Genomic DNA, 113491 nt, shown 5'->3' with positions numbered 1-113491 from the left:
TGCCACCCATGAGCAAGACCGCCGACACCCTGCTGCGCGTCGAGAAGGGCCACGCCGCCCCCGAGGAGCTGGCCGCGATCACCGCGATCCTGCTGGCCCGCGCCGCGGCCACCCCGCAGGCCCGCCCGGTGCACCGCACCGGCTCCCAGGCCCGCTGGCGCCGCCTGGAGCGCACCCCCGGCTTCCGCGCCCCGCACAGCTGGCAGGGCTAGTCCCGGTACGAAGCCCCCGTCCGTACGCCGTGTACGGACGGGGGCTTCGCCGTGCCCGGGCGGGTGTCGGTCCGGGTCACTCGGTCCGGTTCGGCGAGAAGCCGTACGAGAGATCCCCGCTGAAGGGGTCGACACCGCTGCCCCGGCGCAGGGTGGGGGTGGTGTTCTGGAGAACCCATCCCTGCTCGGTGTCGGGATCGAAGCTCTGCCCCTCGATGCCGACGTGCAACTGGTACACGCGGCCGGTGGTGGTGAGGACCTTGACGTAGGCGTCGTTGCCCTGGGCCTCGATCGAGACCCGCACGCCGTGCCGGCTGCACCGCCGTTGGGATAGCCGTGATGCCCGAGAGGTTCTGCCACGCCACCACCCCACCGGTGTCCGGCTCCTCGCCCTGCCCGACCTGCCGGCCACGGACATCCCATCACCTCGGAACTCGCCGCTCGCAGATCGGGTCGACGCGACGGTCCCACCACGGGCCGCGGGCCGGGGCGTGCCAGGCGCGGGCGAGGAAACACGGAACGCCGGGATCCCTGTGGAAGGGATCCCGGCGTTCGCGCCGGACGGGGAGGCCTACCGCAGTCGGGCCATGAGGGCGTGCTCGACGAGCGTGATGAGCGCGCTCTTGGCGTCCGCGCGGTGGCGGGCGTCGGTGGTGATGATCGGAGCGTCCGGGCCGATCTGCAGGGCCTCGCGGACTTCCTCCGGGGTGTACGGCTGGTGCCCGTCGAAGCCGTTGAGGGCGATGACGAAGGGCAGGCCGCTGTTCTCGAAGTAGTCGACCGCGGGGAAGCAGTCGGCGAGGCGGCGGGTGTCGACGAGGACGACGGCGCCGATGGCGCCGCGGACGAGGTCGTCCCACATGAACCAGAACCGGTCCTGACCGGGGGTACCGAAGAGGTACAGGATCAGGTCCTGGTCCAGGGTGATGCGGCCGAAGTCCATGGCGACCGTGGTGGTCGTCTTGTCCCCGGTGTGGGTCAGATCGTCGATGCCGGCGGACGCGGAGGTCATGACGGCTTCGGTGCGCAGCGGGTTGATCTCGGAGACCGCGCCGACGAACGTGGTCTTGCCCACGCCGAAGCCGCCCGCCACCACGATCTTCGCGGAGGTGGTGGAGCGAGCCGCTCCGCCGTTAGAGCTTGCGAAGTCCACTGAGCACCCTTTCGAGCAGTGTCACATCTGGCTGGCCACCGGCAGACTCGTCGCCGCCGGGCTGGTGAATGGCGACAAGGCCCGCCTCCGCCAGGTCGGCGACGAGGATGCGGGCGACACCAAGAGGAATGGAGAGAAGTGCCGAGATCTCCGCGACGGATTTGATCTCCTGGCACAGGCGGCAGATGCGCTGGTGCTCGGGCAACTGCCCTTGCAGCCGCGCGGGATCGGCCGTGGTACTGACCAGCGCCTCGATGGCGAGCTGGTAGCGCGGCCGGGTACGGCCGCCGGTCATTGCGTACGGGCGCACCAGCGGGTTGTGTGCCTTCGGGGCCTGCGGCGACCCACGGTGGGGCTGCTGCGGAGGCCGGTGAGGCGGCTGGGCCTGCTGGGGCTGTCCGTACGGCTGCTGGTAGGGGTTCTGCTCCGGCACGGGCCGGCTGGGAGCGGAGGGAAAGTTGAAGCGGTTCTGGTCGTGCTGCCCACCCTGCGGCTGCTGCGCGCCGCCATAAGGATGACCTCCGGGTGTTGTCACGTTTCCTCCTCCGACTCCAAGAACGCAGTACTCCCTGTGGAACCGCGCCACCGCACCCTATGGTGCGATGACGCGAAACGCACTGCCTGTTTGCTAGTTGAGAAGACTTCCCTGCAGCTCCGAGCGCAGTTCCGGGGTGAGGACACTGCCTGCCCGGTCCACAAGGAGGGCCATCTCATAGCCCACGAGGCCGATGTCGCACTCGGGGTGCGCGAGCACCGCGAGCGAGGATCCGTCCGAGACGGACATGAGGAAGAGGAATCCCCGGTCCATCTCGACGACGGTCTGGTTGACGGCGCCACCCTCGAAGATGCGGGAGGCTCCTGCGGTCAGCGACGTCAGACCGGAGGCCACGGCCGCCAGCTGATCGGCGCGGTCGCGCGGGAATCCGTCGGACATCGCCAGAAGAAGGCCGTCGGCGGAGACCACCACCGTGTGGGACACCCCAGGGGTGTTGTCCACGAAGTTGGTGATCAACCAGTTCAGGTTCTGTGCCGCCTGGCTCATCGGGCTCACACTAACGCTCCTGGTCATAGCTGTTACTTGACTGCTCAGAACCCGCGCTGCGTCCCTGCTGGACACCGCGCCGCAGATTGCTCAACCTGCCGCGGACGTCCTCCGGTGCGCGGGAGACCTGGGGGCCGCCCTGCGGGGTCGTCTCCGCCGCGCCCTCGACCAGGTTGGCCTTGGGCACGCGCCGAGGGAGTCCGGACGGGGTGACCCCGCCCGCCTTCGGCTCACGGAGTTTTGCGGCCTGCTGCCAGCGCTCGTCGTTGTTCGAGCGCCAGTCGTTGCTGCCTTCCTCGTCCCGCTCCGGGGCGGCGGGCTGCTGCTGTCGCGGCGGCCGCTGCTCGAAGAGGGATCCGGTGGACTCCGCTTCCTTCTGTGCCGGCTGCCACTGCTGCTGGCTGCCGCGGCGCGGCAGGCCCGCTCCGGTCACTTCGTGGCCGGTGTCGGCAGCGGCGCCCGGACGGTCGAAGCCTACGCGCTCCGGGGCGGGTTCGGGAGCGGCCTGGGGTTCCGATTCGGTCCCGTATCCCTGCTGGTAGCCGCCGGAGTAGGTGTTCTGCTCGGGCCACTCTGCCTGCTGGGACCGGGATCCGTAGCCGCCGTCGTACGCCTGGGCGCCCTGCTGCCGATCCTGGTAGCCGGCTTCCGGATAGGCGTAGTCCTGCTGCGGGTACGCCTCGTAGCCCTGCTGGGCCCCGTGGGCCTGCTGGGAGTCGTACGAGGTGTCGTAACCCTGCTCGGGCTGCTGCTCGTACTCCTGGTACTGCTGGTACCCGTGCTCCGGCTGCGGTTCCGCATACTCCTGCTCGGAGTACTCGGCCTGCTGTTCCTGCCCGTAGACCTGGGCCTCGAGCGCGGCTCTGCGCTCCTGCTGGGCCAGGGAGCGGCCGACCGGGTTGAGCCCGGGGGCGTCGCCCTGGGCGTCGGCCCCTCTGGCTTCGTACCTGGAGTCGTCGAAGCCGAGCTCGGCCGCCGTACGCATCGGGACGGCCTGCTGGGCCGACTGCTGAGGGATCATCGAGGACACCGTGAAGTCGTCGTCCGGGATCCCCTCGCCACCACCACCATGGGTGATCGCGTCGGGCAGCATGACCAGCGACGTGGTGCCGGCGGCCTCGCCCGAGGGGCGCAGCTGGACCCGGATGCTGTGGCGGTCCGCCAGCCGGCCGACCACGAACAGACCCATGCGCTGGGAGATCGCGGCGTCCACCGTCGGCGGGTTGGCCAGCTTGTGGTTGATGTCCGCGAAGTCCTCGGCGGTGAGGCCGATGCCCTTGTCGTGGATCTCGACCATGACGCGGCCGTCGGGCAGACGCGTGGCGTTGACGCGGACCTTGGTCTGCGGGGAGGAGAACGTGGTGGCGTTCTCCAGGAGCTCGGCGAGCAGGTGCACGAGGTCGGTCACGGCCTGGCCGTGGATCTCGGCCTCGGAGACGCCCGAGAGCTCGATGCGCTCGTACTGCTCCACCTCGGAGGAGGCGGCGCGCAGGACGTCGACGAGGGGGACCGGCTGGTCCCAGCGGCGGCCCGGCTCCTCACCCGCGAGGATGAGGAGGTTCTCGCCGTTGCGGCGCATACGGGTGGCCAGGTGGTCCAGGCGGAAGAGGTTCTCCAGCTGGTCCGGGTCGGCCTCGTTGTTCTCCAGGTCGGTGATGAGGGTCAGCTGGCCCTCGATCAGCGACTGGTTGCGCATCGAGAGGTTCGTGAAGATCGCGTTGACGTTCCCTCGCAGGAGCGCCTGCTCGGCGGCGAGCCGGACCGCTTCCCGGTGGACCTGGTCGAAGGCGCGGGCGACCTCGCCGATCTCGTCCTGGGAGTTGATCGGGATCGGTGCGACACGGGTGTCGACCTTGCCCGGGTCGGTGCGCGAGAGCTGGTCGACGAGCATCGGCAGGCGCTGCTCGGCGACGTCGAAGGCGGCGGAGCGCAGGCGGCGCATCGAGCGGCTCATCGAGCGGGCCATCAGGCCGGCCAGGATGAAGGCGGCGAGCAGGGCCACGACCACGACGGCGCCGGTCCAGATGGCGTCGTTGCGGGCCTCGTCGGAGACCGCGACGGAGTCGTTGACGGCCTTGGCGAGGAGGTCCTTCTCGATCTCGGCGTAGCCCTCGAACTTGGCGGTGGCCGCAGCCTGCCAGGCCTGGGGCGTGGTGCCGTTCGCGGCGAGCTTGTTCTTGTCGCCGCCGCCGGCTATCGCCTCGGTCATGCCGGTGAGCGCGGAACCGTTCACGATGGGCGGAGCCTTGAAGACGGTGCCGGCCTGCTCGGCCTGCTGCTTGGCGGCGGCGAGCTTGGCGGCACCCTCCTGCGACTTCTTGCCCATGACCTCCTTGAGGCGGGCCACGTCGTCCTCGGTGCCGGCCGCGACGTACTCGCCGATGGCGATTTCCTCGAGGTAGGCGTACGAGGAGAAGGCGACGAGCTGGGCCTTGCGGACCTGTTCGTTCTCGTTGGGCCGCACCAGCAGGTGGGTGCCGACCGAGCGCTGGAGCGAGTTGGCGGCCTTGGCCAGCTCGACCGCGTAGACCATGCGCCCGTAGCTGGTGACGTTGCCGGTGCCCAGGCCGAGTTCGTTGGAGAACGTCATGAGGTAGTGCTGGACCAGCACGTACCCCTCTTCGGTCGGGATCGGACCGTTCGCGCTGGGCGGGTTCTTCTTGTCCGTCTCCTGCGCGGTGTACGCCGTCTGACGGACGGCCGCGAGCTTGGGCTCCTCCTGGCGGAAGAGCTCGAGGCGGCGCGCCAGCCCCTGGTTCGCGTTCGAGGGCAGGTCCTTGGAGGCCTGGGCGAACCTCTCCTTGGCCAGGTCCGTGGCATCCCGGGCCTTCGCGACGACCGCGTTGTTGGCGTCGCCACGAAGGAGCGGTTCGGCCGTCAGGTCGCGCTCGTTGAGGAGGGCCTGGCCGTATTCGGCCGCCGCCTGGACGATGCGGGCCGTCTTCTCGGCGTCCTTGGCCTCGTTCCAGCTGTCTACGGAGCCCTTCACCTGGAAGCCGCCCATGACCAGTCCGACGAGGACGGGTACGAGCAGGATGGCGTTCAGCTTGGTCGGCACACGCCAGTTACGGGGTGCGAACCTGCTGGTGCTGCCGCTCTTCGCCGGTGGGTCCACGGGTACGTCGACGGGCGACGCGGCCGCGCGCTGCGGCGGGGTGAAGTTGCCGCGCGCGGGTTCATCCGCGGGGCTCGAGTTGCTTCGCCTCACTCGACCAACAACCTTCCGGCGGTGCTACTAGCTAGTTAGTTGAATTCCAGCACGGTTAACGGCCGTGTTCCAAACAGTTGGAATCAGCCATTCCAAGAGGCTTATGTCCCGCATAAATCGGACATAAAGAGCGAGCAGCAGCAAAAATGGAGTCATCCGTGCGCGCAGCGGCACCGGCCGACCGCACCCTGTGTCCAACTGGCGGCAATTCTCTGTCGAAACGTTATGAACCGAGAGAGCGGGCCGTGTCCTATGACACAGCCCGCCCCTCTCACGTTGTGAAGAACCCGTGGTACTTGAGTGGTGCCCCTTGAGCCGCGTGACTCGAATCGTGTTACTTGAGTCGGGCCATGAGGGCGTGCTCGACCAGCGTGATGAGCGCGCTCTTGGCGTCCGCCCGGTGGCGGGCGTCGGTGGTGATGATCGGAGCGTCCGGGCCGATCTGCAGGGCCTCGCGGACTTCCTCCGGGGTGTACGGCTGGTGTCCCTCGAAGCCATTGAGGGCCACGACGAACGGCAGCCCGCTGTTCTCGAAGTAGTCGACCGCGGGGAAGCAGTCGGCGAGGCGGCGGGTGTCGACGAGCACGATGGCACCGATGGCGCCGCGGACGAGGTCGTCCCACATGAACCAGAACCGGTCCTGACCGGGGGTACCGAAGAGGTACAGGATCAGGTCCTGGTCCAGGGTGATGCGGCCGAAGTCCATGGCGACCGTGGTGGTCGTCTTGTCCCCGGTGTGGGTCAGATCGTCGATGCCGGCGGACGCGGAGGTCATGACGGCTTCGGTGCGCAGCGGATTGATCTCCGAGACGGCCCCGACGAACGTGGTCTTGCCCACGCCGAACCCGCCCGCCACCACGATCTTCGCGGAGGTGGTGGAACGGGCGGTTCCGCCATTAGAGCTTGCGAAGTCCACTGAGCACCCTTTCGAGCAGCGTTACATCCGGCGTGCCGCCGGCCTCTCCATTACCCGGCTGGTGGATGGCCACCATTCCGGCCTCGGCCAGGTCGGCGACGAGGATCCGGGCGACACCGAGCGGCATCGACAGCAGTGCGGAGACCTCCGCGACCGACTTGACCTCGCGGCACAGCGTGCAGATGCGCTGGTGCTCGGGAAGCAGGCCGGACAGGTGCATCGGATCGGCCGTGGTGCTGACCAGCGCCTCTATGGCGAGCTGGTAGCGCGGCCGGGTCCGTCCGCCGGTCATCGCGTACGGGCGAACGAGCGGCTGGTCGCCTTCCGAGTACGACGAATCGCCGTACGAATCGGAGTAGGCGGGGGGCGGGGTCATTGATCCTCCGGGCTGGACAGCAGTGGTCAGCGTGCCGTCTGACGGGGCGGCCGGTGGGGGGACGGTATGACGGCCTGGCGGTGGTACTGGGTTCCGGGGCCGGAGCCCCGGTCTCCCGGCCGGAAGTACCGTCCGGCCGGGAGATGTGGCGTCAGATGAGCAGGCTTCCCTGCAGCTCCGCGCGCAGGTCCGGGGTGAGGACGCTGCCGGCGCGGTCCACGAGGAGGGCCATCTCGTAGCCGACGAGGCCGATGTCGCATTCGGGGTGTGCGAGTACGGCCAGCGAGGATCCGTCCGAGACGGACATGAGGAAGAGGAATCCCCGGTCCATCTCGACGACGGTCTGGTTGACGGCGCCACCCTCGAAGATGCGGGAGGCGCCTGCGGTCAGCGACGTCAGACCGGAGGCCACGGCCGCCAGCTGATCGGCGCGGTCCCGGGGAAAGCCTTCGGACATCGCCAGAAGGAGGCCGTCGGCGGAGACCACCACCGTGTGGGACACCCCGGGGGTGTTGTCCACGAAGTTGGTGATCAACCAGTTCAGGTTCTGTGCCGCCTGGCTCATCGAACTCAACTAACGCTCCTGCTGGTAAGTGGGGTCGATGTGGTAACTGCCGGTCGCCGGGCCGTTGTTGCCGGCCTGACGGCCCTGCTGGATACCCCGTCGGAGGTTGGTCAGACGGCCGCGGACGTCGTCCGGAGCTCGCGAGACCTGCGGGCCGCTCTGTGCGTCGGCCTGCTGCTGCGCGGTGCCGGCCACGAGGTTCGCCCGTGGTACTCGGCGGGGCAGCCCCGAGGTGGTGATGCCGCCGGCGGCGGGCTGGCGCACGCGCTCGGCCTGCCGCATCAGCTCGTCGTTCGGCGAGGACCGCCAGCTGACGGTCGGCGAGCTGCCGTTCGCCGCCTGGGCGGGCTCGGCCGCGGGCTCCTGGCCGCGCTGCGGCAGCGGCTGCTGCGGGCGCTGCTGGGGAGCCGGAGCCGGGGCGGACTGCTGCTGGGGTACGGCCGGCGCCTGACCGGAGGACTGCTGGCCCTCCTGGTGGAACCAGTTCGACTCCAGGGTGTCGAAGATCGGGCTGCGCTCGTTGCCGGTGCTCGGGGCCGGCGGCAGCGCCTCCGGCTGGGAGGCCTGCGGCAACTGCGGGGCCTGGGACTGCTGCTGGGCGTATCCGCCGACTCCGGGGCCGCCGGGCCGCGGGGCCTGGTAGTCCGGGCGGGCGAACTGGCCCGTGGTGGACGGGTCCGCCGGACCGTGCAGCTGCGGGCGCTCGAACTGCCCGGTGGTGCTGTTGCCGGCCGGCGGGCGCGGGGCGTTGAAGTCCGGACGGGGGAACTCCGCCGTCGAACCGGGGCCCGAGAGCTCGTCGTGGCCGCGCGGGACCTCCTGGCCGCCGCTGCGCGCCGGGTCGGCGCCCCAGCTGGTGGTCTGCGGGATCCCGGCGGGACCGCCGCCCGCGCCCGGAAGCTCCGGACGGTGGGCGCCACCGCGCGGCGGCAGCTGCGGACGGTTGCCGCGCGGAGCCGGGGCGGCGGGCGCCTGGGCCGAGGGGACCGGGCCCGTGGGGGCGGGCTGCTGCGGCGTCTGCGGCCGCTCGAAGCCGTTGCCCTGCGGGAACCCGGCCTGGCCGGAGGCCGTGGGCGCGGACATCGGACGCGACGGGGGAGCGCCGGCCGGACCGCGGCCCGGCAGCGGTGCACCGCCGCCGAAGGCACCCTGGCCCTGGCCGGTCGGAGCGCCCGGCATCCCGGACATGCCCGGACCGCCCTGCGGACGCCCGCCGGTGCCGCCCTGCTGCGGACGGGCACCGGGACCGCCCTGCGGACCGCCGTCGCGGCCCGGCAGCGCGGCACGCTGGCCGCCGCCGGAGACCTGGCCGCGCTGCGGGCCGGCGCCCACGGGCTGGCGTGCGCCGCCGCCGGGGACGGAACCCTGCGCGGAAGCACCCGGCATGCCCTGCGGGCCGCCGGAGCCCGGACCACCGGGAGCGCCCTGACCGCCCTGGCCCGGCATCGGACCCGGCTTCTTGCCGCCCTGGGCGACGTCCACCGGCAGCATGACGAGGGCCGTCGTACCGCCCGAGTCGGACGGGCGCAGCTGGATGCGGATGCCGTGTCGCAGGGACAGGCGGCCGACCACGAACAGGCCCATGCGGCGGGAGACGGAGACGTCCACGGTCGGCGGCGACGCGAGCCGCTCGTTGATCGCGGCGAGGTCCTCGGGGGAGAGGCCGATACCGGTGTCGTGGATCTCCACGAGCACGCGGCCGTCGGGCAGCGCGTGACCGGTGACCTTGACCTTGGTCTGCGGGGAGGAGAACGACGTGGCGTTCTCCAGCAGCTCGGCGAGCAGGTGCACGAGGTCGTTGACGACGCGGCCGGCGACATCGGTGCCGGGCACCGACGCCAGCTCGATGCGCTCGTACTGCTCCACCTCGGACGCCGCGGCACGGAGCACGTCGACGAGCGGGACGGGGCGGGTCCAGCGGCGGCCCGGCTCCTCGCCCGCGAGGACGAGGAGGTTTTCGCCGTTACGGCGCATACGGGTCGCGAGGTGGTCGAGCTTGAAGAGCGAGGACAGCTGGTCCGGGTCGGCCTCGCGCGACTCGAGCTCGGAGATGAGCGAGAGCTGGCGCTGGATGAGGCCCTGCGAACGGCGCGAGAGGTTGGTGAACATCGCGTTGACGTTGCCCCGGAGGAGGGCCTGCTCGGCGGCGAGGCGGACGGCCTCGCGGTGCACGTCGTCGAAGGCCGCGGCCACCTGGCCGATCTCGTCGCGGGTGTGCAGGCCGACCGACTCCACGGACGTGTCCACGTCCTGCGGGTCGGAGTCGGACAGCTGCTTGACGAGCTCGGGCAGTCGGTCCTGGGCGACCCGGGTCGCGGTGTCCTGCAGGCGGCGCAGCGAGCGGATCATCGACCGCGCCATGACGAAGGCACCGACGAGCGAGACACCGAGGACGAGGAGGATCAGGGCACCGTTGATGATGGCGTCCTGCTGCGAGGAGTTCTTGAGCTCGCGGGCCTTCTGCTCCATGTCCTCGAGCAGGGTGAGCTCGATCTGCTTCATCGCCTGGATCTTGGTGTCGTCCGCGTCGTACCAGTCCATCCAGGACCGGTACTGCGTCTCCTTGGCGAACTGACCCTGGGTCGACAGGACGCGGCGGGTGTAGTGGTCCGCCTTGCCGATCTCCGCGTTGCCGTCGCCGAGCACCGCGAGGAGTTCCTCGGGCTTGCCCTGGTAGACGAGTTCGAACGTCTTCTTCGCCTGGCTCTCGCCGCGGAGCGCGGCGAGGGCGTACAGGCGGTCGTTCTCGCTGAAGTTGTTGGTGGGCGCGCCGCTGTCGGGCAGCGAGGCGGCGATGACGGCACGCTGGATCGAGGCGTACTCCTTGGCGGAGGAGAAGGCCGCCAGGGCGCGCGTACGCTTGATCATCTCCGGGCTGGAGGTGGCCTGCGCCATGTCCTGGGAGAGCGAGAGCAGCGAGACGATCAGCGCGTTGTACTCGGTGACCGTCTGCTGGGCGCTGTTGCGGTACGCGTTCTTGCGGATTTCCTCGATGCCGGTGAGCTGGCGGCCGATCTGCAGGATGTTGTTGCGGATCGACTTGAGGGTCTCGTCCTTGTCCTCCGCGCCGTCGACCTTGTCGGTCGCGGCGGCGAAGGCCTTGGCGGCGGCGTCGGTCTGTTCGCGGACGCCCGTGACGAGGGTGTTGGGCTTGCCCGACTTGTCGGCCGACAGCGGACCGGCCGACCTGTCCCGCTCCTCCTGGAGCATGGCGGCCAGGTTGGTGGCCTGCCGGGTCATCGTCGTCAGCAGCTGCATGTGCTCCAGCTGGTCGATGTCGTTGAGCGAGTCGTTGATGCGGAAGCCACCGAGCGTGGTGGCGGCGACGACCGGCAGGGTCAGCAGCGACACGAGTCGCGTGCTGATGCGCCAGTTCTGCATGGCGAAGCGTGACCCGGGCCCGCTGGGGGCCTTCGGTATCGCCACGTCCTTGTCGGCCGGCTCTTCGCTCTTCGCCTTGCCCCGGGGCTTGAGGCGTGCCTTCCCCTTCACCGCGTTCACCGTGGCGGAGGAGTCGGAGCCTGCGCCTTCGACAGCCGGCCCGCGGTTCTGGGCGTGCTGGGGCGAGGAGCCACGGTCGGTCCCGCCGCGCGGCTCCTGCTCCGCCGCAGCGCTGCCATCCCTCTTGAATCGTCCCTGCACTAGCGTCGCAACCTCTGGACCAGGCGTCCCGCCGGGCGACCGGTGGGACGGTGTCGAGTCGTGGGGCTTTCGGCCCCATGGTGGTCGTCGGTGACCGGCGCGTCTCCCTCTCCTTGCCGCCGCGCGCGGCGCTGTGTCGCGCCACCTGCGCGCCGGCTGTTCCCGCGGCGGTCCCGCGAATTCCAGCACAGTGGCGGATCTCCAACAAGGTGCGCGTGTCAGCCCGGGGAGTCGGTGACGTTCCGTGACGGCTGCACTACGCGATGTGGTCCGCCTTTCGGGAGGAAACGGACTTACGCCATCCAAACGCGGCGGCTGGCAAGGTGTCCCAGTCGAGATGATCAGGAGCGGAATGGCTGATTCAGTGGCGCAATGTCCGTTTCGCCACCCTAAATTGACCGTCCGCTATGCCCGTATTGCCGGGTCACGGGTGAGCAAACTCACATAGCCGTGGCCATTACTTCCCGGTTGAGCGGGGGAATCGGATGTTTAGCCTTGCCCTTTACAGGGTTGACGGATCCGACAACCCCCACCCCGCAACCGAGCCGAGGGCCCGAGACACCGTGAAGACGACGATGATGTTCCGCAACATAGCCAACCCCCGCCGCACCACCCTCGCGCACCTCAAGGACGCCGAGGAGCTGCAGGCGACCGAGGCTCCGGAGCACGCCGTCGAGCTCCCCACCCAGACCGCGAACCCGCGCCGCACGATCCTGATGGACGCGCCGGTCGCCGCCGCGCAGTAAGCCACACGGCAAAAGGAGCGCGAAGCGCCGCTGCCTGCCGCGTTAGCCTGGGGACGCAGACTCCAGCCGGCGGAAAAACAGAGGGGCAGACGCAACACGTGCGCATCGCCAGGTTCTCCATCGACGGCAATGTCGCGTTCGGCGCGGTCGAGGGCAGCACTGCCCCCGGCGCCGAGGGTGAGCTCGTCCTCGACATCATCAAGGGCATTCCGTTCGCGGACTTCGAGCTCTCGGGCACGAAGGTCCCGCTGAGCAAGGTCCGGCTGCTGCCGCCCGTGCTCCCGAACAAGGTCGTGGCCATCGGCCGCAACTACGCGGAGCACGCGGCAGAGCTCGGAAACGAGGTCCCGGACGTCCCGATCACCTTCTTCAAGCCGTCCACCTCGGTGGTCGGCCCGGGCGACCCGATCACGTACCCCTCTTTCTCCCAGGACCTCCACCACGAGGCGGAGCTCGCCGTGGTCATCGGCCGCATGTGCCGAGAGGTCCCCAAGGAGCGCGTCAAGGACGTGATCCTCGGCTACACCTGCGCCAACGACGTCACCGCCCGCGACGTCCAGCAGCGCGAGAAGCAGTGGGCCCGGGCCAAGGGCTTCGACAGCTCCTGCCCCCTCGGCCCGTGGATCGAGACCGAGCTCGACCCGAGCGATCTGACCATCCAGTGCACCGTGAACGGCGAACAGCGCCAGCTCGGCCGCACCAGCGACATGGTCCGCTCCATCGAGGACCTCATCGTCCACATCACCGAGGCCATGACGCTGCTCCCCGGTGACGTCATCCTCACGGGGACCCCGGCCGGAGTCGGCCCCCTCAACGTCGGCGACGAGGTCGCCGTCACCATCGAAGGCATCGGCACTCTCACCAACAAGGTGATCAAGCGTGACTAACGCGAACGTCCGCGTACGTTTCTGTCCCTCCCCGACCGGCAACCCCCACGTGGGCCTGGTCCGGACCGCCCTCTTCAACTGGGCGTTCGCCCGCCACCACGGCGGCACGTTCGTCTTCCGCATCGAGGACACCGACGCGGCCCGCGACTCCGAGGAGTCGTACGTCCAGCTGCTCGACTCGCTGCGCTGGCTCGGCTTCACCTGGGACGAGGGCCCCGAGGTGGGCGGCCCGCACGCCCCGTACCGCCAGTCCGAGCGCATGGACATCTACGCGGACATCGCCCAGCGCCTGCGTGACGGCGGCTACGCCTACGACTGCTACTGCACCACCGAGGAGCTGGACGCGCGCCGTGCCGCCGCCCGCGCCGCCGGCAAGCCCTCCGGCTACGACGGCCACTGCCGCGAGCTGACGCAGGTGCAGCTGGAGGCGTACCAGGGCGAGCACCGCCCCTCGATCGTCCGCTTCCGGATGCCCGACGAGACGATCACCTTCACGGACCTGGTCCGCGGCGAGATCTCCGTCACCCCGGAGAACGTCTCCGACTTCGGCATCCTGCGGGCCAACGGCGCCCCGCTGTACACGCTGGTCAACCCGGTCGACGACGCGCTGATGCAGATCACGCACGTGCTCCGCGGTGAGGACCTGCTGTCCTCCACCCCGCGCCAGATCGCGCTCTACAAGGCGCTGATGGAGCTCGGCATCGCCACCGGCGTCCCGCAGTTCGGCCACCTGCCGTACGTCATGGGCGAGGGCAACAAGAAGCTCTCCAAGCGCGACCCGGAGAGCTCGCTCAACCTGTACCGCGAGCGCGGTTTCCTCCCCGAGGGCCTGCTGAACTACCTCTCGCTCCTCGGCTGGTCCTTCTCCAAGGATCAGGACGTCTTCTCGATCGAGGAGATGGTGGCGAAGTTCGACATCCCGGACGTCAACGCCAACCCGGCGCGCTTCGACCTCAAGAAGGCCGAGGCCATCAACGCCGACCACATCCGCCTGCTGGACCCGAAGGCCTTCGCGGACGCCTGCACCCCGTGGCTGCAGGCCCCGCACGCCAACTGGGAGGCCGAGGACTTCGACGCCGAGGCCTGGGCGGCCATCGCGCCGTACGCCCAGACCCGCGTGACCGTCCTGTCGGACATCACCGCCAACGTCGACTTCCTGTTCCGCAAGGAGCCGGTCGAGGATCAGGCGTCCTGGGACAAGGCGATGAAGGGCGAGCCCGCGGCCCTCCTGACCACCGCCCGCGCCAACCTGGACGTGGCCGACTGGAGCGACCCCGAGTCCCTCAAGCAGGCCGTCCTGACCGCCGGCGAGGCCCACGGGCTCAAGCTCGGCAAGGCGCAGGCCCCGGTCCGCGTGGCCGTCACCGGCCGCACGGTCGGCCTGCCGCTCTTCGAGTCCCTGCAGATCCTGGGCAAGGAGCGCTCGCTGTCCCGCATCGACGCGGCCCTGGCCAAGCTCGCCGCGTAACCGATCCGCGTGTCCCTCAGGGGGCGGCGGCCGGGGGAGGATCCCCGGCCGCCGCCCCCTGAGGTGTTTCGGCAAACCCCGGGGGCGGCGCCCCGCGATGTCGTAGCGTCGGAGGTATGCCGATCCGCGCCGTGCTGTGGGACATCGACGACACCCTGTTCGACTACACCGGGGCGGACAGCGCCGGCCTCGCGCGCCGGCTCGCCGAGGAGGGCATCGCCGACCGGTACGGCTCCCCCGCGCAGGCGCTCGCGCTGTGGCGGGAGATCACCACCCGCCACTGGGAGCGCTTCGCCGCCGGGGAGGTGGGCTTCCAGGAGCAGCGCCGCGACCGGGTGCGGGACTTCCTCGGCGAGCCCGGGATGAGCGCGGCCGATGCCGACGGCTGGTTCGACCGGTACGTCGCGCACTACAAGGCCGCCTGGACCCTGTTCCCCGATGTCGTGCCCGTACTGGACGCCCTCGCGGCCGGCTACCGGCACGGGGTGCTCTCCAACTCCTCCACCGTCAACCAGGACCCCAAGCTGCGCCACCTCGGGCTGCGCGAGCGCTTCGAGGTGCTCGTGTGCGCCGCGGAACTGGGCGTCAGCAAGCCCGAGGCAGAGGCCTTCCTGGCGGCCTGCGCGGCGCTCGGGCTGCCGCCGGGCGACGTGGCGTACGTGGGGGACCAGCCGGAGATCGATGCGCGCGGCGCCCGCGACGCCGGGCTGACCGCGGTCTGGCTCGACCGCGACGGCGGACGCGGGCCGGGCCCCGACGGCGTGCACCGGATCGCCGGGCTCGCACGGCTCCCGGAGCTGCTGGCCTCGGATACCCGTTTTGGAGCACGGTCAGGCATCCGGTAATGTTCTTTCTGCGCCGCCGGAGCGGGCCGAAAGGCCGGACGGAGGCGCCACTCGAAAGAAAAGCCCCCCAGGGGGTTGACTTTCGGTGGGGTATAGTGTAATTGGCAACACGAGGGTTTCTGGTTCCCTTATTCTAGGTTCGAGTCCTGGTACCCCAGCGCAGTGCAGTAGTAACGCAGTGCTTTGCCCCCGTTGTGTAGCGGCCTAGCACGCCGCCCTCTCAAGGCGGTAGCGCCGGTTCGAATCCGGTCGGGGGTACAGATCCTTCCCGCAAGATCTCCATTTGGGTAGCTCCCGGACGTCTTGATGCAGGATCGCTAGGGCCCCCGTTGTGTAGCGGCCTAGCACGCCGCCCTCTCAAGGCGGTAGCGCCGGTTCGAATCCGGTCGGGGGTACTGGTCTGGTATAGACCACATTGGGCTATGGTGTAATTGGCAACACGAAGGTTTCTGGTTCCTTTGTTCTAGGTTCGAGTCCTGGTAGCCCAGCGCAGTACAGAGCAAGCCCCCGTTGTGTAGCGGCCTAGCACGCCGCCCTCTCAAGGCGGTAGCGCCGGTTCGAATCCGGTCGGGGGTACGCACGGAAGAGGCCCTCCGCGTTCGTCGCGGAGGGCCTCTTCGCTGTTCCCGAACGCACTCCCGCCCCCGTACCGGCCCGGTACAAGTGCGGGCCCGGAGGCGCGTGTTCGGACGTGTGCGGCGTCGTACGCGCCCCCGGGCCCGGGGGAGTGGGGAAAGGCCGGGAGGTCAGCCGGAGCGGCGCAGGGCCTCCGTCAGGCGGGCGGCCGCGTCGATGACGGCCTGGGCGTGCATCCGGCCCGGGTGGCGGGTCAGGCGCTCGATCGGCCCGGAGACCGACACGGCGGCCACCACGCGGTTCGACGGCCCGCGCACCGGTGCCGAGACGGACGCCACGCCGGGCTCCCGCTCGCCGATCGACTGCGCCCAGCCGCGGCGCCGTACGCCCGACAGGGCCGTCGCCGTGAAGCGCGCGCCCTGCAGCCCGCGGTGGAGCCGCTCGGGCTCCTCCCAGGCCATCAGGATCTGCGCGGCCGAGCCGGCCTTCATCGGGAGCGTGGAGCCCACCGGGACGGTGTCCCGGAGGCCCGAAAGCCGCTCCGCGGCCGCCACGCAGATGCGCATGTCGCCCTGACGCCGGTAGAGCTGCGCGCTCTCGCCCGTCACGTCACGGAGGTGGGTGAGTACCGGTCCCGCCGTGGCCAGCAGACGGTCCTCGCCGGCCGCGGCGGCGAGCTCCGCCAGCCGCGGTCCGAGGATGAACCGGCCCTGCATGTCCCTCGCCACCATCCGGTGGTGTTCCAGTGCCACGGCCAGGCGATGTGCCGTGGGTCGTGCGAGCCCTGTCGCCGCGACCAGCCCGGCGAGGGTGGCCGGACCGGACTCCAGTGCGCTCAATACCAGAGCTGCCTTGTCGAGAACGCCGACGCCGCTAGAGTTGTCCATGAAACGATATTCGCGTCTCACACTGTGAAACGCAAGTTCAATTTTTCCAAGAACCAGCGAGTCTGTATGTGCGGGTCCACGAACCACTGGGTCCGAGCCGTCGTCCGGCGCGTGGGGTCCGGGCGATCAGGCGCACCAGATCTCTATAAAGCGCCGGCACAACCGGCCGGCCGGAGGGAAAGCGATGGGTAGGACACTCGCGGAGAAGGTCTGGGACGACCATGTCGTCCGGCGCGCCGAGGGCGAGCCCGACCTCCTCTTCATCGATCTGCACCTGCTGCACGAGGTGACCAGCCCCCAGGCCTTCGAGGGCCTGCGGCAGGCCGGCCGCAAGGTCCGGCGGCTCGACCTCACCATCGCCACCGAGGACCACAACACCCCCACCCTCGACATCGACAAGCCGATCGCGGACCCGGTCTCCCGGGCCCAGCTCGAGACGCTGCGCAGGAACTGCGCGGAGTTCGGCGTGCGCCTGCACTCGCTGGGTGACGTCGAGCAGGGTGTCGTCCACGTGGTGGGACCGCAGCTGGGCCTGACCCAGCCGGGCACCACCGTGGTCTGCGGTGACTCCCACACCTCCACGCACGGCGCCTTCGGCGCGCTGGCCTTCGGTATCGGCACCAGCCAGGTCGAGCACGTGCTGGCCACCCAGACGCTGCCGCTGGCCCGCCCCAAGACGATGGCGATCACCGTCACCGGCGAGCTCGCCGAGGGCGTCACCGCCAAGGACCTGATCCTGGCGATCATCGCCAGGATCGGCACCGGCGGCGGCCAGGGCTACATCCTGGAATACCGCGGCGAAGCCATCGAGAAACTCTCGATGGAAGCACGCATGACCATCTGCAACATGTCGATCGAGGCCGGCGCCCGCGCGGGCATGATCGCCCCCGACCAGACCACCTTCGACTACCTGCAGGGCCGCGACCACGCCCCGAAGGATGCGGACTGGGACGCGGCGGTCGCGTACTGGAAGACCCTGCGCACCGACGAGGACGCCGTCTTCGACGCCGAGGTCGTCATCGACGGCACCACCCTGTCCCCGTTCGTCACCTGGGGCACCAACCCCGGCCAGGGCGCCCCCCTGTCGGCCCGCGTCCCCGACCCCGCTTCGTACGAGGACGCATCGGAGCGCCACGCCGCCGAAAAGGCCCTGGAATACATGGGGTTGACCGCCGGGCAGCCGCTGCGCGACATCAGGGTCGACACCGTCTTCGTAGGTTCCTGCACCAACGGCCGCATCGAGGACCTGCGCGCCGTCGCCGGCATCATCCAGGGCCGCAAAGTCGCCGACGGCGTACGGATGCTGGTCGTCCCCGGCTCCGTCCGCGTCGCCCTGCAGGCCGTCGAAGAAGGCCTGGACAAGGTCTTCAAGGAAGCCGGCGCCGAATGGCGCCACGCCGGCTGCTCGATGTGCCTGGGCATGAACCCCGACCAACTCGCGCCCGGCGAGCGCTCCGCATCCACCTCCAACCGCAACTTCGAAGGCCGCCAGGGCAAGGGCGGACGCACCCACCTGGTCTCCCCCCAGGTGGCCGCCGCCACCGCGGTACTGGGCCACCTGGCCTCGCCCGCCGACCTGTCCGACGCCCACGCGACCGCCGGAGTCTGAGAACCATGGAAGCCTTCACCACCCACACCGGCCGGGCCGTCCCGCTGCGCCGCAGCAACGTCGACACCGACCAGATCATCCCCGCCCACTGGCTGAAGAAGATCACCCGCGACGGATTCGAGGACGGACTCTTCGAGGCCTGGCGCAAGGACCCCGAGTTCGTCACCAACCGCCCCGAGCGCCGCGGCGCCACCGTCCTGGTCGCCGGCCCCGACTTCGGCACCGGCTCCTCCCGCGAACACGCCGTCTGGGCCCTGCAGAACTTCGGCTTCAAGACCGTCATCTCCTCCCGCTTCGCCGACATCTTCCGCGGCAACTCACTGAAGAACGGCCTGCTGACCGTCGTCCTCCCGCAGGAGACCGTCGAGCGGCTGTGGGAGCTGACCGAGAGCGACCCCACCGCCGAAATCACCGTCGACCTCGTCGCCCGCCAGGTCCGCGCGGCCGGAATCGAGGCGGAGTTCGAACTCGACGACAACGCCCGCTGGCGCCTCCTCGAAGGCCTCGACGACATCTCGCTCACCCTTCAGAACGAAGCGGACATCGCCACCTACGAAGGCACCCGACCGAGCCACAAGCCGCGCACGATTCAGGCCTGATTCCTGCCTGATCAGCGCTTATTCACCCTCGGGTGATCACATCGACAACACTGTGCCCCCCGCCTTCCGGCGGGGGGCACAGCCGTGTGTTGAGGCCCCGTGAGGCGACAACTCGCCCCAGATGGCACAATCTGTGCATGGAACGCGACAGTCAACTTGAGCTCTACGAACTCGTCGCGGACCGGCTGAAAGAAGCACACGCAAAGGTGCGCACACTGCAAGTCCCCGAGGCGGTAAGGATGGCGCTGTCCCGGAAGCTGTTGGTCGTCACGGCCGCGGCGAAGCACGATCTCGCCGATGCGGCAAGGCGCCTGGACAGGTTGATGAAGGACCTCGACGAGGGTCGATTCCCTGAAGGCGACTGATGCGAAGGAACTCCGTAACGACCTACACCGTTGCGGCACTAGGGTGATTAGCCCGTTTCGTGTTTGATTTGCGGTATATATCCGCCTAACGTGCGAAATAAGCTTGAACACATTCGTTCTGGCGAAGTCTCCGAAGGGGAAGACGTGAACAAGGCGCAGCTCGTAGAAGCGATTGCCGACAAGCTGGGCGGCCGCCAGCAGGCCGCGGACGCTGTCGACGCGGTACTGGACGCGATGGTCCGCGCTGTGGTCGCGGGCGACCGGGTCTCGGTCACGGGCTTCGGCTCGTTCGAGAAGGTCGACCGCCCGGCCCGCTACGCCCGCAACCCGCAGACGGGTGAGCGCGTCCGGGTCAAGAAGACCTCTGTTCCCCGCTTCCGCGCGGGCCAGGGCTTCAAGGACCTGGTCGCGGGCACCAAGAAGCTGCCCAAGGGCGGTGAGGTGTCGGTGAAGAAGGCGCCCAAGGGCAGCCTCTCCGGCGGAGCTTCCGCGACGGTCAAGAAGGCCGCGGCCAAGAAGGCCACCACCGCCAAGAAGGCGGCGGCGAAGACCACGGTCGCCAAGAAGACCACCGCCAAGAAGGTCGCCACCGCCAAGAAGGTGGTCGCCAAGACCGCCGCGGCGAAGAAGACCACGGCGACGGCGAAGAAGACCACCGCCACGGCCAAGAAGGCCGCGCCGACGGCGAAGAAGACCACCGCCACCGCCAAGAAGACGGCTCCGGCGGCCAAGAAGGCCACCGCGAAGACCACCGCGCCCGCCAAGAAGACGACGGCGCGCAAGACCACCGCGAAGAAGACCACGGCCCGCAAGAAGTAAGAAGGCCACGAGTCACACACGCCGGGCCGGTTTCCCCTCCCTGGGGAAGCCGGCCCGCGGTGCTGTCCGTGCAGGTCAGAAGGCCGGCACGGCCGAGACTCAGAAGGTCTGCAAGGTGATCAGGGTGATCCGCAGCGCCGGCCCCTCGCCGTCCGTCTCGATCCGGACCCGCTGCCCGGGGCGCAGCAGCCGCAGGCCGCCCGCGTCGAACGCCGGGGCCTCGAAGGGCACCGGGGTGCCGTCGTCCAGCAGCACACTGCCGCTGCGGGTCTGGGAGTCGTACGTGTACGCGGTCGCCTGCATACCGGCACTGTATCGGGCCGTGTGACGGCCCACACCGAGGGCGAGGGCCGTCCGCAGGTCCGCGGCCGTGTCCACGTCCCGGCGCACGCTCTCGACATCCGTGAGCGCTATTTCCGCAGCTCCCGAGGCCGAATGCCGGGCCCGCGACGGACCTCCGAACGAGGGTGCCAATTCCACGTCCGGCGCAGCGGAAAGCAAGGTCGTACCGATTCCCGCCGCATCGGCCAGAAATGCCCGGGGAAATGCGGATGCGGCTTCGAGCACGCGTAGCAATTCCGGTGGCCGCAGCGCGGGCAGATCCGCATTCATCGCGGCCACCGCCGCCCCGGGCCGCCCCGCACGTATCTCCCGCGCCCCGTGGGCCAGCGCCGCGTTGAGCCCGGCGGCCGGGGCGTCCGGCACGATGCGCGCCCCGAGCCGGGCCAGTTCCGCACCGGCCAGGGCGTCGTCCGTGACGACCACCACATCCGCGACTGCCGCGCAGGCCAGCGCCCCTGCCACGGTGTCCTGCGCGAACGCCAGCGCGAGCCCGGGACGGGACGCGCCCACGGCCGCCGCGAGACGGCTCTTGGCCACCGCCAGAGGCTTCAGCGGGACCACCAGACTCCAGACCGCGTTCGTGGCGGGCCCCTTCCCTCCGGTGCGCGTCCGTGCATGTGTGGACCAAGGCCGGGTCATGGCCGGGTCATGCGTCGGCCCATTGTCACCTCTGCCCGGTCGACCCGGAGGTCCGGTGCTCCGGGCGGGGCGTACGGTGTTCTCGACAGAGACCGGACCTGAGGCCACACTTGTCCGGCCGACGAGGTGCCCAAGCCACGCACCGGTCCTAGAGGAAGGTGTCCGAGTGTCCCGCCGCAGAATCGGCTTCTGGTACCGCCTGGCGGCGGTCATCGCAAAACCGCCGCTGGTGGTGCTCTTCAAGCGGGACTGGCGGGGAATGGATCACATTCCGGCCGACGGCGGGTTTATCACGGCCGTCAATCACAACTCGTATCTGGACCCGCTCTCCTACGCGCACTTCCAGTACAACACCGGCCGGGTGCCCCGATTGCTCGCGAAGGCGGCCCTCTTCAAGGTCCCCATTGTCGGCGCGATCCTGCGCGGCTCCGGCCAGATCCCCGTCTACCGCGAGACCACCAACGCCCTGGACGCATTCCGGGCCGCCGTGGACGCGATCGAGCGCGGTGAATGCGTGGCCTTTTATCCGGAAGGCACCCTCACCCGCGACCCGGACATGTGGCCGATGGCCGGCAAGACCGGCGCGGCCCGGGTCGCGCTGATGACCAAGGCACCGGTCATTCCGGTGGCCCAGTGGGGCGCGAACCTCGCGATGCCGCCCTACGCCAAGGAGGACAAGGTGCGGCTCTTCCCGCGCAAGACCCTCCAGGTGCTCGCCGGACCTCCCGTGGACCTCTCCGAGTTCTACGACCGCGAGCCCACCCCGGACGTGCTCAAGGCCGCCACCGAGACGATCATGGAGGCCATCACCGAGCTGCTGGAGGAGCTGCGCGGCGAGAAGGCGCCCGAGCAGCCGTACGACCATCGCAGGGCCAGGGCGGAACAGCGGCGCAGGGCCGCGGGGGAGGACCACAAGTGACACGTCCCGTGAAGGCGGCCGTCTTCGGAACCGGCTCCTGGGGCACGGCCTTCGGCATGGTGCTCGCCGACGCAGGCTGCGAGGTGACCCTGTGGGGCCGCCGCCGCGAGGTCGTCGACGCCATCAACACCGGCCGGACCAACCCGGACTACTTCCCGGACGTCGAACTCCCCGTGAACATGCGCGCCACCACCGACCCGGCCGAGGCCGCGGCCGGCGCCGATTTCGCGGTCCTCGCCATCCCCTCCCAGACCCTGCGCGGCAACCTCGCCGAATGGGCCCCGCTGCTGCCCGCCGACGCCGTGCTCGTCTCCCTGATGAAGGGCATCGAACTCGGCACCGCCAAGCGGATGAGCGAGGTCATCGAGGAGGTGGCCAAGGTCCCCGCCGAGCGCGTCGCCGTCGTCACCGGCCCCAACCTGGCCCGTGAGATCGCTGCCCGGCAGCCGGCCGCCGCCGTCGTCGCCTGCTCCGACGAAGCCGTCGCGCAGCGCCTCCAGGCGGCTTGCCACACCCCGTACTTCCGGCCGTACACGAGCACCGACGTCATCGGCTGCGAGCTGGGCGGCGCCGTCAAGAACGTCATCGGCCTCGCCGTCGGCATCGCGGACGGCATGGGCCTGGGCGACAACACCAAGGGCTCGCTCATCACCCGCGGCCTCGCCGAAGCGACCCGGCTGGGCCTGGCGATGGGCGCCGACCCGCTCACCTTCTCCGGTCTCGCGGGCCTCGGCGACCTCGTCGCCACCTGCTCCTCGCCGCTCTCCCGCAACCACACCTTCGGCACCAACCTCGGCCGCGGAATGACCCTCGAGGAGACCATCGCGGTCACCAAGCAGACCGCCGAGGGCGTCAAGTCCTGCCAGTCGGTGGCCGATCTGGCCCGCCGCCACGGGGTGGACATGCCGATCACCGACACCGTCGTCGACATCGTCCACCACGGCAAGCCGCCGCTGGTCGCGCTGAAGGAACTCATGGGGCGCAGCGCCAAACCGGAACGCCGCTGACTCCTTTCCGGACGTCCGAGCGGGTATCGTCGTGGCGATATGAGCAGCGAGAACCTCCCCCAGACCCCTGAGCAGCAGGGCCGCAAGCCCCGCGTGGCCGTCGTGTTCGGCGGCCGCAGCTCGGAACACGCCATCTCGGTCGTCACGGCGGGCGCCGTGCTGCGCTCCATCGACCGGTCCAAGTACGAGGTGCTGCCGATCGGCATCACCACGGACGGCCGGTGGGCGCTGACCGCCGACGAGCCCGCGCGGATGGCCATCGCCGACCGCAAGCTCCCGAGCGTCGAGGAGCTTGCGGACGCCGAGGACGGCGCCGTGGTGCTCTCCGTCGACCCGGCCAACCGCGAGGTCGTCTACACCGAGCCGGGAGCCGTCCCCAAGGCCCTGGGCGAGGTCGACGTCGTCTTCCCGATGCTGCACGGCCCGTACGGCGAGGACGGCACCCTGCAGGGCCTCCTGGAGCTCTCCGGCATCCCGTACGTCGGCTCGGGCGTCCTCGCCTCGGCCGTCGGCCAGGACAAGGAGTACATGAAGCGGGTCTTCACCTCCTTCGGCCTCCCCGTCGGCCCGTACGTGACGATCCGCCCCCGCGAGTGGGAAGCGGACCAGGACGCCGCCAAGGCGCGGATCCTGGACTTCGCCGGCGAACACGGCTGGCCGCTCTTCGTCAAGCCCGCCCGGGCCGGCTCCTCCATCGGCATCACCAAGGTCGACGACGTCTCCGGCCTGGACGAGGCGATCCTCGAGGCCCGGCGCCACGACCCGAAGATCCTCGTGGAGGCGCTGCTGCGCGGCCGCGAGATCGAGTGCGGGGTGCTGGAGTTCGAGGACGGGCCGCGCGCGAGCGTGCCCGCCGAGATCCCGCCGGTCTCCAGCCACGACTTCTACGACTTCGAGGCGAAGTACATCGACTCCGCCTCCGGGATCGTGCCCGCTCCGCTCACCCCGGAGCAGACCGCCGAGGTGCAGCGGCTCGCGGTCGAGGCGTTCGACGCCGCGTCCTGCGAGGGCCTGGTGCGCGCCGACTTCTTCCTCACCGAGGACGGCACGTTCGTCATCAACGAGATCAACACCATGCCGGGCTTCACGCCGATCTCCATGTACCCGCGGATGTGGCAGGAGTCGGGCATCGAGTACCCGGAGCTGGTGGACCGCCTGATCCAGGCGGCCCTGCGCCGCTCCACCGGGCTGCGCTAGGGGGTGTTGTCAAAGTAGCGTCGTCCGCCCGTGAGGGCGGGGCCGGCGGGGTCTGGTGCGTGTGATCGCAAGGCGGAGGAGGGAGGCGACGCTCGCGTCGTCGACCGACGACAACGCCGCGAGCGCGCGTGCCAGACCCCGCCGGCCAGACGGGACTTTGACGACACCCCCTAGCAGGCAGCCGCAGAGCGCGAAGCCGACCGCCCGCCGGGATTCCCGGCGGGCGGTCGGTGTGCGAAGCGGGGTTCTCGGTGCGTCGGGCCCGGTGGCCGTCAATACGACGAGATGCCCTCGGGGACGGTCCTGGCCACCACGCCGGACAGACCGACCAGCATGCCCGCATCCGTGGCATGCTCCTTGTCGACCCGGACCTCGGTGTAAGCCAGCCGCATCCCGGTGATGAACCGGAACCCCCCGCCGGCGCTGTCGGGGACCTCCTTCAGCAGCCATCGGACGCCGTCGACCTCGACGCCGCCCAGCTTTTCATCCGTCATCTCGGGGGGCTTCGGGATACCGCACCGCAGTACGATCGCCGAGCCGCCCCACGCGGCGGTCAGATCCGACTCCGGCGCGGTCCTGGCCCGCGCCAGGCCGGCCACCTTCTCCGGGAGCTCCTTGTGCAGTGCTGCACAGAACCCCGCGACGTCGGCGGGCGGCGTGGGCGGCGGGTCCACCCGGGCTTCGGAACCGCCCGGGGTGCAACCCGCGAGGGCCAGTACCGCGACCAGTACGGGCAGGGCGGGCAGACGCAGTGGCCGGCGGTGGAAGGACATCACCGGCCAAGAGTAGACGGGGGCTACAGATGGACCACCGGGCAGGTCAGGGTGCGGGTGATGCCCTCCACCTGCTGGACCTTGGCGACGACCATGCGGCCGAGCTCGTCCACGGTGTCGGCCTGGGCGCGCACGATCACGTCGTACGGGCCCGTCACGTCCTCGGCCTGGATCACCCCCGCGATCTGGCTGATGGACTCGGCGACGAACGACGCCTTGCCCACCTCGGTCTGGATAAGGATGTACGCCTGTACCACGGAACCTCCAGGGCGGCCACGAGGATCGATTCCCCTAACCTTCGGGTGGGCCCAGGGATTCGGGTGGGCCCGGGGAAGAAGGGACGCCACGGTACCGCGTCGCCGAGCACCACGGGGAGACCCGGGGGCACGGCGCCACGCACAGCGGGGCGTACGGAGAGCAGAAGTTGACGTATCTGTTGACGGTACCCAGAGCTGTGACGGCTCGCGACCGCAAGCGGACTGGGCAAGAAGGGGCACAGCGATGAAGGGCACTGTGGGCGAGCTGGGGGAGTTCGGGCTCATTCGAGAGCTCACCTCACGGCTCACCACCACCCCGGCGGTCCGGCTCGGACCGGGCGACGACGCCGCGGTCGTGTCGGCCCCCGACCGGCGGGTCGTGGCGAGCACGGACATCCTGCTCGAGGGCAGGCACTTCCGGCGCGACTGGTCCACGGCGTACGACGTCGGCCGCAAGGCCGCCGCACAGAACCTCGCCGACATCGCCGCCATGGGCGCGGTGCCGACCGCACTGCTGCTCGGCCTGGTCGTCCCGGCCGAGCTGCCCGTCACCTGGCCCACCGAGCTGATGGACGGGCTGCGCGACGAGTGTCAGGTCGCCGGAGCGGCCGTGGTCGGCGGCGACGTCGTCCGCGGGGACACCATCACCGTCGCGATCACCGCCCTCGGTGACCTGCGCAACCACGAGCCCGTGCTGCGCTCCGGCGCCCAGCCCGGCGACGTCGTGGCCGTCACGGGCTGGCTGGGCTGGTCCGCGGCCGGGTTCGCCGTGCTCTCGCGCGGCTTCCGCTCCCCGCGGGCCTTCGTCGAGGCGCACCGGCGCCCCGAGCCCCCGTACCACGCGGGCCCCGCGGCCGCCGGACTCGGCGCCACCGCCATGACCGACGTCAGCGACGGCCTGATCGCCGACCTCGGGCACATCGCGGAGGCCAGCAAGGTACGGATCGACCTGCGCTCGGCGGCCGTCGACATCCCGACCCAGATGCACGACATCGGGCAGGCCGTCGGGGTCGACCCCTTGCAGTGGGTGCTGACCGGAGGAGAAGATCACGCCATCGTGGCGACCTTCCCGCCCGACGTGAAACTGCCGGCCCGCTGGAAGGTCATCGGGGAGGTGCTGAACCGGTCCGCGCTGCCCCAGGTGACCGTGGACGGCGCCCCCTGGACGAGCACCGGCGGGTGGGACCACTTCGGCTCCGACCCGTCCACCGAGGAGACTCCGAGATGACCGACGCGCCACCCCGGTGCCTGACCGTCGCCGGATCCGACTCCGGCGGTGGCGCCGGGATCCAGGCCGACCTCAAGACCATGCTGGCACTCGGCGTGCACGGGATGAGCGTGGTGACCGCCGTGACCGCGCAGAACTCCCTCGGGGTCCAGGGGGTCTGGGAGCTGCCCGCCGAGGCCGTGCAGGCCCAGTACCGGGCCGTCGTGGACGACATCGGCGTGCAGGCGGTCAAGACCGGGATGCTGTCCTGCGCCGCGCTGGTGGAGGCAGTGGCCGAGCTGCTCGCCACCACCTCCGCCCCCGTCGTCGTGGACCCCGTCGGGGTCTCCAAGCACGGGGACGCGCTGCTCGCCGAGTCGGCCCTGGACGCCGTGCGCAAGGAGCTGCTGCCGCGGGCCACCGTGGCCACGCCGAACCTGGACGAGGTGGCGCAGCTCACGGGCGTGGTGGTGGAGAGCGAGGACGACATGCAGCGGGCCGCCGACGCGGTCCTGGCGTACGGGCCCGAGTGGGCGCTGATCAAGGGCGGGCACCTGGCCCACGGGAACGAGGCCGCCGACCTGCTGACCGACGGCGAGACCCGGCTGTGGCTGCGGGCGCCGCGCCACGACAACCGGCACACCCACGGCACCGGCTGCACCCTCGCCAGTGCGGTGGCCGCCGGGCTCGCCAAGGGCCAGGACGTGCCGCAGGCCGTCATGGAGGCCAAGGAGTACGTGACCGGCGCCATCGCGGCCGGCTTCGCGCTCGGCGGCGGCATCGGCCCGGTGGACCACGCCTGGCAGTGGCACCGCTAGAAACAGAAGACCACCGCGTCACGTGACGCGGTGGTCCTCAGGCCCGGTCGGTCCGGGCAAGGCAAAAGGCCGGTCCACGAGGTGGACCGGCCTTCTTGGCAACCGGAAAGGGCTGCGCTACGACGGTTGGCGTCAGCGCGAGACCTTGCCGGCCTTGATGCACGAGGTGCAGACGTTGAGGCGCTTCGGCGTCCCACTGACCATGGCACGAACGCGCTGGATGTTCGGGTTCCAGCGACGCGAGGTGCGGCGGTGCGAGTGGGAGATGTTGTTGCCGAAGCTCGGCCCCTTGGCGCAAACGTCGCAGTTGGCAGCCACAGGTCACTCCAAAGACTTCAGATGCACTTACAGTGAAATCCGGCGCACCGGATCAGAAGTCTGAGAAGTCTGAGTGGTTTGCCGGGGGAATGGCCCGACTCTCATCGGGCAACCGGAGCAGCATACAACGACTGCGTCCGTCCAAGAAAACTACCATGGCTGCCGCCGACCCCGCCCCGCGGTCCGGGGAGCCCGGCAGTCCTTGGTTACCCTGCGGTGAACCCTGGCCCGCACAAGGAGGAACGCCCGGTGCCGCACGAGCCGCAGCCGCAGCACCCTGACGAGCTCGACGCCGAAGCGGTGCGCACCTGGAGCTCGCTGGCCGTGGCCGCACTGGGCCGGGCCCGCGAGGACATCGACGCGATCAACGTCTACCCGGTCGCGGACGCCGACACCGGCACCAACCTCTACCTGACCGCCGAGTCGGCCGACCGCGCACTGGCCGAGGCCCTCGGGGCGGCGCCCGCGGACGTGAGCGAGACCACAGGGCCCGGGCCGGACGCCGGGTCCCGGACCCCCTCCCTGTCCCAGGCCGTACGGGCCTACGCGCACGGCGCCCTCATAGGCGCCCGGGGGAACTCCGGGACGATCCTGGCGCAGCTGCTGCGCGGCGTGGCCGACGTACTGGGGGACGAGCCCGGGGACCGCGGGCCGGGCCGGCTGCTGGCCCAGGCGCTGACCCGGGCCGCCGACGAGGCGTACCGGGCGGTCGCACACCCGGTGGAGGGCACGATGCTCACCGTCGCCGCCGCGGCGGCACGGGCCGGCGAGGCGGCCGGGGCGGCCGCCGGAACAGCCGCCGACGTGGCCCGGGCGGCCTACGACGCGGCCCGCGCGGCCCTGGCGGACACCCCGGGGCAGCTGGCCGAGCTGGGCCGGGCCGGGGTGGTCGACGCGGGGGGCTGCGGACTGGTCGCCGTACTCGGGGCGCTGTGGCAGGCGCTGTCCGGCCAGGAGCCCGCCGCCGAGGCGGTCCGCGGCCGGGCCGTGCCCGTACCGCAGCCGCAGCAGCCCTGCGACGCGGAGGAGCAGGGCGGGCCCGCGTACGAGGTGATCTACCTGCTGGAGGCCGCCGAACCGGCCGTGGCGGAGCTGCGCGAGCACCTCGACGGGCTCGGGGACTCCCTGGTGGTGGTCGGCGGCGACGGACTGTGGAACGTGCACGTCCACGTCGACGACCCCGGCGCCGCGGTGGAGGCGGGCGTGACCGCGGGGCGGCCGTACCGGATCCGCATCACCCACTTCGGCGACGAGCGGCGCCGGGCGCGCGAGGAACGGGTCCAGCGGGCCGTGGTCGCCGTGGTCCCGGGCGAGGGGCTGGCCGGGCTGTGCGGGGAGGCGGGCGCGACCACCGTGCTCGCCCGCCCCGGAGAGGCCCCGGACGCCGCCGTACTCGTCGATGCCATCCGGCGCGCGCACGCCCGCGAGGTGGTGCTGCTGCCCGGCGGCGCCGACCAGCGCGCGGCCGCGGCCGCCGCGGCCGAGCGGGTCCGCGCCGACGGCGTACGGGTGGCGGTGATCCCCACCCGGTCCGCGGTGCAGGGCCTGGCCGCCCTCGCCGTGCACGACCCGGACGGCAGCTTCGACGAGGACGTCGTCGCCATGACCGCGGCGGCCGGCGCCACCCGCTACGCGGAACTCGCCGTCGCCGAACGGCAGTCCTTCACCTCCGCCGGCATCTGCCAGGCCGGGGACGTGCTCGGGCTCATCGACGGAGACGTCGCCGTCATCGGCTCCGGCCTCACCGAGACCGCCGAGGCGGTCCTGGAGCGGATGCTGGGCTCCGGCGGCGAACTCGTCACGCTGGTCCTGGGACCGGAGGTCCCGGACGCCCTCGCCGAGCGCCTGGAGGCGTACGTACAGCACGGGCACCTGGCGGTGGACACCGTCACCTACCGCGGCGGCCGGTACTCGGCGCCCCTCCTCATCGGGGTCGAATAGCCGGCTTGTCAGCGCGATGGTGTGCAATGAACACGTGCCCGCGCTCGACGAAGACCTCAAGAAGACGCTCGGCCCCGCCACCGCCAAGGTGCTGGCCGAGCAGCTCGGCCTGCACACGGCCCTGGACCTGCTCCACCACTACCCGCGGCGGTACGCCGAGCGCGGCGAGCTGACCTCGCTGGCGGAGCTCGCCGACCAGATCGACGAGCACGTGACGGTGGTCGCCCAAGTCGCCGACGCCCGGATCCTGACGTTCAACGGGGGCCGCGGCAAGCGCCTGGAGGTGACCATCACCGACGGCAGCGGCCGCCTCCAGCTGGTCTTCTTCGGGGCGGGCGTCCACAAGCCGCACAAGGAGCTGCTGCCGGGCAGCCGCGCGATGTTCGCCGGCAAGGTCTCGATGTTCAACCGCAAGCTGCAGCTGGCCCACCCCGCGTACGAACCGCTCGGCGCGGAGGCCTCCGACCGGGACGCCGCCACCGCGTTCGCCAACCAGCTCATCCCGATCTACCCGGCCTGCGCCAAGCTGGAGTCCTGGAAGATCGCCAAGTGCGTGGACGCCGTACTACCCAGCGCCGCCCAGGAGGCCGTGGACCCGCTGCCGGAGGCACTGCGCGAGGGCCGCGGGCTGATCCCCCTGACCGAGGCCCTGCTGAAGATCCACCGGCCGGGCACCAAGGCGGACATCGACGACGCCCGGCAGCGGCTGAAGTGGGACGAGGCCTTCGTCCTCCAGGTCGCGCTGGCCCGCCGCCGGCACGCCGACTCCCAGCTCCCGGCCGTCCCGCGCCGCCCCGCTCCCGGCGGCCTGCTCGACGCCTTCGACGCCAAGCTCCCCTTCACCCTCACCGAGGGCCAGCAGACCGTCTCGAAGGAGATCTTCGACGACCTGGCCACCGAACACCCCATGCACCGCCTCCTTCAGGGCGAGGTGGGCAGTGGCAAGACGATGGTCGCGCTGCGGGCGATGCTCGCCGTCGTGGACTGCGGCGGGCAGGCCGCCATGCTGGCCCCCACCGAGGTGCTCGCCCAGCAGCACCACCGCTCCATCACCGAGATGATGGGCGAGCTCGCCGAGGGAGGCATGCTCGGCGGCTCCGACCAGGGCACCAAGGTCGTGCTGCTCACCGGCTCCATGGGGATGCCCGCGCGCCGCCAGGCCCTGCTCGACCTGGTCACCGGCGAGGCCGGCATCGTCATCGGCACGCACGCGCTCATCGAGGACAAGGTGCAGTTCCACGACCTCGGCCTGGTCGTGGTCGACGAACAGCACCGCTTCGGGGTGGAGCAGCGCGACGCGCTGCGGTCCAAGGGGAAGCAGCCCCCGCACCTGCTGGTGATGACCGCGACCCCGATCCCGCGCACCGTCGCGATGACCGTCTTCGGGGACCTGGAGACCTCCGTCCTCGACCAGCTGCCCGCCGGCCGCTCCCCGATCGCCACCCACGTCGTACCGGCCAAGGACAAGCCGCACTTCCTGACCCGTGCCTGGGAGCGGGTGCGGGAGGAGGTCGAGAACGGGCACCAGGCGTACGTGGTGTGCCCGCGCATCGGCGACGGCGAGGACGACCCGAAGAACCAGAAGAAGAAAGCCGCCGAGGACGACGGCGAGAAGCGGCCGCCGCTGGCCGTCCTGGAGATCGCCGAGCAGCTCACCCGCGGGCCGCTCGCCGGGCTGTCGGTGGAAGTGCTGCACGGCCGGATGGACCCGGCCGACAAGGACGACGTCATGCGCCGTTTCGCCGCCGGCGAGGTCAAGGTGCTCGTCGCCACCACCGTCATCGAGGTCGGCGTGAACGTCCCGAACTCCACGGTCATGGTGATCATGGACGCGGACCGGTTCGGCGTCTCCCAGCTCCACCAGCTGCGCGGCCGCGTCGGCCGCGGCTCCGCGCCGGGCCTGTGCCTGCTGGTCAGCGAGATGCACGAGGCGAGCCCCGCCCGGGCCCGGCTCGCCGCGGTCGCCGCCACCCTGGACGGCTTCGAGCTCTCCCGGATCGACCTGGAACAGCGCCGCGAGGGGGACGTGCTGGGCCAGGCCCAGTCGGGCGTGCGGTCCTCGCTGCGCATGCTCGCCGTCATCGAGGACGAGGAGGTCATCGCCCAGGCCCGGGAGGAGGCCACCCGCGTGGTCGCCGCCGACCCGGAACTGGAGCGGCTGCCGGGCCTGCGGAGCGCGCTGGAGGCCCTGCTGGACACCGAGCGCGAGCAGTACCTGGAGAAGGGCTGAGCGGTACCGCCCGGGGCCGCCCGGAGCGGTACGACCTATCGTTGAACTCCGCAGTACCGGGCAGGACCGGAAACGACCCGGCAGCACCCGTCAGCACCCGACCACCACCGTCGTACCGAAGGACCCCAGATGACCCGCGTGATCGCCGGCAGCGCCGGCGGGCGACGGCTGACCGTGCCCCCGGGCACCGGCACCCGGCCGACCTCGGACCGGATGCGCGAAGGCCTGTTCTCCACCTGGGAGTCGCTGCACGGCGTCGAGGGCGCCCGGGTGCTCGACCTGTACGCCGGCTCCGGCGCCGTCGGCCTGGAGGCCCTCTCCCGCGGCGCCTCGCACGCGCTGCTGGTCGAGCCCGAGGCCAAGGCCGCCAAGGCGATCCGGGACAACATCAAGGCGCTGGGCCTGCCCGGCGCCGAGTTCCGGGCCGGCAAGGCGGAGCAGATCGTGGCGGCCGCGGCGGGCGGGGACCCGTACGACGTCGTCTTCCTGGACCCGCCGTACGCCGTGGAGCACGGCGATCTTGGCGAGATCCTCCTCACACTCCGCGCCAATGGCTGGCTCACGGACGATGCGCTCGTCACCGTGGAGCGCGGTACGAGGAGCGGCGCGTTCCCGTGGCCCGAGGGGTTCGAGCCGCTGCGCTCCCGCAAGTACGGCGAAGGCACCCTTTGGTACGGTCGCGCCGCCTTCACCAGCGAAGACTCATGATGCCCGCACCGAAGAGCGAGGGACCCAAGTTGCGCCGAGCCGTCTGTCCCGGGTCGTTCGACCCCATCACCAACGGACACCTCGACATCATCGGCCGGGCCTCCCGGCTCTACGACGTCGTCCACGTCGCCGTGATGATCAACCAGTCGAAGCAGGGGCTGTTCACCGTCGAGGAGCGGATCGAGCTGATCCGCGAGGCGACCGCCGACTACGGCAACGTCGAGGTGGAGTCCTTCCACGGCCTCCTCGTCGACTTCTGCAAGCAGCGCGACATCCCGGCCATCGTCAAGGGCCTGCGCGCCGTCAGCGACTTCGACTACGAGCTCCAGATGGCCCAGATGAACATGGGGCTCTCGGGCGTCGAAACGCTGTTCGTGCCGACCAACCCCACCTACAGCTTCCTGTCCTCCTCCCTGGTCAAGGAGGTCGCGACCTGGGGCGGCGACGTCGCCCACCTGCTGCCGCCGCACGTGCACGCGGCGCTGACCGAGCGGCTCGCCGGCCGCTGACCGGCTGACGGGCCGTCAGCCGGTGTCGGGCGTTCACCCGGTGGCCTTACAGTCGTCCCGTCCGTCTCAGGAACCGCCCGAGGCCGAGAGAGTGCGAGCCCCCATGGACGTGCAGAAGAAGCTCGACGAGATCGTCGCGGCCGTCGGCGGCGCCCGGTCCATGCCCATGTCGGCCTCCTGCGTGATCAACCGCGCCGAGCTGCTCGCCCAGCTCGAAGAGGTCCGCCAGGCGCTCCCCGGCTCGCTCGCGCAGGCGCAGGAGCTCATCGGCGGCCGGGAGCAGATGGTCGAGGACGCCCGCCGCGAGGCGGAGCGCATCATCGAGTCCGCGCACGCCCAGCGCGGTTCGCTGATCTCCGACACCGAGGTCGCGCGCCGCTCCCAGGCGGAGGCGGACCGGATCCTGGCGGACGCCCGCAGGGAGGCCGAGGAGATCCGGGCCGAGGCCGACGACTACGTCGACAGCAAGCTCGCGAACTTCGAGGTCGTGCTCACCAAGACCATCGGCTCGGTCGACCGCGGCCGCGAGAAGCTGCTGGGCCGCGGCCCGGGCCTGGACGACCAGGGCTACCCCGACGCGGACGCGCCCGAGCGCAGCCACGATCCGCAGACGCAGCGCGAGCAGGCGGACGCGTACGTGGACACCAAGCTGGCGACCTTCGAGGCGGTGCTCTCCAAGACCCTCGAGGCGGTCGGCCGGGGCCGCCAGAAGCTGCTGGGCCGGGTGCCCACGGACGACCTCGGCGCGCACATGGCCGCCCAGGACGCCGCCGGCGCGCAGCAGTCCCGCTCGGCGAGCGACGCGGACTTCCTGGCGGGCCTGGCGGAGCCGGCGGCCCCCATGGGCCCCGCGATCCCGGCGCAGGCCCAGCAGGAGCCCGCGTACGACGCGTACGGCTACCAGCAGCACCAGCAGTCCCAGCAGCACGACGCCTACGGCTACCAGGACCCCTACGGCTACCAACAGCAGGTCCAGCAGCCGGATCCGTACGCGGCGATGGGCTACGAGCAGCAGCCGGACCCCTATGCGGCCTACCAGCAGCAGCCGCAGGCCCCGCAGCAGCAGCCGCAGCAGCCCGCCCTCGACGAGACCAGCTTCTTCGACACGAGCATGATCAACCTGGATCAGCTGCGCCAGTACGAACAGGGACGCTAGGGCCGGATTGGGCTCAGAGCGAAGCGCCGGGTATCCTGGCTCTTCGGTCGCGCGTATGCACCGCGATCCATGCTGCCCGCAAGTGGCGGAAATCTTGATCTTCAGCGATCTGTGAAAGCAGGAACGGCCCTGAATACCCGCCTCGACCACCGCAACCCTCTCGTGTTCGACACGCACGAGCTGGGTCGGCGTCCTGGTGCCATGCAGCGGCTGTCCCGTGAGATCGCGGCACCGGCGGACCTCGGTCTCGTCGGCGTCATCGGGGTACCGGAAGGCGCCCCGCTGAAGCTCAGCCTCCGCCTCGAGTCGGTCATGGAAGGGGTGCTTGTCACAGGCACCGCCCGTGCATCGGCCGTAGGGGAGTGCGTAAGGTGTCTGGAGCCCGTCGAGCGCGAGCTCAAGGCGGACTTCCAGGAGATGTTCTCGTACCCTGACGCCGACGACCGGAGCCGCACCAAGGCGGAGCCGGCCGACGACGCCGAGGACGACGAGGACACGCTCTTCCTCGAGGACGGTTTGTTCGACCTCGAACCCGTGCTGCGGGATGTGGTGGTGCTCGCACTGCCCATGCAGCCGGTGTGCCGGGAGGACTGTCTCGGACTGTGCCCCGATTGCGGGCTCAGCCTGAACGACGACCCGGACCACCACCATGACGCCGTCGACATCCGTTGGGCGGCATTGCAGGAACTCGTCGTGACCGATCAGGACGGCGAGAAGGACAACATGAGCGGCACTGCATCTGACGACGTTCAGAGCGCCGCCGAGAAGCAGGAGAAGTAGCCGTGGCTGTTCCGAAGCGGAAGATGTCGCGCAGCAACACGCGCCACCGCCGGTCGCAGTGGAAGGCTGCGGTCCCCACCCTGGTTTCGTGTGAGCGTTGCCAGGAGCCGAAGCTCCAGCACATCGCGTGCCCGAGCTGCGGCACCTACAACAAGCGCCAGGTCCTCGAGGTCTGAGCGGCTGGTGAGAGGCGCAATGTCTGAGCTGTCCAACGCTGAGAAGCAGGCAGACAGTAACAACGCGGCCTCGTCCCACACGCTTCTGGAAGGGCGGCTCGGGTATCGACTCGAGTCCGCCCTTCTGGTGCGTGCACTGACCCACCGCTCGTACGCGTACGAGAACGGCGGTCTGCCCACCAACGAGCGTCTGGAGTTCCTCGGGGACTCCGTGCTCGGCCTGGTGGTCACGGACACGCTGTACACGACCCACCCCGACCTGCCCGAAGGCCAGCTGGCCAAACTGCGGGCCGCGGTGGTCAACTCGCGCGCACTGGCGGAGGTCGGGCGCGGCCTCGACCTCGGCTCCTTCATCCGGCTCGGCCGGGGCGAAGAGGGCACGGGTGGCCGGGACAAGGCCTCCATCCTCGCCGACACCCTTGAAGCGGTGATCGGCGCGGTCTACCTCGACCAGGGCCTCGAAGCGGCCTCGGAGCTGGTCCACCGGCTCTTCGACCCGCTCATCGAGAAGTCCTCGAACCTCGGGGCCGGCCTGGACTGGAAGACCAGTCTCCAGGAGCTCACGGCGGCCGAAGGCCTCGGCGTGCCGGAATACCTGGTCACCGAGACCGGTCCGGACCACGAGAAGACCTTCACCGCTGCCGCCCGCGTCGGTGGTGTCTCGTACGGCACCGGCACCGGCCGCAGCAAGAAGGAAGCGGAACAGCAGGCTGCGGAATCCGCTTGGCGCGGTATCCGTGCCAAGGCGGACGAGCGGATCGCGGCGGAAGCCGCTGCCGCCGCGGCCGCAAAGGTCACGGTGGCGGCCCCGGCCGACACCGAGGCCGCGGCCGAGGACGGCGGGTCGCCGACGCCCGCCGAACCGACGCCGAACGGCTGAGCCCTTCCTTCGGGATCTCCCGCCCGCCCCTGCCGCGCAGGGGCGGGCGGACCCGTTTCCGGGCCCGGCGGGGCAGGCCGGTACGCTCGCCGCGAGCGACCAGAACACACCCCATCCGGAGGACCACCGTGCCCGAGCTGCCCGAAGTCGAAGTCGTACGGCGGGGCTTGGAGCGCTGGGTGGCCGGCCGGACCGTCGAGGCCGTCGAGGTGCTGCACCCGCGCGCGGTACGCCGCCACCCCGCCGGCGGGGCCGATTTCGCGGCGCGGCTGACGGGCGAGACGATCGGGGTCGCGCAGCGGCGCGGCAAGTACCTGTGGCTGCCCCTGGAGGGGCGGGACCTCTCCGTGCTCGGGCACCTCGGCATGAGCGGACAGCTCCTCGTGCAGCCCGAGGAGGCGGCCGACGAGAAGCACCTGCGCATCCGCGTGCGCTTCCGGGACACCGCCGGGACCGAGCTCCGCTTCGTCGACCAGCGCACCTTCGGCGGTCTCTCGCTCCACGAGAACACGGCCGACGGGCTGCCCGACGTCATCGCACACATCGCCCGGGACCCACTGGACCCCCTCTTCGACGAGGCGGCGTACCACGCGGCCCTGCGCGCCAGGCGGACCACCGTCAAGCGGGCCCTGCTGGACCAGTCCCTGATCAGCGGGGTCGGCAACATCTACGCCGACGAGGCGCTGTGGCGGGCCCGGCTGCACTACGAGCGCCCCACCGCCACGCTGACGCGCCCCCGGAGCGCGGAACTCCTCGGGCACGTGCGGGACGTGATGAACGCGGCGCTCGAAGTCGGCGGCACCAGCTTCGACAGTCTCTACGTCAACGTGAACGGCGAGTCCGGCTACTTCGACCGTTCGCTCGACGCCTACGGGCGTGAGGACGAGCCCTGCCGGCGCTGCGGCACCCCGATGCGGCGCCGCCCGTGGATGAACCGGTCCAGCTACTTCTGCCCGCGCTGTCAGCGGCCGCCGCGCGTCGTGTCGTAGGACTCCCGGGCTGTCAGTACCCGGGGCATGCTGCCCTCGAGGAAGTGGATGAGGGCGAGCAGCCGGTCGGCGACCTCGATGCCGAGCGGGGTCAGCTCGTAGTCGACGCGCGGCGGGTTCGTCGGCTGCGCCTCGCGGTGGACGATGCCGTCGCGCTCCAGCGCCTGCAGGGTCTGGGAGAGCATCTTCTCGCTCACGCCGTCGACCTTGCGGCGCAGCTCGTTGAAGCGGCACGAGCCGTCCCGCAGGGCGCCCACGGTGAGGCTGCCCCAGCGGCCCGTGACGTGCTCGAGGGTCTCCCGGGACGGGCACGCGCGCGCGAAGGCGTCGAAGGGCAGCTGTGTCTCCATGGCGACCAGCTTAACTCCGCACAGCGCTTGCCAGAAGCTTGCGCTTTCGGTCGGTAAGTGTTCGCCCGTGGCGCTGCGGCTAGAAGCCGAAGTCCTGGGTCCACCAGGGGCCGCCGGCCGCGAAGTGGGCGCCGACGCCCAGGGTGCGGAACTCGCAGTTGAGGATGTTCGCCTTGTGGCCCGGGCTGTTCATCCACGCGTTCATGACGGCCTGGGCGTCGCCCTGGCCGCGGGCGATGTTCTCGCCGCCGAGGCCGGAGAGGCCTGCGTTGGTGGCGCGGTCCCACGGGGTGTTCCCGTCGGGGTCGGTGTGGTCGAAGAAGCCGCGGGTGGCCATGTCCTTGCTGAAGGCACTGGCCAGCGCCGCGAGCGGCGGGTTCGCACGGACCGGACCGCAGCCGGCCTGCGCGCGCTCCTGGTTGACCAGGGTGAGTACGGCGGCCTCCTCCGCGGAGTGGCCGTTGTCGGGCGTCGGGGCGGGCGGGGCCGGCGGCTTGGGTGCGGCCGTCTTCGGCTTCGGCGGCACCGGCACCGGGTCCGGCTTCTTCTCCGGCTTCGGCGCCTGCTTGGCAGGGGCGGAGGGGGAGGCGGAGGCGGACGGGGTGGGCGAGGCGGAGGGGCTCGGCGAGGCCGACGGGGAAGGGGAGATCGACGGCGAGGGGGAGGCCGAGGGGGACGGGCTGCTCGTGTCGGGGCCCGAGGAGGCCCGGCCGGACAGGTTGGCCAGGCCGCTCTGCTGCTCGGGCGCGGTGCGGGGGCTCGGCGAGGCCGCCGCCGCGGGCCGCGTCCCGGCGGCCGGGCTGTCGGCGCTGACGCCGACGTAGGGGAAGGAAGTGCTGACCGGCACCATGCCGGTGGTCACCGCCGCAGTGCCGAGGGCCACGGCCACGGAGGCGCCCAGCAGGCCGCCCCGCACGAGGCTGCGGCGCTTGTCGTCGCGGTCCGGTGCGGCGGGGAGTCGGTGGCGTCCCATCGGCGCGTACCTTCCTTGCAGGTCAAGATCATCCCTTACTCACCCAAATGGGTGAGTTCATTGCTGCGCGACTGTACGCCATGGGGCGCGGGGGCGATGTGGGCCGAAACTCTTCGCCCGGTTAGCGTTCACGCATGAATGAAGATGTCCGCCTGACCGCCTGGGTCCGCGGCCGTGTACAGGGAGTGGGCTTCCGCTGGTTCACCAGGGCCAATGCGCTGGAGATCGGCGGAGTCGTCGGGTTCGCGCTCAACCTCGACGACGGACGAGTGCAGGTGGTGGCCGAAGGTCAACGTGAGAATTGCCACCGGCTGCTCGACTGGCTGCGCTCCGCCGACACGCCCGGGTCGGTGGACGGAGTGACAGAGATCTGGGGCACACCGCGCGGTGGCTACGACGGTTTCGCCATGCGGTGACCGATCGACTGATCATGTACTGATCACATCTCCGGGCGGTCCGCACCCGGTCGGATCTGCACGTTCGCCGCCGACGCGTTGCCGGCCGGCCCGAACCGTGGAAGGCTCGAAGCAGCGGACGATCTCCAGGGCCCTTGGGAGAGCCGGGCTGGCCGCCGATACGGGGCGTGATCGTGTTGACCGTCAAACTTTTTGGTGAGACGCTGGAAGCCCCGCGCACCTGAGCTGTTTGGCAGTGCTGGTACTAGTAAGCGCAGTGACTGACAGTCGCTGCCGGACATCCGCGGGTGCGATTCCCTCACGACCCACACCGCTTCGGTCGGTCACTCAGTGTGGAGGACCATCCATCATGGCAAAGGCGCTTCTCGGTTACGTCGGCGGTTCCGATCCGCGACTCCTCGCCGAGATGCGACGGCTTCAGCAGCGCGTCCAGGACCTCGAGTCCGAGCTCGTACGGATTCAGTCCGAAAACGACGCGCTGAACGCGGCCGCCGCTCAGCACGGAGACTCGCTGCTGGACCGCATCGACATCGACGTACCCCAGGCGGAGCCTGCGCTCACCTGACGCTCACCTGATCCGCGCTCAACTCGTCGCACGACTACAGCCCCGCACGATCTGCAAGGGACGCTCCGGCGTCCCTTCTTTCTTTGACCACCGTGTCAGCGACCACCGCGCCGCTCGAGCGCGAGGACGTTGGGCCAGGTGGGGGGCCGATTCCTTTAGCGTCAGTTGTGCCCTGCACCTTCATGGGTGAAACCGAACGCGAAAGGTAGAGTCCGGCGGCGTGCACCTCAAGTCCCTGACCCTGCGTGGCTTCAAGTCCTTCGCCTCTGCAACCACCCTGCGCTTCGAGCCCGGCATCACCTGCGTCGTGGGCCCGAACGGCTCGGGCAAGTCCAACGTGGTGGACGCGCTGTCCTGGGTCATGGGGGAGCAGGGGGCCAAGTCCCTGCGCGGCGGCAAGATGGAGGACGTCATCTTCGCCGGGACCACCGGGCGGCCGCCGCTCGGGCGCGCCGAGGTCTCGCTGACCATCGACAACTCCGACGGCGCCCTGCCGATCGAGTACGCCGAGGTCACCATCACGCGGATCATGTTCCGCGGCGGCAGCAGCGAGTACCAGATCAACGGCGACACCTGCCGGCTGCTCGACATCCAGGAGCTGCTCTCCGACTCCGGCATCGGCCGCGAGATGCACGTCATCGTCGGCCAGGGCCAGCTGGACTCCGTCCTGCACGCCGATCCGATGGGCCGCCGCGCCTTCATCGAGGAGGCGGCCGGCGTACTCAAGCACCGCAAGCGCAAAGAGAAGGCGCTGCGGAAGCTGGACGCGATGCAGGCCAATCTCGCGCGCGTGCAGGACCTCAACGACGAACTGCGGCGCCAGCTGAAGCCGCTGGGGCGACAGGCCGCGGTGGCCCGGCGGGCCGCCGTCATCCAGGCCGACCTGCGCGACGCACGGCTGCGGCTGCTCGCCGACGACCTGGTCACGCTGCGGGGCGCGCTGGACGCGGAGATCGCGGACGAGGCGGCGCTTAAGGAGCGCAAGGAGGCGGCCGAGGCCCAGCTCGCGGAGGCGCTGCGGCGCGAGGCGCAGCTCGAGGAAACGGTGCGGCAGTTGACGCCGCGGCTCCAGCGGGCCCAGCAGACCTGGTACGAGCTGTCGCAGCTGGCCGAGCGGGTACGGGGGACTGCGTCCCTCGCCGACGCGCGGGTCAAGTCGGCCTCGGCTCCGGCGGAGGAGGAGCGGCGCGGCCGCGATCCGGAGGACATGGAGCGGGAGGCCGCGCGGATCCGCGAGCAGGAGGCGGAACTGACGGCCGCGCTGGAGGCGGCCTCGCGGGCGCTGGAGGACACCGTCGAGCACCGGGCGGAGCTGGAGCGGTCGCTGGCCGAGGAAGAGCGGCGGCTGCGGGACGCGGCGCGGGCCATCGCCGAACGGCGCGAGGGGCTGGCGCGGCTGACGGGGCGGGTGGGCGCTGCCCGGTCCCGGGCGGGGGCCGCGCAGGCGGAGATCGACCGGCTGGTGGCGGCGCGGGACGAGGCCGAGTCCCGGGCCGGGGCCGCGCAGGCGGAGTACGAGGCGCTGGCCGAGGAGGTCGGCGGGCTCGAGGACCCTGCGGTGGACGAGGAGTACGCCGCGGCGCGGGCGGAGCTCACGGCGGCGGAGGCCGCGCAGACGTCGGCGCGGGAGGCGGTCACGGCCGCGGAGAAGTCGCGGGCGGCGGTGTCGGCGCGGCGGGACGCGCTGGCGCTGGGGCTGCGGAGGAAGGACGGCACGGGGGCGCTGCTCGCGGCGCGGGAGCGGCTGGCCGGGCTGCTGGGGCCGGCCGCGGAGCGGCTGACGGTGACCCCGGGGTACGAGGTCGCGGTGGCGGCGGCGCTGGGCGCGGCGGCGGACGCGCTGGCGGTGACCTCCCCGGCGGCGGCGGCCGACGCCATCCGCCACCTGCGGGACGCGGACGCGGGCCGGGCCACCCTCCTGATCGCGCCCCGGCCGGACCCGTCGCCCGGTCTCCCGATCCCGGGCCAGGCGTTCGCGGGCGCGGATGCCGCGGTCCCGGCGGGCTCTTCGGCAGGGACCCCGTTTCCCGGTCAGGCCGTTGCCACCGGCGGGCCGGGCCAGGCTGCCGTCGGCGTGGGCGGCCCTTCGGCTGCGTCCCCGGTCCCGGGGGAATCCGCCGCCGACCGCGTCGGGCCGGGCGCCGCGCCGAGCGTGGCGGCGTTGCCCGCCGTGGGGTTGGTGCAGGGGGACGCGGAGGTCGTGCGGGCCGTGGGCTGGGTGTTGCGGGAGTACGTGGTCGTCCGGACGCTCGACGAGGCCGAAGGGGTCGTCGGGACGCGGCCCGACCTCGTTGCCGTGACCGTCGACGGGGACGTGCTCGGCGCGCATCTCGCGTACGGGGGTTCCGCCGGGGTGCCCAGCCTGATCGAGGTGCAGGCCGCCGTCGACGAGGCGGAGGTAGAGCTCGTACGGCTCGACGCGCAGTGCGTGGAGCTCGGTGCACGCCGGGATGCCGCCCAGACCCTGCGGCGGGAACTCGTCGCGCGGGTGGAGGAGATCGGTGAGCGCCGACGGGCCGGGGAGCAGGCCCGGGCCGGGGTGGCGCAGCAGCTGGGGCGGCTCGCCGGGCAGGCGAAGGGCGCCGCCGGCGAGGCCGAGCGCAGTGCCGCCGCCGCGGCCAAGGCCCAGGACGCGCTGGAGCAGGCGCTGGCCGATGTCGAGGAGTGCGCCGAACGGCTGGCGATCGCCGAGGAGAACGACCCCGTCGGGGAGGGCGGTGCGCAGGAGCCCGACACCGCCGTGCGGGACCGGCTCGCCGCCGACGGGGCCAACGCCCGGCAGACCGAGATGGAGGCCCGGCTGCAGCTCAGGACCCATGAGGAACGGGTCAAGGGGCTGGCCGGGCGGGCCGATTCCCTGGATCGCGGCGCACGCGCCGAGCGGGAGGCCCGGGCCCGCGCCGAGCGGCGCCGCGCACGGCTGCGCCACGAGGCCGAGGTGGCCCGCGCCGTGGCCGACGGCGCCCGGCAGCTGCTCGCACACCTGGAGGTCTCGCTGCGCCGGGCCGAACAGGAGCGCGTCGCCGCCGAGTACGCCAAGGGCCTGCGCGAGCGGGAGCTCGGCGACGCCCGGACCCGCGGCCGCGACCTCAAGGGCGAGCTCGACAAGCTCACCGACTCGGTGCACCGCGGCGAGGTGCTCGGCGCCGAGAAGCGGCTGCGCATCGAGCAGGTGGAGTCGCGGGCGCTGGAGGAGTTCGGGATGGAGGCCGCCGGTCTCGTCGCCGAGTACGGGCCGGACCAGCCCGTGCCGCCGAGCCCGCCCGCCGAGGGCGAGGAGCCGGACGAGGACGCCGAGCCGGGCCCCTTCGTACGCGCCCAACAGGAGAAGCGGCTCAAGGCGGCCGAGCGGGCGTACCAGCAGCTCGGCAAGGTCAACCCGCTCGCCCTGGAAGAGTTCGCGGCGCTGGAGGAGCGCCACCGGTTCCTGAGCGAGCAGCTCGAGGACCTGCGCAAGACCCGGGCCGATCTCCTTCAGGTCGTGAAGGAGGTCGACGAGCGCGTCGAGCAGGTGTTCACCGAGGCCTACCGGGACACGGCCCGGGAGTTCGAAGGCGTGTTCTCGCGGCTGTTCCCCGGCGGCGAGGGCCGGCTGATCCTCACCGACCCCGACAACATGCTGACCACCGGGGTGGACGTCGAGGCCCGGCCGCCCGGCAAGAAGGTCAAGCGGCTCTCCCTGCTCTCCGGCGGCGAGCGGTCGCTGACGGCCGTCGCCCTGCTGGTGTCCATCTTCAAGGCCCGGCCCAGCCCGTTCTACGTGATGGACGAGGTCGAGGCCGCGCTCGACGACACCAACCTGCAGCGGCTGATCCGGATCATGGAGGAGCTCCAGGAGAGCTCCCAGCTCATCGTCATCACGCACCAGAAGCGGACGATGGAGGTCGCCGACGCGCTGTACGGCGTCTCCATGCAGGGCGACGGTGTCTCCAAGGTCATCAGCCAGCGACTTCGTTGACCTTCGCTTCACTTAATGAACACATCTGCGGGAGTGCCTGAGTCGGGCCTGTGAAGAATCGGGTCCATCCCCCCTATTGACTTCAGAAAGTGAAGCCATAGGCTCTGCTGTGCCGTGTTGACGTTCAGGTGGTGGCAAGCAGTTTGCTGTGCGCCACTAGAGGAACACGAGCAAGCAACGAGACCCCCACCCAGCCCGCCGTCGCAGCCGGGCCCAGGAGCGCACCTTGACCAGCACAGCGAACGCACCCGCGTCGGGCGGTGGAAGCGCGTCCCAGCCCGACCACCTCGGCCACGTCATCTTCATCACCGCGGCCGCTGCCATGGGCGGCTTCCTCTTCGGCTACGACAGCTCCGTCATCAACGGCGCAGTGGAGGCCATCCGCGACCGCTTCGACGTCGGCTCGGGCGCCCTCGCCCAGGTGATCGCCGCCGCACTGATCGGCTGCGCCTTCGGCGCGGCCACCGCCGGGCGCATCGCCGACCGGATCGGCCGTATTCGCTGCATGCAGATCGCCTCCGTCCTGTTCACCGCGAGCGCCATCGGCTCGGCCCTCCCGTTCGCCCTCTGGGACCTCGCCACCTGGCGCGTGATCGGCGGCTTCGGCATCGGCATGGCCTCGGTCATCGGTCCCGCCTACATCGCAGAGGTCTCTCCGCCCGCCTACCGCGGCCGGCTGGCCTCCTTCCAGCAGGCGGCCATCGTCATCGGCATCGCCGTCTCGCAGCTGGTCAACTGGGGGATCCTCAACCTCGCCGACGGCGAACAGCGCGGCGAGATCGGCGGCCTGGAAGCCTGGCAGTGGATGCTCGGCGTGATGGTCGTCCCGGCCGTGCTCTACGGGGTGCTGTCCTTCGCCATCCCCGAGTCCCCGCGCTTCCTGGTCTCGGTCGGCCGCACGGAGAAGGCCAAGGAGGTCCTGCGGGACGTCGAGGGCAAGGGCATCGACGCCGACGCCCGCGTCCGCGAGATCGACCACGCCATGCGGTCCGAGCACAAGTCCACCTTCAGGGACCTGCTCGGCGGCCGCTTCGGCTTCCTGCCCATCGTGTGGGTCGGCATCGGACTCTCGGTCTTCCAGCAGCTCGTCGGCATCAACGTGATCTTCTACTACAGCTCCTCGCTGTGGCAGTCGGTCGGCATCGACCCGAGCTCCTCGTTCCTGTACTCCTTCGAGACGTCGGTCGTGAACATCATCGGTACGGTGATCGCGATGGTCTTCGTGGACCGGATCGGCCGCAAGCCCCTGGCGCTCATCGGCTCCGTCGGCATGGCGCTGTCGCTCGGAACGGCGGCCTGGGCGTTCTCCTTCAAGTCCGGAACCGGCGACGACATCTCCCTGCCGCACGCGCAGGGCATCGTGGCCCTGGTCGCCGCCAACTTCTTCGTGCTCTTCTTCGCCCTGTCCTGGGGCGTGGTGGTCTGGGTCCTGCTCGGCGAGATGTTCCCCGGCCGCATCCGCGCCGCCGCCCTCGGTGTGGCGGCCGCCGCCCAGTGGATCGCCAACTGGCTCATCACCGTCACGTTCCCGACGCTGTCCGACTGGAACCTGTCGGGCGCCTACATGATCTACACGTTCTTCGCCCTGCTCTCGATCCCGTTCATCCTCAAATGGGTGCCGGAGACCAAGGGCAAGGCGTTGGAGGAGATGGGGTAACCACCCCCGCCAACACCCCCTCTCCTCTACGGCAGGTGCTGCCCCCGCTCAGTCCTTGAGCCGGGGCAGCACCTGTTCGCACAGCAGGTGCAGGCTGCGCCAGCCCTCGTCGAGCGGCATCCCGCCGCACAGCGGGTGCAGCACCAGGTTCCCCGCCTCGCCCGCGCCCCGCGCGTACGCGACCGCATCGTCCGGAGTCAGGACCCGGTACACGCCCTCCGCGCGCAGCTCCGCCACCGAGTGCGCGGCCGAACGTACGGCGCTGCGGATGTCCTTGGACTGCCAGGACGCGTACATGCCCGCCTCGTGCAGGAAACGGTCGCCGTACTCGGCCCAGACCCGGTCCGGGTCCTCCGCGATGTGCAGCAGCGGGGTCTCGGCCGCCGGCATCATGCAGAACCCCTCCGTCCCGTGCTCCGCCAGCTGTGCGTGGTAGTACGCCTCCAGCTCCGGCAGGTGCGCGCTGGGGAAGAACGGCAGCCCGAGCCGGGCCGCGCGCCGGGCCGCCGCCCGGGAGCTGCCGCCGACCAGGAGCAGCGGGTGTGGCTGCGTGAACGGCGTCGGGGTCACCCGCACCGTGCGGCCGCGGAACGAGAACGGCTCGCCGGTCCACGCCTGCAGCAGGGTTTCCAGCAGCTCGTCCTGGAGCCTGCCGCGGCGGCCCCACTCGACGCCGTGCTGCTCGTACTCCTCGGGCCGGTAGCCGATGCCCGCGACCGTGACGAGGCGCCCGCCGCTCAGCAGGTCGAGGACCGCGATGTCCTCGGCCACCTTCAACGGGTCGTACAGCGGGCCGATGATCGCCGAGACGGTGACCGCGATCCGGCGCGTGGCGCCGAAGACCGCGCCCGCGAAGGCGAACGGCGAAGGCAGCCAGTTGTTGGTGGTGCCGTGGTGCTCCTCGGTCTGGATCGTGTCGATCCCGCGGTCGTCCGCGTACTTCGCCATCTCCAGCGCGGCCTTGTAGCGGGCGGAGAGGGTCTCGGGGGTGCCGTTCGGGTCGACGAGATTGAACCGGGCCACGGTGATGGGCATGGAGGAGTCCCCCTTCGCCGGAGGTGGGTGGGCGGGCGAAGGGGGACGTTAGCTGACGTGGCGTCAGTTGGACAGGGATCCGGCGAGCGCGGGCTCCTCGGCCCCGGCCGCGCCGGCCGCCGGAGCCGGGGTGCGCGGCAGTACGGCGTACAGCACGCCGGAGGTGACGATGCCGGCCGCCCAGCCCAGGCCGTTCTGCCCTATCCAGGTGTCGGCGAGCGGCCCGCCGAACCAGTCGACCTTGGTGAAGAGCAGCCCCACGACCAGGGCCGCGCCCCAGGCGGTCATGGCCTGCCAGGCGAACCCGCCCCGGTACCAGTAGGCGCTGCTGCGGGTGGTGTCCAGCAGCGCCTCGCCGTCGTACGAGGTCCGGCGCAGCATGTCGACGCCGAAGACGCCGATCCACGCGGAGAAGGCCACGGCGAGGAGCGTCAGGAAGGAGATGAACGAGCCGAAGAAGCTGGTCGCGACCACCATCAGCAGGAAGCCGAAGACCAGGCTGATGACGGCGTTGACGCTGACGGCCGCCGCGCGCGGGACCTTGATGCCGAGGGTCTGCGCCGTGAAGCCGGCCGAGTACATGGACATCGAGTTGATCAGCAGCATGCCGACCAGCGCGATCAGCAGGTACGGGACCGCGATCCAGGCCGGCAGCAGATTGCCGATGAAGGAGACCGGGTCCTGCGCCGTGGCCAGGTCCGGGGTGCCGACCGCCATGACCGCGCCCATCAGCACCATCGGGATCACCACGACGGCCGCGCCGCCGATCGTCGCGCCGACCATGCCCTTGGCGGAGGCCGTGCGCGGCAGGTAGCGGGTGAAGTCCGGGCCCGAGGGGACCCAGCTGATGCCGCCCGCGGCGATGGTGCCGATGCCGGCGATCATCATCGCCGTCGATCCGGCCGGCTTGTCGAACACGGCGGACCAGTCGCTCTCCACGACCAGGTAGCCGAGCACGAGCACGCTGAAGGCGCCGAAGAGGTACGTCGACCAGGTCGAGCAGACGCGCAGCGCGCTGATGCCGAGGCCCGACACCAGGAAGGTGCAGCCGACGAAGAGCACCAGGGTGATCACGATCAGCACGGTGTTCTTCTGCACGCCGAAGAGCAGGTCCAGCACGGTGAGCATGGCGAACGCGCCGCTGACCGCGTTGATGGTCTCCCAGCCCCAGCGGGCGACCCAGATCAGGGCGCCGGGGAAGAGGTTGCCGCGCTGGCCGAACACGGCCCGGGAGAGGGCCATCCCGGGGGCGCCGCCGCGCTTCCCGGCGATGGAGATCAGGCCGACGAGCCCGTACGAGACGACGGGCGCGGCGACGGCGACGACGAGCACCTGCCAGATGTTGAGCTTGTTGAAGATCACCAGACCGGCGCCCATGGTCAGCAGCAGCACGCTGATGTTGGCGGCGACCCAGGTGGGCACGAGCTCGCGGACCCGGCCGCTGCGCTCGCCGTCCGGGACGGGCTCGAGGCCGCGGGTCTCGACCGAGGTGTCGGTCGGGATCTCGGCCGGCTGCTGTATCGCGCCGTCGGCGGGCTCGGCAGGCATGCGGGTACTCCGGTGGCAGGGCGTACGGGTAAGTCGCCCATCATCATGGATATGCCGCTAACGCCGCAAATGGAGACTTACGGCCCGGCCGGAACCGCGGGTCCGGGGGCCCGGGGCAGCCGTGGCCGATACTGGATCCGTTATGGACATCCTCATCCTTGCTGTAGTCATCGCCCTGGTCGCGGTCGGCGTGATCAGCGGGCTCGTGGTCGGCAGCCGCAAGAAGAAGCAGCTGCCGCCCCCGGCGCCGCCCAGCACACCGACCATCACTGCCCCGCCCGCCGAACCGCAGGTGGGGGAGGACGCCGTAGAGACGGCGGAAGAGCCCCGCCGCACCATCGAGGAGGTCGTCCTCCCCGAAGCGGAGGCTGCGGCTCCCGAGGCGCCCGCCGTCGCCGAACCCGAGGCTCCGGCCGCACTCGAGATCGAGGTGCCCGAGCCCACCGCCGGTCGCCTGGTCCGGCTGCGCGCCCGCCTCGCCCGGTCGCAGAACTCGCTCGGCAAGGGGCTGCTCACGCTGCTCTCGCGCGAGCACCTCGACGAGGACACCTGGGAGGAGATCGAGGAGACCCTCCTGATCGCCGACGTCGGTGTCGTGCCGACGCAGGAGCTCGTGGACCGGCTCCGCGAGCGGGTCAAGGTGCTCGGCACCCGCACCCCCGCGGACCTGCGCGCCCTGCTCAAGGAGGAGCTGCTGACCCTGGTCGGCACCGACTTCGACCGCGCGGTGAAGACCGAGAGCGGCGCGGACACCCCGGGCGTCGTGATGGTCGTGGGGGTCAACGGCACCGGCAAGACCACCACCACCGGCAAGCTGGCCCGCGTGCTCGTCGCCGACGGCCGCTCCGTGGTGCTCGGCGCCGCCGACACTTTCCGCGCCGCTGCCGCAGACCAGCTCCAGACCTGGGGCGAGCGGGTCGGCGCGCGCACCGTGCGCGGTCCCGAGGGCGGCGACCCCGCCTCGATCGCCTACGACGCGGTCAAGGAGGGCATCGCCGAGGGCGCCGACGTGGTGCTCATCGACACCGCCGGCCGCCTGCACACCAAGACCGGCCTCATGGACGAGCTCGGCAAGGTCAAGCGCGTCGTGGAGAAGCACGGCCCGCTCGACGAGGTCCTGCTGGTCCTGGACGCCACCACCGGGCAGAACGGCCTGGCCCAGGCCCGTGTCTTCGCCGAGGTCGTGGACATCACCGGCATCGTGCTGACCAAGCTCGACGGCACCGCCAAGGGCGGCATCGTCGTCGCCGTCCAGCGCGAGCTCGGCGTCCCGGTCAAGCTCATCGGCCTCGGCGAGGGTCCGGACGACCTCGCGCCCTTCGAGCCGGAGGCGTTCGTGGACGCCCTGATCGGCGACTGAGCGTACGCAGCGCACGCAGACCGTACGCACGGCAGCGCCCCCGCATTCCGGCCGGAACGCGGGGGCGCTGCCGTAGGCAGGCGTACTAGCGCCGCAGGCGGTGGCAGATGTACGCGAGGGTGCCGAGCAGCAGCCGGGCCTGCGGCGGGCCGCCCGCGGAGTCGAGCGCGGGCGGGCGCAGCCAGCCGACCGGGCCGAGGCCCGCGTGGTCGGAGGGCGGGGCGGTCAGGAAGGCGCCGACGCCCAGGGCGCGCAGGTCGAGGTCGGCGTCGTCCCAGCCCATCCGGTACAGCAGCTGCGGCAGCTCGGCGGCAGCGCCCGGGGCGACGAAGAACTGGGCCCGGCCGTCCGGGGTCGCGGTGACCGGCCCGAGCGGCAGGCCCATCCGCTCGAGGCGGACCAGCGCGCGGCGCCCGGCCTCCTCCGAGACCTCGATGACGTCGAAGGTGCGGCCCACCGGGAGCAGGACCGCCGCGCCCGGGTAGCCGCTCCAGGTCTCGGTGACCTCGTCGAGGGTCGCGCCGGCTGCGACGGTCGGAGCGAGGGGCAGCGGATGCGCCCCCGGCGTGCTGCAATGCGCATGACCGCAGGAGCAGTCGCGGGCGGGGGCCGCGGCGCGGGCGCCGGGGACCACGTCCCAGCCCCACAGCCCGGTGTACTCCGCGACCGCCGTGCACTCCGACGTCCGGCCGCGGCGCCGCGAGCCGGAACGGAACTCCTTGGTGCTGCGGCTGCCGCCGATCGTGAAGCCCATGCCCATGCCCCCTCCAACGGGTCGGACGCGCCGGTGGTTACGACGTCGGCGGGACGGGATGCGGGGCCGGGTAAGAGCCCGGTGTCCCGAGGGGCCACCCGGCGCACTCCTCGCCGCGTGCGCCCCCGGTGCACTCCCGTCCAACCGATCGCTTTCGCCTCGGTGTCAAGTGAATCGCGCCTGGCCGGTGGCTAGTTCATTCGAAGGGGTGGCGAATGGTGGCGTTTCTGGAATCGACCTCGCCGCAGGGGTGATCGTAGGATTACTTTCAGTGCACCAAACCCCGATGGCGTGCCGTCCGTGGTTATGCCGGAGGCAACTCGTGGAGGACCTGTGAAGGTCCGTGGCGGCGCTCGCCGCCCCAGCCAGGGTTTCGTATGAAGAGGCTGAGTGGATGGGGGCGTTCCTGTGAGCGGCAACGGCGCAAGCGGAACGAGCGAGGAGCCGGAGGTCCCGGGCTCTGCCGCCCGCAATGAACAACTGACTTCCTGGTTCGTCCGCAGCGGCTGGTCGAAGGGCGAACTCGCCCGCCAGGTGAACCGGCGTGCCCGTCAGATGGGCGCCCACCACATCAGCACGGACACCTCCCGGGTACGCCGCTGGCTCGACGGCGAGCAGCCCCGCGAGCCCGTCCCGCGGATCCTGTCCGAGCTGTTCTCCGAGCGGTTCGGCTCCGTCGTCGCCATCGAGCAGCTCGGGCTGCGCACCGCCCACCAGACGCCGTCCGTCTCCGGCGTCGACCTGCCCTGGGCCGGCCCGCAGACCGTCGAGCTGCTCGGGGAGTTCTCCCGCAGCGACCTGATGCTGGCCCGCCGCGGCTTCCTGGGGACCTCGCTCGCCCTCTCCGCCGGCCCCGCCCTCATCGAGCCCATGCAGCGCTGGCTCGTCCCGGTCCCCGCCGCCGACCCGGGCCCCCGCGAGGCGGGGGCGGCCGGAGCCCTCAGCGGCCACCGCCCGCCGCGCCTGTCCGAACCGGAACTCGGTCTCCTCGAAGCCACCACCGTGATGTTCCGCCAGTGGGACGCCCAGTGCGGCGGCGGACTGCGCCGCAAGGCCGTCGTGGGCCAGCTGCACGAGGTCACCGACCTGCTCCAGGAGAACCACCCGGCGCCCGTCATGAAGCGGCTCTTCAAGGTCGCCGCGGAACTCGCCGAACTGGCCGGCTGGATGAGCTACGACATCGGCCTGCACCCCACCGCGCAGAAGTACTTCGTCCTCGCGCTGCACGCCGCCAAGGAGGGCGGGGACAAGCCGCTGGGCTCGTACATCCTCTCCAGCATGAGCCGCCAGATGATCCACCTGGGCCGCCCCGAGGACGCCCTGGAACTCATCCACCTCGCGCAGTACGGCAGCCGCGACTGCGCGGGCCCGCGCACCCAGGCCATGCTGTATGCGATGGAGGCCCGCGCCTACGCCAACATGGGCCAGCCCAGCCGCTGCAAGCGGGCCGTCCGGATGGCCGAGGACACCTTCTCCGACGTCGCCTTCGACGGCGAGCCCGAACCCGACTGGATCCGCTTCTTCTCCGAGGCCGAGCTCAACGGCGAGAACTCCCACTCGTACCGCGACCTGGCCTACGTGGCCGGGCGCAGCCCCATGTACGCCTCCCTCGCCGAGCCCGTGATGCAGCGGGCCGTGGAGCTGTTCGAGAAGGACGACGAGCACCAGCGCTCGTACGCCCTCAACCTCATCGGCATGGCCACCGTGCACCTGATCCAGCGCGAGCCCGAGCAGGCCACCGTCCTCGTCGGCCGCGCCCTTGACGTGGCCGGAAAGGTGCGGTCCGAAAGGGTGAACACGCGGCTGCGCAAGACGGTCGACACCGCCGCCCGTGAGTACGGCGACGTCGCCGACGTGGTCCGGCTGACCGACCAGCTCGCCTCCCGGCTCCCCGAAGCGGCGGAGGCCGTCTGACGGCCCGAGCCGCCGCCCCCAAGGCCCCGGCCGCGGCAGTCACCCCGTGAAGCCCGATCAGGCTCCCCCAGCCAGGTCCCCCCGGGTACTGCCGCGGCCGGTCCCCTTTTTGCGCCTAAACCGGCGCCGCTCTCGCGGACGTGGTTGCTCGCCGTCGTGGTTCCCCAATTGATGGTCGCGCTGTTCATCACGCCGTAACACCCGAGATGCCTTCGTCACGGACGCGAAACACCGAGCGGCGCCGCCGGAAACCGGCCTGCGCGAATCTCAGGGTCAATAACCGGCCAGCCCCCAGGCCCCCACCCCCCGGCCTTACGCCTTGCGCCGCTCAGGTTTTCACGATCGCCCGCACGCGAACGTACCGACGACGAGGAGACGCCGATGGCATCAGCCATCACGACCCTCGCCGCAGACGCCCCGACGCTGTCTGCTGCGAACACCGGGTTCATGCTCATCTGCTCCGCCCTGGTCATGCTGATGACCCCGGGACTCGCCTTCTTCTACGGAGGCATGGTCCGCGTCAAGAGCAGCCTCAACATGCTGATGATGAGCTTCATCAGCCTCGGGATCGTCACGATCCTCTGGGTCCTCTACGGCTTCAGCCTCGCCTTCGGCACGGACGCCGGCAGCCTCATCGGCTGGTCCTCCGACTACGTCGGCCTCAGCGGCATCGGCATCACCGAGCTGTGGGACGGGTACACCATCCCGGTCTACGTCTTCGCCGTCTTCCAGCTGATGTTCGCCGTCATCACCCCCGCCCTGATCAGCGGCGCCCTGGCCGACCGCGTGAAGTTCAGCGCCTGGGCCCTGTTCACCGCCCTGTGGGTCACCGTCGTCTACTTCCCCGTCGCCCACTGGGTCTGGGGCGCCGGCGGCTGGCTCTTCGAGCTCGGCGTGATCGACTTCGCGGGCGGCACCGCCGTCCACATCAACGCCGGCGCCGCGGCCCTCGGCGTCATCCTGGTCATCGGCAAGCGCGTCGGCTTCAAGAAGGACCCGATGCGCCCGCACAGCCTCCCGCTCGTGATGCTCGGCGCCGGTCTGCTCTGGTTCGGCTGGTTCGGCTTCAACGCCGGATCCTGGCTCGGCAACGACGACGGCGTGGGCGCGGTCATGTTCGTCAACACCCAGGTCGCCACCGCCGCCGCCATGCTCGCCTGGCTCGGCTACGAGAAGCTGCGCCACGGCTCCTTCACCACCCTCGGCGCCGCCTCCGGCGCGGTCGCCGGCCTCGTCGCCATCACCCCCTCCGGCGGTTCCTGCTCCCCGCTCGGCGCGATCGCCATCGGCGCCATCGCCGGTGTCGTCTGCGCCATGGCCGTCGGCCTCAAGTACAAGTTCGGCTACGACGACTCCCTCGACGTGGTCGGCGTCCACCTCGTCGGCGGTGTGATCGGCTCGCTGCTGGTCGGCTTCTTCGCCACCGGCGGGGTCCAGTCCGACGCGGCCGGCCTCTTCTACGGCGGCGGCCTGGAGCAGCTCGGCAAGCAGGCCATCGGGGTCTTCTCGGTCCTCGCCTACTCTCTCGTCGTGTCCGCGATCCTCGCCTTCCTCCTCGACAAGACGATCGGGATGCGGGTCACCGAGGACGACGAGGTCTCCGGCATCGACCAGGTCGAGCACGCCGAGACCGCCTACGACTTCAGCGGAGCCGGCGGCGGCGCCTCCTCCCGGAGCACCGCCACCCCCGTCCCCGCTGCCGCCGCGAGCAAGAAGGTTGACGCATGAAGCTGATCACCGCGATCGTCAAGCCGCACCGGCTGGACGAGATCAAGGACGCCCTCCAGCGCTTCGGAGTCCAGGGGCTCACCGTCTCCGAGGCCAGCGGCTACGGCCGCCAGCGCGGCCACACCGAGGTCTACCGCGGCGCCGAGTACACCGTGGACCTCGTACCGAAGATCCGCATCGAGGTGGTCGTCGAGGACGACGACGCCGAATCGGTGATGGACGTCCTCGTCAAGAGCGCCCGCACCGGCAAGATCGGTGACGGCAAGGTGTGGAGCGTCCCCGTGGACTCGGTCATCCGGGTCCGCACCGGCGAGCGCGGCGCTGAAGCGCTCTAGGCGACGGGAGCTCCTGGGTGACGAGCGTCGAGCAGACCACGACGGGTGATTCCGGCGATCCGTCCGGCTCGGGACCCAGCGCGTACGCCGCGGCCCGGCTGCGACTCCTCCAGGAGGAGTCGCGGTCCGGGCCTTCGCGGCGTTCCGCGCTGGCCGGGCTGACCGACGACTGGCTGAACGCCCTGTTCACCACGGCCCAGCGGGAGACCGGAGTGCGGGGCGCCACCCTCGTCGCCGTCGGCGGCTACGGGCGCGCCGAACTCTCCCCCCGCAGCGACCTCGACCTGCTGCTGCTCCACGACGGCAAGGCCGAGCCGCGGGCGCTCGGCGCGCTGGCCGACCGGATCTGGTACCCCGTGTGGGACCTGGGCGTAGCCCTCGACCACTCGGTGCGGACCCCGGCCGAGGCGCGCAAGACCGCCGCCGAGGACCTCAAGGTGCACCTGGGGCTGCTGGACGCCCGGCCGGTCGCGGGCGACGCCGGCCTGCTCGCGGGCCTGCGCACCTCCGTACTGGCCGACTGGCGCAACCAGGCCGCCAAGCGGCTCCCGCAGCTGCACTCCCTGTGCCGGGAGCGGGCCGAGCGGTCCGGGGAGCTCCGCTTCCTGCTGGAACCTGACCTCAAGGAGGCCCGCGGCGGGCTCCGCGACGCCACCGCACTGCGGGCGGTCGCCGCGTCCTGGCTGGCCGACGCCCCGCGCGAGGGGCTGGCCGACGCCCGGCGGCGGCTGCTGGACGCGCGGGACGCGCTGCACCTGGTGACGGGCCGGGCGACCGACCGGCTCGCGCTCCAGGAACAGGACCAGGTCGCCGCCCAGCTGGGCCTGCTCGACGCGGACGCGCTGCTGCGCGAGGTGTACGAGGCCGCGCGGGTCGTCGCGTACGCCGGGGACGTGACCTGGCGCGAGGTCGGGCGGGTCCTGCGGGCCCGGGCGGCCCGGCCGAGGCTGCGCGGGCTGCTGGGGACGCGGGGGGCCGCGGCAGCCGAGCGGGCGCCGCTCGCCGAGGGGGTCGTGGAGTCCGACGGCGAGGCCGTGCTGGCCCTGGCGGCCCGGCCCGACCGGGACCCGGTCCTGGCCCTGCGGTTCGGGGCCGCGGCCGCGCAGGCGGGACTTCCGGTGTCGCTGCACGCCGTACGCCGGCTCGCGGCGCAGGCGAAGCCGCTGCCCGTGCCGTGGCCCGCGGAGGCACGGGAGCAGCTGCTGACCCTGCTGGGGGCGGGGGAGCCGACGGTGGCGGTCTGGGAGGCCCTCGAGGCCGAGGGGCTGATCACGCGGCTGCTGCCCGACTGGGAACGGGTGCGGTGCCGTCCGCAGCGCAATCCCGTGCACACCTGGACGGTGGACCGGCACCTGGTCGAGACGGCGGTGCGCGCCTCGGCCCTGACCCGCCGGGTGAGCCGTCCGGACCTGCTGCTCATGGCCGCCCTGCTGCACGACATCGGCAAGGGCTGGCCGGGGGACCACTCGGTGGCGGGCGAGACGATCGCCCGTGACGTGGCCGTCCGGGTGGGCTTCGACGCGGACGACGCCGCCGTGCTGGGGGTGCTCGTACGCCACCACCTGCTGCTGATCGACACCGCGACGCGGCGCGACCTGGACGACCCGGCGACGGTCCGGTCGGTCGCGGAGGCCGTGGGGTCGCTCGGCACGCTGGAGGTCCTGCACGCGCTGACCGAGGCGGACGCCCTGGCCACGGGGCCTGCGGCGTGGAGCACGTGGCGGGGCTCGCTGGTGGCGGACCTGGTGGCGCGGGTCGCCTCGGTGCTGGGCGGCGCGGCACCCGGCGCGGCGGAGCCGGCCATCCCGACGACGGAGCAGGAACGCCTCGCGGTGGAGGCGCTGCGCACCCGGGAGCCTGTGCTGGCGCTGCACGCGCGCCAGGAGGAGGACGACGCGGTCGGGGTCGAGCTGGTGGTGGCGGTCCCGGACCAGCCGGGGGTCCTCCCGGCAGTGGCCGGCGTACTGGCCCTGCACCGGCTCACGGTCCGCGCCGCGGACCTGCGCTCGCTGGAGCTGCCGGATCTGGCGGGCGAGGTGCTGGTGCTGCGCTGGCGGGTGGCCGCCGAGTACGGCTCGCTGCCGGAGGTGTCCCGCCTGCGCACGGACCTGATCCGGGCGCTGGACGGCTCGCTGGACGTCCCGGCGAAGCTGGCGGACCGCGAGGCGGCGTACCCGCGGCGGCGCGGGGTGGTCCCGCCGCCCCCGCGGGTGACGGTGGTCCCGGACGTCTCCTCCCTGGCCACGGTCCTGGAGGTCCGGGCCCCGGACGCGGTGGGTCTGCTGCACCGGATCGGACGCGCGCTGGAATCCTCCGGGGTGCGGGTCCGCAGCGCCCACGTCTCGACCCTCGGCGCCAACGCGGTGGACTCCCTGTACGTCGTCGACCCCGACGGCAAACCGCTGCCGCCGCCCGCGGCCGCGTCCCTGGCCAGCACCCTGGAGTCCGCCCTCCAGTGACCCGAAGGTCGGGGCGGGGCTGGATGGCGCTGCGCGCCATCCAGCCCGCGCAGGGCAGATCCGGTCCGTCCGGCGTTTGAGGACCGGGTCCGGGCGGAGCCCGAACGGGCGGGTCCCCGGACAGGGGGAGGGGCGGATACCCTGGGGGGCGACCACACGCCCCCGACCCGAGGAATCGCGACCACCGTGTTCGATACGCTTTCCGACCGCCTCAGCGCGACCTTCAAGTCCCTCCGGGGCAAGGGCCGCCTCTCCGAGCAGGACATCGACGCTGCGGCGCGGGAAATCCGTATCGCCCTCCTCGAGGCCGACGTCGCCCTCCCCGTCGTCCGCTCCTTCATCGCGAACGTCAAGGAGCGCGCCCGCGGCGAAGAGGTCTCCAAGGCCCTGAACCCGGGCCAGCAGGTCCTCAAGATCGTCAACGACGAGCTCGTCTCGATCCTCGGCGGCGAGACCCGGCGCCTGCGCTTCGCCAAGACCGCGCCCACCGTGATCATGCTCGCCGGTCTCCAGGGTGCGGGTAAGACCACCCTCGCCGGAAAGCTCGGCCTCTGGCTCAAGGGCCAGGGCCACTCCCCGCTGCTCGTCGCCTGCGACCTCCAGCGCCCCAACGCCGTCAACCAGCTCAGCGTCGTCGCCGAGCGCGCCGGTGTCGCGGTCTACGCGCCCGCCCCCGGCAACGGCATCGGCGACCCGGTGCAGGTGGCCAAGGACTCCATCGAGTACGCCCGCACCAAGCAGTACGACATCGTCATCGTCGACACCGCCGGCCGCCTCGGTATCGACTCGGAGCTGATGCAGCAGGCCGCGGACATCCGCGACGCCGTCAACCCCGACGAGATCCTCTTCGTCGTCGACGCCATGATCGGCCAGGACGCGGTCAACACCGCCGAGGCCTTCCGCGACGGCGTCGGCTTCGACGGCGTCGTGCTCTCCAAGCTCGACGGCGACGCCCGAGGCGGTGCCGCGCTCTCCATCGCGCACGTCACGGGCAAGCAGATCATGTTCGCCTCGAACGGCGAGAAGCTCGACGAGTTCGACGCCTTCCACCCGGACCGCATGGCGGGCCGGATCCTCGACATGGGTGACATGCTCACCCTCATCGAGCAGGCCGAGAAGACGTTCTCGCAGGCCGAGGCCGAGAAGATGGCGGCCAAGCTCGCCAAGGGCCCCAAGGAGTTCACGCTCGACGACTTCCTGGCCCAGATGGAGCAGGTCCGGAAGATGGGCTCCATCTCCAAGCTGCTCGGCATGCTCCCCGGCATGGGCCAGATCAAGGACCAGATCAACAACATCGACGAGCGCGACGTCGACCGCACGGCCGCGATCATCAAGTCGATGACCCCGGCCGAGCGCCACGACCCGCACATCATCAACGGCTCGCGCCGCGCCCGTATCGCCAAGGGCTCCGGCGTCGAGGTCAGCGCCGTCAAGAACCTCGTCGAGCGCTTCTTCGAGGCCCGCAAGATGATGTCCCGCATGGCCCAGGGCGGCGGGATGCCCGGCATGCCCGGCATCCCGGGCATGGGCGGCGGCCCCGGCCGCCAGAAGAAGCAGGTCAAGCAGGCCAAGGGCAAGCGCAAGAGCGGCAACCCGATGAAGCGCAAGGAAGAGGAGGCAGCGGCAGCTGCCCGTCGCGAGCAGGGCCCGCAGACCGCCCCGCCCGCCACCGGCAGCCCGTTCGGCCTTCCCGCCGCGGGCCAGCCCGGCCAGGACTTCGACCTCCCGGACGAGTTCAAGAAGTTCATGAAGTAACCGCGTCCGTGCGCGAACGGGCCCTGGCCGGAGCTTCCGGCCAGGGCCCGTTCGCCTACGTTCAGCGGGCGCAATGGTGCGTTATATCCCTTATGGTCGGCCACGAGGACGGCAGTAAGGAGGCCACGTGCCCAACCCCACCCCCGTACCGCCTCGCGAGCGCGCCGACACGCCCTGGCGCTCCGAGGGCGCGCCGCCCGCACCGCCGCCCAAGAGGAAGATGCCCGGGGGCTGGCGCGGGCTGATCCTCGCCGCCCTGATCGTCTTCCTGATCACCAACGTGGTCCTGTCGTTCTTCAACGAGGGCGACGAGCCGACCGTCTCGTACACGGAGTTCAGCAAGCAGGTCGCCGACGGCAACGTCTCGAAGATCTACTCCAAGGGCGACGCCATCCAGGGCGAGCTGAAGAGCAAACAGCCGCTGCCCGACGGCGGCGAGGGCGACTACACGAAGTTCGTCACGCAGCGCCCGGCCTTCGCCGACGACCAGCTGTGGACGAACCTCACCAAGCACAACGTCGTCGTCACGGCCTCCCCGGTCGTCGTGCAGCGCAGCTTCCTGGCCAATCTGCTGATCTCGCTGGCACCCATGCTGCTGCTGGTCCTCCTGTGGGTGTTCATCGCCCGGCGCATGGGCTCGGCCATGGGCGGCGTCGGCGGGCTGGGCCGCAAGCAGCCGCCCAAACCCGTGGAGCTGGAGGGCGGCAGACGCACCACGTTCGCCGACGTGGCGGGGATCGACGAGGTCAAGGGCGAGCTCAACGACGTCGTGGACTTCCTCAAGAACCCGCAGCAGTACCGGGCCCTGGGCGCCCGGATGCCCGGCGGGGTGCTGCTGGCCGGACCGCCCGGCACGGGCAAGACCCTGCTGGCGCGGGCGGTGGCGGGCGAGGCCGGGGTGCCGTTCTTCTCCGCCTCCGCCTCCGAGTTCATCGAGATGATCGTCGGCGTGGGCGCCTCCCGGGTCCGCGAGCTCTTCTCCGAGGCGCGCAAGGTGGCCCCCTCGATCGTCTTCATCGACGAGATCGACACCATCGGCCGGGCCCGCGGCGGCGGCGCCGCCATGGGCGGCCACGACGAGCGCGAACAGACCCTCAACCAGATCCTGACCGAGATGGACGGGTTCTCCGGCTCGGAGGGCGTCGTCGTCATCGCCGCGACCAACCGGCCCGATGTCCTGGACCCCGCGCTCACCCGCCCCGGCCGCTTCGACCGCACGGTGTCGGTCTCCCCGCCCGACCGGGCCGGCCGCGAGGCCATCCTGCGGATCCACACCCGGGACATCCCGCTCGCCGCCGACGTGGACCTCGACCAGGTCGCCCGCACCACCCCCGGCATGACGGGCGCGGACCTCGCCAACCTGGCCAACGAAGCCGCCCTCCTCGCGGTGAAGCGCAAGCAGGGCCAGGTCACCCAGGCGGACTTCATGGACGCCCTCGAGAAGGTCCAGCTGGGCGCGGCCCGTGCGCTGGTCATGCCCGAGGAGGAGCGCCGCCGCACGGCCTACCACGAGAGCGGCCACGCCCTGCTGGGCATGCTCCAGCCGGGCGCCGACCCCGTCCGCAAGATCACGATCGTGCCGCGCGGCCGGGCGCTCGGCGTCACCCTCTCGACCCCCGACGCGGACCGCTACTCCTACACGGAGGACTACCTCCGCGGCCGCATCATCGGCGCACTCGGGGGCATGGCGGCCGAACACGTCGTGTTCGACGTCATCACCACGGGCGCGGAGAACGACCTGGAACAGGTCACCAACCTCGCCCGCGGCATGGTCGGCCGCTGGGGCATGAGCGAGCGCATCGGCCGCCTCACCGCCATCCCGGCGGACGCGCAGAGCCCGTACGGGCTCCTGGCGGCCCCCGCCACCCTGGACGCGGTGGACCACGAGATGCGGCGGATCGTCGACGAGTGCTACGTGGAGGCCTGCCGGCTGCTGCGCGAACACCGTCCGAAACTCGACGCCCTGACCGAGGCCCTGCTGGCGAACGAGACCCTGGACGAACCGGCCGCCTACGAGGCCGCGGGCATCCCCCGCCTCTCCAAGGAGGCGAAGTAGCGGCGCAGGCCCCCGAGGCCGTGCCCGCGGCTCCGATTGCGGCTACGGCACGCGGGCGATCACGTAGCGGAAGATGTTCGGCAGCCAGACGGTGCCGTCCGGCCGCTCGTACGGGTGAAGGGCCTCCGTGAGCTCCTTCTCGACCTGCGCCGGATCCGAGGTGGACTCGTACAGCCCCGCCGAGAGCAGCCCCCGTACCGCGCTGTCCACGTCCGCGTACCCGAAGGGGCAGAACACCCGGCCCGATCCGTCGGGCGAGAGCCCGGCCCGCGCCACCGCCGCGTCCAGATCCTGCGGCGCGGGTCCGCCGCCCAGCACCGCGGGCACCGTGCACCGCTCCGCCGGGCCCCAGTCGGCCAGCACCACAGCCCCGCCGCGCCGGACCGCCGGCAGGGCCGCGGCCAGGGCCGCCTCGGACGGCGAGAAGGCCAGCAGCACGTCGTACGGCCGCGCGGCGCCCGGCGGGGCCGCGATCACCTCCAGCAGCCGCTCGCGCGCCAGGGCGCGGCGCGCCGGATCCGTCTCCACCCCCGTGGTGACGGCTCCCCGCCCCGCAGCCAGCAGCAGGGCCAGCCCGGACCCGCAGTCCAGGCCGAGCAGCCGGTCGCCCGGCCCGACCTCCAGCCGGTCGTAGACCGCCTCGTACAGCGGTACCAGCATCCGTTCCTGGATCTCCGCCCAGTCCCGGGCGACGAGCGTCGCCGTCGGCGTCGGTGTCATCGAAAGAGCGCTCCTGATTCCTTGTCGCCCCCTTGCCCCCGTTGCCAGAGAACTCCCCATTCGCCCCCGCGTCCAGAGGAGTGCGCCACCCGATTCACGCATCGAGTGCCCGGCGCCGTACCATTCGCGCCATGGCAAAGGCACCCGTTCTCACCCCCCAGGCGGAGGATTTCCCCCGCTGGTACCAGGATCTGATCAACAAGGCCGAGCTGGCCGACAACGGTCCGGTACGCGGCACCATGGTCATCCGGCCGTACGGCTACGGCCTGTGGGAGCGGATGCAGCAGGAGATGGACGCGCGCATCAAGGACGCGGGCGCCCAGAACGCGTACTTCCCGCTGTTCATCCCGCAGTCGTACCTGACGCGCGAGGCCGAGCACGTCGAGGGCTTCGCCCCCGAGCTCGCCGTCGTCACGCACGGCGGCGGCAAGGAGCTGGAAGAGCCGGTCGTGGTCCGGCCCACCTCCGAGACGATCATCAACGACTACTTCTCCAAGTGGGTCCAGAGCTACCGCGACCTGCCCCTGCTCATCAACCAGTGGGCGAACGTGGTCCGCTGGGAGATGCGCCCGCGCGTGTTCCTCCGTACGAGTGAGTTCCTCTGGCAGGAGGGCCACACCGCCCACGCCACGTACGAGGACGCCCGCGACTACGCCGCCCGCATCCACACGGACGTCTACGGCGACTTCATGACGAACGTGCTCGGCATCGACGTCGTGCTCGGCCGCAAGACCGCCAAGGAGCGCTTCGCCGGAGCCATCAACACCCTCACCCTCGAGGGCATGATGGGCGACGGCAAGGCGCTGCAGCTGGGCACCAGCCACGAGCTCGGCACCAACTTCGCCAAGGCCTTCAACACGCAGTACCTGTCGAAGGAAGGCAAGCAGGAGCTCGTCTGGCAGACCTCGTGGGGCGTCTCGACCCGCATGGTCGGCGGTCTGATCATGTCCCACGGTGACGACAACGGCCTCCGTGTCCCGCCGCGCCTCGCGCACGTCCAGGTCGTCGTCATGGCGATCAAGGGCGACGAGGCCGTCGCGAAGGTCCGCGAGCTCGGTGCGCAGCTCAAGGCCGCGGGCCTGCGCGTGCAGGTCGACGACCGCGTCGACACCCCGTTCGGCCGCCGCGCCGTGGACTGGGAGCTCAAGGGCGTACCGGTCCGCATCGAGATCGGTCCCCGCGACCTGGAGGCCGGCACCGCGATGCTGGCCCGCCGGATCCCGGGCGGCAAGGAGCCCGTGCAGATCGACGCGCTCGCCGACCTGCTGCCCAAGGTGCTCGACGAGGACCAGGCGCAGCTGCTGCGCGAGTCCCGCGAGCGCCGCCTGGCCCGTACCTCCGACGTCTCCACCATCGAGGAGGCCGCCGAGGCCGCCGTCGCGGGCGGCTGGGCGCGGATCCCGTGGGCCGACCTCGGCCCCGAGGGCGAGGCCAAGCTGGGCGAGCAGGCCGTGTCCGTCCGCTGCCTGATCGCCGAGGACGGGTCGGTTCCGGAGGCGGACGACGCCCCCGGTACGCTCGCGATCGTCGCGCGCTCGTACTGACCGACCCTGTCCGACCCTCGAACCCGCCCCGGCGCACGGCACGAGCCGCGCGCCGGGGCGGGTTCGTGTCGGTCTGGTCGTCGTTACGTACCGACTCCTCCTGGGATCGGCGCACCCGTCCTCGTCAGGACGCATGAGACTGAACTGACTGGTACGTGCAAAAAATTTGGAATGGCCCGGAATCGGAACACCGGGGCACTCCGGCTCGTTGTCACGACGTGAGCACGACACCACCTGTTCTCGCCGCAGAGCTGGCGCAGGCGTGGGCCGACATTCAGCGGTACCACCCCGAGCTGCCTGACCTTGCCGCGCCCGAGTCCCTGATCGGAGAGTCCTCGTCCGCCTGCGGCGCCGAGCTCTCCTTCGAGCGACTGCTGCACGAGGCAGTCCACGGCATCGCCGCCGCCCGCGGGGTGCGCGACACCTCGCGTGCAGGCCGCTACCACAACCGCAGATTCCTCGCGATCGCCGAGGAGATGGGGCTGGACCACTCCGACGAGCCGCATGCCAGCAGCGGCTTCTCGCTGGTCTCGCTCAATCCCGAGGCGAAGAAGCGCTACCGCCCCACCATGGAGCGGCTGCAGCGCGCACTGAAGGCGCACACGGCCGCGACGGCCGCCGACACCAAGCGCAGCTTCCGCGGGCCGGCCGCCCGGCACGGCTCCTCCGGTGGCGGTGTCCGCGTCAAGGCGGTCTGCGACTGCGGGCGCAACGTGCGGGTGGTCCCCTCCGTGCTGGCGCAGGCGCCGATCGTGTGCGGCGGCTGCATGAAGCCGTTCCGCATCCCCGAGGTCGCCGTCTCGGCCGCGGCCTCCTGAGCCGGTGGGCGGCCGCGCGCCGCTGATCGCAGCTCCCCGCGAGAAGCGCCGCAGGCATGTGGCACAATGGCTAGCTGTACTCGACAGTCGCATAGGACCCCTCTCTCCTCCGGCTGACGCGTCCATCGGGCACCCGAGTACCGCAACCCCACGTGGCATCTCATGTGCCCAACCACGTCAAGTTCAGGAGACACCACTCCAGTGGCAGTCAAGATCAAGCTCAAGCGCCTCGGCAAGATTCGCCAGCCGCACTACCGCATCGTCGTCGCCGACTCGCGCACCCGCCGCGATGGTCGTGCGATCGAGGAGATCGGTCTGTACCACCCGACGTACAACCCGTCGCGCATCGAGGTCAACGCCGAGCGTGCGCAGTACTGGCTGTCCGTCGGCGCCCAGCCCACCGAGGCTGTGCTCGCCATCCTGAAGCTGACCGGTGACTGGCAGGCGCACAAGGGCCTCCCGGCCCCCGCGCCGCTGCTGCAGCCGGAGACGAAGGAGAGCAAGCGCCGCTCCTTCGACGAGTTCGCCAAGGCCCTCGAGGGCATCGGCGAGACCAAGGGCGAGGCCATCACGCAGAAGGCGAAGAAGGCCGACAAGAAGGCGGACGAGGCTGAGGCCGCCGCCGAGTCGACCGAGGCCTGAGCATGCTCGAGGAGGCTCTTGAGCACCTCGTAAAGGGCATTGTGGACAACCCCGACGAAGTGCAGGTCGCCTCGCGCAACCTGCGTCGCGGGCAGGTGCTCGAGGTCCGGGTTCACCCGGACGACCTCGGGAAGGTGATCGGCCGCAACGGCCGCACCGCGCGTGCCCTGCGTACCGTCGTGGGCGCCATCGGCGGCCGGGGGATCCGCGTCGACCTCGTCGACGTGGACCAGGTCCGCTGAGACTTGGTTCATTGAGAACGTGAATCACCGGCACGGGCCGGGGAGGGCATTCGTGCCCACCCCGGCCCGTCGTCGTCTGAACAGGAGAGAGACAGTGGAGCTGGTTGTTGCGCGGATCGGCCGCGCCCACGGGATCAAGGGTGAGGTCACCGTCGAGGTGCGGACCGACGAGCCGGAGCTGCGGCTCTCGCCCGGTGCCGTGCTGCGGACCGAGCCGGCAACGGCGGGTCCGCTGACCATCGAGACGGGCCGCGTGCACAGCGGGAGGCTGCTGCTCCGCTTCGCCGGTGTCAAGGACCGCACCGGCGCCGAGGCGCTGCGCAACATCCTGCTCATCGCCGACGTGGACCCGGCGGAGCTCCCCGAGGAAGAAGACGAGTACTACGACCACCAGCTGATGGACCTGGACGTGGTGCTGGAGGACGGTACCGAGATCGGTCGGATCACCGAGATCTCCCACCTGCCCTCGCAGGACCTCTTCATCGTCGAGCGCCCCGACGGCACCGAGGTGATGATCCCCTTCGTCGAGGAGATCGTCGCCGAGATCGACCTCGAGGAGCAGCGCTGTGTCATCACCCCGCCGCCCGGGCTGATCGACGACCGCGCCGAGATCGTCTCCGCGCGCGACAACGGGGCCGAGGCCGGGGAAGAAGCCTGATGCGTCTCGACGTCGTCACGATCTTCCCCGAGTACCTGGAGCCGCTGAACGTCTCCCTCGTCGGCAAGGCGCGGGCCCGCGGGCAGCTCGACGTACACGTCCACGACCTGCGGGACTGGACGTACGACCGGCACAACACCGTCGACGACACCCCGTACGGCGGCGGTCCCGGCATGGTCATGAAGACCGAGCCGTGGGGCGAGGCCCTCGACGAGGCGCTGGCCGACGGGTACGAGTCCGGTGCGCGCGGGCCGGTCATGGTCGTCCCCACGCCCAGCGGCCGCCCGTTCACCCAGGAACTGGCCGTCGAGCTCTCCGAGCGGCCCTGGCTGATCTTCACGCCGGCCCGGTACGAGGGCATCGACCGCCGGGTCATGGACGAGTACGCCACGCGGATGCCGGTCTACGAGGTCTCCATCGGCGACTACGTGCTGGCGGGCGGCGAGGCGGCCGTCCTGGTCGTCACCGAGGCCGTGGCCCGGCTGCTCCCCGGGGTGCTCGGCAACGCCGAATCGCACCGCGACGACTCCTTCGCGCCCGGCGAGATGGAGAACCTGCTGGAGGGGCCGGTCTACACGAAGCCCCCGCAGTGGCGCGGCCGGGGCATCCCCGACGTGCTGCTCAGCGGCCACCACGGGAAGATCGCCCGCTGGCGCCGGGACGAGGCGTTCCGCAGGACCGCGCAGAACCGCCCCGACCTGATCGAGCGCTGCGAGGCCTCCGCCTTCGACAAGAAGGACCGCGAGACGCTGAGCATCCTGGGCTGGCGGCCGGACGCCGACGGCCGATTTTGGCGTAGGCCGCAGGCCGTGGAAGAATAGGCGGCTGCTGTGTGCTCGCGTGCGCCCCTGCCACAGGGGGACAGTCGTCCGCCGAGTGACCCGGCTCCCGAATTCTCTACGGAAATCCGCACCGGCGGCCTGTGGCGTCGTGCGAAGAAAGCAGACGAAGAACATGTCTCACCTGCTCGATGGCGTCAACGCCGCCTCGATCCGCTCCGACGTCCCGGCCTTCCGCCCGGGTGACACGATCAACGTGCACGTCCGCGTCATCGAGGGCAACCGCTCCCGTATCCAGCAGTTCAAGGGCGTTGTCATCCGTCGCCAGGGCTCTGGCGTCTCCGAGACCTTCACCGTTCGCAAGGTCTCCTTCAGCGTCGGCGTGGAGCGCACCTTCCCGGTGAACTCCCCGATCTTCGAGAAGATCGAGCTCGTCACCCGCGGTGACGTGCGTCGCGCCAAGCTGTACTTCCTCCGTGAGCTCCGCGGCAAGGCCGCGAAGATCAAGGAGAAGCGCGACCGCTGATCTCCTCTCCGGGTCCCCGGGGCGGCCGGATAGGCTCGCCACCGATGGACACCGAAGCAGAGCTCACACAGCGCGGCCACTCCTCCCCCGAAACGGGGGAGGGGCGGCCGCGTTTTGCGTTGTGGGGGCGCCGTGCGCGTCCCGGGTGGCGCGCGTTCCTGATCTGGCCGCGGGCCGGGGTGCTCGGCGTGCTCTGCACGACGTTCCTGCTGCTGATCAGCAATTTCGTCGTGCAGCCGTTCCTGATCCCGAGCCGGTCGATGGAGCCGACGCTCCAGGTCGGGGACCGGGTGCTGGTGAACAAGCTGGCGTACCGTTTCGGCGACCGGCCGAAGCGAGGGGACGTGGTGGTTTTCGACGGCACGGGATCGTTCGTACCGGAGCGCGCCGACGGCAACCCGATCGGCGAGGCCCTGCACGGCGCGGCCTCCGCACTCGGGATCGGCGAGCCGTCCGAGACCGACTTCGTGAAGCGGGTCGTGGGCATCGGCGGCGACGACGTGGTGTGCTGCGACGCAGGCGGGCGCATCAAGGTGAACGGCGTCCCGCTGCAGGAGCCGTACCTGTATCCCGGCGACACGCCCTCGAAGGTGCCCTTCCGGATCGTCGTACCCCTTGGGACCCTGTGGGTCATGGGTGATCATCGTTCCCAGTCCCGGGACTCCCGGGACCACCTGGGGGAGCCGGGCGGGGGGATGGTGCCGGTGGAGAAGGTGATCGGGCGGGCCGACTGGATCGGCTGGCCGGTTTCGCGCTGGGGATCGCCGCCTGCGGTGACACCGTCCTCCGGCGGCGGTCATGGGTAGCCGGGGGCGCCCCAGAGGCGGTCGGCTCCCCGAGCCGGAGCCGGATCCGGAGCCCGAGCCGGTCCCCGTAGCGGCCGGGGGCGGGGGCCGCGCCGAACGGCGCCGGCTGGCCCGCCGGGTCAAGCGGCGCAGACGGACCCGCCGGGTGGGCGAGGTGCCGCTGCTGATCATCGTGGCGCTGTGCATTGCGCTCGTCCTCAAGACCTTCCTCGTGCAGGCCTTCTTCATCCCGTCCGGGTCCATGGAGCAGACGATCCGGATCGGGGACCGGGTGCTGGTCGACAAGCTGACCCCGTGGTTCGGCTCCAAGGTCGAGCGCGGCGACGTCGTGGTCTTCAAGGACCCCGGCGGGTGGCTCAAAGGCGAGGCCGCGCGCCCGCCCGAGGACCCGGTCGGCGTCAAGCAGATCAAGGAGACGCTGACCTTCATCGGCCTGCTGCCCTCCGCCGACGAGCAGGACCTGATCAAGCGGGTCATCGGCGTCGGCGGCGACACCGTCGTGTGCTGCGACGCCAAGGGGCGCGTCACCGTCAACGGCGCGCCGCTCGATGAGCCGTACGTGAGCCCGGGCAACGCCCCTTCCGAAATCAGGTTCGAGGTGCAGGTGCCCCCGGGGCGGCTCTTCGTCATGGGCGACCACCGGGCGAATTCCGCCGATTCCCGCTACCACCTCGACGAGGCCTTCGACGGCACCATCGGCGAGGAGGGCGTCGTGGGGAGGGCCGTCGTCATCGCATGGCCGTACGACCACTGGCGCAAGCTCGAACAGCCCGCGACCTTCCGCTCGGTGCCCGATCCGGCACCGAGCGGGCGACGCGGCCGCCGTGGGCGCCGTCGTCGGCCGCCGTTCGCATAGTGTGTCCTCGGTCTCCCGCGCCTTAGGGAACTCCCGCTCGTTAAGGGAGGGGAGGGCCCGTCACCGATTCGGCGCGGGCGGCGACTTGCGAGTGAGGAGTGGATGTGGGGGATGTGGCAGTAGGCGCGCGATCCGGACGCGACGAAGGCGAGGAGCGGCCGGACGAAGCCGAGCGCGAGGCCGAGGACGGTGGTGCAGAGGCGCGCCCGCACCGCTCGTTCTGGAAGGAGCTCCCGCTCCTCATCGGCATCGCCCTGCTGCTGGCCCTGCTGATCAAGACGTTCCTGGTACAGGCGTTCTCGATCCCGTCCGACTCGATGCAGAACACCCTGCAGCGCGGCGACCGGGTGCTCGTGGACAAGCTGACCCCGTGGTTCGGTTCCGAGCCCGAGCGCGGCGAGGTCGTGGTCTTCCACGACCCCGCGAGCTGGCTGGCCGGCGAGCCCACCCCGGAGCCCAACTTCGCGCAGCAGGTCCTCAGCAAGATCGGTCTGATGCCGGACGCGGCCGAGAAGGACCTGATCAAGCGGACCATCGCCATCGGCGGTGACACGGTCGAGTGCAAGAAGGGGGGACCGGTCGTCGTCAACGGCAAGGCGCTGGACGAGCCGTACATCTACCCCGGCAACAGCGCGTGCGACGACGCTCCGTTCGGCCCGCTCACCGTGCCCAAGGGCAAGATCTGGGTGATGGGCGACCACCGGCAGAACTCGCAGGACTCCCGCTACCACATGCAGGACTCCACCCAGGGCTTCGTGCCGGTCGACAAGGTCGTCGGGCGGGCCGTGGTGGTGGCGTGGCCGATCACCCGCTGGGCGACCCTGCCCATCCCGGACACGTTCGACCAGCCGGGCATCGGGAACCAGACCAAGGCGACCGCGCTGGGTCTCGGGGCCGCCGGCCTCGCGCCGGTCGGGCTCGGCCCGGCCGCGCTGGGCCTCGTCGGTGCCGTTCCCGTCGTGATGTGGCGCAGGCGGAGGCTGACCAGCGGGACTACCGGCAGGTAGGGTGCCGCCCAGGTCGTCGATCCCGGAAGTGTGGGGGCGCTGCAATGGGCGGAACGCAGGAAAGCGGTACCGAAGGAATACACGGTGGCAAGGACGGCCGCGGCGGTCTCGGCCATGTGCTGTCGGGAGTCGCCGTGGCCGTCGGCTTTGTGCTCTTCCTGGGCGCCTTCGTGTGGGGGGCGCTCGTCTACCAGCCGTACACGGTGCCGACCGACTCGATGATGCCGACGGTGAACCCCGGCGACCGGGTGCTCGCACAGCGGATCGACGGCGGTGAGGTGCGGCGCGGAGACGTGGTCGTGTTCACTGATTCCATGTGGAGTGACTCGCCCATGGTCAAGCGGGTCGTCGGCATCGGCGGCGACACCGTGAAGTGCTGCGGCGAGGGCGGCCGGCTCACGGTGAACGGCAAGGAGCTCGACGAGCCCTACATCGAGCACACCAAGCCCGGGGCGACCGCGGGTACGGGCACGGGCACCGGAACGGGTACCGGCACCGGCCTGGGCGTGGCCTCCGACACGCCGTTCGAGGTGACCGTGCCCGAGGGCAACCTCTTCCTGCTGGGCGACCGGCGGTCCGCCTCGCTCGACTCCCGCGCCCACCTCCAGGAGGCCGGCCAGGGCACCGTGGCCCGCTCGGCGGTCCACGCCCGGGTCGACGCCCTCGCCTGGCCCTCGATGGCGATGCTCGAGCGGCCCGGCACGTACGCCTCCCTGCCCGGCGGAACCTCGCAGCCGGGGCCGCTGCGCCTCCAGCTGGCCGCGGTGCTGGCCGGAGCCGCCCTGGTGGTGCTGGGGGCCGCGTACGGACCCGTCGTACGGGTCCTGGGGCGCGGGCGGCGGCGGGAGCCGGCCGGTGCCCGCTGACGGGGCCGCCGGGCACGGCCCCCGCAAGGTGTCACGGGTGATCCTGCTGGACCCCGCGGACCGGATCCTGCTGCTGCACGGCTTCGAGCCGGACGACCCGGCCGACCACTGGTGGTTCACCCCGGGCGGCGGGCTCGAGGGCGCCGAGACCCGGGAACAGGCCGCGCTGCGGGAGCTCGCCGAGGAGACCGGCATCACCGAAGTGGAACTGGGGCCGGTGCTGTGGCACCGGTACTGCTCCTTCCCGTTCGACGGGCGGCGCTGGGAGCAGGACGAGTGGTACTACCTGGCCCGGACCGCCCAGACGCGGACCGAGATGGGCGGGCTCACCGAGCTGGAGCGGCGCAGCGTCACCGGTGCCAGGTGGTGGACCTCCGAGGAACTTCTCGCGGCCCGTGAGACGGTGTACCCGACCAGACTCGCCGAGCTGCTCCGTACGCTGCTCGACGACGGTCCTCCGGGTGCGCCGGTGGTCCTGGCCCCGGAAATCGTTTAGGGGCGCACGGGCCTGGCGCACAATAGGGGGACGCACGGCTGAAGGGGAACATGCCATGAGCGCCGAGGACCTCGAGAAGTACGAGACCGAGATGGAGCTGAAGCTCTATCGCGAGTACCGCGACGTCGTCGGGCTGTTCAAGTACGTGATCGAGACCGAACGCCGGTTCTACCTCACGAACGACTACGAGATGCAGGTGCACTCGGTCCAGGGGGAGGTGTTCTTCGAGGTCACGATGGCCGACGCCTGGGTGTGGGACATGTACCGGCCTGCGCGTTTCGTCAAGCAGGTGCGGGTGCTGACCTTCAAGGACGTGAACATCGAGGAGCTCAACAAGAGCGACCTCGAACTGCCCGGCAGCTGATTCCCCTCACCCGGGAGGGTGAGGGGGTTGTCCACACCTGCCGCGTTGTCCACCAAGATCCACAAGGTGGGCGGGGGCGCGGGACCGTCGGTGCCGGAGGTGGTGCCGGATGAACGCGACGGGCGTGGCACAGCAGGCATTGGGGCGGTACGGCGAGGAGCTCGCGGCGCGGCGGCTGGCCGAGGCCGGGATGACCGTGATCGCGCGGAACTGGCGGTGCCGTAGCGGGGAGATCGACATCGTCGCGCGGGACGGGGACGCCCTCGTCGTGTGCGAGGTCAAGACCCGCCGGGCGGGCGAGTTCGAACATCCCATGGCCGCCGTCCGCCCCGGCAAGGCCGAGCGATTGCGCCGGCTCGCCGGCCGATGGCTCGCCGACCACGGCGGACCGCCCCCGGGCGGGGTGCGCATCGACCTCGTGGGAGTCCTGCTGCCGCGCCGCGGTGCGCCCGTGGTGGAGCACGTCAGGGGGGTGGCGTGATGGGCTTCGCACGGGCCTGTTCGGTCGCCCTGGTGGGCGTCGACGGCGTGGTGGTGGAGGTCCAGGCCGACCTGGAGCCCGGGCTCGCCGCCTTCACCCTGGTGGGGCTGCCCGACAAGACCCTGGTCGAGAGCCGGGACCGGGTGCGGGCCGCCGTGGTGAACTCGGGCGCCGCATGGCCGCAGAAGAAGCTCACCGTCGGGCTCAGCCCGGCCTCCGTGCCGAAATCCGGCGCCGGCTTCGACCTGGCTGTCGCAGCGGCGGTGCTGGGCGCCGCCGAGGTGGTCGATCCGGCCGTGATCGCCGACCTGGTGCTCATCGGGGAACTGGGACTGGACGGCCGGGTACGGCCGGTGCGGGGCATCCTGCCGGCGGTCCTCGCCGCGGCGGATGCCGGGTACCGGAACGTGGTGGTGCCGCAGCAGTGCGCCGCCGAGGCCATGCTCGTCCCCGACGTCTGCGTGCTCGGCGTCCGCAGCCTGCGCCAGCTGATCGCCGTCCTCACCGGCGGAGAGGTCCCCGAGGAGGAAGCACCGGGTCCCCAGGGGCGGCCGGACCCGATGCTGGCCGGGCTGGTCGTCCCCGGCGCCGGGCTCGGCACCGGGATTTCCCAGCGCCGGCCCGGGGAGGGCGAGGCCCCGGACTTCCCCGACCTCTCCGATGTCGCCGGGCAACACGGCGCCCGCCGGGCCCTGGAAGTGGCGGCCTCCGGAGGCCACCACCTCTTCCTCAGCGGGCCGCCGGGAGCGGGCAAGACGATGCTGGCAGAGCGGATCCCCTGGATCCTGCCGCCGCTCTCCCGGCAGGACTCGCTGGAGGTCACGGCCGTCCACTCGGTCGCCGGGATCCTGCCGCCCGGCGAACCGCTCGTCGCCCGGCCCCCGTACTGCGCGCCCCACCATTCCGCGACCATGCAGTCCCTGGTCGGCGGCGGAGCGGGGGTACCCCGGCCCGGGGCCGTCTCCTTGGCCCACCGGGGTGTGCTGTTCCTTGACGAGGCCGCCGAGTTCAGCACCAAGGCACTGGACGCGCTGCGCCAGCCGCTCGAATCGGGGCACGTGGTCATCGCCCGGGCCGCCGGGGTGGTGCGGCTTCCGGCCAGATTCCTGATGGTGCTCGCGGCGAACCCCTGCCCTTGCGGGCGGCACACCCTGCTCGGCGCCGGCTGCGAATGCCCGGCATCGGTGATCCGGCGCTACCAGGCACGGCTGTCCGGGCCGCTGCTGGACCGGGTGGACCTGCGCGTGGAGGTCGAGCCGGTCACCCGCTCCGACCTGCTGGGGCGCGGCGGCCGCGGGGAGGCCACGGTGGCCGTCGCCGACCGGGTGCGCGAGGCCCGGGACCGCGCCGCGGCCCGGCTCGCCGACACCCCCTGGCGACTCAACGCCGAGGTGCCCGGACACGAGCTGCGCACGCGCTGGCAGGCGGCCCCCGGGGCTCTGGCGCAGGCCGAGCGGGATCTGGAGCGCGGGCTGCTCACCGCCCGCGGGCTGGACCGGGTGCTGCGGGTCGCCTGGACCGTGGCCGACCTGCGGGCCCGGGACCGCCCGGAGGCACTCGACGTGGCCGTCGCCCTGGAACTCCGGACCGGCATCGCCCGCGGCGCCGCCCTGGCCATGGGAGCCGGCTCATGAGCGCCTCCGCCGGGCCCGAGGGGACCGATGCGGAGCTGTTGGCGCGGGCTGCACTGACCCGGGTGCTGGAGCCCGGCGACGAGCACGGCGGACGGTGGCTGCGCGAGCACGGCGCCGTCGGGCTGATACGGATGCTGACCGGCCCGGACAGCGAGGCGGCGGCGCTGGCCGGGGTGGGGGAGCAGCGGCTCGCCGGATACCGCAGACGGGCGGCGCTCGCCGACCCGCGGCGGGACCTGGCGGCCGCCGCCCGCAGCGGCGGCCGGTTCATCTGCCCCGGCTCGGCGCAGTGGCCGACCCAGCTGGACGACCTCGGCGACGCCCGGCCCGTCGGGCTCTGGCTCCGCGGCAGACCGGACCTGCGGACCTGGGCGCTGCGCTCCGTCGCCGTGGTCGGCGCCCGGGCCTGCACCCCGTACGGCGCGCACATGGCCCAGACCCTGGCCGCCGGGCTCGCCGAGCGGGGCTGGGTGGTGGTCTCCGGGGCGGCGTACGGGGTCGATGCCGCCGCCCATCGCGGCGCCCTCGCCTCGGGCGGCGCCACGGCCGCGGTGCTCGCCTGCGGCGTGGACGTCGCCTACCCCCGCGGTCATGCCGGGCTGCTCGGCCGGATCGCCGACCAAGGGCTGGTGCTGGGCGAGCTGCCGCCCGGCAGCCACCCGACCCCCAGCCGGTTCGTCCTGCGCAACCGGGTCATCGCCGCCCTCACCCGGGGCACCGTCGTGGTGGAGGCGGCCCATCGCAGCGGCTCCCTGGTCACGGCCCGGCGGGCCCAGCAGCTCGGGCGGTTCACCATGGGCATCCCCGGACCGGCCACCAGCGGGCTCTCCGGCGGAGTGCACGAACTGCTGCGCGGCGAGGCGGTGCTCGTCACCGACGCCGCGGAAGTCGTCGAGCTGGTCGGCGGCATGGGTGAACTGGCTCCCGAGCGGCGCGGCCCGGTGCTCGCCCGGGACCTTCTGCACCGGGACACCGCCCGCGTGCTCGAAGCACTCCCGGCCGGCCGGCTCGTGCACGCCGACGAAGTCGCCCTCGCCGCAGGCACCGGCACCGATGAAGTCATCGGCAGACTGTACGAACTTCACTCTCTGGGGTTCGTCGAACGGCAGGGCGAGGGCTGGCAGTTGACCACACAATCACCTGAAGGAGGCACACAATCCGGCGGCACCCGGCGAGGCGGTCGTTGACCTGGGGTGTTCCGGTGAAAGAGTGAAGCCGATGAGAGACGCGGTCTTCCCGGTGGCAGCCGCCGGGACCGAGCGCCAGGCGCCGGTCCCGGGTCTCCCGTGCGAGTCACGACGCCCCGGTGCCCACGCGCGATCCCGTACTCTTCGCGCACCGCGACACTTCCGTCACGCTACGCTCCCAAGGAATCCGGCTCCGGCAAAGGCGAAGCATGCCCCAGCACACCTCAGGGTCTGACCGCGCTGCGGTGCCCCCCGCTGCCCGCGGCAGCGTGCGGACCACCGCGCCCTCGTCCCTCGAGGCGCTGTGGCGCTCGTACAAGGAAAGCGGTGACGAGCGGCTGCGGGAGCAGCTGATCCTGCACTACTCGCCCCTGGTGAAGTACGTGGCCGGCCGGGTCAGCGTGGGCCTGCCGCCCAATGTGGAACAGGCCGACTTCGTCTCCTCCGGGGTCTTCGGGCTGATCGACGCCATCGAGAAGTTCGACATCGAACGGTCCATCAAGTTCGAGACGTACGCGATCACCCGGATCCGGGGCGCGATGATCGACGAGCTGCGGGCGCTGGACTGGATCCCGCGCTCGGTCCGGCAGAAGGCGCGGGCCGTGGAGCGGGCCTACGCCACGCTCGAAGCCCAGCTGCGCCGCACCCCGACCGAGCACGAGGTCGCCGGCGAGATGGGCATCGGCGTGGAGGAACTCCACGCCGTGTTCAGCCAGTTGTCGCTCGCCAACGTGGTGGCCCTGGAGGAGCTGCTGCACGTCGGAGGCGAGGGCGGCGGCGACCGCCTCTCTCTGATGGACACCCTGGAGGACACCGCCGCCGACAACCCGGTCGAGGTGGCCGAGGACCGCGAGCTGCGCAGGCTCCTGGCCCGGGCCATCAACACCCTGCCGGAGCGGGAGAAGACCGTGGTGACGCTCTACTACTACGAGGGCCTCACGCTGGCCGAGATCGGCAACGTCCTCGGCGTCACGGAGAGCAGGGTCAGCCAGATCCACACCAAGTCGGTGCTCCAACTGCGGGCCAAGCTGGCGGATGTCGGCCGGTGAGCTTGCGGCACCTCCGTAGAGTGGATACGTGCCCAGGATTCGAGCGGCCTCCGTGGCCGAGCACCGGTCGATGCAGCGCGGCGCCCTGCTGGACGCTGCGCGCTCCCTGTTGTCCGAAGGCGGGACGGAAGCGCTGACCTTCCCCGCCCTGGCGGAGCGCACCGGCCTCGCCCGGTCCTCCGTGTACGAGTACTTCCGCTCCCGCGCGGCCGTGGTCGAAGAGCTGTGCGCCGTGGACTTCCCCGTCTGGGCCGCCGAGATCGAGGCGGCGATGGAGCAGGCGCAGTCGCCGGAGGCGAAGGTCGAGGCCTACGTGCGGAGCCAGCTGGGGCTGGTCGGGGACCGGCGGCACCGGGCGGTGGTGGCGATCTCGGCCAGTGAGCTGGACGCGGGGGCGCGGGAGAAGATCCGTGCTGCGCACGGGGGGCTCGTGGCGATGATCGTGGAGGCGCTCGGAGCCCTGGGGCATGAGCAGCCCCGGCTTGCCGCGATGCTGCTGCAGGGTGTGGTGGACGCTGCGGTCCGGCGCATCGAGCTCGGTGCTGCCGAGGATCCCACCGTGGTGACGGAGGCGGCCGTGGCCATGGCCCTGCGGGGTGTAGGGGGCTGAGGCCCCCGGGGGCTCTGCCCCCGGACCTCCGCGCCTCAAACGGCGGGGCTGGAATCGCCTCGAGCGCCGGCCGGGCTGGAGTGGGGCAGGAGTCTTGGGGTGGGGCGGGGGAGCAGGGTCAGGGGGTTCAGGTAGGTGGTGCCTGAGAGGAGGCCCCAGTGGAGACAGGGCCTTCCGCAGTGCGTGCCTTCCGTGAGGACGGCGACCACCTGGCCCGCCGTGACCTCCTCACCTTCCGCCACCAGCGGCCGCACCGGTTCGTACGTGGTGCGCAGGCCGCCCGGGAGCGTGAGGGAGAGGACGCCGCGGCCGGCCACCAGCCCCGCGTAGTGCACCCGGCCCGGACCGACCGCGCGCAGCTCCGCGCCCACGGGGGCGGCCAGGTCCACCCCGCGGTGCCCCGCCGCGTACGGGGTCGGGGGCGGGTCCCACCAGCGGGCCACCACCAGTGGGGGCGGCAGCGGCCGGACCCCCGGAGCGAGTGCCTGGGTCAAGGTCAGCAGCAGCGTGAGCAGCAGTGTCGTCATGCCGTCCAGGTTGCCGCCGGCTCGCGCAGCGTGACCGCGCCTGTGGACAGGCGGCCGGGTGTGGACAACGGCGTCACCTGGCATACCGCCCGGTCCCGTACACTTCTTACGGCGATCCGGGTCACCGGGTCGACTTCGCACGCCCCAGCACCAGCCGCTCAGGCCGGGTGAAAGCGTCTCTCGGTCCCCTTCTCGGGGGCAGGGCGCGGTGGGGCGTCAGGAACCAAACCGAGAAACCAAGGAGATGGCCATGGCCGTCGTTACGATGCGGGAGCTGCTGGAAAGCGGCGTCCACTTCGGTCACCAGACCCGTCGCTGGAACCCGAAGATGAAGCGCTTCATCTTCACCGAGCGCAACGGCATCTACATCATCGACCTGCTCCAGTCGCTGTCGTACATCGACCGCGCCTACGAGTTCGTCAAGGAGACCGTTGCCCACGGCGGCTCCATCATGTTCGTCGGTACCAAGAAGCAGGCCCAGGAGGCCATCGCCGAGCAGGCGACGCGCGTTGGTATGCCGTACGTCAACCAGCGCTGGCTGGGTGGCATGCTCACCAACTTCTCCACCGTCTACAAGCGCCTCCAGCGTCTGAAGGAGCTTGAGGCGATCGACTTCGAGGACGTCGCCGCCTCGGGTCTCACCAAGAAGGAGCTCCTGGTCCTCTCCCGCGAGAAGACCAAGCTGGAGAAGACCCTCGGTGGTATCCGCGAGATGTCGAAGGTTCCCAGCGCCGTCTGGATCGTCGACACCAAGAAGGAGCACATCGCCGTCGGTGAGGCGCGCAAGCTCCACATCCCGGTCGTCGCGATCCTCGACACCAACTGCGACCCCGACGAGGTCGACTACAAGATCCCGGGCAACGACGACGCGATCCGTTCCGTCACCCTGCTCACCCGCGTGATCGCCGACGCCGTCGCCGAGGGCCTCATCGCCCGCTCCGGCGCTGCGACCGGTGACTCGAAGCCGGGCGAGAAGGCCGCCGCCGAGCCGCTCGCCGAGTGGGAGCGCGACCTGCTCGAGGGCGAGAAGAAGGCCGACGACGCCGAGGCCGCTCCGGCCGAGGCCGCTGTCGAGGCCCCGGCCGCCGAGGCTGTCGAGGCCCCGGCCGCCGACGCCGAGCAGGCCTGACCCACTGAGAGCGCCCGGCGTTCATGCGCCGGGCACTCGCAGCACGGACGATGACGGCGGGGGAGCCGCGCCAAAAGCGCGGCGCCTCCGCCGTTCACCCGTAGATCTACGACTTCGAGAGAGAATCACAGACTCATGGCGAACTACACCGCCGCTGACGTCAAGAAGCTCCGCGAGCTCACCGGCGCCGGCATGCTGGACTGCAAGAACGCGCTGGTCGAGGCCGACGGCGACGTCGACAAGGCCATGGAGGCCCTCCGTATCAAGGGTCAGAAGGGCGTCGCCAAGCGCGAGGGCCGTTCTGCCGAGAACGGTGCCGTCGTCTCCCTCATCGCCGACGACAACACCTCCGGTGTCATCGTCGAGCTGAAGTGCGAGACGGACTTCGTCGCCAAGGGCGAGAAGTTCCTGGCCGTCGCCAACCAGCTGGCCGCGCACGTCGCCGCCACCTCCCCGGCCGACATCGAGGCGCTGCTCGCGTCCGAGATCGAGCCCGGCAAGACCGTCACCGCCTTCGTGGACGAGGCGAACGCGAACCTCGGCGAGAAGATCGTCCTGGACCGCTTCGCGCAGTTCGCCGGCGGTTACGTCACGGCGTACATGCACCGCACCATGCCCGACCTGCCGTTCCAGATCGGCGTCCTGGTCGAGCTCGACAAGGAGAACGCCGAGGTCGCCCGCGGCGTCGCGCAGCACATCGCCGCGTTCGCCCCGCAGTGGCTCTCCGCCGAGGACGTCCCGGCCGACAAGGTCGAGTCCGAGCGCCGCATCGCCGAAGAGGTCACCCGCGCGGAGGGCAAGCCCGAGGCTGCCATCGCCAAGATCGTCGAGGGTCGCGTCAACGGCTTCTTCAAGGAGGCCACCCTCCTCGGCCAGCCGTACGCGCTGGACAACAAGAAGTCCGTCCAGAAGGTCCTGGACGAGGCCGGTGTCACCCTGAAGCGCTTCTCGCGCATCAAGGTCGGCATCTGAGTCCGTCCGTACACGACGGACACCGGACCCCGGTAGGGTCTGAAGCAGTCGTCCGCCCGCGCGCGGAACGACCGCAGATCTGACGAGGAGGCCATTGCCGTAGAGGGAACCGCGAGGACCCACCGGCAATGGCCTTCTTCGTATGTGCACGAGGAGATCTCCATGAATCAGGGCGTGGACCCCCACACCGCTTCCGACGACAAGAGCGACCACGACAAGAAGGGCCGCCGCTTCATGCTGAAGCTGTCGGGCGAAGCCTTCTCCGGTGGTGGAGGACTGGGCGTCGACCCCGACGTCGTCCATGCCATCGCGCGCGAAATCGCCGCGGTGGTCCGTGACGGCGCGGAGATCGCCGTCGTGATCGGCGGCGGAAACTTCTTCCGCGGCGCCGAACTGCAGCAGCGGGGCATGGACCGTGCGCGGTCCGACTACATGGGCATGCTCGGCACCGTCATGAACTGCCTCGCCCTCCAGGACTTCCTGGAGAAGGAAGGCATCGACTCGCGCGTGCAGACCGCCATCACCATGGGCCAGGTCGCGGAGCCGTACATCCCGCTGCGCGCCGTACGCCACCTGGAGAAGGGCCGCGTCGTCATCTTCGGCGCCGGCATGGGCATGCCGTACTTCTCCACCGACACCACGGCCGCCCAGCGTGCCCTGGAGATCGACGCCGAGGCCCTGCTCATGGGCAAGAACGGCGTCGACGGCGTCTACGACTCCGACCCCAAGAAGAACCCCGACGCGGTGAAGTTCGACGCGCTGGAGTACAGCGAGGTGCTCTCCCGCGACCTCAAGGTCGCCGACGCCACCGCCATCACGCTGTGCCGTGACAACAAGCTGCCGATCCTGGTCTTCGAGCTGCTCGCCGAGGGCAATATCGCCCGCGCCGTCAAGGGTGAGAAGATCGGCACGCTCGTGAGCGACCAGGGCACCCGGGCCTGAGCGTCCCGACGCCGGGCCCGGCCCCACTGGGCCGAGCCCGCCCCGCCCGCCTGAACCATCCAAATCTGACATGCAGGAGCACGTGGTGATCGAAGAAATCCTCCTCGAGGCCGAGGAGAAGATGGAGAAGGCCGTCGTCGTCGCCAAGGAAGACTTCGCCGCGATCCGCACCGGTCGTGCGCACCCGGCGATGTTCAACAAGATCGTGGCCGACTACTACGGCGCCATCACGCCCATCAACCAGCTCGCGTCCTTCTCGGTGCCCGAGCCGCGCATGGCGATCGTGACCCCGTTCGACAAGAGCGCCCTGCGCAACATCGAGCAGGCCATCCGCGACTCCGACCTGGGCGTCAACCCCAGCAACGACGGCAATATCATCCGGGTGACCTTCCCCGAGCTGACGCAGGACCGCCGCAAGGAGTACATCAAGGTCGCCCGTACCAAGGCCGAGGACTCCAAGGTCTCGATCCGCTCCATCCGCCGCAAGGCGAAGGACGCCCTCGACAAGCTCGTCAAGGACAAGGAGTCCGGCGAGGACGAGGTGCGCCGCGCGGAGAAGGAGCTCGACGACACCACCGCGAAGTACGTCGCGCAGGTCGACGAGCTGCTCAAGCACAAGGAAGCCGAGCTCCTCGAGGTCTGATGAACGACTCTCCCTGGGCCACGGAGCAGGTTCCGGCGGGTCCCGCATACGATGCGCTGGTGGGCCCGCACACTCGGCCCATGCCCATCGTGCCCGATGCCGCCGGCCGTGACTTCGACGACCGGGAAGCACGCGATCGGGGGGCCGCCGCCGACGGCGGCCCCCCGTTCCGCGCCGAGACGCCGCCGCAGGAGCCCATGCCCAGCCCCCCGCCTCCGCCCTCGCAGGCACCGCAGGACGCCTCGCCCCCGCCGCAGAAGAAGCGGGCGGGGCGAGACCTGCGTGCCGCCATAGGGGTCGGTGTCGGCCTCGGTGCGGTGATCTTCGCTTCGCTGTTCATCGTGAAGGCGGTCTTCGTCGGCGTCATCGTCGTCGCGGTCGTCGTGGGCCTGTGGGAGCTCACCTCCCGGCTCCAGGAGAAGAAGGGCATCAAGGCGCCGCTCGTCCCGCTCGCGGTCGGCGGCGCCGCCATGGTCATCGCCGGATACGTCCGCGGGGCCGAGGGCGCCTGGGTGGCCATGGCCCTGACCGCGCTGGCGGTCCTGGTCTGGCGGATGACCGAACCGCCCGAGGACTACCTCAAGGACGTCACCGCGGGCGTCTTCGCGGCGTTCTACGTGCCCTTCCTGGCCACCTTCGTCGCGATGCTGCTCACCGCCGACGACGGTCCGGAGCGCGTGGTCACGTTCCTGCTGCTGACCGTGGTCAGCGACACCGGGGCCTATGCGGTGGGCTGGCGCTTCGGCAAGCACAAGCTGGCGCCGCGCATCAGCCCAGGCAAGACCCGCGAGGGGCTGTTCGGGGCGGTGGCCTTCGCGATGGGGGCCGGCGCGCTGTGCATGGAGTTCCTGATCGACGGGGGTGCCTGGTGGCAGGGCCTGCTGCTCGGTCTCGCCGTCGCGGTCAGCGCCACGCTGGGCGACCTCGGCGAGTCGATGATCAAGCGGGACCTGGGCATCAAGGACATGGGCACGCTGCTGCCGGGCCACGGCGGCATCATGGACCGGCTCGACTCCCTGCTGCCGACCGCCCCGGTGGTGTGGCTGCTGCTGGCGGCCTTCGTCGGCACCGGCTGAAACCGGGCTCCCGCGGGTTCCGGCCGGCGGGCGGTTCACCGGGGGGACCCCGCTGAGCGGGGGCGACGTACGTCCGAAGGCTTTGGGTGGGTCCGGGCGGTTACTCTTGAAAGGCGCGCTGCTTCTGCGGCGCGCCTTTCGTCTTACGAGGAGTACCTGCCATGGCCCGCCCCGTCCCGGGAGAGCTCACCTTCGTCGCCCCTCGCGGAGCCAAGAAGCCGCCCCGGCATCTCGCCGACCTCACGCCCGAGGAGCGGCGCGAGGCGGTCGCCGCGATCGGTGAGAAGCCCTTCCGGGCCAAGCAGCTCTCGCAGCACTACTTCGCCCGGTACGCGCACGACCCGGCCGAGTGGACCGACATCCCGGCGGGCTCCCGCGAGAAGCTCCAGCAGGAGCTGCTGCCCGAGCTGATGAACGTCATCCGGCACATCTCGTGCGACGACGACACCACCCGCAAGACCCTGTGGAAGCTGCACGACGGCACGCTCGTCGAGTCCGTGCTGATGCGCTACCCCGACCGGGTCACCATGTGCATCTCCTCGCAGGCCGGCTGCGGTATGAACTGCCCGTTCTGCGCCACCGGCCAGGCGGGCCTGGACCGCAACCTGTCCACCGCCGAGATCGTCCACCAGATCGTCGACGGCATGCGCGCGCTGCGCGACGGCGAGGTCCCCGGCGGCCCGGCCCGGCTGTCCAACATCGTCTTCATGGGCATGGGCGAGCCGCTGGCGAACTACAAGCGGGTCGTCGGCGCGATCCGCCGCCTCACCGACCCCGAGCCCGACGGCCTGGGCCTGTCGCAGCGCGGCATCACCGTCTCCACCGTCGGCCTGGTCCCGGCGATGCTGCGGTTCGCCGACGAGGGCTTCAAGTGCCGCCTCGCGGTCTCGCTGCACGCGCCGGACGACGAGCTGCGCGACACCCTCGTCCCCGTGAACACCCGCTGGAAGGTCCGCGAGGTACTCGACGCGGCCTGGCAGTACGCGGAGAAGTCGGGCCGCCGGATCTCCATCGAGTACGCGCTGATCCGCGACATCAACGACCAGGCCTGGCGCGGCGACCTCCTCGGCCGGCTGCTCAAGGGCAAGCGTGTCCACGTCAACCTGATCCCGCTGAACCCGACGCCGGGCTCGAAGTGGACGGCCTCGCGTCCCGAGGACGAGAAGGCCTTCGTGGAGGCCATCGCCCGCCACGGCGTGCCGGTGACCGTCCGCGACACCCGCGGCCAGGAGATCGACGGAGCCTGCGGCCAGCTGGCGGCCTCGGAGCGCTAGCCTGCGGTTTCCTCCGCCCCGGTTCGGCCACGGGGTACCCTGTGGCCGAACCAATTGCATATTCCGACAGGGGAGCGCCACAGCGCTGAGAGTGCGGTAACCGTCATCCGCAGACCCTCTGAACCTCGCCCCGGTCATTCGGGGTAGGAAGTTCGGTCATCACTCAAGCTGTTGCGCCCTGCCCGGCGACCGCTCGCACTGAGCGCCGGGCAGGGCCGCGTCTTCTCCTGGTCATCCCAGGAGGAATCACCAGTGAGCACCACCAAGAAGTTCGCGGGCGCAGCGCTCGCGGCCGCGCTCGGCGTCGCCACGCTCAGCGCCTGCGGCGGCGGCGACGCCAAGGACAAGTCCGAGGGCGGCGCGAGCGGGTCGCCGAAGCCCAAGACGGTCACGCTCGTCTCCCACGACTCCTTCAACGTGACCGACACGGTCCTGAAGGAGTTCGAGCAGCAGAGCGGCTACACCGTCAAGGTCCTGAAGTCCGGGGACGCGGGCGCCGCACTCAACCAGGAGATCCTCACCAAGGGCTCCCCGCGCGGCGACGTCTTCTTCGGTGTCGACAACACGCTCCTCTCGCGCGCCCTCGACAACGGGATCTTCACGCCGTACGAGGCCAAGGGCCTGGCCGACGTGAAGCCCGAGTACGTGCTCGACAAGGAGCACCGGGTCACCCCGATCGACTCCGGCGACATCTGCGTCAACTACGACAAGGCGTACTTCGCCGACAAGAAGCTCGCCCCGCCGCAGACGCTGGACGACCTGATCAAGCCGGAGTACAAGAACCTGCTGGTCACCGAGAACGCGGCGACCTCCTCGCCTGGCCTCGGCTTCCTCCTCGCCTCCGTCGGCAAGTACGGCGAGGAAGGGTGGAAGGACTACTGGACCAAGCTCAAGGCCAACGGCGTCGAGGTCGTCGACGGCTGGGAGCAGGCCTACAACGAGCGCTTCTCGGGCTCCGCGGGCGGCAAGAAGGCCAAGGGCGACCGCCCGCTGGTCGTCTCCTACGCCTCCAGCCCGCCGGTCGAGGTCCTGTACGGCGAGCCGCAGCCGGCCGAGGCCCCCACGGGCGTCTCCACCGGCACCTGCTTCCGCCAGGTCGAGTTCGCGGGCCTGCTCAAGGGCGCGAAGAACGAGGAGGGCGGCAAGGCGCTCCTCGACTTCCTCGTGAGCAAGAAGTTCCAGGAGGACATGCCGCTGCAGATGTTCGTGAACCCGGTGGTCAAGGACGCGAAGCTGCCGGAGCTGTTCACGAAGCACGGCGTGGTCATCGAGAAGCCCGAGAACGTCGCTCCGGAGACCATCGCCAAGAACCGTGAGCAGTGGGTCAAGACATGGTCCTCGCTCGTCGTGAAGTAGGACGCCAGAGCGCACGCGAAAGCACTCCCGCGAAGGAGGGCGTACGCGGTACGGCCGTCAGGCTCGCCCTGATGGCCGTACCGCTCGCCTTCTTCGGGCTGTTCTTCGCCTACCCCGTCGCCGCGATCGTCGGCCGCGGGATCAAGACCGAGGACGGCTGGCAGTTCGGCCGGATCGGCGAGGTGCTGACCCGGCCCGACATCGCCGACGTGCTCTGGTTCACCACCTGGCAGGCGTGCGCGTCCACGGCGCTCACGCTCCTGATCGCACTCCCCGGCGCGTACGTCTTCGCGCGCTTCGAGTTCCCCGGCAAACAACTGCTGCGGGCGGTGGTCACGGTCCCGTTCGTGCTGCCGACCGTGGTGGTCGGCACGGCCTTCCTGGCGCTGGTCGGGCGCGGCGGACTGCTCGACGAGCTGTGGGGCGTCCGGCTGGACACCACCGTGTGGGCGATCCTGCTCGCCCACGTCTTCTTCAACTACGCCGTCGTCGTACGGACGGTCGGCGGACTCTGGGCGCAGCTCGACCCGCGCCAGGAGGAGGCCGCCCGCGTGCTGGGCGCCGGACGGTTCGCCGCCTGGCGGCGGGTGACGCTGCCCGCGCTCGGACCGGCCGTGGCCGCCGCCTCGCTGATGGTGTTCCTCTTCACCTTCACCTCCTTCGGCGTCGTGCAGATCCTGGGCGGGCCCTCGTACGCCACCCTCGAGGTGGAGGTCTACCGGCAGACCGCGCAGCTGCTGGACCTGCCGACGGCCGCCGTCCTCACGATGGTGCAGTTCGTGGCGGTCGGCCTGATCCTCGCCGTCCACGCCTGGACCGTGCGCCGGCGGGAGACCGCCCTGCGGCTGGTGGACCCGGCGCGGACCGCACACCGGCCGAGCGGACCGGGGCAGCGCGCCCTGCTCGGCGGGGTGCTGGTGACGGTGGCGCTGCTGATCGTGGCCCCGCTGCTGGTGCTGGTGGAGCGGTCCTTCGACGCCCCCGGCGGGTACGGGTTCGGCTTCTACCGGGCGCTCCAGGACGCGGGCGCCGGCGGCGGAACGTTCCTCGTGCCACCGCTGGAGGCGATCTGGAACTCCCTGCAGTACGCGCTCGCCGCCACCGCCATCGCCCTGCTGATCGGGGGGCTCGCGGCCGCGGCACTGACCCGGCGCGGGGGGCGGTTCGTGCGCGGGTTCGATGCGCTGTTGATGCTTCCGCTGGGGGTGTCGGCGGTGACGGTCGGCTTCGGCTTCCTGATCACCCTGGACGAGCCGCCGCTGGATCTGCGGACCTCGTGGATCCTGGTGCCGCTGGCCCAGGCGCTGGTGGGCGTCCCGTTCGTCGTACGGACCATGCTGCCGGTGCTGCGCGCGGTGGACGCACGGCTGCGGGAGGCCGCCGCGGTGCTCGGGGCGTCCCCGCTGAGGGCCTGGCGGGAGGTGGACCTGCCGCTGGTGCGGCGGGCGCTGCTGATCGCGGCCGGGTTCGCCTTCGCCATCTCGCTGGGGGAGTTCGGGGCGACCGTCTTCATCGCGCGGCCGGACCGTCCGACGCTGCCGGTGGCCGTGGCGCGGCTGCTGGGGCGGGCCGGTGAGCTCAACTACGGGCAGGCGATGGCCCTGAGCACGATTCTGATGCTGGTGTGCGCGGTCTCCCTGCTGGTGCTGGAGCGGCTGCGCCCCGACAAGACCTCGGGAGAGTTCTGATGACGTTGCTCGAACTGGCCGGGGTCTCGGTCCGCTTCGGCGAGCGCGCCGTCTTCGATGCACTGGACTCCGTGGACCTCGCGGTCGCCGAGCACGAGATCGTGTGCGTGCTCGGGCCGAGCGGGAGCGGCAAATCCACACTGCTGCGGGTCGTCGCCGGGCTCCAGCCGGTATCCGCCGGGCGGGTCCTGCTCGGCGGTGCGGACCAGGAGCGGGTGCCCGTGCACCGGCGCGGGGTGGGCCTGATGTTCCAGGACCACCAGCTGTTCCCGCACCGGGACGTGGGCGGGAACGTCGCGTTCGGGCTGCGCATGCGGGGCTCCGGCCGGGGGGCCTGCGAGGGCCGGGTCGCGGAACTGCTGGAGCTGGTCGGACTGCCCGGGGCCCAGGGCCGGTCCGTGTCCTCCCTGTCGGGTGGTGAGCAGCAGCGGGTCGCCCTCGCCAGGGCGCTGGCCCCCTCACCGCGGCTGCTGATGCTGGACGAACCGCTGGGGCAGCTCGACCGGGGGCTGCGCGAGCGGCTGGTCGTGGAGCTGCGGGGGCTGTTCTCCCGGCTCGGGACCACGGTGCTGGCCGTCACCCACGACCAGGGGGAGGCCTTCGCCCTGGCCGACCGGGTGGTGGTGATGCGGGACGGGCGGATCGCGCAGGCCGGGACCCCGCTGGAGGTGTGGCAGCGGCCGGCCTCGGAGTTCGTGGCGCGGTTCCTCGGGTTCGAGAACGTGGTGCCGGCGGTGGTGTCGGGAGAGGCCGCGATGACGGCGTGGGGCAAGGTCCTGGTGCCGGCCGGGTCCCCGGAGGGCGAGCGGCGGATCCTGATCCGGCCGGCGGGCGTGGTGCTGGCGGCGGCGGGGCTGCGGTGTGAGGTGCTCGCGCGGACGTTCCGCGGGACGCACGTGGCGCTGCGGCTGCGGCCGGAGGCCGGGCCGGAGCTGGAGGCGGAGTGCGGGCTGGCCGGGGCCCCGGCCATGGGGGACCGGGTTGCGGTGTCCTTCGCCCCGGCCGAGGTGGTCGTGCTGCCGGCTGCGTAGCCGCTGCGCGGGGCTCGTCCCCCGGGCCTTCGCGCCTCAGACGCCGGCGGGGCTGGATTCGGCGGGGCTGGATTCGGGTTCGGATCCGGGTGCGGCGGGGGGTTCTGCGCCGTCGTGGTTGCCGTACCAGGCGACGGCCACCGCGCCCGTGACGGCCAGCACGAAGCCGAGGGCCGCCAGCCAGGCCAGGCCCGGCCGCGATGCGTCGCCCAGCCACAGGACGCCGATGGCACCCGGCAGGACGGTTTCGCCGACGACGAGCGCGGCCGTCGCGCCGTTCACCGAGCCGATCTGGAGGGCGACCGTGTGCAGGTACATGCCGCCCACGCCGGCCAGCAGGATGGCGTAGAGGGCCGGGTCGGCGAGCAGCTTGCCCAGGTCGAACGGGTCGATCCCGTCGAGGATCCGGACGCCGACGCCGAGCGCGCCGAAGGCGAGGCCCGACAGCAGGCCCGCCAGGATCGCGGCCCGGGCGCCCAGGAGGCGTACGGCCACCGTGCCGCCCGCGATGATCAGCAGGGTCACGGCGAACAGCCACCAGTGCGTGGACATCGGGGCGTGGTGGCCGCCCTCGTGGCCCGCCGCCGTCGCCAGCAGCACCAGCGCCGCGCAGACGACCCCGATCGAGGTCCATTCCTTCCGGGTCAGCCGGATGCCCAGCATCTTCACGCTGAGGACCGCGGTGATGACCAGGTTGGCGCTGATCACCGTCTGGGAGAGGAACAGGGGCAGCAGCCGGGCGGCGAGCGCGCCCAGCCCGAAGCCGACGAAGTCCAGGATGGTGCCGACGATGAACTCCCACGTCATCGCTGCCTTCGCGGTGGACGAGAGGTTCGGGCCGCCGTGCGCGGTCACCCCGGCGGCGGCCGGGGACATCCGGGCCGCCCGGCGCGAGCCGACGGCTTGCAGGACGGATCCCGTGCCGTAGCAGATGGATGCCGCGATCGCGGTCAGCAGGCCTATGAGCACCGAGGGCTCCGTTCACGTCTGGCAGGGTTTTGCACTTTGATTACCTATGGCAGACGTGCGATCGGGCCGGGAAGTTGCCTCGGCCCGTCACTCACTTCATCGAAGCGAGTACGGCGGGGACCTCGGCCACCGAGTCGACCAGCGCGATCCGGGACTCCATCGCACGGCCGCGCGCCAGCGCCCGGAGCAGCGGCCAGGCCGGCAGGTGCTCGGTCCAGTGCGTACGCCCGATCAGCACCATCGGGGTCGGCTCGCCCCGCGACCCGTAGTAGTTCGGCGTGGCGTTGTCGAATATCTCCTGCAGGGTGCCCGCGGCGCCCGGCAGGAAGACGACGCCCGCGGTGGAGCGGGCGAGCAGCCCGTCCTCCCGGGTGGCGTTCGCGAAGTACTTGGCGATGTGGCCGGCGAAGGCGTTCGGCGGCTCGTGCCCGTAGAACCAGGTCGGGATCCCCACCGAGTCGCCGCCCGCGGGCCAGCGGTCCCGTACGGCGAACGCCGCCTGCGCCCAGTCGGACACGGAGGGCGCGAAGGACGGGGCCTTGGCCAGGATCTCGAGGGCCTCCGCAAGGGCGTGGTCGGGGGCCGGGGCCAGGTAGGCGCCGAGGTTGGCCGCCTCCATCGCGCCGGGGCCGCCGCCGGTGGCAACCGTCAGCCCGGACCGGGTCAGCTCCCGGCCGAGTTCGGCCGCGCCCTGGTAGTCCAGACCGCCGCGGGCCATCGCGTGGCCGCCCATGACGCCCACCACCCGGGCGCCGGCGAGGTGTTCGTCGAGGGCGTCGGAGATCGCGTCGTCGTGGACGGAGCGCAGCATCGAGGAGAAGACGTCGCCGTCCGCCTTGGTCTCCTGGAACCAGGCGTACGACTGGGCGTCAGGAGTGCCCTCGTAACCGTCGGACAGCCCCGCGAACAGCTCGTCGGCGGTGTACAGCAGACCGCGGTACGGGTTGAAGGGCAGGTCCGGCACCGGCGGGAAGACGAGCGCACCGTCCGCGCGCACCTTGGCCGCCGCGTCGGGCTCCATCGCGCAGCCCAGGAAGACGGCCGCGGAGGTGTCGGCGGACAGCAGGGCGAACGTGCGCTCCAGCAGGTTGACCGACTGGATGCGGTAGCCGCTGAGCGAGCCGCGCGCCACGACCTGGTCGAATTCGGCGAGCGTCTCGATCTCGATGTCTGCGTGGACCATTCGGCCCACCCTAAGGGCTGCCCGTGTCAGCGGGTCAACGCAAGAGACGTCAGCTGCGCCACACCCCATACGACCGGTGCGCACACGGCTGCCAGTGCGGTGGCCCGCAGGGTCGCGGCCGTACGCAGGACCGTGCCCGGAGTGCCCAGGTCGCGCAGGGTCGCGCGGGCGTCGGAGCGGTTCTGGCGGACCTCGACGGCGCAGGTGAGCAGGGTCGCGGCCACGCACAGCGCGACCAGGGCGCAGGCCGGCCCGGTCAGCGGACCCAGCGGGACGGGGAAGCCGCCCCGGTCGCGCAGGGCGGCGGTGGTGAGGGCGCCCGCGCCGACCGCGCACAACAGGCCCAGCGGGCGGCCCAGTCGGGGCGCCTCCTCCTGGAGGGTCCGCCCGGCCAGCAGCCGCACGGCGCCCGGGCGGACGGCCTGTACCAGGGCTCCGCAGGCGTAGGTGAGGCCCGGGCCGGCGAGCGAGAGCCCGACGGCGATGAGTGCCCAGCCGGCCGGCATGCCGACTCCGCCGAGGCCGGTGTACGCCTCGACCGCCAGTCCGCAGGCGGTGAGTGCGATGCCCCAGGGCAGGCCGGTCTGCGGGGCCAGCGGCGGGTGCGGGCGCAGGGCGAGGGCCGTGGCGGCCGAGGCGGCCAGCGGCACCAGGGTCAGCAGGGTGAGGGCGGCCGCCACGGGCAGCGGCCGGTCGGCGTGCAGCAGCCGGGCCCCGGCTCCGTCGAAGGGCAGGCCGGTGAGGTCGCCCCGCAGGTGGAGGAAGGCGGCCAGGGCCAGGGCGCTGCCCAGGGTGCAGGAGACGGCGGTGGAGACCGCCGCGACGAGGGTGAGCCGGACGGGGCCCAGCCCGACGGCGTCCATCCCCTGGCGGGGCCGGGTCGCGGGGTCGGTCCGTGCGACGGCGATGGCGAACTGCACGGTGACGGCGAGCGGGACCAGGGCCCACAGCAGGCGCGGGAACGATCCGGCAGGCCGGGCAGTGGCCTCCGCCAGCACGTACAGCAGGAGGAAACCGGCGCCGGCGCAGGCGGCGGCGACCAGCAGCCGGCGCAGCTGGACGAGCGGGCCGGAGCCGCGGGCTAGGCGGAGAGCGAGCACGCGGCCTGGCCCTCCGGGGTCTCGTCGGACCGGTCGCCGACGGCGGCTGCGGTCCCGGCGGGGCGGCCGTCGAGCAGCGCGACCCGGCGGTCGGCGACGGCTGCGGTCTCCTCGTCGTGCGTGGCCAGCACCACGGTGATCTCGTGCGAGCGCGCCGCGGTGGTGAGCGTACGGAGCAGCAGGGCGCGCTCGGTGCGGTGCAGCGGGGCGGTGGGTTCGTCGGCGAAGACCACGGCGGGCTCGTTGACCAGGGCCCGGGCGAGGGCGACCCGCTGGGATTCTGCGCGGGTCAGGGCGCGGGGGCGCTTGCGGGCGAAGCCGCCGATGTCGAGGCGGTCCAGCCATTCGCAGGCGGCGGCCTTGGCCGTGCGGTGGGAGGCGCCGGCGATCAGCAGGGGCAGGGCGGCGTTCTCCCAGACCTTGAGCTCGGGCAGCAGCAGGGGATCGGGGCCGATCCAGCCGAACCGGTCGCGACGCAGCCGTTCGCGGGCCTGGGCACCCATGGTGTGGACGGGCACGCTGTTGAACCAGATCTCGCCCTGCTCGGGCACCACGTGTCCGGCCAGGCAGCGCAGCAGCGTGGTCTTCCCGCTGCCGCGCGGGCCGGTCAGGGCCAGGATCTCGCCCTCGCGGACGCCGACGGAGACCCCGATGAGTCCGGGTGAACCTCCCCCGGACTGCGTCCGGGGGGACCCCCAGTGGGAGTAGTGAACGGACCGTGCCCAGAGGACGTCATTGTCCGGTGGGGCGTTGTCCGGTGGAGCCACCATGGCGTACACCTCCGTCCGGGGGAACGAAGCGGAACCGGTTCGGTCACTGGCGCCGCACTGAGATGTAAAGAGATGAACGTCTTGGATGGTGACAGCACACGGCCCGGACCCCCGCGTTCTCACTCGAACGGAGGATCCGGGCCGTGTGGTTCGGACTGTTTGCTGCTCTTCGCCGCGCTGCTCTTTACAGCTTGGTCCACGCCTCGGTGAGCACCGAGCGCAGGATGCCTTCGATCTCGTCGAAGGTGCCCTGGTCCGCGATCAGCGGCGGGGCCAGCTGGATGACCGGGTCGCCACGGTCGTCGGCACGGCAGTACAGGCCGTTCTCGAAGAGCGCCTTGGAGAGGAAGCCGTAGAGCACGCGCTCGGTCTCCTCGTCCGTGAAGGACTCCTTGGTGACCTTGTCCTTGACGAGCTCGATGCCGTAGAAGAATCCGTTGCCGCGGACGTCGCCGACGATCGGCAGGTCGTGCAGCTTCTTCAGGGTCGAGAAGAAGGCGTCCTCGTTGTCCAGCACGTGCTGGTTGAGGCCTTCCTTGTCGAAGATGTCGAGGTTGGCGAGCGCCACCGCGGAGGACACCGGGTGCCCGCCGAAGGTGTAGCCGTGCAGGAAGGTGTTGCCGCCCTTGTAGAACGGCTCGGCGATGCGGTCCGAGACGATGCAGGCACCGATCGGGGAGTAGCCCGAGGTCATGCCCTTGGCGCAGGTGATCATGTCCGGGACGTAGTCGAACTTGTCACAGGCGAACATCGTGCCGAGGCGGCCGAAGGCGCAGATCGTCTCGTCGGAGACGAGGAGCACGTCGTACTCGTCGCAGATCTCGCGGACCCGCTGGAAGTACCCGGGCGGCGGCGGGAAGCAGCCACCGGCGTTCTGCACCGGCTCGAGGAAGACGGCGGCGACCGTGTCGGCACCCTCGAACAGGATCTCCTGCTCGATCTGGTCGGCGCACCAGCGGCCGAAGGCCTCGGGGTCGTCGCCGTAGATCGGGGCGCGGTAGATGTTGGTGTTCGGCACCTTGTGCGCGCCGGGGACCAGCGGCTCGAAGGGGGCCTTCAGGGCCGGCAGGCCGGTGATGGACAACGCGCCCTGCGGGGTGCCGTGGTAGGCGACCGCGCGGGAGATGACCTTGTACTTGGTGTGCTTGCCCTGCAGCTTGAAGTACTGCTTGGCGAGCTTCCACGCGGTCTCGACGGCCTCGCCGCCGCCGGTGGTGAAGAAGACCTTGTTCAGGTCGCCCGGGGCGTAGCCGGCGAGGCGCTCGGCCAGCTCGACGGCCTGCGGGTGCGCGTACGACCAGATGGGGAAGAAGGCGAGTTCCTGGGCCTGCTTGTAGGCGACCTCGGCCAGTTCCTTGCGGCCGTGACCGGCGTTGACCACGAACAGTCCGGCGAGACCGTCCAGGTAGCGCTTGCCCTTGTCGTCGAAGATGTAGGTGCCCTCACCCCGCACGATGGTGGGGACGGGGGAGTTCTCGTACGACGACATGCGGGTGAAGTGCATCCACAGGTGGTCGTACGCGGTCTTGGAGAGGTCCTGGCTCACGGGCTATCGAGTTCCCCACATGTAGGTCTGCTTCTTCAGCTTCAGATAAACGAAGCTTTCGGTTGATCGCACGCCGGGGAGCGCGCGGATCTTCTTGTTGATCGTCTCCAGCAGGTGGTCGTCGTCCTCGCAGACGATCTCCACCATCAGGTCGAACGAGCCCGCGGTCATGACCACGTACTCGCACTCGGCCATCTGGGTCAGTGCGTCGGCCACCGGGTCGAGGTCTCCCTCGACGTTGATGCCGACCATGGCCTGGCGTCGCAGGCCCACGGTGAGCGGGTCGGTGACGGCGACGATCTGCATGACGCCCTGGTCGAGCAGCTTCTGCACGCGCTGGCGCACGGCTGCCTCCGACAGGCCGACGGCCTTGCCGATCGCTGCGTAGGGACGGCGCCCGTCCTCCTGCAGTTGCTCGATGATCGCCAGGGACACAGCATCGACCGAAGGGGACGGTTGTCTGTTCCTGGAATCTGCGCTTCGACTGACCACGACCTCACTGTGCACGAGGAGTCGTCTGTTCCGCAAGACGGAATCGATGAAATCCGTTGTCTGGGGACTTGGATCTCACTGATTTCGTAGTTGGTGGCGTCTGGCCCTGCCGAAAGCGTCCGCCTAGGGGCTAAGATTGGGATTCGTCTCAATCGTTGGACATGTGATCAGGAGTGTGGCTGGAGTGACCACCGAACTGCGTCGTCTGCGCAACTACATCGGCGGAGAGTTCAAGGACGCCGCCGACGGGCGGACCACCGAGGTGGTCAACCCCGCCACCGGCGAGGTGTACGCCACCGCCCCGCTCTCCGGCCAGGCTGACGTCGACGCCGCCATGGCCGCTGCCGCGGCCGCCTTCCCGGGCTGGCGGGACACCACCCCCTCCGAGCGGCAGAAGGCCCTGCTCAAGATCGCGGACGCCTTCGAGGCGCGCGCGGAGGAGCTCGTGGCCGCCGAGTCGGAGAACACCGGCAAGCCGCTGGGCCTCACGGCCAGCGAGGAGCTGCCGCCGATGGTGGACCAGATCCGCTTCTTCGCGGGTGCGGCCCGCCTGCTCGAGGGCCGCTCGGCCGGCGAGTACATGGACGGGATGACCTCGATCATCCGCCGCGAGCCGGTCGGCGTATGCGCCCAGGTCGCGCCCTGGAACTACCCGATGATGATGGCCGTGTGGAAGTTCGCCCCGGCCATCGCCGCGGGCAACACCGTGGTCCTCAAGCCCTCGGACACCACCCCGGCCTCCACCGTCCTGATGGCCGAGATCATCGACTCGATCCTGCCCAAGGGCGTCTTCAACGTCATCTGTGGCGACCGTGAGACCGGCAAGGCCATGGTCGAGCACTCCACCCCGGCGATGGCCTCCATCACCGGCTCGGTGCGCGCGGGCATGCAGGTCGCCGAGAGCGCCTCGAAGGACGTCAAGCGCGTCCACCTCGAGCTCGGCGGCAAGGCCCCGGTCGTGGTCTTCGAGGACGCCGACATCCCGAAGGCCGTCGAGGACATCGCCGTCGCCGGCTACTTCAACGCCGGCCAGGACTGCACCGCCGCGACCCGCGTGCTCGTCCACGAGTCCATCCACGACGAGTTCGTGAGCGCCCTCGCCAAGGCCGCGGCCGACACCAAGACCGGTCAGCCGGACGACGAGGACGTGCTCTACGGCCCGCTGAACAACCCGAACCAGCTCAAGCAGGTCGCGGGCTTCATCGAGCGCCTCCCGGCGCACGCCAAGGTCGAGGCGGGCGGCCACCAGGTCGGCGAGAAGGGCTACTTCTACGCCCCGACCGTGGTCTCGGGCCTCAAGCAGGACGACGAGATCATCCAGAACGAGGTCTTCGGCCCCGTCATCACCGTCCAGTCCTTCACGGACGAGGCCCAGGCCCTGCAGTTCGCGAACGGCGTCGAGTTCGCCCTCGCCTCCTCCGTGTGGACCAAGGACCACGGCCGCGCGATGCGGATGTCCAAGAACCTCGACTTCGGCTGTGTGTGGATCAACACCCACATCCCGCTCGTCGCCGAGATGCCCCACGGCGGCTTCAAGAAGTCCGGTTACGGCAAGGATCTCTCCGCCTACGGCTTCGAGGACTACACCCGCATCAAGCACGTGATGACCTCGCTCGACGGCTGATCGTTCTCCACGGAGATCGCATCGATCACCGAAGGAGCTTGAGAGGGCGGGCAGTAGACAATGTGTCTATTGCCCGCCCCCTTCTGTTCCCCGAGGCTTTGCCCATGCCTGAACTCGCCTTCTCCCGCCGCGCGGCACTGCGCGGCCTCGGTGCCGTCGGCCTGTTCGCGGCCCTCGCCGGCTGCGGTGTGCCCGCCGCCTACGTTCCCGAGGACCGCCGGGGAGGCACGGACCGCTCCGACCGGGACAAGAAGGTCGTCTTCTCCAACTGGCCGCTGTACATCGACACCGACGACGAGGACGAGGAGCGCCGTCCCACGCTGGACGCCTTCTCGGAGAAGACCGGCATCGAGGTCCGGTACACCGAGGAGATCAACGACAACGACGAGTTCTTCGGCAAGGTCAGCCCGGCCCTGATGAACCACCAGGAGACCGGTCACGACCTGGTGGTGGTCAGCGACTGGATGGCCGCCCGCTTCGTCCACCTGGGCTGGACCCAGAAGATGGACCGGTCGGCGCAGCCCAACGTGGCCGCCCACCTGGACCCGCAGCTGCAGTCCCCCGCCTTCGACGAGGGCCGCCTGCACACCGTCCCGTGGCAGTCGGGGATCACCGGCATCGCCTACAACCGCAAGGCGCTCGGCCGGGAGATCAAGTCCGTGGGCGACCTGTGGCACCCGGACCTGGCGGGCAAGGTCACCCTCTTCTCGGGTCTGGACGAGTCCTTCGCCCTGCTGATGCAGGGCGACGGCGTGGACGTCACCCGGTGGACCGAGTCCGACTTCCACCGGATGTGCGACCAGGTGGAGAGCATGGTGAAGAAGAAGCACATCCGCCGCTTCACCGGCAACGACTACACCTCCGATCTGAGCAAGGGCGACGTCCTGGCCTGCCAGGCGTACTCCGGCGATGCCATCCAGCTCCAGGCGGACAACCCCGACATCGAGTTCGTGGTCCCGGAGGAGGGCGCCGAGCTCTGGGCGGAGAGCCTGCTCGTCCCCAACCTGGCCCGCCACAAGGCCAACGCCGAGGCGCTGGTCGACTACTACTACACCCCGGAGGTGGCCGCCGAGCTCGCCGCCGCCGTCAACTACGTCTGCCCCGTCCCGGCCGCCCGAGAGGTGCTGGCCGCTTCCGAGGACAAGGAGACCGCCGAACTCGCCGAGAACCCGCTGATCTTCCCGGACGGGGAGATGCGCAAGCGGCTCGTCGTGGCCCGGGACATCTCGTCGGCCGAGCGCCGCTCCCTCGCCCAGCGCTGGAACGCCATCGTCGGTCTCTGAGTGCCGGGCGGAGCCGAATGATCACGGTCCCGCCACAGAACTGAACGCGTTCAGAGATTTGGCTGAACGCGTTCAGAAATCGGCGTACGCTTCCTTCCATGAGCGAGAGAAGCGCCCTTCAGCGGCGGATCCGTGCCTGGCTGGTCCTGTTCATCGTCTGTCTCGTGCTCAGTGGCCTCACCGCCTTCCCCCTGGTCAGCGAATTGCACTGGGCCAACTCCCTCGTGTCCCACGCATGGCTGCGGCGAGTGGGAGAAGGGCTGGACCGAGCCGACGCGGACTATCCCTTCCTCCTTTACGGCACCGACTGGCTCGCCTTCGCCCACCTGGTGATCGCGGTCTTCTTCTACGGGGTCCACCGCGACCCCGTTCGCAACATCTGGATCGTCGAAGCCGGCATGATCGCCTGCGCCGGCGTGATCCCCCTGGCCCTGATCTGCGGCCCCATCCGGGGCATCCCCTTCGGGTGGAGCGTCATCGACATGTCGTTCGGCGTCTTCGGGGTCGTACCCCTGCTGGTGCTCCACCGCATGATCAAGCGCCTCGAGGCCCTGTCGCCCGGGCCCGACGGCTACCGGGCGAAGGCCGCCGCGACGATCCCATAGGCCACCCCGTTCATGTCCCGGCCCTTGGCGTCGGTGGAGTTGACGGAGTAGACGAGGGTGCGCGAGAGATCGCGCGCCCCGCCGATCACGGTGCTGTAGCCGTACCGGGAGCCCGTCTTGCCGTAGACCACGGTGCCGTCCGGCAGCACGAACCGCTTCATCCCCGCGGTCTGCACGGCCTCCTCGCCGGACTCGAAGTCCGACACCGCAGGCACGGTGAACATCTCCTCCAGTTGCGCCTTCGGCACCACCCGGCCGCCGAACAGGGCCTCGGTGAACTTCTCCAGGTCCGCCGTGGTCGATATCAGGTCCCCGGCGGCCCAGTTGGACGAGGAGTTCCACTCGGTCACGTCGACCAGCGAGGTCACGCCGCCGGCCTTCTGCACCGCCTGGTAGCCGTGGTGGTGCGGGCCCGGTATCCGGTTCTCCCGACGCGACGGAACCGAAGTGTGGTGCAGACCCAGCGGTTTGAGGATCCGGGCGGACAGGGCCTGCTCGTACGTAGTCCCCGTCAGCTTCTCGATCAGCACGCCCAGGACCGTGTAGTCGATGTTGAGGTAGTGCTGCTTCTCGCCCGGCCGGAACTCGGGCCCCTTCGCCACTGCTTCGGCGATCAGCGCATGCGGGTCGACCACGTCGAACCGGTGGGCGTACTGCGCTTCGAACGAGTCCCCCGGGCCCTCGGCGGGCCGGATGCCGCTCGTGTAGTTCAGCAACTGCCGCACGCTGATGGGCTCGAAACCCTTCGGGCCGGCCGGCAACAGCCCCGGCAGGTACTGCTGCACCGGCTTGTCCAGATCGACCTTGCCCTCGGCGGCCAGCTGTAGCACCACCGCCGCGGTGAAGGTCTTGGTCACGGAGCCCGCCCGGAACCGGGCGCCGTCGACGGCCTTGCGTCCGGTGCGGACATCGGCGACGCCGGAACTGCCCGCCCAGCGGCCGCTCGTACCGCCCACCCGGACCAGGGCGGCCGTCGCATCCTTGCTGTCCGGCCCTACGCCGGAGATCGCCTTCCGCAGCGCCGCCGCGTCGGGCGGGGTCGTGTAGAGGGGCGGCGCCGTGACGCCCGGGGACGCCGGCTCAGCCACCACCGGCGGAGTCACCGGCCCGGGCGCCGGGGCCGCCCGGGCGACGGCCGGTCCGGCCGCAACGCCCAGGACCAGAGCAGCGGCGATCAGTGTGCGCGTACGGACCTTCATGGTGGGAACCCCCCTGTGAACCATCCGGGCCCCGGCGGCCCGATGACTCAATGCTGCAGGTCACAGGGGTGTTCGCGGATCACCACAGAGAGGGGTCTTCGCCGGTACGACAACTCACCGGCGAGAGGGATCCGACCACCGGCTTCTCACTCCCCGGAGGGAGATACCCCAGAGCCAGCCGCGGCTGCGGCCCCGCTCCCGGCCGAGATCAGGCCCGTCTCGTACGCGCAGATCACCGCCTGGATCCGGTCCCGCAGCCCCAGCTTCGCCAGCACATGACCCACATGCGACTTCACCGTGTGCTCACTCACCACCAGCGCGGCAGCGATCTCCGCATTCGACAGCCCCCGCCCCAGATGCAGCAGCGTCTCCCGCTCCCGCGCGGTCAGCACCTCCAGCCGCTGCGCGGGGAGCGCCCCGGCCGTCGCCGGCCGCGCCGTCGCCGCCGTGTACTCCTCGATCAGCCGCCGCGCCACCGAAGGCGCCAACAGCGACTCGCCCGCCGTCACCACCCGTACGGCATGCACCAGGTCGTCCCGCCGCACGTCCTTCAGCAGGAACCCGCTCGCCCCCGCGTGCAGCGCCTCGTACACGTAGTCGTCCGAATCGAAGGTCGTCAGCATCACCGTCCGGCACGGGGTCCCGGCCGAGATCGCCCGGCACGCCTCGATCCCGTCGAGCACCGGCATCCGGATGTCCAGCAGCGCCACGTCCGGCTTCAGCTCCCGCACCGCCGCCACCGCCGCCGCGCCGTCCCCGGCCTCCGCGACGACCTCGATGTCCTCCTGCGCGTCCAGGATCATCGCGAAACCGCTGCGCACCAGCTCCTGGTCGTCTGCCACCACCACACGGATCGTCAACGCCCCACCTCCAGCGGTGAGGTTACTAGCACGACGCGAACCGAGAACCCCAGGCCATCGGGCCCGGGACCGTACTCCGCCGTACCACCGTGCGCCGCCGCCCGCTCCCGGATCCCGATCAGCCCGTGCCCGCCGCCGGGGCCGCCCGCAGCAGCTCCCGGACCCGGACCCGGGCCCCGCCCGTCGTCCGTCACCGTCACCGTGAGCGCCTGCGGCCCGTAGTCCAGCCGTACGGACACCGTCGAGGCCCCGGCGTGCTTCACCACGTTCGTCAGCGCCTCCTGCACCACCCGGTGCACCGTCGCCTCCAGCGCCGCGGGCAGCGTGCGCACCGCGCCCGTCCGCTCGTACGCCACCTGCGGCCCGCTGCCGCGGACCCGCTCCAGCAGCCCCGGCAACTCCTCGATCCCCGGCTGCGGCGTGCGCGGCGCCGCCTGCGCCGCGCCGTCCGTCCGCAGCACCCCCAGCATCGTCCGCAGCTGCGCCATCGCGTCCCGCCCCGTCTCGGCGATCGCGTCGAAGGCGGCCTCCGCCCGCTCCGGAGCCCGCCGCACCGCCACCGGACCGGCCTCCGCCTGCACGATCATGATGCTGACGGCGTGCGAGAGGATGTCGTGCATCTCCCGTGCGATCCGGGCCCGTTCGCGCGCCGCGGCCTGCTCCGCCTCGATCCGGTTCGCCCGCTCCAGCTCGGCGGCCCTTGCCTCGATCGCCGCCGTGTAGGCCTGCCGGGTGTGCTGGAGCCGTCCCAGCGCGTACGCCGCCGCGAAGACGAACAGCGCGAACAGAAGCTCCCTGGCCGTCCCGGTGTTGAGCGCCACGGAGGCGAGGATCAGCCCGGTCAGGGTCACGCCCATCGTGATCCGCACCCGGGCCGGGCACAGGAGCGCCATCGTGTACACGCCGATCAGCGGGGCGTACGGCAGGGGCTGCCCGGGGCCGTCCAGCGCCAGCGTGTACACCGAGCCGGCCGCGACCATCCCGGAGATCGCCCACAGGGGCGCACGCCGCCGCCACACCAGCGGCACGTTGCCCAGCGTGGTCAGCAGGTACGCCGGCCAGGTCGCCGGCGAATCCAGCGGATCGCGGGGCACGACGAACGGAATCGTCGTCGCCACCTGCACGAGCAGCGTCAGTCCCAGGTCCTGCCACCGCGGATCCGCCCGCCGGATCCGCTCCCCCCAGGCGCGTATCACCGCCCGGACAGCCCGAACTCGGCCCGTACGCCGGCCAGCGCGTCCACCCGGTTGGTGGTGACGGAGTCCACCCCGGCCGCGACCAGCCTGCGCATCGTCCGCCTCGTGTCCGCCGTCCAGGCCGCGACGAGCAGGCCGTCCCGGTGCAGGGCGTCCGTCAGTTCCCGGCTGACCAGTCCGAAGCGGTAGTTGAGCCAGGTCGGCGCCACCGCGTCGATGAGCACCCGGCGCGGCGGCGCCAGCGTGGTCCACGTCAGCGCGATCTCGGCGCCCGGATCGGCGGCGCGTACGGCCAGCATGGAGTCCGGCCCCGCGCTGTAGTACGTACGCTCGCGCGCCCCGCACTCCCGGACCTGGCCGACGACCGTCCGTACGGACTCGGGTGTCGCACCCGGCAGGTCGATCATCACGCGGCCCGCACCCGCCGCCGTCAGGGCCTGGCGCAGCGTCGGGATCCCACCGCCCGTCAACTCCTCGAGCTGCGGGGCCGTGACGGCGTCGAGCCGCACGTCATGGCCCCACAGCCGCTGGAGCGTCTCGTCGTGGAGCAGCACCGCCTCCCCGTCGCGGGTCAGCCGTACGTCGATCTCGACAGCATCCGCTCCGCGTGCGAAGGCCGAGCGGATCGAGGACAGGGTGTTCTCACGGACACGGTAGGGATCGCCGCGGTGGCCTACGACAGTCAGGGTGCGCATGGACCCCATTCTCCGCAGGCGTCAGCGCGCCAGCCAGGCGGCGGTGTACGTGTCGATCTCCGCGCTGATCTTCGCCTTGCCGGCCTCGTCCAGGAACGAAGCCTCGACGGCGTTCTTGGCCAGCTGTGCGAGCCCGCGCTCGTCGAGGCCGAGCAGCCGCGCGGCGACCGCGTACTCGTTGTTGAGGTCCGAGCCGAACATCGGCGGGTCGTCGCTGTTGATGGTGACGAGCACGCCCGCCTGCACCATCTCCTTGACGGGGTGCCGGTCCAGGTCGGTCACGGCGCGCGTGGCGATGTTGGAGGTCGGGCAGACCTCGAGCGCGATCCGGTGCTCGGCGAGGTACGCGAGGAGCTCCGGGTCCTGGGTGGCGCTGGTGCCGTGGCCGATGCGCTCGGCGCCGAGGTCGCGGATCGAGTCCCAGATGGTCTCCGGGCCGGTGGTCTCGCCGGCGTGCGGCACGCTGTGCAGGCCCGCGGCCCGGGCGGCGTCGAAGTACGGCTTGAACTGGGGGCGCGGGACGCCGATCTCGGGGCCGCCGAGGCCGAACGAGACCAGGCCCTCCGGGCGCAGTTCGACGGCGAGGCGCGCGGTCTCGGCGGCGGCCTCCAGGCCGGCCTCGCCGGGGATGTCGAAGCACCAGCGCAGGATGACGCCGAGCTCGGTCTCGGCGGCCCTGCGGGCGTCCTCGATGGCCTCCATGAAGGCCTTCTCGTCGATGCCCCGACGGGTGGAGGAGTACGGGGTGATGGTCAGCTCGGCGTAGCGGATGTTCTGCCGGGCCATGTCGCGGGCGACTTCGAAGGTCAGGGTGCGTACGTCGTCGGGAGTGCGGACCAGGTCGACGACGGAGAGGTAGACCTCGATGAAGTGCGCGAAGTCGGTGAACGTGAAGTAGTCGGCGAGTGCCTCGGGGTCGGTGGGGACCTTGGAGTCGGGGTGGCGGGAGGCGAGTTCGGCGACGATGCGCGGGGAGGCCGAACCGACGTGGTGGACGTGGAGTTCCGCCTTGGGCAGCCCTGCGATGAAGGGGTTCAGGTCGGGCATGAAGGAGCCTCCGGGAGGACGCGGGTGCGGACAGATCGGGCTTCATCGTAGGCAGCTCCGGGACTGTCGGAGGCAGCGCTTAGCATGGCCGTACGAGAGGGGGGCGCCGCATGACCGATCAGAGCCCCGAGCCGAGGGACCCGTGGGCGCCGCCGGAGCGGCCGGCGGTGGAACTCGGCAAACCGCAGGCCACACCGGGCGTGCCGGGTTCGCCGTCCGTGCACGACCAGCCCACGATCGCGGGGATGCCGGGGGCCGACTTCCCGCCGGCGCAGATACCGGGGCCGACGCCGATACAGGCTCCGGCGCCCACGCCCGAGCCTGCCCCGACGCTGCCGCCCGCGTACGGGTACCCGGCGCAGCCGGATCCCGGGGGCTACGCGTACCCCGGACCGCCGCCCGCGCAGCCGGCGTACGGCTACCCGGGCTATCAGGGGTACCCCGGGTACCCCGCCTACCAGCAGAAGAGCAACGGCTTCGGGGTCACCGCCCTCGTCCTCGGCATCGTCGGCGTGGTCACCTGCTACCTGGGTGTCCTGTTCGGAGTCCCGGCGGTCATCTTCGGAGCCCTGGGCCGCGGCAAGGCCAGGCGCGGCGAGGCCGACAACGGCTCGATGGCACTGGCCGGGATCATCCTGGGCGCGGTCAGCATCCTGATCAGCATTCTGATGATCGCGCTCGTGATCGCCGGGGTCCTGCTCGGTGACCCGGACGGCGACTCCGACTTCGACAGCCCGGCCTCGCGGACGCGGATCCGCGAGAACGTCTGACGCGCAGGCTGCACAGCCCGGCGGCACACGGCAACGACGCGCAGGGCCGGGACCGGGCATACGCTGCCCGCCCCGGCCCTGTTCCGTCCGCTGCCTGTCCGTCCGCCCTTACCGGGCCTGCGCCACCCACGGCCAGTCGGCGTCCCGGCCCCCCTCGAGCAGGGACACCATGCGGAAGGCCGCATCGGTGAGTCCGCCGAAGGTGTGCCGGTTCCCGGACCCGGAGGGCGCGTGGCCCGCCCGGTACCCGGCCAGGTTCCAGGTGTACACGGGGACCTCGTCCGGCACGAGGGCCGTCGGGTCACCGCCGTAGTGGTACGTCGCCTGCTCGTCCGTGACGATCAGGACCCGGTCGTGTCCCTTGTAGTAGCGCCGGACCGCCTCGGCCGTGTAGGTACCGCCGAGGTCCTCGAACCGCTCCAGCACCTTCAGTACGGACTCGCCCCGGTCGTACGGGACCTGCTTGCTGTCCGTCCCGAACTGCACCAGGTCCGCGTCCTCGGCGCGCAGTGCCAGCGCGGTGCCGAACACGGCCGCCGCGTCGGCCCGGTTGAGCTGCGAGCGGTCCGACAACGGCGCCCACATCGACCCCGAGCGGTCCACGAGGACCAGCGTCCGGCCGGGCAGGGCCGGTACGTTGGCCAGCGAGTGCCCGAGCGCCTGCTCCAGCGGGTACGCCCAGCGCAGCGAGGGCGCGTGCTGATAGGCGGCCAGGTAGCGGAAGGGGAACTGCCGGGACCGGGCGACGACCTCCGGATCGGAGACCTTCGCCGCGACCTGCGCGGCCACCGCGTCCGAGACGCCTGCCTGGTCGAAGTTGCGCAGGTTCCGCAGCAGCGCCATCGCGCCCATGGACGGGATGACCGCCTCCCAGGCGGTCGCGTCCATCGGCCCCTGGAGCCAGCCGGCCAGCGCCTCCCAGGTCATGCCCGCGGCGGCGAGCCGCTCGGCCCCGTCCGGCGCGGTGACCACGGCCCGGCGCTCCTCCACCGGCAGCTCCATGAGCTCCCGGTGGGCGAGCAGGGTGCGGTTGCCGGCCGGCACCTGCGCCGTCTCCGGGTGGTGGCGGCGGTCGAGGGCGTACCGGAACAGCTCGCCCTGCCAGGCCTTGGCGGGATCGGGGGAGGCGTGCACGAGGTTCAGCACGTCGCCGAAGCGGAAGCCCTTGGAGGCGGTGTCGTACTTCAGCAGCGAGCTGCCGGAGTAGAGCCGGCGGACGGCATCCGCGACACCGCGCTTGACCGGCTTGGGCACGTTCCGCCCGTACGTCGCCGTCCAGTAGGCCAGCAGCTCACCGGGCTCGTCCGCGCGCCGCAGTACGGAGTCCACGACCTGGCGGTTCGAAGGCCCGTCCGTGGCTCCGGCGTCGAGCCGCGCCTTGACGTACTCGGCCGCTCCGACCAGCGAGGCGGTGCGCATGTTCGCGTCCGTGCGCAGCCAGCCGAGCAGGCCGGCGGTCCACGCGGGGTCCTCGACGGCGAGGCGGCGCACGAGTGCGCAGAACCGGTCGTCGCGGGCCTCGCCGCTCTCGTAGAACGTCCGCTGCGTCACGAAGTTGGCGACGGCGAGCAGGAACAGCTCGGAGCGCGGGTCGCGGGCGAAGCCGCGGCTGCCCTGGTGGTTGGCGGTGCGGCCGGTGGAGCGCACGGGCGAGGTGGGCCCCGCGGCCGCGGAAACCTTCTTGGGCGCGCGCAGGTTGAAGCGAGCCATGGTGAATCCCCCCGAATTCAGTGGAACGTGGGGGAGGCGTGACGTGCGGGATGCCCGAGATCGGAGTCGGCGACGGACTTATCACCAGGCGAGCTGCCAAGCTGCTCCACCGGCCGCAGCCGGGCGGGATTCGAACCCGCGACCTCCTGGTCCCCGAAGTAACCGTCGCCTGCGCACCGGGCATCCCGCACGCGTGCCTCCCGAGATCAAGGTGGCGGCGGCTTGGGATTCTCTGCAAAAGAAGGAGCCGCAGCACGGCGCACCGGGAGGTGCGTGACGCAGGTGTCCAGAGTTCGAGGTCGGCGAAACCACGTGGTGCTCTACCAACTGAGCTACACCGGCACGAAGCCGATGACGGGACTCGAACCCGCGGCCGCCCCATTAACAGTGGAAGTAGGTCTCGCCTGCGCACCTGGACGAGTCCTACGTTAGGCGGCCCGCCCGGCCGCCCGCCATGCATTTAGGATCGCGCCCGGCCGAGGTCAGACGGCGTCCGTGCGCAGCCGGTCGCGGGCCTCCATCAGGGCGAAGCCCAGCAGGTTCAGGCCGCGCCAGCGCGACGGGTCCAGGGCGCGCTCGTCGTCCGCCGCCAGCCCGATGCCCCAGATGCGGTCCATCGGGCTCGCCTCCACCAGCACCCGGTTCCCGGTGGACAGCAGGTACGCGCGCAGCTGGGGGGTGGACGCGAACTTGTGCACGCTGCCCTCCACCACGAGCGCGAACCGCTCCCGTTCCCATATCTCCCCGTCGAAGCCGCGCACCAGCCGGCCGATCTTCTTGGCCTCCGCCGGGGTCTTCGCCTCCAGGGCCGCGCGCTCCGCTTCGGCGTCCCCGAACAGCCGGGCCTTGCCGGCCATCATCCAGTGCTCGGCCGTGGCATACCGGACATCACCCACGGTGAACTCCGAGGGCCACCACTGGCTCATGCAGCTGGGCCCGAGGGTCCCGTCCGGACGCGGCCGGTGCCCCCAGAACGGCAGGTACTTCACCCGCTCACCGCGGCTGACCTGCTCGATCAACTTGTCGATCATCTCCATGCACGCGAGTCTGGCAGTCGCCACTGACACTTCGTACGGGATTTGGGACGTGCCTCGACACATGGTCGACCGATTCCGTCGCGTAATCAAAAGGCAACAACGGAATCCCTTGGCGGTGGGGAACACCTCTGCCAGGATCGGCACTCAATTCGAGCTGAAGCTACGGAGAGCGTGAGAGCGTCATGGGTAATCGCTTCCAGGTCAAGGACCGCTTCGCAGACGGCGCGCAGTACATCGACGGGCAGCTCAGGTCCGGTACCTCCGGCCGGTCGCACACCATCGTGAACCCTGCGACGGGCGAGGACGTGCTCACGTACGAGCTCGCCTCCACCGCCGACGTCGACGCGGCCGTGGCCGCCGCCAAGCGGGCCTTCCCGGCCTGGGCCGCGGCCACTCCCGGTGAGCGTTCGGACGCCCTGCACCGGCTGGCCGCCGTGCTGGCCGAGCAGGCGGAGGACTTCGCGTACGCCGAGTCCCTGCAGTGCGGCAAGCCGATCAAGCTGTCCACCGAGTTCGACGTACCGGGGACCATCGACAACACCGCCTTCTTCGCGGGCGCCGCCCGCCATCTGCAGGGACAGGCGGCAGCTGAATACTCAGGAGACCACACCTCCTACGTACGCCGCGAGGCCATCGGGGTCGTCGGCTCCATCGCGCCCTGGAACTATCCGCTCCAGATGGCCGCCTGGAAGATCCTCCCGGCGATCGCCGCGGGCAACACGATCGTCCTGAAGCCGGCCGAGCTCACCCCACTCACCTCCCTGATGTTCGCCCAGGCGGCCAAGGACGCGGGCCTGCCCGACGGCGTGGTCAACATCGTCACCGGCGCCGGCCGCGACGCGGGCGAGCACCTGGTCGGCCACCCGGACGTGGTCATGACCTCCTTCACCGGCTCCACCGCCGTCGGCAAGCGGGTCGCCGAGATCGCCACCGCCACCGTCAAGCGGCTCCACCTGGAGCTCGGCGGCAAGGCGCCCTTCCTGGTCTTCGACGACGCCGACCTGGAGGCCGCCGCGCACGGCGCCGTCGCCGCGTCCCTGATCAACACCGGCCAGGACTGCACCGCCGCCACCCGCGCGTACGTCCAGCGCCCCCTGCACGACGCCTTCGTCGCCCGCGTCGCCGAGCTGATGGAGACCGTCCGCCTCGGCGACCCCTTCGACCCGGCCACCGACCTCGGCCCGCTGGTCTCGCACGCCCAGCGCGACCGGGTCGCCGGCTTCGTGGAGCGCGCCCGTGGCTACGCCACCGTCGTCACCGGCGGCGGGATCCCGGGCGGCGAACTCGCCGAGGGCGCGTACTACCGGCCCACCCTCGTCTCCGGCGCCGCGCAGGACAGTGAGGTCGTCCAGTCCGAGATCTTCGGGCCGGTCCTCGTCGTCCTGCCCTTCGACACCGACGACGAGGGCATCGAGCTGGCCAACGACACCCCGTACGGCCTCGCCGCCTCCGCCTGGAGCCGCGACGTCTACCGGGCCGGCCGGGCCACCCGCGAGATCAAGGCGGGCTGCGTCTGGGTCAACGACCACATTCCGATCATCAGCGAGATGCCCCACGGCGGCTACAAGGCGAGTGGCTTCGGAAAGGACATGAGCGCCTACTCCTTCGAGGAGTACACGCAGGTCAAACACGTGATGTACGACAACACCGCGGTGGCCGCCAAGGACTGGCACCGCACCATTTTCGGGGACCGCATCTAACCGTCCACGGCTTTTGCCGAGTGGCAGCCGGCCGCCTGACCAGCGGCGCCACCCCTCCCGAAAGGGCAGCTCATGGAGCAGTTCGAGTCCGACCGCCTCTCGGCGGCCCAACTCGCCGCGATGCGGCGCAGCCTCACCAGTGGGCGGGGCGCCCTGACCCGCCGCTCACTGCTGCGCGCCTCCGGGGTCGGCGCGCTCACCCTCGGCGGTCTGGCCTCCCTGTCCGCGTGCGGCATCCCGCCCGCCAAGCGCGCGGGCGACACGGCCGTGGCCTCCGACGACCACTCGGACCAGGAGAAGGAGATCAACTTCTCCAACTGGACCGAGTACATGGACACCAGCGAGGACGAGAAGACCCACCCCACGCTGGAGGAGTTCACCAAGCGCACCGGGATCAAGGTCAAGTACACCGAGGACATCAACGACAACGTCGAGTTCTTCGGCAAGGTCCGCCCGCAGCTGGCGGCAGGCCAGGACACCGGCCGCGACCTGATCGTCGTCACCGACTGGCTCGCCGCCCGCATCATCCGGCTCGGCTGGGCGCAGAAGCTGGACCCCTCCCACCTCCCGCACGCCTACGCCAACCTGATCCCGCAGTTCCGCACTCCCGACTGGGACCCGGGCCGCTCGTACAGCTACCCCTGGACCGGCATCGACACCGTCATCGCCTACAACGAGAAGGCGACCGGCGGCAAGAAGGTCGACTCCGTCACGCAGCTGCTCGACGACCCCTCCCTCAAGGGCCGCGTCGGCTTCCTCACCGAGATGCGCGACAGCGTCGGCATGACCCTGCTCGACCAGGGCAAGGACCCGGCGAACTTCACCACCGCCGACTTCGACGCGGCCATCGGCCGGCTCCAGAAGGGCGTGGACACCAAGCAGATCCGCCGCTTCACGGGCAACGACTACACGTCGGACCTCGACAAGGGCGACCTCGCCGCCTGCCTGGCCTGGGCCGGCGACATCATCCAGCTCCAGGCCGGCAACCCGGACATCAAGTACGCGATCCCGGCGCCCGGTTACATCACCTCCAGCGACAACCTGCTGGTCCCCGCCCACGCCCGGCACAAGGCCAACGCCGAGAAGCTCATCGACTTCTACTACGAGCCGCCGATAGCCGCCCAGCTGGCCGCGTTCATCAGCTACGTCTGCCCGGTCGAAGGCGTCAAGGAAGACCTTGCGAAGATCGACCCCGAGCTCGCGGACAACCCCTTGATCATTCCGGACAAGGCGATGGCGGCCAAGGCCCACGCCTTCCGCTCCCTCACCAGTGAGGAAGAGACCGCGTACGAAGAGAAGTTCGCCAAGCTCATCGGAGCCTGACGAACCCCCTCCCGTGCCGGCACCCGCGCCCCGCACCCTTCCGACGACACCACCACCGAAGGCCGCGACCCATGACTGACAAGACCGCGGGCGGCGACGTCCGCCTCGCCGGGATCAGCAAGCACTACGGCTCGTTCACCGCCGTGCACCCGCTGGATCTCACCATCCCCCAGGGCTCCTTCTTCGCCCTGCTCGGCGCCTCGGGCTGCGGGAAGACCACCACCCTGCGCATGATCGCCGGCCTGGAGGAGCCCTCCACCGGAACGGTCCACCTCGGGGACCGGGAGGTCACCCAGCTGCCGCCGTACAAGCGCCCCGTCAACACGGTGTTCCAGAGCTATGCGCTGTTCCCGCACCTGAACATCTACGAGAACGTGGCCTTCGGCCTGCGCCGCCGCGGCATCAAGTCCGTCAAGAAGCAGGTCGAGGACATGCTCGAGCTGGTCGAGCTGGGCCAGTTCGCCCAGCGCAAGCCGCACCAGCTCTCCGGCGGCCAGCAGCAGCGCGTGGCCGTCGCCCGCGCGCTCATCAACCACCCGCAGGTGCTGCTCCTCGACGAACCCCTCGGCGCCCTCGACCTCAAGCTGCGCCGCCAGATGCAGCTGGAGCTGAAGAGGATCCAGACCGAGGTCGGCATCACCTTCGTGCACGTCACGCACGACCAGGAGGAGGCCATGACCATGGCCGACACGGTCGCCGTGATGAACGGCGGCCGCGTCGAGCAGCTGGGCGCCCCCGCCGAGCTGTACGAGAACCCGAAGACCACCTTCGTCGCCAACTTCCTCGGCACCTCGAACCTCATCGAGGCCGAGGTCCTGGAGGCCGGCGGCTCCGATGTCATGGTCAGCTCGGCCGGCACGAAGCTGCGGCTGCCCGCGGCCCGATGTTCGACCACGCCCAAGGCCGGCGGAAAGCTGCTGGTCGGGGTGCGTCCCGAGAAGATATCCCTGGTCCACGCGGAGGACGAGGACACCGTCGCGGCCGGCCGCAACCAGGTCCGCGGCACGATAGCCGCCTCCTCCTTCATCGGCGTCTCCACCCAGTACGTCATCGACAGCCCCGTCTGCCCGGAGCTGGAGGTGTACGTCCAGAACATCGAGCGGGACGCGCGCCTCGCCCCCGGCGCCGAGGTCGTCCTGCACTGGAACCCGGAGCACACCTTCGGCCTCGACGCCGCCCAGGACATAGACGCCGGCATCGAGACGGTCGAGGAGAGCGCATGACCGCCACCGTCGCGCCACCGGAGGCCGAGGCCGCCACCGAACCCCCGGTCCACAGGCCGTCCGTGCGCAAGCGGCTGGTCCCGTACTGGCTGCTGCTCCCCGGCATCCTGTGGCTGCTGGTCTTCTTCGTCCTGCCGATGATCTACCAGGCCTCCACCTCGGTGCAGACCGGCTCCCTCGAAGAGGGCTTCCAGGTCACCTGGCACTTCCAGACGTACTGGGACGCCCTCACCGAGTACTACCCGCAGTTCCTGCGCTCCCTGCTCTACGCCGGCACCGCGACCGTGCTGTGCCTGCTGCTCGGGTACCCGCTGGCCTACCTGATCGCCTTCAAGGCAGGCCGCTGGAGAAACCTTTTGCTGGTGCTGGTCATCGCGCCGTTCTTCACCAGCTTCCTGATCCGCACGCTGGCCTGGAAGACGATCCTGGCCGACGGCGGCCCGGTGGTGGACGTCCTCAACACCCTGCACGTCCTGGACGTCACCAGCTGGCTCGGGATGACCGAGGGGGAGCGGGTGCTCGCCACGCCGCTCGCCGTCGTCTGCGGTCTGACGTACAACTTCCTCCCCTTCATGATCCTGCCGCTCTACACCTCCCTGGAGCGCATCGACACCCGCCTCCACGAGGCGGCCGGGGACCTGTACGCCCGCCCCGCCACGACCTTCCGGAAGGTGACCTTCCCGCTCTCCATGCCGGGCGTGGTCTCCGGCACCCTGCTCACCTTCATCCCGGCGAGCGGCGACTACGTGAACGCCGAACTGCTCGGCTCCACGGACACCCGGATGATCGGCAACGTCATCCAGTCGCAGTACCTGCGCATCCTCGATTACCCGACGGCCGCCGCGCTGTCCTTCATCCTCATGGCCATCGTGCTGATCATGGTCACCATCTACATCCGCCGAGCGGGGACGGAGGACCTGGTCTGATGCGTTGGCTCCGGCGCAATCTCGTCGTCATCTTCGGACTCGGCACGCTCGCCTACCTGATCCTGCCGAACGTCGTCGTGACGGTCTTCTCCTTCAACAACCCCACCGGGCGGTTCAACTACGCCTGGCAGGAGTTCTCGCTCGACGCCTGGAAGGACCCCTGCGGGGTCGCCGACCTGTGCGGCTCCCTGTCCCTGTCGCTCCAGATCGCCGTGTGGGCCACCATCGGCGCCACCGTCCTCGGCACGGCCATCGCCTTCGCGCTCGTCCGCTACCGCTTCCGGGCGCGCGGTGCGGTGAACTCGCTGATCTTCCTGCCGATGGCCATGCCCGAGATCGTGATGGCTGCCTCGCTGCTCGCCCTCTTCCTCAACATGGGCATCCAGCTGGGCTTCTGGACGATCCTGATCGCCCACATCATGTTCTGCCTCAGCTTCGTCGTCGCCGCCGTCAAGGCACGCGTCCTGTCGATGGACCCGCGCCTGGAGGAGGCCGCCCGCGACCTCTACGCGGGGCCGGTGCAGACCTTCGTACGGGTAACCCTCCCGATCGCGGCACCCGGTATCGCCGCGGGCGCGCTGCTCTCGTTCGCGCTCTCGTTCGACGACTTCATCATCACCAACTTCAACTCCGGCAACACCGTCACCTTCCCCATGTTCGTGTGGGGATCGGCCCAGCGCGGTACGCCTGTCCAGATCAACGTCATCGGTACGGCGATGTTCGTCATCGCGGTGCTGGTGGTGCTCGCCGGCCAGATGGTCGGGAACCGCCGCAAGAACGCACAGCCCAAGTAACTCTGTAGGGAGTTGGAAGCCATGGCCCCAGTCGCCATGCGAAGCGTTGCTCAATCCCTTTCCGAAGCACTGCCGGTCTCGTACTGGCTGGACGACCCCGGCAAGCCCGCCGCACAGCCGGCGCTGACGTCGGACGAGGCCTGCGACCTGCTCGTCATCGGCGCCGGGTACAGCGGACTGTGGACCGCGCTGATCGCCAAGGAGCGCGACCCCGCCCGGGACGTCGTCCTGATCGAGTCCAAGGAGGCGGGCTGGGCCGCCTCCGGACGCAACGGGGGCTTCTGCGCAGCCTCCCTCACGCACGGCCTCGCCAACGGCATGGCCCGCTGGCCGGGCGAGCTCGCCAAGCTGGAGGAGCTGGGCGCCCGCAACCTCGACGAGATCGAGGCGGCCATCGCCCGCTACGGCATCGACTGCGACTTCGAGCGCACCGGCGAGATCGACGTGGCCACCGAGCCCCACCAGGTCGAGGAGCTGCGCGAGCTGTACGAGGAGGCCGAGAAGCTGGGCCTCGCCGGCGGCTCGCGCTGGCTGGACCGCGAGGAGCTGCGCGCCGAGGTCGACTCGCCGACGTTCCTCGCGGGCCTGTGGGACACCGACGGGGTCGCCATGCTCAACCCCGCCAAGCTGGCATGGGGCCTGAAGGAGGCCTGCCTGTCGCTGGGCGTGCGGATCTACGAGAACACCCGGGGGCTGTCCCTGGCCTCCTCGGGCGCCGGGATGGCCGTGCGCACCCCGTACGGGCGGATCTTCGCCCGCCGCGTGGCGCTCGGCACCAACATCTTCCCCTCGCTGGTCAAGCGGATCCGGCCGTTCACGGTGCCCGTCTACGACTACGCGCTGATGACCGAGCCGCTGACCGCCGACCAGCTGAAGGCCATCGGCTGGAACAACCGCCAGGGCCTGGGTGACAGCGCCAACCAGTTCCACTACTTCCGCATCACCCCGGAGAACCGCATCCTGTGGGGCGGCTACGACGCCATCTACCCCTACCGCGGCAAGCTCGACTCCGAGTACGACCACCGCCCCGAGACGTACCTGAAGCTCGCGCAGCACTTCTTCAGCGCGTTCCCGCAGCTGGAGGGCATCAAGTTCAGCCACGCCTGGGGCGGGGCCATCGACACCTGCTCGCGCTTCTCCGCCTTCTTCGGCACGGCGCACGGCGGCAGGGTCGCCTACGCGGCCGGCTACACCGGGCTCGGGGTCGGGGCCACCCGCTTCGGCGCCGACGTGATGCTGGACCTGCTCGACGGGGCCCGCACCGAGCGGACCGAGCTGGAGATGGTGAAGTCGCGGCCCATGCCGTTCCCGCCGGAGCCCTTCGCCTGGACCGGGATCACCCTCACCAAGTGGTCCCTGGCCCGGGCGGACGCCCGCGGCGGGCGCCGCAACCTGTGGCTGAAGGCGCTGGACAAGCTCGGCCTGGGCTTCGACAGCTGACCGCAGCCCACGACCGCACGGCTCCCCGTACGCCCCCGCGCGCGCCGCGGTTCATGCCGTGAGCCGTTTCACCACCACGGGGTGCTGAAACCCGCGTCATCGCAGGGCCCGGCCCCGCTCTCTCCCGGTGAGTACACCTCACCCCAGAGAACGGAGGCCGGGCGATGCAGGGCTCGGAGATCAGGACCGCGGTGGAATGGCTCGTGTCGGTGGCGCCGGACCCCGACGCCTGCCGGTGGGAGTGGGAGCGCAACCCCCTCGGGGTCGTCCTGCTGCCCGCCGGCCGGCACTGGGACGTGCTGATCCTGCCCGGGGAGCTGGGGCAGGCCGCCCTCGAGGTCCTGACGCAGCTCCTCCACCGGCCCGGCCCGGTGCTCGCCGACCCCGCCGACTCGCGGCTGGGCTTCTTCGTGCCCCCGGGTACGGCGTCCCGCTGGATCGGCACCGGTGTACGGGGAGCCGGGCGCGGGACCTGGATCGTGGTCCCCTACCCCGGCCGGCCCACGGGCGGGGTGCGCTGGCTGGTGGCCCCGGACGGCGGGACGCTCACCGATCCGGTGCTGCTGGAGCTCGCGATGCACGAGGCCGCGGCGCGGGCGGTGGGGGAGGAGAGCCGGAAGCCTTGACAAGGGCATTGGTCTGGACCAGGTTGGGCGCCGCTGCCGCCTCACCGGCGGCCTGGCTCCATCCCCCCATGTTCCGGAGGCAGTTGTGCGCAGACCTGTGTCCCTCTTCACCGCGGCCGCCCTCGCGGTGGCCGGGTTCCTCGCCGCGGGCCAGTCCGCCGCCGCGGTCGACGCCGACCTCGCCCGCAACGGCGGCTTCGAAGCCGGACTCGACGGCTGGAGCTGCTCGGCGGGCAGCGGCGCCGTCGTCACCGCCCCCGTCCACGGCGGCGGTTCCGCCCTCAAGGCCACCCCGGCCGGCCAGGACAACGCCCGCTGCTCCCAGACCGTCACCGTCAAGCCGGACTCGACGTACACGCTCGGTGCCTGGGTGCAGGGCGCGTACGTCTACCTCGGCGCGGCCGGGACCGGTACCACCGACGTGTCCACCTGGACGCAGACCCCGGGCGCCTGGAAGCAGCTGAGCACGACGTTCCGTACGGGCGCGGCCACCACCTCGGTGACGATCTACACGCACGGCTGGTACGGCCAGCCCGCCCACCTCACGGACGACGTCACGCTCGTCGGCCCCGACCCGGGCGGCTCCGGACCCGGCCAGCCCCAGCCCCCGGCCGCCCCCACCGGCCTGACCGCTTCCGGCGCCACCTCGAGCAGCCTGAACCTCTCCTGGTCGGCCGCGTCCGGCGCCACCTCGTACAAGCTCCACCGGGACGGCGCCGCGCCCGTGAGCGTCACCGGGACCTCGGCGACCGTCACCGGGCTCGCCCCGTCCACCTCGTACACCTTCCAGGTCAGCGCGGTGAACGCGGCCGGCGAGTCCGCGAGGAGCGCCCCCGTCTCCGCCTCCACGACGAGCGGCGGCGGCAACCCGGGCGACCCGGGACTGCCGGCCCACGCCCTGGTCGGGTACCTGCACGCGAGCTTCGCCAACGGCTCCGGCTACGTCCGGATGGCCGACGTCCCGGCCTCCTGGGACGTCATCAACCTCGCCTTCGGCGAGCCGACGTCGGTGACCTCGGGGGACATCCGCTTCTCGCTCTGCCCCGTCAGCGAGTGCCCGAACGTGGAGTCCGCGGCCGAGTTCAAGGCCGCCATCAAGGCCAAGCAGGCCGCGGGCAAGAAGGTGCTGATCTCGATCGGCGGCCAGAACGGCCAGGTCCAGCTCGCCACCACGGCCGCCCGCGACACCTTCGTGTCCTCCGTCAGCAAGATCATCGACGGGTACGGGCTCAACGGGCTCGACATCGACTTCGAGGGCCACTCGCTCTCGCTCGCGACGGGCGACACCGACTTCCGCGCCCCGACCACCCCGGTGATCGTCAACCTGATCTCCGCCGTCAAGACGCTGAAGGCCAAGTACGGCCCGGACTTCGTCCTGACCATGGCCCCGGAGACCTTCTTCGTCCAGCTCGGCCACCAGTACTACGGGCCCGGCCCCTGGGGCGGCCAGGACCCGCGCGCCGGCGCCTACCTCCCGGTCATCCACGCCCTGCGCGACGACCTCACCCTGCTCCACGTCCAGGACTACAACTCGGGCCCGATCATGGGCCTCGACAACCAGTACCACTCCATGGGCGGGGCGGACTTCCACATCGCCATGACCGACATGCTGCTCACCGGCTTCCCGGTCGCGGGCAACACCGCGCGCGTCTTCCCGCCGCTGCGGCCGGAGCAGGTGGCGATCGGCCTCCCGGCCACGACCAACGCGGGCAACGGCCACACCTCGCCCGCCGAGGTGAACAAGGCGCTGGACTGCCTGACGAAGAAGACCGACTGCGGGACCTACCGGACGCACGGCACCTGGCCCGCCCTGCGCGGCCTGATGA

At 71.1% G+C, this 113491-nt stretch carries 106 protein-coding genes, 6 tRNA genes, 1 pseudogene and 1 riboswitch (1 of these 114 running past the window's edge); of the genes and pseudogenes, 78 read left to right on the top strand and 35 right to left on the bottom strand.

Annotated features, from left to right (window positions below; genetic code table 11):
- The first annotated feature begins 8 nt into the window (after positions 1–8).
- Positions 9–212, top strand: a complete 204-nt coding sequence (locus AB5J51_RS13485) for an acyl-CoA carboxylase subunit epsilon (protein WP_053790994.1) — start codon at positions 9–11, stop codon at positions 210–212.
- 76 nt (positions 213–288) lie between these two features.
- Here the strand turns inward: AB5J51_RS13485 and AB5J51_RS13480 are convergent, their stop codons facing one another.
- From AB5J51_RS13480 to AB5J51_RS13440, 9 genes are all read right to left on the bottom strand, one after another.
- Positions 289–516 (bottom strand): hypothetical protein, encoded by a 228-nt coding sequence (locus AB5J51_RS13480; protein WP_369777782.1) that lies wholly within the window; start codon positions 514–516, stop codon positions 289–291.
- Between the two features lie 267 nt (positions 517–783).
- Positions 784–1365 carry an ATP/GTP-binding protein gene (locus AB5J51_RS13475; RefSeq protein ID WP_037792108.1) on the bottom strand — a complete coding sequence of 194 codons (582 nt, stop codon included), beginning with the start codon at positions 1363–1365 and terminating at the stop codon, positions 784–786.
- Complete coding sequence (locus AB5J51_RS13470) at positions 1346–1900, bottom strand: DUF742 domain-containing protein (RefSeq protein WP_078987156.1); 555 nt, start codon at positions 1898–1900, stop codon at positions 1346–1348. Before AB5J51_RS13470 ends, AB5J51_RS13475 begins: the two co-directional genes overlap by 20 nt.
- A gap of 93 nt (positions 1901–1993) precedes the next feature.
- Positions 1994–2407, bottom strand: coding sequence for a roadblock/LC7 domain-containing protein (locus AB5J51_RS13465; protein ID WP_008739857.1), 414 nt, complete (start codon positions 2405–2407; stop codon positions 1994–1996).
- A gap of 10 nt (positions 2408–2417) precedes the next feature.
- Complete coding sequence (locus tag AB5J51_RS13460; RefSeq protein ID WP_053785224.1) at positions 2418–5615, bottom strand: nitrate- and nitrite sensing domain-containing protein; 3198 nt, start codon at positions 5613–5615, stop codon at positions 2418–2420.
- Between the two features lie 334 nt (positions 5616–5949).
- Positions 5950–6531 (bottom strand): ATP/GTP-binding protein, encoded by a 582-nt coding sequence (locus AB5J51_RS13455; protein WP_048475966.1) that lies wholly within the window; start codon positions 6529–6531, stop codon positions 5950–5952.
- Complete coding sequence (locus AB5J51_RS13450) at positions 6512–6907, bottom strand: DUF742 domain-containing protein (protein ID WP_048475965.1); 396 nt, start codon at positions 6905–6907, stop codon at positions 6512–6514. The genes AB5J51_RS13455 and AB5J51_RS13450 overlap by 20 nt, the downstream gene beginning before the upstream one ends.
- A 151-nt stretch (positions 6908–7058) precedes the next feature.
- On the bottom strand, positions 7059–7472 hold the full coding sequence (locus tag AB5J51_RS13445) for a roadblock/LC7 domain-containing protein (protein ID WP_008739864.1): 414 nt from the start codon (positions 7470–7472) through the stop codon (positions 7059–7061).
- A gap of 9 nt (positions 7473–7481) precedes the next feature.
- Positions 7482–11114 carry a nitrate- and nitrite sensing domain-containing protein gene (locus AB5J51_RS13440; protein WP_369777781.1) on the bottom strand — a complete coding sequence of 1211 codons (3633 nt, stop codon included), beginning with the start codon at positions 11112–11114 and terminating at the stop codon, positions 7482–7484.
- 563 nt (positions 11115–11677) lie between these two features.
- Between AB5J51_RS13440 and AB5J51_RS13435 the strand changes: the two genes are divergently transcribed.
- The 9 genes from AB5J51_RS13435 to AB5J51_RS13395 all read left to right on the top strand — a co-directional run bounded on the left by AB5J51_RS13435 (position 11678) and on the right by AB5J51_RS13395 (position 15636).
- Positions 11678–11860 (top strand): hypothetical protein, encoded by a 183-nt coding sequence (locus AB5J51_RS13435; RefSeq protein WP_078987135.1) that lies wholly within the window; start codon positions 11678–11680, stop codon positions 11858–11860.
- Between the two features lie 98 nt (positions 11861–11958).
- Entirely contained in the window at positions 11959–12747 is a 789-nt protein-coding gene (locus tag AB5J51_RS13430) for a fumarylacetoacetate hydrolase family protein (RefSeq protein WP_053784940.1), read from the top strand.
- Positions 12740–14215 (top strand): glutamate--tRNA ligase, encoded by a 1476-nt coding sequence (gene gltX / locus AB5J51_RS13425; protein ID WP_053784939.1) that lies wholly within the window; start codon positions 12740–12742, stop codon positions 14213–14215. Before AB5J51_RS13430 ends, gltX begins: the two co-directional genes overlap by 8 nt.
- A 116-nt stretch (positions 14216–14331) precedes the next feature.
- Positions 14332–15060 (top strand): HAD family hydrolase, encoded by a 729-nt coding sequence (locus AB5J51_RS13420; RefSeq protein ID WP_053784938.1) that lies wholly within the window; start codon positions 14332–14334, stop codon positions 15058–15060.
- A gap of 86 nt (positions 15061–15146) precedes the next feature.
- Positions 15147–15218 (top strand) — tRNA-Gln (locus tag AB5J51_RS13415).
- Positions 15219–15245: 27 nt separating this feature from the next.
- Positions 15246–15318, top strand: a tRNA-Glu gene (locus AB5J51_RS13410).
- 64 nt (positions 15319–15382) lie between these two features.
- Positions 15383–15455: transfer RNA gene (locus tag AB5J51_RS13405), tRNA-Glu, on the top strand.
- A 21-nt stretch (positions 15456–15476) separates the two neighbouring features.
- A tRNA-Gln gene (locus tag AB5J51_RS13400) sits at positions 15477–15548 on the top strand.
- Between the two features lie 15 nt (positions 15549–15563).
- Positions 15564–15636: transfer RNA gene (locus AB5J51_RS13395), tRNA-Glu, on the top strand.
- 170 nt (positions 15637–15806) lie between these two features.
- Here the strand turns inward: AB5J51_RS13395 and ndgR are convergent.
- Positions 15807–16523, bottom strand: coding sequence for an IclR family transcriptional regulator NdgR (gene ndgR / locus AB5J51_RS13390; protein WP_030304142.1), 717 nt, complete (start codon positions 16521–16523; stop codon positions 15807–15809).
- A gap of 184 nt (positions 16524–16707) precedes the next feature.
- On the opposite strand from ndgR, the gene leuC reads away from it, so the two are divergent.
- The 4 genes from leuC (at position 16708) to AB5J51_RS13370 (ending at position 19915) form a co-directional block, all read left to right on the top strand.
- Positions 16708–18132 (top strand): 3-isopropylmalate dehydratase large subunit, encoded by a 1425-nt coding sequence (gene leuC, locus AB5J51_RS13385; protein ID WP_369777780.1) that lies wholly within the window; start codon positions 16708–16710, stop codon positions 18130–18132.
- Between the two features lie 5 nt (positions 18133–18137).
- Positions 18138–18731 (top strand): 3-isopropylmalate dehydratase small subunit, encoded by a 594-nt coding sequence (leuD, locus tag AB5J51_RS13380; RefSeq protein WP_369777779.1) that lies wholly within the window; start codon positions 18138–18140, stop codon positions 18729–18731.
- Positions 18732–18868: 137 nt separating this feature from the next.
- Positions 18869–19096, top strand: coding sequence for a hypothetical protein (locus tag AB5J51_RS13375; protein ID WP_030298523.1), 228 nt, complete (start codon positions 18869–18871; stop codon positions 19094–19096).
- Between the two features lie 144 nt (positions 19097–19240).
- Positions 19241–19915, top strand: coding sequence for an HU family DNA-binding protein (locus tag AB5J51_RS13370; RefSeq protein ID WP_053786099.1), 675 nt, complete (start codon positions 19241–19243; stop codon positions 19913–19915).
- Positions 19916–20218: 303 nt separating this feature from the next.
- Here the strand turns inward: AB5J51_RS13370 and cofC are convergent.
- Positions 20219–20821: pseudogene (cofC, locus tag AB5J51_RS13365) on the bottom strand (2-phospho-L-lactate guanylyltransferase); the annotation flags it as partial.
- Between the two features lie 241 nt (positions 20822–21062).
- Here cofC and AB5J51_RS13360 point away from each other — a divergent pair.
- From AB5J51_RS13360 to AB5J51_RS13350, 3 genes are read left to right on the top strand one after another with little or no spacing between them, the layout of a single operon-like run.
- Positions 21063–21815: a 1-acyl-sn-glycerol-3-phosphate acyltransferase gene (locus AB5J51_RS13360; protein ID WP_053786100.1), complete on the top strand. Its 753-nt coding sequence runs from the start codon at positions 21063–21065 to the stop codon at positions 21813–21815.
- On the top strand, positions 21812–22822 hold the full coding sequence (locus tag AB5J51_RS13355; protein ID WP_053786101.1) for an NAD(P)H-dependent glycerol-3-phosphate dehydrogenase: 1011 nt from the start codon (positions 21812–21814) through the stop codon (positions 22820–22822). Before AB5J51_RS13360 ends, AB5J51_RS13355 begins: the two co-directional genes overlap by 4 nt.
- A 39-nt stretch (positions 22823–22861) precedes the next feature.
- Positions 22862–24019 (top strand): D-alanine--D-alanine ligase family protein, encoded by a 1158-nt coding sequence (locus AB5J51_RS13350; protein ID WP_369777778.1) that lies wholly within the window; start codon positions 22862–22864, stop codon positions 24017–24019.
- 272 nt (positions 24020–24291) lie between these two features.
- Here the strand turns inward: AB5J51_RS13350 and AB5J51_RS13345 are convergent, their stop codons facing one another.
- Both AB5J51_RS13345 and AB5J51_RS13340 read right to left on the bottom strand, forming a co-directional pair.
- Positions 24292–24792: a DUF3515 domain-containing protein gene (locus AB5J51_RS13345; RefSeq protein WP_053786198.1), complete on the bottom strand. Its 501-nt coding sequence runs from the start codon at positions 24790–24792 to the stop codon at positions 24292–24294.
- Between the two features lie 23 nt (positions 24793–24815).
- Entirely contained in the window at positions 24816–25049 is a 234-nt protein-coding gene (locus AB5J51_RS13340) for an Lrp/AsnC ligand binding domain-containing protein (protein WP_030298511.1), read from the bottom strand.
- A gap of 244 nt (positions 25050–25293) precedes the next feature.
- Between AB5J51_RS13340 and AB5J51_RS13335 the strand changes: the two genes are divergently transcribed.
- Both AB5J51_RS13335 and thiD read left to right on the top strand, forming a co-directional pair.
- On the top strand, positions 25294–26277 hold the full coding sequence (locus tag AB5J51_RS13335; RefSeq protein ID WP_030298509.1) for a thiamine-phosphate kinase: 984 nt from the start codon (positions 25294–25296) through the stop codon (positions 26275–26277).
- Positions 26274–27074, top strand: a complete 801-nt coding sequence (gene thiD, locus AB5J51_RS13330) for a bifunctional hydroxymethylpyrimidine kinase/phosphomethylpyrimidine kinase (RefSeq protein ID WP_369777777.1) — start codon at positions 26274–26276, stop codon at positions 27072–27074. Before AB5J51_RS13335 ends, thiD begins: the two co-directional genes overlap by 4 nt.
- Positions 27075–27206: 132 nt before the next feature.
- Here thiD and rpmB read toward each other — a convergent pair whose 3' ends face one another.
- The gene (gene rpmB / locus AB5J51_RS13325; protein ID WP_030298506.1) at positions 27207–27392 is read right to left on the bottom strand and encodes a 50S ribosomal protein L28; all 186 of its coding nucleotides are present in this window, start codon (positions 27390–27392) and stop codon (positions 27207–27209) included.
- Between the two features lie 249 nt (positions 27393–27641).
- Between rpmB and AB5J51_RS13320 the strand changes: the two genes are divergently transcribed.
- From AB5J51_RS13320 to mutM, 9 genes are all read left to right on the top strand, one after another.
- Positions 27642–29333: a DAK2 domain-containing protein gene (locus tag AB5J51_RS13320; RefSeq protein ID WP_136225926.1), complete on the top strand. Its 1692-nt coding sequence runs from the start codon at positions 27642–27644 to the stop codon at positions 29331–29333.
- A gap of 16 nt (positions 29334–29349) precedes the next feature.
- A complete protein-coding gene (gene recG / locus AB5J51_RS13315; RefSeq protein ID WP_369777776.1) occupies positions 29350–31563 on the top strand; it encodes an ATP-dependent DNA helicase RecG in 2214 nt (737 codons plus the stop codon).
- A 129-nt stretch (positions 31564–31692) separates the two neighbouring features.
- Entirely contained in the window at positions 31693–32271 is a 579-nt protein-coding gene (gene rsmD / locus AB5J51_RS13310; protein ID WP_030298500.1) for a 16S rRNA (guanine(966)-N(2))-methyltransferase RsmD, read from the top strand.
- A 29-nt stretch (positions 32272–32300) separates the two neighbouring features.
- A complete protein-coding gene (gene coaD, locus AB5J51_RS13305) occupies positions 32301–32780 on the top strand; it encodes a pantetheine-phosphate adenylyltransferase (RefSeq protein ID WP_199828019.1) in 480 nt (159 codons plus the stop codon).
- Between the two features lie 103 nt (positions 32781–32883).
- A complete protein-coding gene (locus tag AB5J51_RS13300) occupies positions 32884–33936 on the top strand; it encodes a DivIVA domain-containing protein (RefSeq protein WP_053786106.1) in 1053 nt (350 codons plus the stop codon).
- Positions 33937–34005: 69 nt separating this feature from the next.
- Positions 34006–34716: a DUF177 domain-containing protein gene (locus tag AB5J51_RS13295; RefSeq protein WP_051832740.1), complete on the top strand. Its 711-nt coding sequence runs from the start codon at positions 34006–34008 to the stop codon at positions 34714–34716.
- 2 nt (positions 34717–34718) lie between these two features.
- Positions 34719–34892 carry a 50S ribosomal protein L32 gene (rpmF, locus tag AB5J51_RS13290; protein ID WP_003965982.1) on the top strand — a complete coding sequence of 58 codons (174 nt, stop codon included), beginning with the start codon at positions 34719–34721 and terminating at the stop codon, positions 34890–34892.
- Between the two features lie 19 nt (positions 34893–34911).
- Entirely contained in the window at positions 34912–35772 is an 861-nt protein-coding gene (gene rnc / locus AB5J51_RS13285; RefSeq protein ID WP_136225924.1) for a ribonuclease III, read from the top strand.
- A 128-nt stretch (positions 35773–35900) separates the two neighbouring features.
- Positions 35901–36761, top strand: coding sequence for a bifunctional DNA-formamidopyrimidine glycosylase/DNA-(apurinic or apyrimidinic site) lyase (gene mutM / locus AB5J51_RS13280; protein ID WP_053786108.1), 861 nt, complete (start codon positions 35901–35903; stop codon positions 36759–36761).
- Here mutM and AB5J51_RS13275 read toward each other — a convergent pair.
- Complete coding sequence (locus AB5J51_RS13275; RefSeq protein ID WP_053786109.1) at positions 36734–37111, bottom strand: helix-turn-helix domain-containing protein; 378 nt, start codon at positions 37109–37111, stop codon at positions 36734–36736. The genes mutM and AB5J51_RS13275 overlap by 28 nt on opposite strands.
- A 79-nt stretch (positions 37112–37190) precedes the next feature.
- On the bottom strand, positions 37191–38084 hold the full coding sequence (locus AB5J51_RS13270; RefSeq protein ID WP_369777775.1) for a CAP domain-containing protein: 894 nt from the start codon (positions 38082–38084) through the stop codon (positions 37191–37193).
- 134 nt (positions 38085–38218) lie between these two features.
- Between AB5J51_RS13270 and AB5J51_RS13265 the strand changes: the two genes are divergently transcribed.
- The 4 genes from AB5J51_RS13265 to AB5J51_RS13250 all read left to right on the top strand — a co-directional run bounded on the left by AB5J51_RS13265 (position 38219) and on the right by AB5J51_RS13250 (position 44680).
- Complete coding sequence (locus AB5J51_RS13265; RefSeq protein ID WP_136225922.1) at positions 38219–38500, top strand: acylphosphatase; 282 nt, start codon at positions 38219–38221, stop codon at positions 38498–38500.
- Between the two features lie 349 nt (positions 38501–38849).
- A complete protein-coding gene (locus AB5J51_RS13260; RefSeq protein ID WP_030162422.1) occupies positions 38850–39065 on the top strand; it encodes a hypothetical protein in 216 nt (71 codons plus the stop codon).
- Between the two features lie 220 nt (positions 39066–39285).
- Complete coding sequence (locus AB5J51_RS13255) at positions 39286–43023, top strand: AAA family ATPase (protein WP_136225921.1); 3738 nt, start codon at positions 39286–39288, stop codon at positions 43021–43023.
- Positions 43024–43249: 226 nt separating this feature from the next.
- Entirely contained in the window at positions 43250–44680 is a 1431-nt protein-coding gene (locus AB5J51_RS13250; RefSeq protein ID WP_053786113.1) for a sugar porter family MFS transporter, read from the top strand.
- Positions 44681–44728: 48 nt separating this feature from the next.
- Here AB5J51_RS13250 and AB5J51_RS13245 read toward each other — a convergent pair whose 3' ends face one another.
- Together AB5J51_RS13245 and AB5J51_RS13240 are read right to left on the bottom strand one after the other, a co-directional pair.
- Positions 44729–45715, bottom strand: a complete 987-nt coding sequence (locus AB5J51_RS13245) for an LLM class flavin-dependent oxidoreductase (protein WP_053786114.1) — start codon at positions 45713–45715, stop codon at positions 44729–44731.
- A 63-nt stretch (positions 45716–45778) separates the two neighbouring features.
- Positions 45779–47263 carry a cytosine permease gene (locus AB5J51_RS13240; protein ID WP_053786115.1) on the bottom strand — a complete coding sequence of 495 codons (1485 nt, stop codon included), beginning with the start codon at positions 47261–47263 and terminating at the stop codon, positions 45779–45781.
- 142 nt (positions 47264–47405) lie between these two features.
- Here AB5J51_RS13240 and ftsY point away from each other — a divergent pair, with 142 nt between their 5' ends.
- A complete protein-coding gene (gene ftsY / locus AB5J51_RS13235; RefSeq protein WP_053786116.1) occupies positions 47406–48623 on the top strand; it encodes a signal recognition particle-docking protein FtsY in 1218 nt (405 codons plus the stop codon).
- 85 nt (positions 48624–48708) lie between these two features.
- Here ftsY and AB5J51_RS13230 read toward each other — a convergent pair whose 3' ends face one another.
- Complete coding sequence (locus AB5J51_RS13230; RefSeq protein ID WP_136225919.1) at positions 48709–49377, bottom strand: bifunctional DNA primase/polymerase; 669 nt, start codon at positions 49375–49377, stop codon at positions 48709–48711.
- A 408-nt stretch (positions 49378–49785) separates the two neighbouring features.
- On the opposite strand from AB5J51_RS13230, the gene AB5J51_RS13225 reads away from it, so the two are divergent.
- From AB5J51_RS13225 to ftsH, 6 genes are all read left to right on the top strand, one after another.
- Entirely contained in the window at positions 49786–51291 is a 1506-nt protein-coding gene (locus AB5J51_RS13225; RefSeq protein WP_369777774.1) for a hypothetical protein, read from the top strand.
- 381 nt (positions 51292–51672) lie between these two features.
- Positions 51673–53019, top strand: a complete 1347-nt coding sequence (locus AB5J51_RS13220) for an ammonium transporter (RefSeq protein WP_053786117.1) — start codon at positions 51673–51675, stop codon at positions 53017–53019.
- Positions 53016–53354 carry a P-II family nitrogen regulator gene (locus tag AB5J51_RS13215; RefSeq protein WP_053786118.1) on the top strand — a complete coding sequence of 113 codons (339 nt, stop codon included), beginning with the start codon at positions 53016–53018 and terminating at the stop codon, positions 53352–53354. The genes AB5J51_RS13220 and AB5J51_RS13215 overlap by 4 nt, the downstream gene beginning before the upstream one ends.
- Positions 53355–53371: 17 nt before the next feature.
- A complete protein-coding gene (locus AB5J51_RS13210) occupies positions 53372–55813 on the top strand; it encodes a [protein-PII] uridylyltransferase (RefSeq protein WP_136225918.1) in 2442 nt (813 codons plus the stop codon).
- Positions 55814–55999: 186 nt separating this feature from the next.
- The gene (gene ffh, locus AB5J51_RS13205) at positions 56000–57568 is read left to right on the top strand and encodes a signal recognition particle protein (protein WP_133896774.1); all 1569 of its coding nucleotides are present in this window, start codon (positions 56000–56002) and stop codon (positions 57566–57568) included.
- A gap of 127 nt (positions 57569–57695) precedes the next feature.
- Positions 57696–59624, top strand: a complete 1929-nt coding sequence (ftsH, locus tag AB5J51_RS13200; protein WP_053786121.1) for an ATP-dependent zinc metalloprotease FtsH — start codon at positions 57696–57698, stop codon at positions 59622–59624.
- Positions 59625–59666: 42 nt separating this feature from the next.
- On the opposite strand, the gene AB5J51_RS13195 is transcribed toward ftsH, so the two are convergent.
- Positions 59667–60344 carry a class I SAM-dependent methyltransferase gene (locus tag AB5J51_RS13195; protein WP_053786122.1) on the bottom strand — a complete coding sequence of 226 codons (678 nt, stop codon included), beginning with the start codon at positions 60342–60344 and terminating at the stop codon, positions 59667–59669.
- Between the two features lie 131 nt (positions 60345–60475).
- On the opposite strand from AB5J51_RS13195, the gene proS reads away from it, so the two are divergent.
- From proS to AB5J51_RS13105, 18 genes are all read left to right on the top strand, one after another.
- Complete coding sequence (gene proS, locus AB5J51_RS13190) at positions 60476–61888, top strand: proline--tRNA ligase (protein ID WP_053786123.1); 1413 nt, start codon at positions 60476–60478, stop codon at positions 61886–61888.
- A 218-nt stretch (positions 61889–62106) separates the two neighbouring features.
- On the top strand, positions 62107–62706 hold the full coding sequence (locus AB5J51_RS13185; protein WP_030298455.1) for a hypothetical protein: 600 nt from the start codon (positions 62107–62109) through the stop codon (positions 62704–62706).
- 201 nt (positions 62707–62907) lie between these two features.
- Positions 62908–63348 (top strand): 30S ribosomal protein S16, encoded by a 441-nt coding sequence (gene rpsP, locus AB5J51_RS13180; RefSeq protein WP_030298453.1) that lies wholly within the window; start codon positions 62908–62910, stop codon positions 63346–63348.
- A 2-nt stretch (positions 63349–63350) separates the two neighbouring features.
- Positions 63351–63590 (top strand): RNA-binding protein, encoded by a 240-nt coding sequence (locus AB5J51_RS13175; protein WP_030011889.1) that lies wholly within the window; start codon positions 63351–63353, stop codon positions 63588–63590.
- Positions 63591–63684: 94 nt separating this feature from the next.
- Positions 63685–64248 (top strand): ribosome maturation factor RimM, encoded by a 564-nt coding sequence (rimM, locus tag AB5J51_RS13170; protein ID WP_053786124.1) that lies wholly within the window; start codon positions 63685–63687, stop codon positions 64246–64248.
- Complete coding sequence (gene trmD, locus AB5J51_RS13165; RefSeq protein WP_030298450.1) at positions 64248–65069, top strand: tRNA (guanosine(37)-N1)-methyltransferase TrmD; 822 nt, start codon at positions 64248–64250, stop codon at positions 65067–65069. The genes rimM and trmD overlap by 1 nt, the downstream gene beginning before the upstream one ends.
- 133 nt (positions 65070–65202) lie before the next feature.
- Positions 65203–65553 (top strand): 50S ribosomal protein L19, encoded by a 351-nt coding sequence (rplS, locus tag AB5J51_RS13160; protein ID WP_008737520.1) that lies wholly within the window; start codon positions 65203–65205, stop codon positions 65551–65553.
- A 44-nt stretch (positions 65554–65597) separates the two neighbouring features.
- The gene (gene lepB / locus AB5J51_RS13155; protein WP_369777773.1) at positions 65598–66359 is read left to right on the top strand and encodes a signal peptidase I; all 762 of its coding nucleotides are present in this window, start codon (positions 65598–65600) and stop codon (positions 66357–66359) included.
- Positions 66352–67215, top strand: a complete 864-nt coding sequence (gene lepB / locus AB5J51_RS13150; RefSeq protein ID WP_369777772.1) for a signal peptidase I — start codon at positions 66352–66354, stop codon at positions 67213–67215. Before lepB (AB5J51_RS13155) ends, lepB (AB5J51_RS13150) begins: the two co-directional genes overlap by 8 nt.
- Before the next feature lie 113 nt (positions 67216–67328).
- Positions 67329–68222 (top strand): signal peptidase I, encoded by an 894-nt coding sequence (lepB, locus tag AB5J51_RS13145; RefSeq protein ID WP_030298443.1) that lies wholly within the window; start codon positions 67329–67331, stop codon positions 68220–68222.
- Positions 68223–68266: 44 nt separating this feature from the next.
- Complete coding sequence (gene lepB, locus AB5J51_RS13140) at positions 68267–69088, top strand: signal peptidase I (RefSeq protein ID WP_369777771.1); 822 nt, start codon at positions 68267–68269, stop codon at positions 69086–69088.
- Positions 69078–69584 (top strand): NUDIX hydrolase, encoded by a 507-nt coding sequence (locus tag AB5J51_RS13135; protein WP_053786129.1) that lies wholly within the window; start codon positions 69078–69080, stop codon positions 69582–69584. The genes lepB (AB5J51_RS13140) and AB5J51_RS13135 overlap by 11 nt, the downstream gene beginning before the upstream one ends.
- A 55-nt stretch (positions 69585–69639) precedes the next feature.
- Positions 69640–69948, top strand: coding sequence for a DUF2469 domain-containing protein (locus AB5J51_RS13130; protein ID WP_006139554.1), 309 nt, complete (start codon positions 69640–69642; stop codon positions 69946–69948).
- A gap of 109 nt (positions 69949–70057) precedes the next feature.
- Positions 70058–70429 carry a YraN family protein gene (locus AB5J51_RS13125; RefSeq protein ID WP_369777770.1) on the top strand — a complete coding sequence of 124 codons (372 nt, stop codon included), beginning with the start codon at positions 70058–70060 and terminating at the stop codon, positions 70427–70429.
- Positions 70429–72063 carry a YifB family Mg chelatase-like AAA ATPase gene (locus AB5J51_RS13120; RefSeq protein WP_136225910.1) on the top strand — a complete coding sequence of 545 codons (1635 nt, stop codon included), beginning with the start codon at positions 70429–70431 and terminating at the stop codon, positions 72061–72063. The genes AB5J51_RS13125 and AB5J51_RS13120 overlap by 1 nt, the downstream gene beginning before the upstream one ends.
- Complete coding sequence (gene dprA / locus AB5J51_RS13115) at positions 72060–73250, top strand: DNA-processing protein DprA (protein ID WP_369777769.1); 1191 nt, start codon at positions 72060–72062, stop codon at positions 73248–73250. The genes AB5J51_RS13120 and dprA overlap by 4 nt, the downstream gene beginning before the upstream one ends.
- 209 nt (positions 73251–73459) lie before the next feature.
- On the top strand, positions 73460–74299 hold the full coding sequence (gene whiG / locus AB5J51_RS13110; protein ID WP_136225908.1) for an RNA polymerase sigma factor WhiG: 840 nt from the start codon (positions 73460–73462) through the stop codon (positions 74297–74299).
- Between the two features lie 52 nt (positions 74300–74351).
- Complete coding sequence (locus tag AB5J51_RS13105; protein WP_136225930.1) at positions 74352–74909, top strand: TetR/AcrR family transcriptional regulator; 558 nt, start codon at positions 74352–74354, stop codon at positions 74907–74909.
- Positions 74910–74944: 35 nt separating this feature from the next.
- Here the strand turns inward: AB5J51_RS13105 and AB5J51_RS13100 are convergent, their stop codons facing one another.
- Positions 74945–75436, bottom strand: coding sequence for a M23 family metallopeptidase (locus AB5J51_RS13100; RefSeq protein WP_133896764.1), 492 nt, complete (start codon positions 75434–75436; stop codon positions 74945–74947).
- A 250-nt stretch (positions 75437–75686) separates the two neighbouring features.
- Here AB5J51_RS13100 and rpsB point away from each other — a divergent pair, with 250 nt between their 5' ends.
- The 9 genes from rpsB to AB5J51_RS13055 all read left to right on the top strand — a co-directional run bounded on the left by rpsB (position 75687) and on the right by AB5J51_RS13055 (position 85547).
- Entirely contained in the window at positions 75687–76565 is an 879-nt protein-coding gene (gene rpsB / locus AB5J51_RS13095) for a 30S ribosomal protein S2 (RefSeq protein ID WP_053786134.1), read from the top strand.
- 135 nt (positions 76566–76700) lie between these two features.
- Positions 76701–77537: a translation elongation factor Ts gene (gene tsf, locus AB5J51_RS13090; RefSeq protein WP_053786135.1), complete on the top strand. Its 837-nt coding sequence runs from the start codon at positions 76701–76703 to the stop codon at positions 77535–77537.
- A gap of 162 nt (positions 77538–77699) precedes the next feature.
- The gene (gene pyrH, locus AB5J51_RS13085) at positions 77700–78479 is read left to right on the top strand and encodes a UMP kinase (protein WP_030162523.1); all 780 of its coding nucleotides are present in this window, start codon (positions 77700–77702) and stop codon (positions 78477–78479) included.
- Positions 78480–78564: 85 nt separating this feature from the next.
- Positions 78565–79122, top strand: coding sequence for a ribosome recycling factor (gene frr, locus AB5J51_RS13080; RefSeq protein ID WP_030298420.1), 558 nt, complete (start codon positions 78565–78567; stop codon positions 79120–79122).
- Positions 79122–80198, top strand: coding sequence for a phosphatidate cytidylyltransferase (locus tag AB5J51_RS13075; RefSeq protein WP_053786136.1), 1077 nt, complete (start codon positions 79122–79124; stop codon positions 80196–80198). Before frr ends, AB5J51_RS13075 begins: the two co-directional genes overlap by 1 nt.
- A gap of 161 nt (positions 80199–80359) precedes the next feature.
- The gene (gene rlmN / locus AB5J51_RS13070) at positions 80360–81472 is read left to right on the top strand and encodes a 23S rRNA (adenine(2503)-C(2))-methyltransferase RlmN (RefSeq protein WP_136225907.1); all 1113 of its coding nucleotides are present in this window, start codon (positions 80360–80362) and stop codon (positions 81470–81472) included.
- A 58-nt stretch (positions 81473–81530) separates the two neighbouring features.
- A riboswitch (TPP riboswitch) is annotated at positions 81531–81640 on the top strand.
- Between the two features lie 84 nt (positions 81641–81724).
- On the top strand, positions 81725–82828 hold the full coding sequence (locus AB5J51_RS13065; protein WP_136225906.1) for a thiamine ABC transporter substrate binding subunit: 1104 nt from the start codon (positions 81725–81727) through the stop codon (positions 82826–82828).
- 71 nt (positions 82829–82899) lie between these two features.
- Positions 82900–84516 (top strand): iron ABC transporter permease, encoded by a 1617-nt coding sequence (locus AB5J51_RS13060; RefSeq protein ID WP_136225905.1) that lies wholly within the window; start codon positions 82900–82902, stop codon positions 84514–84516.
- Positions 84516–85547, top strand: a complete 1032-nt coding sequence (locus AB5J51_RS13055; protein WP_053786140.1) for an ABC transporter ATP-binding protein — start codon at positions 84516–84518, stop codon at positions 85545–85547. The genes AB5J51_RS13060 and AB5J51_RS13055 overlap by 1 nt, the downstream gene beginning before the upstream one ends.
- Before the next feature lie 36 nt (positions 85548–85583).
- Here AB5J51_RS13055 and AB5J51_RS13050 read toward each other — a convergent pair whose 3' ends face one another.
- From AB5J51_RS13050 to AB5J51_RS13025, 6 genes are all read right to left on the bottom strand, one after another.
- A complete protein-coding gene (locus AB5J51_RS13050) occupies positions 85584–86516 on the bottom strand; it encodes a hypothetical protein (protein WP_053786141.1) in 933 nt (310 codons plus the stop codon).
- 91 nt (positions 86517–86607) lie between these two features.
- On the bottom strand, positions 86608–87699 hold the full coding sequence (locus AB5J51_RS13045; protein WP_369777768.1) for an LOG family protein: 1092 nt from the start codon (positions 87697–87699) through the stop codon (positions 86608–86610).
- A gap of 26 nt (positions 87700–87725) precedes the next feature.
- Entirely contained in the window at positions 87726–88799 is a 1074-nt protein-coding gene (locus AB5J51_RS13040; RefSeq protein ID WP_136225902.1) for a hypothetical protein, read from the bottom strand.
- Positions 88781–89569, bottom strand: coding sequence for an ABC transporter ATP-binding protein (locus AB5J51_RS13035; RefSeq protein WP_369777767.1), 789 nt, complete (start codon positions 89567–89569; stop codon positions 88781–88783). Before AB5J51_RS13035 ends, AB5J51_RS13040 begins: the two co-directional genes overlap by 19 nt.
- 184 nt (positions 89570–89753) lie before the next feature.
- Complete coding sequence (locus AB5J51_RS13030; RefSeq protein ID WP_030298399.1) at positions 89754–91115, bottom strand: aspartate aminotransferase family protein; 1362 nt, start codon at positions 91113–91115, stop codon at positions 89754–89756.
- Between the two features lie 3 nt (positions 91116–91118).
- Positions 91119–91622: an Lrp/AsnC family transcriptional regulator gene (locus AB5J51_RS13025; RefSeq protein ID WP_030298396.1), complete on the bottom strand. Its 504-nt coding sequence runs from the start codon at positions 91620–91622 to the stop codon at positions 91119–91121.
- Between the two features lie 169 nt (positions 91623–91791).
- On the opposite strand from AB5J51_RS13025, the gene AB5J51_RS13020 reads away from it, so the two are divergent.
- The 3 genes from AB5J51_RS13020 (at position 91792) to AB5J51_RS13010 (ending at position 95119) form a co-directional block, all read left to right on the top strand.
- Positions 91792–93231, top strand: a complete 1440-nt coding sequence (locus tag AB5J51_RS13020) for a gamma-aminobutyraldehyde dehydrogenase (protein WP_053786145.1) — start codon at positions 91792–91794, stop codon at positions 93229–93231.
- Positions 93232–93335: 104 nt separating this feature from the next.
- Positions 93336–94514, top strand: coding sequence for a PotD/PotF family extracellular solute-binding protein (locus AB5J51_RS13015; RefSeq protein ID WP_369777766.1), 1179 nt, complete (start codon positions 93336–93338; stop codon positions 94512–94514).
- Between the two features lie 98 nt (positions 94515–94612).
- Positions 94613–95119, top strand: coding sequence for a hypothetical protein (locus tag AB5J51_RS13010; protein ID WP_053786147.1), 507 nt, complete (start codon positions 94613–94615; stop codon positions 95117–95119).
- On the opposite strand, the gene AB5J51_RS13005 is transcribed toward AB5J51_RS13010, so the two are convergent.
- From AB5J51_RS13005 to AB5J51_RS12985, 5 genes are all read right to left on the bottom strand, one after another.
- The gene (locus AB5J51_RS13005; RefSeq protein ID WP_053786148.1) at positions 95086–96318 is read right to left on the bottom strand and encodes a serine hydrolase; all 1233 of its coding nucleotides are present in this window, start codon (positions 96316–96318) and stop codon (positions 95086–95088) included. The genes AB5J51_RS13010 and AB5J51_RS13005 overlap by 34 nt on opposite strands.
- Positions 96319–96464: 146 nt before the next feature.
- Positions 96465–97178, bottom strand: coding sequence for a response regulator transcription factor (locus AB5J51_RS13000; protein WP_053786149.1), 714 nt, complete (start codon positions 97176–97178; stop codon positions 96465–96467).
- Positions 97175–98374, bottom strand: coding sequence for a sensor histidine kinase (locus AB5J51_RS12995; protein ID WP_369777765.1), 1200 nt, complete (start codon positions 98372–98374; stop codon positions 97175–97177). Before AB5J51_RS12995 ends, AB5J51_RS13000 begins: the two co-directional genes overlap by 4 nt.
- Positions 98371–99069 (bottom strand): glycerophosphodiester phosphodiesterase, encoded by a 699-nt coding sequence (locus AB5J51_RS12990; RefSeq protein ID WP_369777764.1) that lies wholly within the window; start codon positions 99067–99069, stop codon positions 98371–98373. The genes AB5J51_RS12995 and AB5J51_RS12990 overlap by 4 nt, the downstream gene beginning before the upstream one ends.
- A gap of 21 nt (positions 99070–99090) precedes the next feature.
- On the bottom strand, positions 99091–100116 hold the full coding sequence (locus AB5J51_RS12985; RefSeq protein ID WP_369777763.1) for an adenosine deaminase: 1026 nt from the start codon (positions 100114–100116) through the stop codon (positions 99091–99093).
- A gap of 110 nt (positions 100117–100226) precedes the next feature.
- On the opposite strand from AB5J51_RS12985, the gene AB5J51_RS12980 reads away from it, so the two are divergent.
- Positions 100227–100886, top strand: coding sequence for a DUF4190 domain-containing protein (locus AB5J51_RS12980; RefSeq protein ID WP_369777762.1), 660 nt, complete (start codon positions 100227–100229; stop codon positions 100884–100886).
- A 108-nt stretch (positions 100887–100994) separates the two neighbouring features.
- Here AB5J51_RS12980 and AB5J51_RS12975 read toward each other — a convergent pair whose 3' ends face one another.
- The 3 genes from AB5J51_RS12975 to AB5J51_RS12965 form a co-directional block, all read right to left on the bottom strand.
- Positions 100995–102596 carry a TROVE domain-containing protein gene (locus AB5J51_RS12975; protein ID WP_369777761.1) on the bottom strand — a complete coding sequence of 534 codons (1602 nt, stop codon included), beginning with the start codon at positions 102594–102596 and terminating at the stop codon, positions 100995–100997.
- A 349-nt stretch (positions 102597–102945) separates the two neighbouring features.
- Positions 102946–103010, bottom strand: a tRNA-Asn gene (locus AB5J51_RS12970).
- Between the two features lie 68 nt (positions 103011–103078).
- Positions 103079–103633, bottom strand: coding sequence for an NADAR family protein (locus AB5J51_RS12965; RefSeq protein WP_369777760.1), 555 nt, complete (start codon positions 103631–103633; stop codon positions 103079–103081).
- A 182-nt stretch (positions 103634–103815) separates the two neighbouring features.
- Here AB5J51_RS12965 and AB5J51_RS12960 point away from each other — a divergent pair, with 182 nt between their 5' ends.
- The 8 genes from AB5J51_RS12960 to AB5J51_RS12925 form a co-directional block, all read left to right on the top strand.
- Positions 103816–105333: a gamma-aminobutyraldehyde dehydrogenase gene (locus AB5J51_RS12960; protein WP_136225893.1), complete on the top strand. Its 1518-nt coding sequence runs from the start codon at positions 103816–103818 to the stop codon at positions 105331–105333.
- 72 nt (positions 105334–105405) lie between these two features.
- The gene (locus tag AB5J51_RS12955) at positions 105406–106656 is read left to right on the top strand and encodes a spermidine/putrescine ABC transporter substrate-binding protein (protein ID WP_053786156.1); all 1251 of its coding nucleotides are present in this window, start codon (positions 105406–105408) and stop codon (positions 106654–106656) included.
- Positions 106657–106727: 71 nt separating this feature from the next.
- On the top strand, positions 106728–107879 hold the full coding sequence (locus AB5J51_RS12950; RefSeq protein ID WP_053786157.1) for an ABC transporter ATP-binding protein: 1152 nt from the start codon (positions 106728–106730) through the stop codon (positions 107877–107879).
- The gene (locus AB5J51_RS12945; protein WP_053786158.1) at positions 107876–108805 is read left to right on the top strand and encodes an ABC transporter permease; all 930 of its coding nucleotides are present in this window, start codon (positions 107876–107878) and stop codon (positions 108803–108805) included. The genes AB5J51_RS12950 and AB5J51_RS12945 overlap by 4 nt, the downstream gene beginning before the upstream one ends.
- On the top strand, positions 108805–109599 hold the full coding sequence (locus AB5J51_RS12940) for an ABC transporter permease (protein WP_053786159.1): 795 nt from the start codon (positions 108805–108807) through the stop codon (positions 109597–109599). Before AB5J51_RS12945 ends, AB5J51_RS12940 begins: the two co-directional genes overlap by 1 nt.
- 21 nt (positions 109600–109620) lie before the next feature.
- A complete protein-coding gene (locus tag AB5J51_RS12935; RefSeq protein WP_369777759.1) occupies positions 109621–111039 on the top strand; it encodes an NAD(P)/FAD-dependent oxidoreductase in 1419 nt (472 codons plus the stop codon).
- A 164-nt stretch (positions 111040–111203) separates the two neighbouring features.
- Positions 111204–111665 carry a hypothetical protein gene (locus AB5J51_RS12930; RefSeq protein WP_369777758.1) on the top strand — a complete coding sequence of 154 codons (462 nt, stop codon included), beginning with the start codon at positions 111204–111206 and terminating at the stop codon, positions 111663–111665.
- A gap of 97 nt (positions 111666–111762) precedes the next feature.
- Positions 111763–113491, top strand: the 5' portion of a protein-coding gene (locus AB5J51_RS12925) for a chitinase (RefSeq protein ID WP_369780252.1). The gene runs 74 nt beyond the window's last position; 1729 of the gene's 1803 nt are visible here — the first part of the coding sequence; the start codon lies at positions 111763–111765; the stop codon falls past the right edge of the window.

The organism is Streptomyces sp. R33 (genome assembly GCF_041200175.1).
GTDB classification, from domain to species: domain Bacteria; phylum Actinomycetota; class Actinomycetes; order Streptomycetales; family Streptomycetaceae; genus Streptomyces; species Streptomyces katrae_B.
This window is presented reverse-complemented; position numbering and strand designations above follow the sequence as displayed.

Bases quoted from the DNA above. Each gene is read 5' to 3' on its own strand.
- AB5J51_RS13120 (WP_136225910.1), top strand. From the start codon at position 70,429: ATGGGCTTCGCACGGGCCTGTTCGGTCGCCCTGGTGGGCGTCGACGGC.
- rplS (WP_008737520.1), top strand. From the start codon at position 65,203: ATGTCTCACCTGCTCGATGGCGTCAACGCCGCCTCGATCCGCTCCGAC.
- AB5J51_RS12930 (WP_369777758.1), top strand. From the start codon at position 111,204: ATGCAGGGCTCGGAGATCAGGACCGCGGTGGAATGGCTCGTGTCGGTG.
- AB5J51_RS13450 (WP_048475965.1), bottom strand. From the start codon at position 6,907: ATGACCCCGCCCCCCGCCTACTCCGATTCGTACGGCGATTCGTCGTAC.
- AB5J51_RS13345 (WP_053786198.1), bottom strand. From the start codon at position 24,792: ATGTCCTTCCACCGCCGGCCACTGCGTCTGCCCGCCCTGCCCGTACTG.
- AB5J51_RS13230 (WP_136225919.1), bottom strand. From the start codon at position 49,377: ATGGGCTTCACGATCGGCGGCAGCCGCAGCACCAAGGAGTTCCGTTCC.
- AB5J51_RS13275 (WP_053786109.1), bottom strand. From the start codon at position 37,111: ATGGAGACACAGCTGCCCTTCGACGCCTTCGCGCGCGCGTGCCCGTCC.
- AB5J51_RS12975 (WP_369777761.1), bottom strand. From the start codon at position 102,596: ATGGCTCGCTTCAACCTGCGCGCGCCCAAGAAGGTTTCCGCGGCCGCG.
- AB5J51_RS13375 (WP_030298523.1), top strand. From the start codon at position 18,869: ATGGAACGCGACAGTCAACTTGAGCTCTACGAACTCGTCGCGGACCGG.
- AB5J51_RS13075 (WP_053786136.1), top strand. From the start codon at position 79,122: ATGAACGACTCTCCCTGGGCCACGGAGCAGGTTCCGGCGGGTCCCGCA.
- AB5J51_RS13445 (WP_008739864.1), bottom strand. From the start codon at position 7,472: ATGAGCCAGGCGGCACAGAACCTGAACTGGTTGATCACCAACTTCGTG.
- trmD (WP_030298450.1), top strand. From the start codon at position 64,248: ATGCGTCTCGACGTCGTCACGATCTTCCCCGAGTACCTGGAGCCGCTG.
- thiD (WP_369777777.1), top strand. From the start codon at position 26,274: ATGACCGACGCGCCACCCCGGTGCCTGACCGTCGCCGGATCCGACTCC.
- AB5J51_RS13175 (WP_030011889.1), top strand. From the start codon at position 63,351: ATGCTCGAGGAGGCTCTTGAGCACCTCGTAAAGGGCATTGTGGACAAC.
- AB5J51_RS12940 (WP_053786159.1), top strand. From the start codon at position 108,805: ATGCGTTGGCTCCGGCGCAATCTCGTCGTCATCTTCGGACTCGGCACG.
- AB5J51_RS13350 (WP_369777778.1), top strand. From the start codon at position 22,862: ATGAGCAGCGAGAACCTCCCCCAGACCCCTGAGCAGCAGGGCCGCAAG.
- AB5J51_RS13045 (WP_369777768.1), bottom strand. From the start codon at position 87,699: ATGGTCCACGCAGACATCGAGATCGAGACGCTCGCCGAATTCGACCAG.
- AB5J51_RS12960 (WP_136225893.1), top strand. From the start codon at position 103,816: ATGGGTAATCGCTTCCAGGTCAAGGACCGCTTCGCAGACGGCGCGCAG.
- AB5J51_RS12985 (WP_369777763.1), bottom strand. From the start codon at position 100,116: ATGCCCGACCTGAACCCCTTCATCGCAGGGCTGCCCAAGGCGGAACTC.
- lepB (WP_369777772.1), top strand. From the start codon at position 66,352: ATGGGTAGCCGGGGGCGCCCCAGAGGCGGTCGGCTCCCCGAGCCGGAG.
- AB5J51_RS13245 (WP_053786114.1), bottom strand. From the start codon at position 45,715: ATGCCCATCACCGTGGCCCGGTTCAATCTCGTCGACCCGAACGGCACC.
- AB5J51_RS13125 (WP_369777770.1), top strand. From the start codon at position 70,058: ATGAACGCGACGGGCGTGGCACAGCAGGCATTGGGGCGGTACGGCGAG.
- AB5J51_RS12950 (WP_053786157.1), top strand. From the start codon at position 106,728: ATGACTGACAAGACCGCGGGCGGCGACGTCCGCCTCGCCGGGATCAGC.
- recG (WP_369777776.1), top strand. From the start codon at position 29,350: ATGGTGTGCAATGAACACGTGCCCGCGCTCGACGAAGACCTCAAGAAG.
- proS (WP_053786123.1), top strand. From the start codon at position 60,476: ATGGCAAAGGCACCCGTTCTCACCCCCCAGGCGGAGGATTTCCCCCGC.
- AB5J51_RS13265 (WP_136225922.1), top strand. From the start codon at position 38,219: ATGAATGAAGATGTCCGCCTGACCGCCTGGGTCCGCGGCCGTGTACAG.
- lepB (WP_369777771.1), top strand. From the start codon at position 68,267: ATGGGCGGAACGCAGGAAAGCGGTACCGAAGGAATACACGGTGGCAAG.
- rsmD (WP_030298500.1), top strand. From the start codon at position 31,693: ATGACCCGCGTGATCGCCGGCAGCGCCGGCGGGCGACGGCTGACCGTG.
- AB5J51_RS13300 (WP_053786106.1), top strand. From the start codon at position 32,884: ATGGACGTGCAGAAGAAGCTCGACGAGATCGTCGCGGCCGTCGGCGGC.
- rpsB (WP_053786134.1), top strand. From the start codon at position 75,687: ATGGCCGTCGTTACGATGCGGGAGCTGCTGGAAAGCGGCGTCCACTTC.
- AB5J51_RS13055 (WP_053786140.1), top strand. From the start codon at position 84,516: ATGACGTTGCTCGAACTGGCCGGGGTCTCGGTCCGCTTCGGCGAGCGC.
- lepB (WP_369777773.1), top strand. From the start codon at position 65,598: ATGGACACCGAAGCAGAGCTCACACAGCGCGGCCACTCCTCCCCCGAA.
- rlmN (WP_136225907.1), top strand. From the start codon at position 80,360: ATGGCCCGCCCCGTCCCGGGAGAGCTCACCTTCGTCGCCCCTCGCGGA.
- AB5J51_RS12945 (WP_053786158.1), top strand. From the start codon at position 107,876: ATGACCGCCACCGTCGCGCCACCGGAGGCCGAGGCCGCCACCGAACCC.
- AB5J51_RS13130 (WP_006139554.1), top strand. From the start codon at position 69,640: ATGAGCGCCGAGGACCTCGAGAAGTACGAGACCGAGATGGAGCTGAAG.
- rnc (WP_136225924.1), top strand. From the start codon at position 34,912: ATGTCTGAGCTGTCCAACGCTGAGAAGCAGGCAGACAGTAACAACGCG.
- AB5J51_RS13035 (WP_369777767.1), bottom strand. From the start codon at position 89,569: ATGGTGGCTCCACCGGACAACGCCCCACCGGACAATGACGTCCTCTGG.
- dprA (WP_369777769.1), top strand. From the start codon at position 72,060: ATGAGCGCCTCCGCCGGGCCCGAGGGGACCGATGCGGAGCTGTTGGCG.
- AB5J51_RS13420 (WP_053784938.1), top strand. From the start codon at position 14,332: ATGCCGATCCGCGCCGTGCTGTGGGACATCGACGACACCCTGTTCGAC.
- leuD (WP_369777779.1), top strand. From the start codon at position 18,138: ATGGAAGCCTTCACCACCCACACCGGCCGGGCCGTCCCGCTGCGCCGC.
- AB5J51_RS13220 (WP_053786117.1), top strand. From the start codon at position 51,673: ATGGCATCAGCCATCACGACCCTCGCCGCAGACGCCCCGACGCTGTCT.
- AB5J51_RS13010 (WP_053786147.1), top strand. From the start codon at position 94,613: ATGAGCGAGAGAAGCGCCCTTCAGCGGCGGATCCGTGCCTGGCTGGTC.
- AB5J51_RS13335 (WP_030298509.1), top strand. From the start codon at position 25,294: ATGAAGGGCACTGTGGGCGAGCTGGGGGAGTTCGGGCTCATTCGAGAG.
- AB5J51_RS13270 (WP_369777775.1), bottom strand. From the start codon at position 38,084: ATGGGACGCCACCGACTCCCCGCCGCACCGGACCGCGACGACAAGCGC.
- AB5J51_RS13485 (WP_053790994.1), top strand. From the start codon at position 9: ATGAGCAAGACCGCCGACACCCTGCTGCGCGTCGAGAAGGGCCACGCC.
- AB5J51_RS12935 (WP_369777759.1), top strand. From the start codon at position 109,621: ATGGCCCCAGTCGCCATGCGAAGCGTTGCTCAATCCCTTTCCGAAGCA.
- AB5J51_RS13240 (WP_053786115.1), bottom strand. From the start codon at position 47,263: ATGCCTGCCGAGCCCGCCGACGGCGCGATACAGCAGCCGGCCGAGATC.
- ftsY (WP_053786116.1), top strand. From the start codon at position 47,406: ATGGACATCCTCATCCTTGCTGTAGTCATCGCCCTGGTCGCGGTCGGC.
- AB5J51_RS12955 (WP_053786156.1), top strand. From the start codon at position 105,406: ATGGAGCAGTTCGAGTCCGACCGCCTCTCGGCGGCCCAACTCGCCGCG.
- AB5J51_RS13005 (WP_053786148.1), bottom strand. From the start codon at position 96,318: ATGAAGGTCCGTACGCGCACACTGATCGCCGCTGCTCTGGTCCTGGGC.
- AB5J51_RS13195 (WP_053786122.1), bottom strand. From the start codon at position 60,344: ATGACACCGACGCCGACGGCGACGCTCGTCGCCCGGGACTGGGCGGAG.
- AB5J51_RS13015 (WP_369777766.1), top strand. From the start codon at position 93,336: ATGCCTGAACTCGCCTTCTCCCGCCGCGCGGCACTGCGCGGCCTCGGT.
- AB5J51_RS13215 (WP_053786118.1), top strand. From the start codon at position 53,016: ATGAAGCTGATCACCGCGATCGTCAAGCCGCACCGGCTGGACGAGATC.
- AB5J51_RS12990 (WP_369777764.1), bottom strand. From the start codon at position 99,069: ATGCGCACCCTGACTGTCGTAGGCCACCGCGGCGATCCCTACCGTGTC.
- AB5J51_RS13100 (WP_133896764.1), bottom strand. From the start codon at position 75,436: ATGACGACACTGCTGCTCACGCTGCTGCTGACCTTGACCCAGGCACTC.
- AB5J51_RS12965 (WP_369777760.1), bottom strand. From the start codon at position 103,633: ATGGAGATGATCGACAAGTTGATCGAGCAGGTCAGCCGCGGTGAGCGG.
- AB5J51_RS13295 (WP_051832740.1), top strand. From the start codon at position 34,006: ATGCTGCCCGCAAGTGGCGGAAATCTTGATCTTCAGCGATCTGTGAAA.
- leuC (WP_369777780.1), top strand. From the start codon at position 16,708: ATGGGTAGGACACTCGCGGAGAAGGTCTGGGACGACCATGTCGTCCGG.
- pyrH (WP_030162523.1), top strand. From the start codon at position 77,700: ATGAATCAGGGCGTGGACCCCCACACCGCTTCCGACGACAAGAGCGAC.
- ndgR (WP_030304142.1), bottom strand. From the start codon at position 16,523: ATGGACAACTCTAGCGGCGTCGGCGTTCTCGACAAGGCAGCTCTGGTA.
- whiG (WP_136225908.1), top strand. From the start codon at position 73,460: ATGCCCCAGCACACCTCAGGGTCTGACCGCGCTGCGGTGCCCCCCGCT.
- AB5J51_RS13060 (WP_136225905.1), top strand. From the start codon at position 82,900: ATGGCCGTACCGCTCGCCTTCTTCGGGCTGTTCTTCGCCTACCCCGTC.
- AB5J51_RS13465 (WP_008739857.1), bottom strand. From the start codon at position 2,407: ATGAGCCAGGCGGCACAGAACCTGAACTGGTTGATCACCAACTTCGTG.
- tsf (WP_053786135.1), top strand. From the start codon at position 76,701: ATGGCGAACTACACCGCCGCTGACGTCAAGAAGCTCCGCGAGCTCACC.
- AB5J51_RS13260 (WP_030162422.1), top strand. From the start codon at position 38,850: ATGGCAAAGGCGCTTCTCGGTTACGTCGGCGGTTCCGATCCGCGACTC.
- AB5J51_RS12980 (WP_369777762.1), top strand. From the start codon at position 100,227: ATGACCGATCAGAGCCCCGAGCCGAGGGACCCGTGGGCGCCGCCGGAG.